This window comes from Clostridioides sp. GD02377 (assembly GCF_045899875.1).
Lineage (GTDB): Bacteria > Bacillota > Clostridia > Peptostreptococcales > Peptostreptococcaceae > Clostridioides > Clostridioides difficile_A.
The window spans coordinates 115343-230685 of the sequence record NZ_JBJODA010000001.1; the positions used below are offsets into that span (position 1 = coordinate 115343).

The 115343-nt window shown below is 28.2% G+C and carries 114 protein-coding genes and 1 other annotated feature (2 of these 115 running past the window's edge); of the genes, 21 read left to right on the forward strand and 93 right to left on the reverse strand.

Features of this window, described 5'->3' with window-relative positions:
• The 18 genes from dapG to acd all read right to left on the reverse strand — a co-directional run.
• Nucleotides 1-749, reverse strand: partial view of an aspartate kinase gene (gene dapG / locus Q3304_RS00520; RefSeq protein WP_054269806.1) — the 5' portion only. 475 nt of this gene lie to the left of the window's left edge; 749 of the gene's 1224 nt are visible here — the first part of the coding sequence; its start codon is at nt 747-749; the stop codon falls past the left edge of the window.
• Nucleotides 750-758: 9 nt separating this feature from the next.
• Nucleotides 759-1004 (reverse strand): YlmC/YmxH family sporulation protein, encoded by a 246-nt coding sequence (locus Q3304_RS00525; protein WP_003419503.1) that lies wholly within the window; start codon nt 1002-1004, stop codon nt 759-761.
• A 35-nt stretch (nt 1005-1039) separates the two neighbouring features.
• The gene (locus tag Q3304_RS00530; RefSeq protein WP_054269805.1) at nt 1040-2287 is read right to left on the reverse strand and encodes a pitrilysin family protein; all 1248 of its coding nucleotides are present in this window, start codon (nt 2285-2287) and stop codon (nt 1040-1042) included.
• A gap of 156 nt (nt 2288-2443) precedes the next feature.
• Entirely contained in the window at nt 2444-3187 is a 744-nt protein-coding gene (locus Q3304_RS00535; RefSeq protein ID WP_054269804.1) for a polysaccharide deacetylase family protein, read from the reverse strand.
• A gap of 187 nt (nt 3188-3374) precedes the next feature.
• Nucleotides 3375-5498, reverse strand: coding sequence for a polyribonucleotide nucleotidyltransferase (pnp, locus tag Q3304_RS00540; protein ID WP_407814605.1), 2124 nt, complete (start codon nt 5496-5498; stop codon nt 3375-3377).
• 123 nt (nt 5499-5621) lie between these two features.
• The gene (locus tag Q3304_RS00545; RefSeq protein ID WP_407814606.1) at nt 5622-6467 is read right to left on the reverse strand and encodes a DegV family protein; all 846 of its coding nucleotides are present in this window, start codon (nt 6465-6467) and stop codon (nt 5622-5624) included.
• A gap of 239 nt (nt 6468-6706) precedes the next feature.
• Complete coding sequence (rpsO, locus tag Q3304_RS00550) at nt 6707-6964, reverse strand: 30S ribosomal protein S15 (RefSeq protein WP_021384061.1); 258 nt, start codon at nt 6962-6964, stop codon at nt 6707-6709.
• Nucleotides 6965-7067: 103 nt separating this feature from the next.
• Nucleotides 7068-7997, reverse strand: coding sequence for a bifunctional riboflavin kinase/FAD synthetase (locus tag Q3304_RS00555; RefSeq protein ID WP_054269801.1), 930 nt, complete (start codon nt 7995-7997; stop codon nt 7068-7070).
• Nucleotides 7998-8128: 131 nt separating this feature from the next.
• Nucleotides 8129-9034 carry a tRNA pseudouridine(55) synthase TruB gene (gene truB / locus Q3304_RS00560; RefSeq protein ID WP_054269800.1) on the reverse strand — a complete coding sequence of 302 codons (906 nt, stop codon included), beginning with the start codon at nt 9032-9034 and terminating at the stop codon, nt 8129-8131.
• Between the two features lie 12 nt (nt 9035-9046).
• Entirely contained in the window at nt 9047-10030 is a 984-nt protein-coding gene (locus Q3304_RS00565) for a bifunctional oligoribonuclease/PAP phosphatase NrnA (protein ID WP_147628925.1), read from the reverse strand.
• Nucleotides 10011-10391 (reverse strand): 30S ribosome-binding factor RbfA, encoded by a 381-nt coding sequence (gene rbfA, locus Q3304_RS00570; RefSeq protein WP_054269799.1) that lies wholly within the window; start codon nt 10389-10391, stop codon nt 10011-10013. The genes Q3304_RS00565 and rbfA overlap by 20 nt, the downstream gene beginning before the upstream one ends.
• Nucleotides 10392-10433: 42 nt before the next feature.
• Entirely contained in the window at nt 10434-12374 is a 1941-nt protein-coding gene (gene infB / locus Q3304_RS00575) for a translation initiation factor IF-2 (protein WP_407814607.1), read from the reverse strand.
• Nucleotides 12375-12395: 21 nt separating this feature from the next.
• On the reverse strand, nt 12396-12707 hold the full coding sequence (locus Q3304_RS00580) for a ribosomal L7Ae/L30e/S12e/Gadd45 family protein (protein WP_054269797.1): 312 nt from the start codon (nt 12705-12707) through the stop codon (nt 12396-12398).
• A complete protein-coding gene (gene rnpM / locus Q3304_RS00585) occupies nt 12697-12978 on the reverse strand; it encodes an RNase P modulator RnpM (RefSeq protein WP_169465630.1) in 282 nt (93 codons plus the stop codon). The genes Q3304_RS00580 and rnpM overlap by 11 nt, the downstream gene beginning before the upstream one ends.
• A 6-nt stretch (nt 12979-12984) precedes the next feature.
• Nucleotides 12985-14139 carry a transcription termination factor NusA gene (gene nusA, locus Q3304_RS00590; protein ID WP_169465632.1) on the reverse strand — a complete coding sequence of 385 codons (1155 nt, stop codon included), beginning with the start codon at nt 14137-14139 and terminating at the stop codon, nt 12985-12987.
• A gap of 29 nt (nt 14140-14168) precedes the next feature.
• A complete protein-coding gene (gene rimP, locus Q3304_RS00595; protein ID WP_169465634.1) occupies nt 14169-14630 on the reverse strand; it encodes a ribosome maturation factor RimP in 462 nt (153 codons plus the stop codon).
• 201 nt (nt 14631-14831) lie between these two features.
• A complete protein-coding gene (locus tag Q3304_RS00600; protein ID WP_407814608.1) occupies nt 14832-19130 on the reverse strand; it encodes a PolC-type DNA polymerase III in 4299 nt (1432 codons plus the stop codon).
• Between the two features lie 211 nt (nt 19131-19341).
• Nucleotides 19342-21165, reverse strand: a complete 1824-nt coding sequence (acd, locus tag Q3304_RS00605; protein WP_407814609.1) for an N-acetylglucosaminidase — start codon at nt 21163-21165, stop codon at nt 19342-19344.
• Between the two features lie 295 nt (nt 21166-21460).
• Between acd and Q3304_RS00610 the strand changes: the two genes are divergently transcribed.
• Together Q3304_RS00610 and Q3304_RS00615 are read left to right on the forward strand one after the other, a co-directional pair.
• Entirely contained in the window at nt 21461-22198 is a 738-nt protein-coding gene (locus Q3304_RS00610) for an NAD-dependent protein deacylase (RefSeq protein ID WP_054269792.1), read from the forward strand.
• 120 nt (nt 22199-22318) lie between these two features.
• Entirely contained in the window at nt 22319-22639 is a 321-nt protein-coding gene (locus Q3304_RS00615; protein WP_009905401.1) for a MazG-like family protein, read from the forward strand.
• A gap of 167 nt (nt 22640-22806) precedes the next feature.
• Here the strand turns inward: Q3304_RS00615 and Q3304_RS00620 are convergent, their stop codons facing one another.
• The 8 genes from Q3304_RS00620 to Q3304_RS00655 form a co-directional block, all read right to left on the reverse strand.
• Entirely contained in the window at nt 22807-22947 is a 141-nt protein-coding gene (locus Q3304_RS00620; RefSeq protein ID WP_407814610.1) for a hypothetical protein, read from the reverse strand.
• A gap of 1033 nt (nt 22948-23980) precedes the next feature.
• The gene (locus Q3304_RS00625; RefSeq protein WP_407814611.1) at nt 23981-25432 is read right to left on the reverse strand and encodes a leucyl aminopeptidase; all 1452 of its coding nucleotides are present in this window, start codon (nt 25430-25432) and stop codon (nt 23981-23983) included.
• Nucleotides 25433-25447: 15 nt separating this feature from the next.
• On the reverse strand, nt 25448-25888 hold the full coding sequence (locus Q3304_RS00630) for a MarR family winged helix-turn-helix transcriptional regulator (protein ID WP_054269788.1): 441 nt from the start codon (nt 25886-25888) through the stop codon (nt 25448-25450).
• 244 nt (nt 25889-26132) lie between these two features.
• A complete protein-coding gene (locus Q3304_RS00635; protein WP_074179047.1) occupies nt 26133-26537 on the reverse strand; it encodes a spore germination protein GerW family protein in 405 nt (134 codons plus the stop codon).
• Nucleotides 26521-27153, reverse strand: coding sequence for a DUF2953 domain-containing protein (locus Q3304_RS00640; RefSeq protein WP_407815406.1), 633 nt, complete (start codon nt 27151-27153; stop codon nt 26521-26523). Before Q3304_RS00640 ends, Q3304_RS00635 begins: the two co-directional genes overlap by 17 nt.
• Before the next feature lie 189 nt (nt 27154-27342).
• Nucleotides 27343-27882, reverse strand: a complete 540-nt coding sequence (gene scpB, locus Q3304_RS00645) for an SMC-Scp complex subunit ScpB (protein ID WP_054269785.1) — start codon at nt 27880-27882, stop codon at nt 27343-27345.
• Between the two features lies 1 nt (nt 27883).
• Nucleotides 27884-28603 carry a ScpA family protein gene (locus Q3304_RS00650; RefSeq protein ID WP_021384043.1) on the reverse strand — a complete coding sequence of 240 codons (720 nt, stop codon included), beginning with the start codon at nt 28601-28603 and terminating at the stop codon, nt 27884-27886.
• A gap of 29 nt (nt 28604-28632) precedes the next feature.
• On the reverse strand, nt 28633-29229 hold the full coding sequence (locus Q3304_RS00655) for a site-2 protease family protein (RefSeq protein WP_021384047.1): 597 nt from the start codon (nt 29227-29229) through the stop codon (nt 28633-28635).
• Between the two features lie 259 nt (nt 29230-29488).
• On the opposite strand from Q3304_RS00655, the gene Q3304_RS00660 reads away from it, so the two are divergent.
• The 3 genes from Q3304_RS00660 (at nt 29489) to Q3304_RS00670 (ending at nt 31398) form a co-directional block, all read left to right on the forward strand.
• Nucleotides 29489-29983: a GNAT family N-acetyltransferase gene (locus tag Q3304_RS00660; protein ID WP_054269784.1), complete on the forward strand. Its 495-nt coding sequence runs from the start codon at nt 29489-29491 to the stop codon at nt 29981-29983.
• A gap of 140 nt (nt 29984-30123) precedes the next feature.
• Nucleotides 30124-30960: an AraC family transcriptional regulator gene (locus Q3304_RS00665; protein ID WP_054269783.1), complete on the forward strand. Its 837-nt coding sequence runs from the start codon at nt 30124-30126 to the stop codon at nt 30958-30960.
• A 15-nt stretch (nt 30961-30975) separates the two neighbouring features.
• The gene (locus Q3304_RS00670) at nt 30976-31398 is read left to right on the forward strand and encodes a DUF2000 domain-containing protein (protein WP_054269782.1); all 423 of its coding nucleotides are present in this window, start codon (nt 30976-30978) and stop codon (nt 31396-31398) included.
• Between the two features lie 180 nt (nt 31399-31578).
• Here the strand turns inward: Q3304_RS00670 and Q3304_RS00675 are convergent, their stop codons facing one another.
• The 3 genes from Q3304_RS00675 to Q3304_RS00685 all read right to left on the reverse strand — a co-directional run bounded on the left by Q3304_RS00675 (nt 31579) and on the right by Q3304_RS00685 (nt 34879).
• Complete coding sequence (locus Q3304_RS00675; RefSeq protein ID WP_054269781.1) at nt 31579-32742, reverse strand: D-alanyl-D-alanine carboxypeptidase family protein; 1164 nt, start codon at nt 32740-32742, stop codon at nt 31579-31581.
• A gap of 53 nt (nt 32743-32795) precedes the next feature.
• Nucleotides 32796-32996 carry a CD1290 family small acid-soluble spore protein gene (locus Q3304_RS00680; RefSeq protein ID WP_021384062.1) on the reverse strand — a complete coding sequence of 67 codons (201 nt, stop codon included), beginning with the start codon at nt 32994-32996 and terminating at the stop codon, nt 32796-32798.
• A 206-nt stretch (nt 32997-33202) separates the two neighbouring features.
• Nucleotides 33203-34879, reverse strand: a complete 1677-nt coding sequence (locus Q3304_RS00685; RefSeq protein WP_074178894.1) for a ribonuclease J — start codon at nt 34877-34879, stop codon at nt 33203-33205.
• Nucleotides 34880-35095: 216 nt separating this feature from the next.
• Between Q3304_RS00685 and Q3304_RS00690 the strand changes: the two genes are divergently transcribed.
• A complete protein-coding gene (locus tag Q3304_RS00690) occupies nt 35096-35833 on the forward strand; it encodes a metal-dependent hydrolase (protein WP_054269779.1) in 738 nt (245 codons plus the stop codon).
• A 116-nt stretch (nt 35834-35949) separates the two neighbouring features.
• On the opposite strand, the gene Q3304_RS00695 is transcribed toward Q3304_RS00690, so the two are convergent.
• From Q3304_RS00695 to Q3304_RS00775, 17 genes are all read right to left on the reverse strand, one after another.
• The gene (locus tag Q3304_RS00695; RefSeq protein WP_021384065.1) at nt 35950-36408 is read right to left on the reverse strand and encodes a Fur family transcriptional regulator; all 459 of its coding nucleotides are present in this window, start codon (nt 36406-36408) and stop codon (nt 35950-35952) included.
• A 281-nt stretch (nt 36409-36689) separates the two neighbouring features.
• Entirely contained in the window at nt 36690-36977 is a 288-nt protein-coding gene (locus tag Q3304_RS00700) for a DUF1292 domain-containing protein (RefSeq protein WP_021384007.1), read from the reverse strand.
• 77 nt (nt 36978-37054) lie between these two features.
• Nucleotides 37055-37480, reverse strand: coding sequence for a Holliday junction resolvase RuvX (gene ruvX, locus Q3304_RS00705; RefSeq protein ID WP_054269778.1), 426 nt, complete (start codon nt 37478-37480; stop codon nt 37055-37057).
• 153 nt (nt 37481-37633) lie between these two features.
• The gene (locus Q3304_RS00710; RefSeq protein ID WP_407814613.1) at nt 37634-39805 is read right to left on the reverse strand and encodes a hypothetical protein; all 2172 of its coding nucleotides are present in this window, start codon (nt 39803-39805) and stop codon (nt 37634-37636) included.
• A gap of 9 nt (nt 39806-39814) precedes the next feature.
• Nucleotides 39815-40072 carry an IreB family regulatory phosphoprotein gene (locus Q3304_RS00715; protein WP_003419418.1) on the reverse strand — a complete coding sequence of 86 codons (258 nt, stop codon included), beginning with the start codon at nt 40070-40072 and terminating at the stop codon, nt 39815-39817.
• A 24-nt stretch (nt 40073-40096) separates the two neighbouring features.
• On the reverse strand, nt 40097-42736 hold the full coding sequence (gene alaS, locus Q3304_RS00720) for an alanine--tRNA ligase (protein ID WP_407814614.1): 2640 nt from the start codon (nt 42734-42736) through the stop codon (nt 40097-40099).
• A gap of 67 nt (nt 42737-42803) precedes the next feature.
• Nucleotides 42804-43043, reverse strand: a binding site (T-box leader).
• A gap of 142 nt (nt 43044-43185) precedes the next feature.
• The gene (gene mnmA, locus Q3304_RS00725) at nt 43186-44265 is read right to left on the reverse strand and encodes a tRNA 2-thiouridine(34) synthase MnmA (protein ID WP_176702473.1); all 1080 of its coding nucleotides are present in this window, start codon (nt 44263-44265) and stop codon (nt 43186-43188) included.
• A gap of 290 nt (nt 44266-44555) precedes the next feature.
• Nucleotides 44556-44996: a Fe-S cluster assembly scaffold protein NifU gene (gene nifU, locus Q3304_RS00730; protein WP_054269774.1), complete on the reverse strand. Its 441-nt coding sequence runs from the start codon at nt 44994-44996 to the stop codon at nt 44556-44558.
• A gap of 53 nt (nt 44997-45049) precedes the next feature.
• The gene (gene nifS / locus Q3304_RS00735) at nt 45050-46243 is read right to left on the reverse strand and encodes a cysteine desulfurase NifS (RefSeq protein ID WP_054269773.1); all 1194 of its coding nucleotides are present in this window, start codon (nt 46241-46243) and stop codon (nt 45050-45052) included.
• 17 nt (nt 46244-46260) lie between these two features.
• Nucleotides 46261-46707: an Rrf2 family transcriptional regulator gene (locus Q3304_RS00740; RefSeq protein ID WP_003419409.1), complete on the reverse strand. Its 447-nt coding sequence runs from the start codon at nt 46705-46707 to the stop codon at nt 46261-46263.
• 109 nt (nt 46708-46816) lie between these two features.
• Nucleotides 46817-47587 (reverse strand): GNAT family N-acetyltransferase, encoded by a 771-nt coding sequence (locus Q3304_RS00745; RefSeq protein ID WP_054269772.1) that lies wholly within the window; start codon nt 47585-47587, stop codon nt 46817-46819.
• A gap of 30 nt (nt 47588-47617) precedes the next feature.
• Complete coding sequence (locus Q3304_RS00750; protein WP_407813356.1) at nt 47618-48883, reverse strand: replication-associated recombination protein A; 1266 nt, start codon at nt 48881-48883, stop codon at nt 47618-47620.
• A 116-nt stretch (nt 48884-48999) separates the two neighbouring features.
• The gene (gene codY, locus Q3304_RS00755) at nt 49000-49785 is read right to left on the reverse strand and encodes a GTP-sensing pleiotropic transcriptional regulator CodY (RefSeq protein WP_021384027.1); all 786 of its coding nucleotides are present in this window, start codon (nt 49783-49785) and stop codon (nt 49000-49002) included.
• A gap of 165 nt (nt 49786-49950) precedes the next feature.
• Nucleotides 49951-52038 carry a type I DNA topoisomerase gene (gene topA / locus Q3304_RS00760; RefSeq protein ID WP_054269770.1) on the reverse strand — a complete coding sequence of 696 codons (2088 nt, stop codon included), beginning with the start codon at nt 52036-52038 and terminating at the stop codon, nt 49951-49953.
• A gap of 32 nt (nt 52039-52070) precedes the next feature.
• Nucleotides 52071-53171: a DNA-processing protein DprA gene (dprA, locus tag Q3304_RS00765; RefSeq protein WP_167640540.1), complete on the reverse strand. Its 1101-nt coding sequence runs from the start codon at nt 53169-53171 to the stop codon at nt 52071-52073.
• An 18-nt stretch (nt 53172-53189) separates the two neighbouring features.
• On the reverse strand, nt 53190-54773 hold the full coding sequence (locus Q3304_RS00770) for a YifB family Mg chelatase-like AAA ATPase (RefSeq protein WP_407813355.1): 1584 nt from the start codon (nt 54771-54773) through the stop codon (nt 53190-53192).
• Nucleotides 54774-54803: 30 nt separating this feature from the next.
• Complete coding sequence (locus Q3304_RS00775) at nt 54804-55148, reverse strand: YraN family protein (RefSeq protein WP_407813354.1); 345 nt, start codon at nt 55146-55148, stop codon at nt 54804-54806.
• Nucleotides 55149-55332: 184 nt separating this feature from the next.
• On the opposite strand from Q3304_RS00775, the gene Q3304_RS00780 reads away from it, so the two are divergent.
• From Q3304_RS00780 to Q3304_RS00805, 6 genes are all read left to right on the forward strand, one after another.
• A complete protein-coding gene (locus Q3304_RS00780) occupies nt 55333-56493 on the forward strand; it encodes a sensor histidine kinase (RefSeq protein WP_407813353.1) in 1161 nt (386 codons plus the stop codon).
• Nucleotides 56486-57130 carry a response regulator transcription factor gene (locus Q3304_RS00785; protein ID WP_223152560.1) on the forward strand — a complete coding sequence of 215 codons (645 nt, stop codon included), beginning with the start codon at nt 56486-56488 and terminating at the stop codon, nt 57128-57130. The genes Q3304_RS00780 and Q3304_RS00785 overlap by 8 nt, the downstream gene beginning before the upstream one ends.
• A 188-nt stretch (nt 57131-57318) precedes the next feature.
• Nucleotides 57319-58254 carry an ABC transporter ATP-binding protein gene (locus Q3304_RS00790; protein ID WP_054269764.1) on the forward strand — a complete coding sequence of 312 codons (936 nt, stop codon included), beginning with the start codon at nt 57319-57321 and terminating at the stop codon, nt 58252-58254.
• Between the two features lie 13 nt (nt 58255-58267).
• Entirely contained in the window at nt 58268-59365 is a 1098-nt protein-coding gene (locus Q3304_RS00795; protein ID WP_407813352.1) for an ABC transporter permease, read from the forward strand.
• 2 nt (nt 59366-59367) lie between these two features.
• Nucleotides 59368-60432 carry an ABC transporter permease gene (locus Q3304_RS00800; protein WP_219673599.1) on the forward strand — a complete coding sequence of 355 codons (1065 nt, stop codon included), beginning with the start codon at nt 59368-59370 and terminating at the stop codon, nt 60430-60432.
• Nucleotides 60433-60672: 240 nt separating this feature from the next.
• Nucleotides 60673-61170, forward strand: coding sequence for a CarD family transcriptional regulator (locus Q3304_RS00805; RefSeq protein ID WP_054269761.1), 498 nt, complete (start codon nt 60673-60675; stop codon nt 61168-61170).
• 174 nt (nt 61171-61344) lie between these two features.
• Here Q3304_RS00805 and Q3304_RS00810 read toward each other — a convergent pair whose 3' ends face one another.
• From Q3304_RS00810 to Q3304_RS00925, 24 genes are all read right to left on the reverse strand, one after another.
• Nucleotides 61345-61593, reverse strand: a complete 249-nt coding sequence (locus Q3304_RS00810; protein WP_054269760.1) for a hypothetical protein — start codon at nt 61591-61593, stop codon at nt 61345-61347.
• 65 nt (nt 61594-61658) lie between these two features.
• On the reverse strand, nt 61659-62675 hold the full coding sequence (locus Q3304_RS00815) for an alpha-hydroxy-acid oxidizing protein (RefSeq protein WP_054269759.1): 1017 nt from the start codon (nt 62673-62675) through the stop codon (nt 61659-61661).
• A gap of 57 nt (nt 62676-62732) precedes the next feature.
• Nucleotides 62733-63500, reverse strand: a complete 768-nt coding sequence (locus Q3304_RS00820; RefSeq protein WP_407813351.1) for a ribonuclease HII — start codon at nt 63498-63500, stop codon at nt 62733-62735.
• Nucleotides 63501-63568: 68 nt separating this feature from the next.
• Nucleotides 63569-65761: an adenosylcobalamin-dependent ribonucleoside-diphosphate reductase gene (locus Q3304_RS00825; RefSeq protein ID WP_407813350.1), complete on the reverse strand. Its 2193-nt coding sequence runs from the start codon at nt 65759-65761 to the stop codon at nt 63569-63571.
• A 428-nt stretch (nt 65762-66189) separates the two neighbouring features.
• Complete coding sequence (gene brnQ / locus Q3304_RS00830; RefSeq protein ID WP_054269756.1) at nt 66190-67482, reverse strand: branched-chain amino acid transport system II carrier protein; 1293 nt, start codon at nt 67480-67482, stop codon at nt 66190-66192.
• A 1150-nt stretch (nt 67483-68632) separates the two neighbouring features.
• Nucleotides 68633-69925: a branched-chain amino acid transport system II carrier protein gene (brnQ, locus tag Q3304_RS00835; RefSeq protein WP_054269755.1), complete on the reverse strand. Its 1293-nt coding sequence runs from the start codon at nt 69923-69925 to the stop codon at nt 68633-68635.
• A gap of 390 nt (nt 69926-70315) precedes the next feature.
• A complete protein-coding gene (gene ylqF, locus Q3304_RS00840; protein ID WP_054269754.1) occupies nt 70316-71212 on the reverse strand; it encodes a ribosome biogenesis GTPase YlqF in 897 nt (298 codons plus the stop codon).
• Between the two features lie 318 nt (nt 71213-71530).
• Nucleotides 71531-71881, reverse strand: coding sequence for a 50S ribosomal protein L19 (gene rplS / locus Q3304_RS00845; protein WP_021383988.1), 351 nt, complete (start codon nt 71879-71881; stop codon nt 71531-71533).
• A gap of 184 nt (nt 71882-72065) precedes the next feature.
• The gene (gene trmD / locus Q3304_RS00850) at nt 72066-72761 is read right to left on the reverse strand and encodes a tRNA (guanosine(37)-N1)-methyltransferase TrmD (RefSeq protein ID WP_054269753.1); all 696 of its coding nucleotides are present in this window, start codon (nt 72759-72761) and stop codon (nt 72066-72068) included.
• 8 nt (nt 72762-72769) lie between these two features.
• Nucleotides 72770-73285: a ribosome maturation factor RimM gene (rimM, locus tag Q3304_RS00855; protein ID WP_054276281.1), complete on the reverse strand. Its 516-nt coding sequence runs from the start codon at nt 73283-73285 to the stop codon at nt 72770-72772.
• Between the two features lie 109 nt (nt 73286-73394).
• Nucleotides 73395-73622 (reverse strand): KH domain-containing protein, encoded by a 228-nt coding sequence (locus tag Q3304_RS00860; RefSeq protein WP_054269751.1) that lies wholly within the window; start codon nt 73620-73622, stop codon nt 73395-73397.
• 63 nt (nt 73623-73685) lie between these two features.
• Nucleotides 73686-73958: a 30S ribosomal protein S16 gene (rpsP, locus tag Q3304_RS00865; RefSeq protein WP_054269750.1), complete on the reverse strand. Its 273-nt coding sequence runs from the start codon at nt 73956-73958 to the stop codon at nt 73686-73688.
• Nucleotides 73959-73996: 38 nt separating this feature from the next.
• Complete coding sequence (gene ffh / locus Q3304_RS00870) at nt 73997-75349, reverse strand: signal recognition particle protein (RefSeq protein WP_021383940.1); 1353 nt, start codon at nt 75347-75349, stop codon at nt 73997-73999.
• On the reverse strand, nt 75346-75714 hold the full coding sequence (ylxM, locus tag Q3304_RS00875; RefSeq protein ID WP_003419333.1) for a YlxM family DNA-binding protein: 369 nt from the start codon (nt 75712-75714) through the stop codon (nt 75346-75348). The genes ffh and ylxM overlap by 4 nt, the downstream gene beginning before the upstream one ends.
• Before the next feature lie 102 nt (nt 75715-75816).
• On the reverse strand, nt 75817-77091 hold the full coding sequence (gene ftsY / locus Q3304_RS00880) for a signal recognition particle-docking protein FtsY (RefSeq protein WP_054276280.1): 1275 nt from the start codon (nt 77089-77091) through the stop codon (nt 75817-75819).
• A 26-nt stretch (nt 77092-77117) separates the two neighbouring features.
• On the reverse strand, nt 77118-80672 hold the full coding sequence (gene smc, locus Q3304_RS00885; protein WP_407813349.1) for a chromosome segregation protein SMC: 3555 nt from the start codon (nt 80670-80672) through the stop codon (nt 77118-77120).
• A 27-nt stretch (nt 80673-80699) separates the two neighbouring features.
• The gene (locus Q3304_RS00890) at nt 80700-81770 is read right to left on the reverse strand and encodes an elongator complex protein 3 (RefSeq protein ID WP_407813348.1); all 1071 of its coding nucleotides are present in this window, start codon (nt 81768-81770) and stop codon (nt 80700-80702) included.
• A 53-nt stretch (nt 81771-81823) separates the two neighbouring features.
• The gene (gene rnc / locus Q3304_RS00895) at nt 81824-82534 is read right to left on the reverse strand and encodes a ribonuclease III (protein ID WP_021383953.1); all 711 of its coding nucleotides are present in this window, start codon (nt 82532-82534) and stop codon (nt 81824-81826) included.
• A 163-nt stretch (nt 82535-82697) separates the two neighbouring features.
• Nucleotides 82698-83153, reverse strand: a complete 456-nt coding sequence (locus Q3304_RS00900; RefSeq protein WP_054276277.1) for a CD1247 N-terminal domain-containing protein — start codon at nt 83151-83153, stop codon at nt 82698-82700.
• A 91-nt stretch (nt 83154-83244) separates the two neighbouring features.
• Nucleotides 83245-83802: an elongation factor P gene (gene efp / locus Q3304_RS00905; RefSeq protein ID WP_054269745.1), complete on the reverse strand. Its 558-nt coding sequence runs from the start codon at nt 83800-83802 to the stop codon at nt 83245-83247.
• Between the two features lie 311 nt (nt 83803-84113).
• Nucleotides 84114-84644: a hypothetical protein gene (locus Q3304_RS00910; protein ID WP_054269744.1), complete on the reverse strand. Its 531-nt coding sequence runs from the start codon at nt 84642-84644 to the stop codon at nt 84114-84116.
• Nucleotides 84634-85053 carry a hypothetical protein gene (locus Q3304_RS00915; RefSeq protein WP_407813347.1) on the reverse strand — a complete coding sequence of 140 codons (420 nt, stop codon included), beginning with the start codon at nt 85051-85053 and terminating at the stop codon, nt 84634-84636. The genes Q3304_RS00910 and Q3304_RS00915 overlap by 11 nt, the downstream gene beginning before the upstream one ends.
• A gap of 19 nt (nt 85054-85072) precedes the next feature.
• Nucleotides 85073-85756 (reverse strand): hypothetical protein, encoded by a 684-nt coding sequence (locus tag Q3304_RS00920; RefSeq protein WP_407813346.1) that lies wholly within the window; start codon nt 85754-85756, stop codon nt 85073-85075.
• Nucleotides 85740-86102 (reverse strand): hypothetical protein, encoded by a 363-nt coding sequence (locus tag Q3304_RS00925; RefSeq protein ID WP_407813345.1) that lies wholly within the window; start codon nt 86100-86102, stop codon nt 85740-85742. The genes Q3304_RS00920 and Q3304_RS00925 overlap by 17 nt, the downstream gene beginning before the upstream one ends.
• A 475-nt stretch (nt 86103-86577) precedes the next feature.
• On the opposite strand from Q3304_RS00925, the gene Q3304_RS00930 reads away from it, so the two are divergent.
• A complete protein-coding gene (locus Q3304_RS00930) occupies nt 86578-86985 on the forward strand; it encodes a sigma-70 family RNA polymerase sigma factor (protein WP_167649795.1) in 408 nt (135 codons plus the stop codon).
• 484 nt (nt 86986-87469) lie between these two features.
• On the forward strand, nt 87470-87646 hold the full coding sequence (locus tag Q3304_RS00935) for a DNA-directed RNA polymerase (RefSeq protein ID WP_167641073.1): 177 nt from the start codon (nt 87470-87472) through the stop codon (nt 87644-87646).
• Between the two features lie 239 nt (nt 87647-87885).
• Here Q3304_RS00935 and Q3304_RS00940 read toward each other — a convergent pair whose 3' ends face one another.
• Nucleotides 87886-88395 carry a VanZ family protein gene (locus tag Q3304_RS00940; protein WP_407813344.1) on the reverse strand — a complete coding sequence of 170 codons (510 nt, stop codon included), beginning with the start codon at nt 88393-88395 and terminating at the stop codon, nt 87886-87888.
• Between the two features lie 245 nt (nt 88396-88640).
• Here Q3304_RS00940 and Q3304_RS00945 point away from each other — a divergent pair, with 245 nt between their 5' ends.
• Nucleotides 88641-89282, forward strand: coding sequence for a TetR/AcrR family transcriptional regulator (locus tag Q3304_RS00945; RefSeq protein WP_407813343.1), 642 nt, complete (start codon nt 88641-88643; stop codon nt 89280-89282).
• Nucleotides 89283-89285: 3 nt separating this feature from the next.
• Nucleotides 89286-90098: an alpha/beta fold hydrolase gene (locus tag Q3304_RS00950; RefSeq protein ID WP_407813342.1), complete on the forward strand. Its 813-nt coding sequence runs from the start codon at nt 89286-89288 to the stop codon at nt 90096-90098.
• Between the two features lie 134 nt (nt 90099-90232).
• On the opposite strand, the gene Q3304_RS00955 is transcribed toward Q3304_RS00950, so the two are convergent.
• Nucleotides 90233-90847, reverse strand: coding sequence for a DUF1653 domain-containing protein (locus Q3304_RS00955; RefSeq protein ID WP_407813341.1), 615 nt, complete (start codon nt 90845-90847; stop codon nt 90233-90235).
• A gap of 550 nt (nt 90848-91397) precedes the next feature.
• Nucleotides 91398-91616 carry a hypothetical protein gene (locus Q3304_RS00960; RefSeq protein WP_054276266.1) on the reverse strand — a complete coding sequence of 73 codons (219 nt, stop codon included), beginning with the start codon at nt 91614-91616 and terminating at the stop codon, nt 91398-91400.
• A 296-nt stretch (nt 91617-91912) separates the two neighbouring features.
• Here Q3304_RS00960 and Q3304_RS00965 point away from each other — a divergent pair, with 296 nt between their 5' ends.
• On the forward strand, nt 91913-92038 hold the full coding sequence (locus Q3304_RS00965; protein WP_407813340.1) for a hypothetical protein: 126 nt from the start codon (nt 91913-91915) through the stop codon (nt 92036-92038).
• 104 nt (nt 92039-92142) lie between these two features.
• On the opposite strand, the gene Q3304_RS00970 is transcribed toward Q3304_RS00965, so the two are convergent.
• A complete protein-coding gene (locus tag Q3304_RS00970) occupies nt 92143-92301 on the reverse strand; it encodes a type I toxin-antitoxin system toxin (RefSeq protein ID WP_054269735.1) in 159 nt (52 codons plus the stop codon).
• Between the two features lie 331 nt (nt 92302-92632).
• On the opposite strand from Q3304_RS00970, the gene Q3304_RS00975 reads away from it, so the two are divergent.
• On the forward strand, nt 92633-94150 hold the full coding sequence (locus Q3304_RS00975) for a recombinase family protein (RefSeq protein WP_407813339.1): 1518 nt from the start codon (nt 92633-92635) through the stop codon (nt 94148-94150).
• Between the two features lie 22 nt (nt 94151-94172).
• The gene (locus Q3304_RS00980; RefSeq protein WP_021383999.1) at nt 94173-94457 is read left to right on the forward strand and encodes a sigma-70 family RNA polymerase sigma factor; all 285 of its coding nucleotides are present in this window, start codon (nt 94173-94175) and stop codon (nt 94455-94457) included.
• A 95-nt stretch (nt 94458-94552) separates the two neighbouring features.
• On the opposite strand, the gene Q3304_RS00985 is transcribed toward Q3304_RS00980, so the two are convergent.
• The 17 genes from Q3304_RS00985 to Q3304_RS01065 form a co-directional block, all read right to left on the reverse strand.
• Nucleotides 94553-96217: a penicillin-binding protein 2 gene (locus Q3304_RS00985; protein ID WP_074178874.1), complete on the reverse strand. Its 1665-nt coding sequence runs from the start codon at nt 96215-96217 to the stop codon at nt 94553-94555.
• A gap of 71 nt (nt 96218-96288) precedes the next feature.
• A complete protein-coding gene (locus Q3304_RS00990; RefSeq protein WP_054276262.1) occupies nt 96289-97536 on the reverse strand; it encodes a U32 family peptidase in 1248 nt (415 codons plus the stop codon).
• On the reverse strand, nt 97523-98197 hold the full coding sequence (locus Q3304_RS00995; RefSeq protein WP_054269730.1) for an O-methyltransferase: 675 nt from the start codon (nt 98195-98197) through the stop codon (nt 97523-97525). Before Q3304_RS00995 ends, Q3304_RS00990 begins: the two co-directional genes overlap by 14 nt.
• A 171-nt stretch (nt 98198-98368) precedes the next feature.
• Nucleotides 98369-99448: an endolytic transglycosylase MltG gene (gene mltG, locus Q3304_RS01000; RefSeq protein ID WP_407813338.1), complete on the reverse strand. Its 1080-nt coding sequence runs from the start codon at nt 99446-99448 to the stop codon at nt 98369-98371.
• A 166-nt stretch (nt 99449-99614) separates the two neighbouring features.
• Entirely contained in the window at nt 99615-100940 is a 1326-nt protein-coding gene (locus Q3304_RS01005) for a pyrimidine-nucleoside phosphorylase (RefSeq protein ID WP_176702470.1), read from the reverse strand.
• Between the two features lie 186 nt (nt 100941-101126).
• A complete protein-coding gene (locus Q3304_RS01010) occupies nt 101127-101939 on the reverse strand; it encodes a purine-nucleoside phosphorylase (RefSeq protein ID WP_054276259.1) in 813 nt (270 codons plus the stop codon).
• A gap of 55 nt (nt 101940-101994) precedes the next feature.
• A complete protein-coding gene (locus Q3304_RS01015; protein ID WP_407813337.1) occupies nt 101995-103167 on the reverse strand; it encodes a phosphopentomutase in 1173 nt (390 codons plus the stop codon).
• 41 nt (nt 103168-103208) lie between these two features.
• Nucleotides 103209-104123, reverse strand: coding sequence for a tyrosine-type recombinase/integrase (locus Q3304_RS01020; protein ID WP_054269725.1), 915 nt, complete (start codon nt 104121-104123; stop codon nt 103209-103211).
• Nucleotides 104124-104134: 11 nt separating this feature from the next.
• Nucleotides 104135-104740, reverse strand: coding sequence for a stage II sporulation protein M (locus Q3304_RS01025; protein ID WP_074178869.1), 606 nt, complete (start codon nt 104738-104740; stop codon nt 104135-104137).
• A 68-nt stretch (nt 104741-104808) separates the two neighbouring features.
• Entirely contained in the window at nt 104809-105345 is a 537-nt protein-coding gene (locus Q3304_RS01030; RefSeq protein ID WP_054269723.1) for an NUDIX hydrolase, read from the reverse strand.
• A 1-nt stretch (nt 105346) separates the two neighbouring features.
• Complete coding sequence (locus Q3304_RS01035; protein ID WP_054269722.1) at nt 105347-106414, reverse strand: DUF3866 family protein; 1068 nt, start codon at nt 106412-106414, stop codon at nt 105347-105349.
• 4 nt (nt 106415-106418) lie between these two features.
• Nucleotides 106419-107243 carry a hypothetical protein gene (locus tag Q3304_RS01040; protein ID WP_054269721.1) on the reverse strand — a complete coding sequence of 275 codons (825 nt, stop codon included), beginning with the start codon at nt 107241-107243 and terminating at the stop codon, nt 106419-106421.
• A gap of 7 nt (nt 107244-107250) precedes the next feature.
• Nucleotides 107251-107943, reverse strand: coding sequence for a glycosyltransferase family 2 protein (locus tag Q3304_RS01045; protein ID WP_054269720.1), 693 nt, complete (start codon nt 107941-107943; stop codon nt 107251-107253).
• Nucleotides 107944-107966: 23 nt separating this feature from the next.
• On the reverse strand, nt 107967-108842 hold the full coding sequence (locus Q3304_RS01050; RefSeq protein ID WP_407813336.1) for a copper transporter: 876 nt from the start codon (nt 108840-108842) through the stop codon (nt 107967-107969).
• Between the two features lie 17 nt (nt 108843-108859).
• A complete protein-coding gene (gene steA, locus Q3304_RS01055) occupies nt 108860-109981 on the reverse strand; it encodes a putative cytokinetic ring protein SteA (RefSeq protein WP_407813335.1) in 1122 nt (373 codons plus the stop codon).
• A 424-nt stretch (nt 109982-110405) separates the two neighbouring features.
• Nucleotides 110406-111230, reverse strand: coding sequence for a sporulation transcription factor Spo0A (gene spo0A / locus Q3304_RS01060; protein ID WP_021383996.1), 825 nt, complete (start codon nt 111228-111230; stop codon nt 110406-110408).
• Nucleotides 111231-111370: 140 nt separating this feature from the next.
• Nucleotides 111371-112432 carry a SpoIVB peptidase S55 domain-containing protein gene (locus Q3304_RS01065; RefSeq protein ID WP_054269717.1) on the reverse strand — a complete coding sequence of 354 codons (1062 nt, stop codon included), beginning with the start codon at nt 112430-112432 and terminating at the stop codon, nt 111371-111373.
• A gap of 160 nt (nt 112433-112592) precedes the next feature.
• Between Q3304_RS01065 and Q3304_RS01070 the strand changes: the two genes are divergently transcribed.
• Both Q3304_RS01070 and Q3304_RS01075 read left to right on the forward strand, forming a co-directional pair.
• Nucleotides 112593-113033 (forward strand): N-acetyltransferase, encoded by a 441-nt coding sequence (locus Q3304_RS01070; RefSeq protein ID WP_054269716.1) that lies wholly within the window; start codon nt 112593-112595, stop codon nt 113031-113033.
• Nucleotides 113034-113092: 59 nt separating this feature from the next.
• A complete protein-coding gene (locus Q3304_RS01075; RefSeq protein WP_407813334.1) occupies nt 113093-113584 on the forward strand; it encodes a GNAT family N-acetyltransferase in 492 nt (163 codons plus the stop codon).
• An 82-nt stretch (nt 113585-113666) separates the two neighbouring features.
• On the opposite strand, the gene Q3304_RS01080 is transcribed toward Q3304_RS01075, so the two are convergent.
• Nucleotides 113667-114533 (reverse strand): hypothetical protein, encoded by an 867-nt coding sequence (locus tag Q3304_RS01080; RefSeq protein WP_407813333.1) that lies wholly within the window; start codon nt 114531-114533, stop codon nt 113667-113669.
• Between the two features lie 192 nt (nt 114534-114725).
• On the reverse strand, nt 114726-115343 hold the 3' end of the coding sequence (recN, locus tag Q3304_RS01085; protein WP_054276254.1) for a DNA repair protein RecN. It continues 1062 nt past the right edge of the window; 618 of the gene's 1680 nt are visible here — the last part of the coding sequence; the start codon falls outside the window, past its right edge; it ends in the stop codon at nt 114726-114728.

Consider the following 115343-nt stretch of genomic DNA (forward strand, 5'->3'; position numbering starts at 1 on the left):
GAACCTATTTTTGTACCTTCAAAAGTTGGGTTCATTGTATTTTTTATAGCTAAAGTTATATTGCCACTTTTAGCTAATTGTACTGCTCTTGGGTGTATTACCTTTGCACCTTTATCAGCCATTTGGAATACTTCTTCATAATCTATAAAACTTAATACTTTAGCATTTGGTTCTACTCTAGGGTCTGCTGTCATTATACCATCTACATCAGTGTAAATTTCAACTGTTTCACATTCTAAAGCTTTCCCAATAGCAACTGCTGATGTATCACTTCCTCCTCTTCCAAGGGTAGTTATTTCTCCATCATCTGTTACACCTTGGAATCCAGCTATAACTACAACTTTGCCATTGTCTAAAGCTCTTTTTACCTTTTTAGGATTTATATACTTTATTTTTGCATTAGAATATTCATCACTTGTAATTATACCTGCTTGTTGACCAGTAAAGAAAACAGATTCTATACCTTGTGCATTCAATAAGTTAGCAAGAATTGTTCCTGATATTATTTCACCACAAGACATTATTAAATCAAGTTCTCTCTTATTTGGTTCGTCATTTACTGCACTACACAAATTTATAAGTGTATCTGTTGCATATGGAGCTCCTTTTCTACCCATTGCTGAAACTACTAATACTAATTGTAATTCTTCATCATTCTCTTTGTATGCTTTTACTATCTTACATACTTCATTCATTTTTTCATATGATTCTACTGATGTCCCACCAAACTTTTGCACTAAAATACTCATTTTTTCCTCCTAAATATATCCCTCATATTCTATAATTATCATGTCATTACCTATTTTTTTCACATTTCTCCATGGTACTTCTAAAAATGACTTATCTTTTCTTCTGGCAAAAAAACCTTTTTCTTTTGGAATTAAAAGCGCTAATATACCGCCTGTAGTTTCATCTAATATAAGGTCACATTCTCCAATGACCCCCAATCTTTCTCCTGTGACCAAGTTAACTATTTCCTTACCTGCTATTTCAGATAAATTCATATTTTTATACCTCCAGAGATTTACTTTTTAAGATATTAATCCAGATGTAGAATCTTTTCTACATCTCTTCCAACTATACATGTACCAATATTTTCGATATTGAATACCTTATCAACAACTTTTTTTACTGAATTAATATCAACATTATTTATACATTCAAGTATTTCATCTGTAGTTTTTACTTTTTTGCTAAGTAACATAGATTTACCAGTAGACATCATTCTACTGCTAGTACTTTCTAAATCCAATATATAATTGCCTTTTAATTGCTCCTTACTTTCAAATATTTCTTTTTCTGTAAGATAGTTTTTCCTTATATTTTCAATTTCTTTCTTTATTAAATTATAAACATCTGGCAAGTTTTCTGTACTCATACTTGCAAATATGCCTAATTCACCACACTTTCTGTACAATGTCTGTGATGAGTATATAGAATATACTAAACCTTTTTCCTCCCTTATTTTCTGAAAAAGTCTTGAGCTTATACTTCCACCAAAAATATTATTCACTACTGCCATTGAATACACTTCATCATCATTTTCAAATGGAATACCTTTTAGGCACATAGCTAAGTTTACCTGCTCAGTATCTTTGTTTTTTGATATAAAGCAAGGATTAAATTTAGCCTCACTTATTTCTATATTCAACCTTTTCTTTTCCCAGTGTCCAAATTTCGATTTGATTTTTTCTACCATATCATCAAAATTAAAGTTTCCAGCTATAGAAATAACAGCATTATTTGGAATATAATACTTGTTTAGGTATTCTAACATAGACTCCCTAGTTATATTATATAGAGAATCTTTTGTACCAATTATATTCATCCCTAAACCATCATTAGCATATATATTTTCTACTAACAAATCATAAGATAAGTCATCTGGAGAATCTTCATACATCTTAAGTTCCTCCAATATTATAAGTCTTTCCTTATCTATATCATTTTTATCAAATCTAGAGTTTAGTATCATATCACTTAATACATCGATTCCTGTATCTATATGCTCATCTATTAATTTTACATAATAACATGTACATTCTTTACTTGTAAATGCATTTATTTGCCCACCTAAATTGTCTATTGAGCTAGCAATCTCTTTTGATGTTCTATTTTTGGTTCCTTTAAACATCATATGCTCTATAAAATGAGAAGTTCCACTCACCTGTTCTTCCTCTATTCTAGAACCTGCATTTATCCAAATACCTAATGTTATTGACTTTAGATATGGTATCTCTTCACCAATTATTGTAAGCCCATTTTCCAGTATTTTTGTCTTATACATTACATTCTCCTAAAAATTTATTCTTTGTTTTATATTGGATTATTGAAAACACTATGTTTTAATTATATTTATTTTTATATGTATTACATTATAAGTCAGTCTTTTAATTAATTCAACTACAACTTATACAATCTTAATCAAATATTTATACTTTGTCTACTTAAACACATCACTGAGTTTACCTGGTTTTAGTCCTTTTTCCCTTACAATTGCTATAATATCATCTATACATTTTGTGGTTGCATCTGTTGGGTGCATTAATATTATACTATTATCTTTAATATCTTTTTTCTTCATTCTATCAATTATTACTTCTGGCTGGTCTTTATATTTCCAGTCTATAGTGTCAGCATCCCATTTTATTGATGTATATCCTAATGCTTTAGCTGCTTTTACTGTCTCTGGACCGAAAGAACCTGCTGGTGCTTGAAAAAATTTAGTTTTTTCATTTATTATTTCTTCAATTATTTTTTTAGATGTCTCTATTTGTTCATAATTGTCTTCGTATGATAGTGTCGAATAGTCTAAATGTTTGTATCCATGATTGCCTATTTCATGTCCCTGTTTTTTTATCTTCAATAATTCATCCTTATTCTTTTCTGCCCACTTACCAGTCACATTAAAAGTAATTTTTACATTTTCCTTTTTAAGTGTCTCTAAAATGGATTCTACATACTCTGTTTCCCATCCAAGGTCTATGTTACAAGTTAATGCAACATATCCACTTTTATCTTTTGTACCTCTTTCATATGGTAAGTCTACCCCATTAAAGAAGTTGAATACTGGTTTATTATTGAACATTTTTAATACCATTACTCCTCCTGATAACCCCAATAATAAAACTAAAATTAGTATTATTATTTTCTTGAGTTTACTCTTGTTAAGTACCATCATTATCATTAAAACTCCCCCTAATTATGTACAAATTGTTTCTTATTTAATACTATTAAAAGAAAGCTTTATTTATGCACTAAATATAATGTAAATACTTTTTTACATGTCAATATAATTTGTATCATTTAAGAAGATATATATTTACAATAAAAAAAGCAAAATCATAAGATTTTGCCTTTAATTATTTATTATATTATTTATTTTTATGTTCTGGTTTATGTTCTGGTTTTGGTAAAAGAACTTTTCTTGATAAATTAACTCTTCCTTTTTCATCTATTTCTGTAACTTTAACTTCAACTTCATCTCCTATATTTAATACATCTTCAACTTTAGCAACTCTTTCATGAGCTATATGAGATATATGAAGTAATCCTTCTTTTCCTGGAAGTATTTCAATAAATGCACCAAAGTTCATTATTCTACTTACTTTACCTTTATAAGTCTTTCCTACTTCTGGCTCGATTACTATGTTATTTATAAGCTCTTGAGCTTTCTTAATCATATCAATCTCAATACCTGATATAAATACTTCTCCAGTTTGTTCGATATCTATTTTAACTCCAGTTTCATCTATTATCTTAGTTATAATCTTTCCACCAGGTCCTATTACATCCTTTATTTTATCAGGATTTATTTGCATCTTAACAATCTTAGGTGCATATGGTGAAAGTTCTGGTTTTGGCTGAGATATAGTTTTTCTCATTTCTCCTAATATATGGATTCTACCTTCTTTAGCTTGTTTTAAAGCTCTTTGTAGAATTTCCTTATCTATACCATCTATTTTTATGTCCATTTGTATTGCTGTTATACCATATTCTGTACCAGCCACTTTAAAGTCCATATCTCCTAAATGGTCTTCCATACCTTGTATATCTGAAAGTACTGCAACTTTACCATCATGTTTTATAAGTCCCATAGCTATACCTGCAACCATATCTTTTATAGGTACACCTGCATCAAGTAAAGATAATGTTGAACCACATACACTTGCTTGAGATGTAGAACCATTTGAACTTAATACCTCAGAAACTAATCTAATAGCATAAGGGAAGTCTTCTTGAGATGGTATAACTGGTAATAAAGCTCTTTCTGCTAAAGCACCATGTCCTATTTCTCTTCTTCCTGGTCCTCTTGATGGTCTAGCTTCCCCAACACTATATGCAGGGAAATTATAATGATGCATATATCTCTTATTTTCTTCTTCATCTAATCCATCTAGCTTTTGAACATCTCCTAAAGCACCTAAAGTAGCCACATTAAGTACTTGAGTTTGCCCTCTAGTAAATATAGCTGAACCATGAGCTCTAGGTATCATACCAGTTTCACACCATATAGGTCTTATTTCCTCTAGTTTTCTATTATCTGGTCTTACATTTTCATGTACTATAAGTTTTCTTACTTCTTCTTTTATTATATCTTGTAATACTTCTTCTATATCTCCAATGTAATCTTCAAAATCTTCAAGAGTTTCTTCAAAATGAGCTAAAGTTTCTCCCTTAACTCTATCCATATTTTCCATTCTCTCTAATTTTTCAAAAGTTTGAACTGCTTCTTTCATCTTATCAGTTGCAAATTCACGAACCAATTGAGTTATTTCTTCCCCTGCATGGTACAATTCCACTTCTAATTTTTCTTTCCCAACTTCTGCAACTATACCTTCTATAAACTCAACCACTTTTTTTATTTCTTGATGAGCAAATAAGATAGCTTCTAGCATCACATCATCAGGAACTTCATCTGCTCCAGCTTCAACCATCATTATAGCTTCTTTTGTACCTGAAACAACTAAGTGCATTGAACTTTTTTCTCTTTGTTCTGCATTTGGATTTACAACAAAGGCACCATCTACAAGACCAATACATACTGAACCAGTTGGTCCATTAAATGGTATGTCTGATATAGAAAGGGCTATAGAAGAACCTATCATTGCTACTATGTCTGGTGTGCAATCTTGGTCCACTGATAAAACAGTTGCAACTACCTGAACGTCATTTCTAAATCCTTTTGGGAATAATGGTCTTATTGGTCTGTCTATCAATCTTGATGTAAGTATCGCTTTTTCTGAAGGCTTACCTTCTCTTTTTAAAAATCCTCCTGGTATCTTACCTACAGAGTATAATTTTTCTTCATAATCTACACTTAAAGGAAAAAAGTCTATTCCGTCTCTAGGTTTAGCCGATTTAGTTGTATTTACCATTACCATACTATCACTGTATCTAACTATGCAACTACCACTAGTCATTTCACAAATTTTTCCTATTTCTACAGAAAGTTCTCTTCCTGCAAAATCCATTTTAAATATTTTATGTTCAAACATTAATGCTTGTCCTCCTCTTATTAAAAACACGTATATCACTCTATTTACTATATTATCAAAAATACTATAAATTAACAATATAAAATTATCTTTGCACATATATGCAAAAAGCTTATATTACTGCTAATTAGAACAACTTATAGCTAATATATCTGGTCCTGTATGAGAGCAAATAGAAACTCCTCCTCGAGTAAATAATACTCTTCTTGCTTTTATTCTTTTGTTTACTTCTTCTTTTAATATTTCACAATCATGTAGATTGTCTCCACAACCGATTGTAACAATTTTTCCTTCTAAAGAACCTTCATTCATTTCTAAAATTATATCAACCAATTTGCTTGCTATATTCTTTACTCCTCTAACCTTATTTACCAACTTAGCTTCCCCATTATCAAAGAAAAATATAGGCTTTATATTTAACATATTTCCTATCAAAGCAGTTGCAACTGGAACTCTTCCACTCTGTTTTAAAAAATCAAGTGTATATGGTGCAAAAAGTAATCTCACACTACTACGAGTATTTTCTAACTCATCTATGATTTCCTCAAATGCTAATCCTTCTTCAAGAAGTTCACATGCTTTTATAATATATTGCCCACTACCAAGAGATAAGTTTCGAGTATCAAATATATGTATTTTTTCATTTCCAGCTACATCATTTTTAGCTATCATAGCACTTTGAAAAGTTCCTGAGGCATTTGATGCTCCTGTCATGCAGATTATGTGATAACCCTCTTCTATAAACTTATCAAACACTTCTTTAAACTCCATATATGTAGCTTGCGATGTTTTAGGTATTTGTTTGATTTCTTTTACCTTTTTATAAAACTCTTCTTTATTTATATCTACTCCTTCTATATATTCTCTATCATTAAAAATAACTGTAAGTGGAACTATTTCTATATAATCTTTTTCTGATATTTCATCTGGAATATCACATAAACTATCACATACTAACTTCATTTTCAAAATAATATCCTCCTTATTCCAACTAATTATACTGTTATAAAGTTTCTATATTAATCTTGTCTTTCCTCTTAAATTGATTATGTATTTATATACTTCTCTAATATTCTTACCCAATATTATTCATTTTATAATTTTTTATAATATATAAACTACTTTTATTATTAACTATTTTACTTTATAATGAATTAACTATAAAAAAGCAGGTATACACTATACCTGCTTTTTTATAAAGAATGAAATTACTTTCTTAATCCTAACTTAGCTATTAATGCTCTATATCCTTCAAGATCTTTTTCTTTTAAGTAAGCTAATAAGTTTCTTCTTCTACCAACCATTTTTAATAGTCCTCTTCTTGAATGGTGGTCTTTTTTATGAGTTTTTAAATGTCCATTTAACTCGTTTATTCTAGCTGTTAATAAAGCTATTTGTACTTCTGGAGAACCAGTATCTCCTTCAACTCTTCCAAATTCTTTGATTATTTCTGATTTGTTTATCATTTAGATTACCTCCGTATTTTTTTAGAAACGCCTATTACTAAGCATTGATTGGAGTATTCAAATGCCGAGTAACGGTTATTTTCCTTAATCATTTTATCATACATTACTTGTTTTTGCAAACATAGTTTTCGTATACGTAATTTGTGTCATTAAACAATTGATTTTTTAAGTCATCTATTGAATTAAACTTTCTTTCATCCCTTATTCTTTCCAAAAATTCAACAATTATATTTTTACCATAAATATCTCTGTCAAACTCTAAAATATTGGTTTCAATAGATAAAGATTTTCCATTGACTGTTGGATTATAACCTACATTTGTAGCGCCAAAATAAGTCTCATCTCCAATATGTACAATAGAAGCATAAATACCTCTTTTAGGAACGAGCATGTTATTCTTAAGGTCAATATTTGCTGTTGGGAATCCCATAGTTCTTCCAAGGTGTTTAGAATGTATAACACAACCTTCTAACTCGTAATTACGACCTAAATACTCTTTGACATTAGTCATATCACCTTGGGATACTAAACTTCTAATATAAGTACTACTCACTCTTACATCATTTATTTTGATTGGCTTTATTACTTCCACCTCAAAACCATATTCATCTTCTAAGCTTTTTAATAGATTCACATTGCCTTCTTTTGCTCTTGCAAACGTAAAGTCATGTCCAATTACTATTTTTTTGGCTTTTAATTTTTTTACTAGTATCTCATCTACGAAATCCTTTGCAGGTATTTTAGTCATATACTCATCAAATGGTATGATTACAACTATATCTATTCCCAAGTCTTCTAATAATTTTATCTTATCATTGTTACTTATGATATTTTTTGTTGAGTTTGGTCTAAAGTAATTTACAGGATGATTTGCAAATGTAAATACAATACTCTGTATATTTTCTTTTTTTGCATATTCAACTGTTTTTTTTATAAGAACTTGATGTCCTTTGTGCACACCATCAAAGTTTCCTATGGTAATGACACTTTCTTTTATGTTTGCTATTTCTGCTATAGATTTTATAATCACCATAATAAATGTTCCCCGCTAAAATTATAATTTACTCTTAACTTATTCACAAACTATTATAGCATAAGTAAAAGAGATAGACTATAGAAGTTATTATAGTACTATCTCTTTTGGCATTCTTTTAAATACATTAATTATATAAACATCTTATCACTTTTAACACTTATCGTATTATTGTGTTTTGATAATTTTCCTAATCCTAAGAAGTTATCTGTACTATATACTCTTACAAATTCATCATTCTTATTGAGATTATTTTTCAAAAATCTTTTATCATCTATTGAACCACCATTGCTATAATATTTTATGGCATTAGGATTTAGTACAATATAATTAAACGAATCTAGTACGTAGTCTATATCGTATAAGTATTTATCTAAAGTTTTATTTTCATAAAATAATTCTAGTTCTTCTAGTGTTATCGAGTTATCTAAATCAAATTTACCAGAAGATGTCCTATTCAAAAATGACATATGTGCTCCACAACCTAGGTATTCTCCTATATCATGACAAATACTTCTTACATAAGTCCCTTTAGAACATTCAACATAAAACATTACCTTGTTACCTTTTATACTGAGTATTTTTATGTCTTTTATATTCACCCTTCTAGTTTTTAAAGTAATTTCAGATTGTCTACCACTTCTTACTAAATCACACATTCTCTTTCCATTTACTTTTAAAGCTGAGTAGATTGGAGGAAGTTGACTTATTTCTCCTCTTTGTGTATCAAAAGCTTTTTCTATATCTTCATTACTCAATTTGAAATTATCAACTTTTTTTAAAATTTCACCTGAGGCATCATAAGTATCTGTACTAATACCTAAAGTAAGCTCACATATATATGATTTATCCTTATTTAAAATAACTTCACATACTTTTGTAGCTTTTCCTATACAGATTGGTAAAACACCTGAAGCATCTGGGTCAAGAGTACCTGTATGACCTACTTTTTTTATATTTAAAATTTTTCTCACTCTACTTACAACATCATGAGATGTCATGCCTGTAGGTTTCAATATACTTATAATCTTATTCATTTTTCTGTCACCTTAAATTGATTTTAACACTGCCTCTAATACCATTTTTTTTGCATTATCAATACTATCTTTAATAGTACATCCAGCAGCTCTTACATGACCACCACCACCAAATAACTTGGCTATTTCACTTACATCAACATAATTTTTTGACCTAAAACTTACTTTAATTTCATTTTGTTTTTTCTCTTTAAATAAAATTCCAACCTCAACATCTTTTATGTCTCTTGTATATGTTGTTATTCCATCAACATCGTTGAAACTTGTATTATTTCTATTCATCATATCCTGAGTCAAAACTATACTAGATACTTTTGATTCAAATATTTCCAAAGATTTTAAGGCTTCTCCTAATAATTTATAATAATCAGAAGAATTACTTTGATATATATTTTGTATTATAGTATTTTTTTGTGCACCTAAAACAAGTAAATTCTTTGCCATTTCAAAGCTACTTGCATGGACATTTGAATATGAGAAGTTTCCAGTATCAGTTACAAGACCTGTATATAAACATGTCGCTATATCTTTATTTATAATCTTAATATCTTTTATTTGCTGGAATCTAATCAATAAATTATAAACTAGTTCACATGTAGAAGATGCATCCTTATCTACATAATTTAAATCTCCATATGAATCATTACTTGCATGATGGTCTATACAGATTAATTTTGATGCATTATTTTTGATTTCATCACTTACACATATTCTTGGTTCATCTCCACAATCAAGTGCTATTAGGGAATACTGATTCATATCAAGTTCATTAGACTTATAAATTTTTACATCTTCAACCAAAAACTTTAAATTTAATGGAGCTTCATCATCAAGTACATAATATACTTTTTTTCCTAAGTTTTTTAGTGTATAATACATCGAAAGTGTAGAACCAATATTATCTCCATCTGGGCTAATATGAGAGGTAACTATAAAATAGTCACCCTCATAAATATAGTTTATAATACTATCAATATTATTCATCATAATTTTCATCCTCATTTTTTTGAGTATTTTTTTCATTAACTCTTTTTATAAGGCTATCCATATACATTCCTTTTTCTATTGAATCATCAATTTTAAACATTATTTCAGGAATATATCTAAGTTTTATATTTTTTCCTACTTCTCTTCTTATATACCCTCCAGCACTTTTAAGTCCTGTTAGTGTAGATTCTTCATCTCCACCTAAAATACTTACATATACATAAGCATATCTTAGGTCATTTGTAACTTCTACATCAGTTACACTCACCATAGATGTTATTCTAGGGTCTTTTACTCCATTTATAAGCATAGTACTTACTACTTTTCTTATTTCTTCTGCTATTCTTCTTGTTCTATTATATGATGCCATACCATCGACCTTCTTTACTAACTGATTTTCTTTGATACGAATTTATAATTTTCTTTCTACTTCTTTAGTTATATAAGCTTCTACTACATCGCCTTCTTTTATATCGTTGTAATTTACAAAACTCATACCACATTCGTATCCAGAATTAACTTCTTTTACATCATCTTTAAATCTCTTAAGTGCTGCAAGCTCACCTTCATGTATTATTATACTATCTCTAACTAATCTTACTTTACAATTTCTAAATATCTTACCATTAGTTACATAACATCCAGCTACTGTTCCAACACCAGATATTTTATATATTTCTCTTATTTCAGCTTTTCCTGTTTCTTCATCAACATATTCAGGGTCTAACATACCAGTCATAGCAGCTTGTATATCTTCTATAGCCTTGTATATTATAGTATATGTTCTTATATCAACATTTTCTTTTTCGCCTAGAGATTCTGCACCTGGAACTGGTCTTACATTGAATCCTATTATTATTGCGTTAGAAGCTGCTGCAAGTAATATATCTGATTCTGTTACAGCTCCAACACCTCCATGTATTACTTTAACTTGAACTTCTTCATTTGATAATTTTTCTAAAGATTGTTTAACTGCCTGTACTGAACCTTGTACATCTGCTTTTATAACTATATTAAGGTCTTTTATAGAACCTTCACTCATTTGACTAAATAAAACATCTAGTGATAATCTTTGAGTTGATTTTAACATTTCATCTCTAACTATTTGTTGTCTTCTTGCTGCTACACTTCTAGCAATCTTGTCAGTTGGAACCTCAACAAATTGGTCTCCACCTTGTGGAACTTCTGATAAACCTAATATCTCAACTGCTGTAGATGGTCCTGCTGTTTTTACTCTTTTACCTTTTGCATTTATCATTGCTCTAACTTTACCACATGCAGCACCTGCAACGATTGGGTCACCTACTGTTAAAGTACCACCTTGAACAAGTACTGTTGCAACTGGACCTCTTCCTTTGTCAAGCTCAGCTTCTATAACAGTTCCTACTGCTCTTTTATTTGGATTTGCTCTTAATTCTTCCATTTCAGCAACCAATAATACCATTTCTAAAAGTGTATCTATTCCTTCTTTTTTCTTAGCTGATACTGGAACTGCTATTACTTCTCCTCCCCAGTCTTCAACTAATAGACCTTGGTCTGCTAATTCTTGTTTTACTTTATCTGGATTTGCACCTGGTTTATCTATTTTATTTATAGCAACTATTAAAGGTACTTCTGCTGCTTTAGCATGGTTTATAGCTTCTACTGTTTGAGGCATTATACCATCATCTGCTGCAACTACTAATATTGCTATATCTGTAACTTGTGCTCCTCTTGCTCTCATTGATGTGAAAGCCTCATGTCCTGGAGTATCTAAAAATACTATTTTGTGTCCATTAATTTTAACTTCTGAAGCACCTATATGTTGAGTTATTCCTCCTGCTTCACCTGAAATTACATCAGTTTTTCTTATTGCATCTAGTAGAGATGTTTTACCATGGTCAACATGTCCCATAACTGTAACAACTGGTGGTCTAGGTTCTAAATCTTCTTCTTTATCTTCTTCAATTTCCATCAAAGCTTCTATTTCTAAAGCTTCTGTATCATCACCTTCAGCTACTGTTAGTTCAAATCCATAGTCTTTTGCAGCTAAAGCAGCAATTTCAAAACTTATCTCTTGATTTATTGTTGCCATAGTTCCCATTTTCATAAGCTTCATGATTACTTCTGACGGAGATTTATCTAACTCTGTTGCTAATGCTTGCACTGTAATCTTTCCATCTATCTCTATCACATTTTCATTTTCTTTAGATGAAGCTTCATTTAATAATTCTAATACTAAATCTAATTCTTCACCTTCTAATACTGAATCTTTATCAGCTACATTTATATCTAATTCAGTTAACTTATTCATAAGCTCTTCATTTGATATATTTAATTCTTCTGCTATTTGGTATACTCTTGTTTTTGACACAAGATCACCCCCTATTTTATTTTAAATTTCTATTAGTTCAATTATCTTTTTAGAAAAGTTTTCATCTTTTATTCCTATAACTGCTCTTGGAGATTTTCCTATTGCAAATCCTATTTCCTCTTTTGTTGAAAAAAATAGATATGGAATATTTCTAAAAGTTGATTTATCCTTAAAAAGTTTTTTAGTATTATTTGATGCATCTTCTGCTATTAAAACCAATTTTACTTTTCCTTTTTTTAAGTCAAGCAAAGTTGAGTCATCACCAGACACTATTTTCCCTGCACGAGTTGCGAGCCCTAAGAACGAAAGTATTTTTTCTTTATTATTTTTCATATTCTTCTAACTCCATAAGTAGATTATCATAGACTTCATCAGGAACATCTATCTTAAAAGCTTTATTTAATGCTTTACTTTTGATGGCTTTTTTAAGACATTCAGAGCTTTTACATACATATGCTCCTCTACCATTAGCTCTTCCTGTTGGGTCTAAAAATATTTTTCCTTCTTTATCTTTAACTATTCTTATAAGCTCTTTTTTAGAGTCTCTATCTTGACATGCTATGCATTTTCTTTGAGGCACTTTTTTTACTTTTTTCAAAATCATCCCTCCTTACTCTTCTTCACTAAAATTATCATCTGAAGTATCTAACTCTTCTTGGTTGATAAATTCAGCTTTAACATCCTCATTTTCTATTTCTTTGGAATTTTCAAGATTTAACATTTCTTGTTCTGCTTGAGATTCGCTCTTAATATCTATCTTCCAGTTAGTCAATTTTGCTGCAAGTCTTGCATTTTGACCTTCTTTACCTATAGCAAGCGATAATTGATAATCTGGAACAATTACTAAGGCAGATTTTTCTTCTTCATTTATATCTACTCTAACAACTTTTGATGGGCTAAGTGCAGCCGATATAAACTCTGCTGGGTCTTCACTATATTTTATTATATCTATTTTTTCATCACCAAGTTCATCCACTATATTTTTTACTCTAAGTCCTTTTGGTCCAACACAAGCTCCAATTGGGTCTATTTTTTCATCTATAGATCTTACTGCCATTTTAGTTCTTGACCCTGCTTCTCTTGCTACAGATTTTATTTGAACTATTCCTTCATATATTTCAGGAACTTCTTCTTCAAACAATCTTTTTACTAGACCTGGATGACTTCTTGATACAACTATTTGAGGTCCTTTATTAGTCTTTTTAACTTCAAGTATATAGAATTTTATTTTTTGACCTGCTTTATAATTCTCAAATGGTATTTGCTCACTTTGAGTCATTATACCTTCTATTCTTCCTAGGTTTACATAAACAATGTTTTTATTTGCTCTAGCAACCTCTCCTGTAACTATTTCATTTTCTTTTTCTATAAATTCATTATACACTATTTCTCTCTCAGCTTCTCTTATTCTTTGAACAACTACCTGTTTTGCTGTCTGAGCTGCAATTCTTCCAAAGTTTTTAGGAGTAACTTCATGTTCTATAATATCACCTAATTCATAATTAGGATTTATCTCTCTAGCATCTGCTAACTCTATTTCTAAGAAAGTATCATATAAATCTGATTCATCAACAACGACTCTTTGAGAAAATACTTTTATATCTCCTTTATCTCTATCAAATTCAACTCTAACATTTTGTGCTGAACCAAAGTTTTTCTTGTATGCAGTTAAAAGAGCTTGTTCTATAGTATCTATAAGTATCTCTTTATCTATACCTCTATCAACTACTAATTCATTTAGTGCTTCCATAAATTCATGATTCATTTTTTATTTCCTCCCTATTTAATATACCACTAAAACTTTATTGCTAATCTAACAATAGCAACATCTTTTCTATTAAATTCCATTTCTTCACTATTTACAATGATTTTTATATTATTATCTTCTGTTAATCCTATAAGTTCACCTTCAAATTGTTTACATCCATTTAATGCTTTATATAATTTTAAATCTACATCTCTACCTTGGTATCTTACAAAATCTCTATCTTTTTTTAATGCTCTATCAAGTCCTGGAGAAGATACTTCTAAAAAATAATTCTCCTTTATAGGGTCTTTTTCATCTAATATTGGGCTTAATTCTCTACTAACTAATTCACATTCATTTAAAGATATTCCTTCTTCTTTATCTATGTATACTCTTAAGTAGTATTCTCCTGCTTCTTTTACATATTCAACATCAATCATTTCAAATCCATGTTCATCCGTTATTTTAGTTACAATCTCTTCAATTGTAGCTTCCAAATTTTTTTTCATTAAATTTCCTCCTATTCAATTGTAAATGACCAGCTCCTATAATTTTAAATAAAATATATTTAAAAAACTAAACTGGTTTGTAATAATATATTTAAAATAAAAGAGTGAGAACAGCTGTCTCACTCTTAGTTTCTGCAAAGTATACTATTTTCTATACTATGATATCATAAAATTCTTTTATTTGCAACTTTTTGAACTAACTTAAAACAGTGACAATTGATTTCTCTCGCTCATATTCTCAAGTGAACCATGATTGGTAAGAGTTTCTATTACTGTTTTTGATATTTTCGTTCTCTTTCTCAAATCTTCTTTTGATATAAATTCACCATTTTTTCTTTCATTTTGAATATTTATGGCAGCATTTCCTCCAAGACCTTGTATTGCTGCCATTGGTGGAAGTAATGTCTTTTCTCCCACAACTATAAAATCAGTTGCATCTGATTTATATATATCGACTGGCAATAATTTTATTCCTCTAGCATACATTTCAAGAGCAACTTCTAACACTGTTAACATACCTTTTTCTTTTGTAGTTGCATCGTTTCCTAATGCTTCAATTTCATTTATTTTTGATTTTATAGAATCTAAACCTTTAACAATTAAATCTGCATCAAAATCTTCAACTTTTGTAGTAAAGTAAGTTGCATAAAATGCTTCTGGATAGTGTACTTTACAATATGCAATTCTGAATGATGTCATAACATAAGCAACTGCATGTGCTTTTGGGAACATGTATTTAATCTTTTTACATGAACCTATATACCATTCTGGGACATTATTTTTCTTCATTTCTTCAATATGTTCTGGTTTTAGACCTTTACCTTTTCTTACACTCTCCATTATTGTAAAACTCATTTTTGGAGGTAATCCTTTAAATATTAAATAGTTCATTATGTCATCTCGTGTTGATATAACGTCTTTTAACCCAACTATATCTTCTCTAACTAAATCTTGTGCATTGTTTACCCAAACATCTGTACCATGTGAAAGACCAGATATACGTACAAGCTCTGCAAATGTAGTAGGTTTTGTATCAAGTAACATCTGGCGTACAAACTTAGTCCCAAACTCAGGCACAGCAAGACAACCTATTGGACAATTTATCTCTTCTGGAGTAACTCCTAATGCTTCTGTAGATGTAAATAAAGACATAGTTTCTTCATCATCTAATGGTATTTCTGTTATATTTATTCCAGTAATATCTTCAAGCATTCTTATTATAGTAGGACCGTCGTGTCCAAGTATATCTAATTTAAGTATTCTACCACTTATTGAATGATAATCAAAATGAGTGGTTATTACACCACAGGAAGTATCATTTGCTGGATATTGAATAGGCGTAAAATCATAGACATCTTTATAATCAGGTATAACCATAACTCCTCCTGGATGCTGTCCTGATGTTCTTTTTACTCCAGTACAACCATTTGAAAGTCTCAGTACTTCTGCATTTGGGACACTTATATTATTTTCCTCTACATATTTTCTTGCATATCCAAACGCTGTTTTTTCTGCTACAGTACCTATAGTTCCTGCTCTATATACATATCCCTCCCCAAATAATTCTTCTGTGTACTTATGAATTATTGGCTGATAATTTCCTGAGAAATTTAGATCTATATCTGGCTCTTTATCACCTTCAAAACCTAAAAATACTTCAAATGGGATATCATGGCCATTCTTAGCAAGCTTTCTTCCACACTTTGGGCAGTCCTTATCTGGTAAATCAACCCCTGAACCCCACTCACCTATTTCATAAAAAAATGAGTATTTACAGTCTTCATTTTCACAAATATAGTGTGCTGGGAGAGGATTAACTTCTGTTATATCACTCATTGTAGCCGCAAAAGATGACCCAACTGAGCCTCTTGAACCAACTAGATAACCATCTGAAAGCGATTTTGCAACTAGTTTCTGAGCTATAATATACATAACCGCATACCCATTGCTTATTATCGAATTTAACTCCCTATCTAGCCTTTTTTGAACTATTTCTGGTATTGGATCTCCATAGATTCGCCTAGCTTTTTCATAACACATCTCTCTTAATTCCACGTCTGAACCTTCTATAATCGGTGGATAAGTATCATCTGGTATAGGTTTTATATCTTCAACCATATCAGCAATTAAATTGCTATTTTCCACTACAACTTCATATGCCAATTCTTCACCAAGATAACTAAACTCTTCCAACATTTCATCTGTTGTTCTAAAATGTAAATAAGTTTCTTCTTCATCTACTTTAAAACCTTGAGAATATTTAAGAACTTTTCTTAAAACACCTTCATGTTTATCTAAAAAATGAACATCTCCAGTAGCTACTGGAATTTTATTAAATTTTTTAGCTGTATCAATTAGCTTTCTATTAAGTTCTCTTAACTCTTCTTCATCCTTAACTTCTCCTTTGTCAATCATAAATCTATTATTATCTATAGGCATTACCTCAATATAATCATATAAATCTATTATTTTTTTCATTTCATCATCAGAAACATTCTTCTTTACAGCTTGAAAGACCACTCCTGCTTCACATGCCGAACCAATTATCAGACCTTCCTTATATTCATTTAATACACTTCTAAGTATTCTTGGAGCTCTAAAAAAATGATTTACATGTGCATCTGAAATTATTTTATATAAGTTTTTTATGCCTACAGAATTTTTTGCTATTAAGGTTATATGATTTGTGCTAAGTTTTGTATAATCAATTTTTCCAAGCACATTATTTACATCACTTAAAGTCTTTGCTCCTTTTTCTGTAAGTATTTGTAAGAATTTATTAAATATGAGTGCTGTAGCCTCAGCATCATCTACTGCTCTATGGTGATTTAAAAGAGGTATACCAAGTTCTTTAGCAACAAGATTCAATCTATGTCTTTTTAATTTTGGCAACATTACTCTTGCCAGCATAAGTGTATCTACTTTTTTGTTATTATATAATAAACCTTGTTCTCTGCACTTTTGTGATATAAATCCCGTATCAAACTCTGCATTATGTGCTACTAATACACTATCTCCAACAAATTCCATAAACCTAGGAAGAACCTCTTCAATGGTTGGCTTGTCTTTGATTAGCTCATTAGTTATTCCTGTTAATTCCTGTATCTTATAAGAAATATCTTTTTCTGGATTTATTAATTCGCTAAATCTGTCCACAATTTTAAAATTTTCTATCTTTACAGCACCAATTTCAGTTATTTTATCATTCGTGTTAGAAAATCCTGTTGTCTCTATATCAAATACAACAAATGTCTGTGAAAGTTCTTTGTCATTTGCATCTTCTATAATGAGAGAATCATCTTCAACCAAGTATCCCTCTACTCCATAAAGTACTTTAATATTATTTGCCTTACCTGCATTCATAGCATCAGGAAATCCTTGTACAACACCATGGTCTGTTATAGCAATAGCAGGATGCCCCCATTTAGCTGCACGTTCTACAAGCTTTTTAACAGAACAGATTGCATCCATAGAAGACATTTGTGTATGTGCATGTAGTTCTACCCTTTTTTCTTCTGATTTGTCTTCCCTCTCTGGTCTAACCTCTTTTCTTATTCCACTAATCATCATACTAATTTCTCTTTGATATGTATCATAAACTATGTCACCTTTGATTTTTAAATATGCACCTTTTTTAACATTTTCAAGTACTCCATCCTTATTTGTATCTGTTAAAAATAATTTACAGCTTATCGAACTAGTATAGTCTGTAATTGATGCTATCATAAGTATTTTTCCATTTTTAAGTTCTTTAGTTTCAACATCAAATATATCTCCAACAATTGCAACTGTTCCAGAAGATGCATTTAATTCAGCTATATTTTCAATCATAGCATTTGCATTATCTCCATAGACTAAATTTTCATCTACTTCAGACTTGATTACATAACTTTCTTCTTCACGCTCTTCACAATTATTAATTTTTCCAATTTCCAAAGCTCTAATTTTTTCTTCCATTTCTCTATCATTAATTCTTATAAGTCTTTCTTTATTCACTTTTTCATCAACAGCTTTTTCAATCGTTATATTTAAATCCAATCCTAATTCTTCACTAAGCACAGTTCTAAGCACATAAATTACATTTTTTTTCATTAATCGCTCATAAAATATACCTTTTGGAAGTTTTATTTTTAATTCTTCATCTAAACAAAGAAATTCTACTTGTTTATACCAACCTGCTATAGATGGACAAAGATACTTTAATATATACAATATATTATTCCAATATTTTTTTATAACATCTTTATTAGATTTTCTTTCAAATCCAGTGAATCTTATCTTCATTCTCATATCTTTAAAATAATCGAGTTTATACATCAATTCTTCTTTAAATTTATCTAAGAGCTCATGAGAAACAATCTCCTTAGAAGTTAGATAAAAATAAACTATCTTGTCTTCTTTAAAATAAACTACTCTATTTATGTAAACTTCTTTAAGTTGCTTTCCAAGGCCACTATTATTAATTTCCAATTTATCTAAATATTCCTTAACACTTTCCATCTATATCCTCCTTTCTCAAAATTATCTTTATATATTATTACCACTTTTTATCTATTTCTATCTGTTATTCACTTATATTTACTTAGAATTAATATTATAACATAAAAATTTTGTTAATATTAATTTTAGACCTTGTAAATTATATACAAAAAGACTATAGATAATTTAAATAAATGAAAACTACCCATAGTCTGTATTTTTTATTTATGTATTACTTGTACTGAGGAACCTCAAAAACTAAACTACTTCCTCCTCCATAAAGACCAATTAGATTTTCCATAATTCCAGAAATTCCATTAGCCCAATTAACATCAGTTGCATATTGATGCCATGTATAATCATAATTCCACTTCATCTTGTAGATAGTGTTTTGATTATATTTAGAACTGTTTATATAATTTTGAGATATCCACTTTGCAGAACCATCTATAGTAGCTTCTACACTCGTCCATCCATTAGAATATGCTGCTTCTGCCCCTGAAACATTAGCGCTTTTATCTATTGCTCCTATTCCAAAAAAATTGTATACTTTAACTGGTTTACTAAGGGGTTGACCCTTATAAGATGTTATTGTCTGACCTTGAGCAAGCGTAGATTTACCATATGCAGTTTCCCACATAGCATGTGATACCAAATATACAACGTCTATATTGTACTTCTTAGCGGCATTTATAAATGCTGCTCCTTGATTTTTAAAGATACTAGAAGATAAACCATTAAGATATGAATTTAAACTCGATTCTGAAATACCTCCCTTATAGCTATTAATCTTCAAAAACTGCATCATACCTTTAGTTGTACTTGTAAAGTTTTTAGGATTTAAATAATATTCTATATCACTTGAACTTGCATTTACAAATGAACTTGTTCTTTGAGCTGAAAAAGTGCTAAATTCAGGACTTGGAGTACTTTTTCTATTCCCTGGTGCTATTACATTTCCCCCTGCTGCCGCTTTCTCAACTTGTTTACTTATGTGAGATTCCAAAGTATAACTCAAAGATTTGTAATCAATTTTAGCTCCACTTATACCAGACATACCATTTACTTGACCTGATGATGAAGAATTATTTCCATTACTATTTGAATTATTATTAGAATTACTATTTGAGTTATTATTGGATGCATCTGTTGAAGTAGATAAATAATTACCTACTACAAAAGCTTCTTTATTATTAAAGCTAATTTTAGCCCATCCACTACTCTCTGACAATACAGTTACTTTACTCCCTTTATATACCTTCCCTAACTTACTATATGTAGAACCTGGCCCACTTCTTACATTTAATGAAGCTGTATTTACAACCTTATCAGTATTTTTTTTGTCATTACTTTGACTAGAGTCATCTGAGCTACTTTGATCTACCTCTGATAAATACATACTTGATACATACGCATCTTTTCCATTATACTTTATTTTAGACCATCCATTACTTTCTGATATTACTTCCACTTTGCTTCCTTTTGGCAACTTACCTAATAAACCATAACTTGTATTTGGTCCACTTCTTACATTTAATGAAGTTGTATTTACTTGTTTAGTTTTTGAGCTATTGGTTGAGTTTGAGATATCTCCTAAGTAAGAACTAGATACATATCCTAATCTTCCATCATATTTTATTTTAGACCATCCATTACTCTCTGATACTACCTCTACTTTTTGTCCTTTTTTTAGTACAGTTATGATTCTATAACTTGTGCCTGCTCCATTTCTCATATTTAAACTATTTGAAGTAACTTGTTTTTCTTTATTTGTAGATGTTCTTAAAGAATCACCATTTGATTTTGCTATATATTTTGACGAAGCCCAACCTTCTTGTCCAGATTCAGCTTTTATTTTATACCATCCATCAGAAGAGTCTTTAATCAAAACCTTGTCATCTTTCTTGGCAACAAAGGCTATACTACTTTCGGCAGTTGGCTCATTTCTTACATTTAAATAATTTATAGTCACTATACCTACATCCCCATCAGCATGTGCATTTATCATACTTAAGGGTAATACAGCTAATGTTGCTAACGCTGCTTTTTTCTTCATGTACTTCCCCCGCCCTTCTTATACACTAAAACAATTTTAATATAATTATACGACAACTTGTGATTTTAGTAAATATTGTCTATTTACATTTTGTATACATTCTATTTATAAATTCTTTATTCGTCTTATTAAGCTATAGGTTTTTTTAATATGAAAATAGATTTTTTTTATAATACTTATAATGTCACATGTGATTACCACATAAATTTATTTTAAAAACACAGGGTTCTAATAAAGTAACATAAATATCCTAATATGTAGTACAATTTATATATAATAATTTGGAGGTGTAACTATGGATGCAAATAACTTAAAAGAATTGATAGCTAATCATAACAATATAGTATTTTTTGGTGGAGCAGGTGTGTCAACTGAATCTAATATACCAGACTTTAGAAGTTCTACTGGACTGTTTAGCCAGAAACTCAATAAACAATTTACTGCTGAACAATTAGTTTCACATACTTTTTTTGTTAGATACCCAGAAGATTTTTTTGAATTTTATAAAGATAAATTAATATATCCTAATGCAAAGCCAAACAATGCTCATATAGCCTTGGCAAAACTTGAAGAGATGGGCAAACTTAAAGCTATTATAACTCAAAATATTGATGGGCTTCACCAAATGGCTGGAAGCAAAAATGTCTTAGAACTACATGGTTCTGTGCACAGAAATTATTGTACTAAGTGTGGTAAGTTTTTTGATTTAGAAGCTATGTTAAACCTAGGTGGTAATATTCCTTATTGTGACAAGTGTGGTTCTATAGTAAAACCTGATGTAGTACTTTATGAAGAAGCTCTTGACAATGATGTTATTACTAAAACAATTTCTGCTATAAGTAATGCTGATTTATTAATTATAGGAGGTACATCACTAGCTGTATATCCTGCTGCAAGTTTTATAGATTATTATAAAGGTAAATACATTGCTCTCATTAATAAAGCAAACACAGTTTATGATAAATCAGCTTCTCTTGTAATAAATAAACCTATTGGAGAAGTCTTATATGATGCTGTATTAAGACAAATGTAGATTTATTTCACTATTTTTATTCTATATATGAGTTTTTATGTTGAATTTAAAGTTTATTTTTAGTATTATCTTTGTTATGATGTTTTAGTATAAATATGAATAACTTGAAAGGAGCTTTTTATGAAACTAAAAACTATATCTTTACCAGAACTTAATAATTTAGACCCAACACTAGAATCTACATTTATCAAAATGGGAGAAGAACAAGGTGAATTGGCTGAATGTATAGGTAAATTCAGAAATCTGAGTGGAGAAAATAATGACTTGGATGAAGTTGATATTATAAAGAAAACTGCTAAGGAGCTAATGGATGTAGCTCAGACATGTGTTACTATGATGTTTAAACTAGAAGAACAATATGGTATTAATCTTGATGAAATACGCAAAGAACATATAAAAAAATTAGAAAAAAGAGGCTACATAAAAAATATAGATAAGTAAGATTTATTACTCATACATTATTAAAATAAATATTAAAGATGGTATCACAAAATGATTTTTAATTACATTTGAAGTACCATCTTTTTTATTTATTTTGTTTTTAATAGTTTATAAAAAATCTAAATTCTTTAAGTAAAGCTACTTTTTTATAATAAAGTTTTATTAATCTATTCATTTCTTCTTTCTTCATAAAATTTACTGTATTCTTCTACAGCTTCATCCCATGCTTCTATATCAGTTATCCCCTTTTCAACAGCTAATAAATGAACCATTTCAGCTAATTTTGATGCTGACTCTATTATTCCCATTTGTTACACCCTCTCTATTGTCAAATACTTACAAAAAATGTTAATTAATTCTAATATCTGTTATTATTATTTCCAAAAACTCTAGTAAATAAAGATTTTTTTATTTTTTGACATAATTAGAATATATACACAAAACAATAGGATATTTTTAGTTGCAAAAATTCCTATATAAAATCTAACTATTATTAAATTTTTTATATATTAAATTGAGAGATAATGAATATATTTATATAGATACATATTAAATTTATTATAGGAGAGAATATTATATGTTTAAAATTTTCCTTTTTTCTAGTGAACAATTTGTAAGCCTCTTTATATTTGGATTATTTCTATACTATTGTCCAAAACTAACAAAAAATATTTTGCCTTATAGTTACACAGTCGAGAAGATAATTTGTACATTAATGGTAATAGTTATGGCTTTAGAGCAATTCTTAATTATTTCTTCTGGTAATTATAGTACTCTAAATTCTTTGCCAATTGGAATTAATTATATCTGTATATACCTGTGTATAGCCATACTTATTTTTAAACAGTATCATCTTTTTAATATCTTTTTTTCATGGAGTTTGGTTTGTTCAGTTGGAGAACTCATTTTTTCTAAAAACTTGGGTTATGAATTTCCTAGCTTTATATATTTTATATTTGTCTTCTCTAAATGTCTTATAATTTATGCAAATATCTATATGGTCGATGTTAGAAAATTTAAAGTTAACAGATATGCGCTTAGAGATAATCTAGCTATTTGCTTTATTTATTTTTCATTCATATTTTTACTAAACACATTTACCAATTCTCAATACTATTATGGTTTTTTAAGCCATAGCACAACTGCTATTTTTACATTTATTTTTGTTACTAGTATTATGTACATACCTGCTCTTTTGTCTAATAGAGATACTTTTATACTTGAAAAAAAGAAAAAGAGTAAATAATTTATTTAAATTTAAAAATAAAGCCACATGGATAATCTTAAATCTAAGTAATTATCCATGTGGCTTTATAGGTTATATATTTTATGATTGTTATTTTATATCTCTGCTAAATAGTACAATGTTCTAACAGGTTCTCCTGTTGCACCCTTTGCTTTGTATCCAATTGATTTTGATGATGTACTTGTGCCAGCTATATCCATATGTATCCATGGAGTATCACCAACAAATTCACCAATAAAAGCTCCTGCTGTTATACATCCAGCATTTTTACCTCCTGTATTTTTAAGGTCTGCTTCTTCACCTTTTATCATATCTCTAAATTCATCATAAATTGGCATCTTCCATACCCTTTCACCTGATAAAGCAGATGCTTTTTCTAGTTCATAATAAAATTCATCATTATTTGTCACTACAGGAGTTGCGACGTTACCCAATAATGTTAAAGCAGCACCAGTTAATGTAGCTACATCAACCACCTTTGTTACCTTTTCATTATTTATGATGTAATATATTGCATCAGCTAATGTAAGTCTACCTTCTGCATCTGTATTTAAAACTTCAATAGTTTTCTTTGCCATAGAATTAATTATATCTCCAGGTTTATATGAGCCTCCTGATAAAGCATTTTCACATGCAGCTACTACTGCTATAACATTTCTCTTTAATTTATTTTGAGATATAGCACACATAGCGCCTATGACACTTGCAGCACCAGCCATATCTGTTTTCATATCTAACATAGAAGCATTTGATTTTAAAGAATATCCACCTGTATCATAAGTCAATCCTTTACCTACTAGACCAAGTATATCTTTACTTTCTTTGTCTCCAAAATATCGCATAACTATGAATCTTGGTTTATTAATAGAACCTCTTGAAACAGCAAAAAAAGCTTCCATTCCTAATGCTCTTATTTTTTCTTCTTCATATACTTCAACATTAAACCCAAACTCTGCTCCAAGTCTAACTGTTTCTATTGCTAACGTCTCTGGATAGATTATATTTGATGGTTCATTTACTAGATTTCTAGCTATTATATTTGAATTAGCTAATATCTTAGCTTTTTCAATTTGGCACTCTGCTTCCTTTTCAGTAAATATAATTATATTATCTATTTCCTTTTTTTCAAAATCATTGTTTTTTGACTTATACTTATTAAATTTATAATCTCCAAGTAATATCCCTTCTGTAAAAGCGCCTATTTCATGACTACTTAAGTCGAGATTCAGTATATTAATGTCATTACTCTTATATTCTTTATTTTTCAATATATTTTTTAACTTCTTACATAAGTTTCCACCTATGATTCTAATCTTTTCTGTATTTAATAACTCTCTCTTACCAAAACCAACAAAACAAATATTCACTAAACTATCATTTTTAAACAATGTTACAGTGTCTATATTATTTTCTTTAGCTTTAAAATCTCTGCTTACTAAATTTAATTCATCAAAAGGTGTAGAAACATCTTCACCATCAAACATAGCTATTACTGTTATAGTATTTTCCAAACTTTTTAATATTTCTTTAGAACATTTTATCTTCATAATAAAGCCTCCTTTTTAAAACAACTGTTCTATTATAGTTTTAGTTTCTTCTAAAGAAGCAAATAATTTATCTTTATTATCTATATCTAAGCAATCCATTTTATCACTTATTATAGATACAAATTTTAATATTTCATCATCTAGTATCTTTTCTCCATTTTTAGTTATTCCATAAAATGTATTTCGTCTATCTCTACTATCTTCTTCCCTATACACATACTCTTGCTCAACTAATTTATTAAGTAATATACACAAACTAGAAGTAGATACATGTAAATCCCTACTTAAATTTTTAAGCTCTATTTTATCATGTTTCCTTATCTTTACTAAAGCAAAAAATTGTCTTTCTGTAAGAATCTTACTTTTTTTATATCTTTCATTATTAATAATTTTTATTAAATTATGAAAGTTATTCATACTTTCTAACAACAAAATAGATAACTCTTTATCGCTCATAACACTCACCTCAAAACTAATGATTTATAACTCCCTCTTATATCTCAAATACGTTTATATATCTATAACATAATACTACTTTTCTTTTTATAATTATACTATATATCAACTTTATTATCTATTTAAATTGTTTTAAGCTAAAATCTTACTATATAAACATTTAAACCACATAACAAAATAGTGGGATTTAAACTAATCCCACTACCTTATTTAAAACTACAACCATATTTGTAAATATTTTATCTTATTCTTGCATATTATTTTTGTCTTGATTTTTATTACTTTGAGATATGTTTTGAATTTTCTCCAATACTCTAGGAGTTATAGATAATATATTATCTACAAGATTAATATTGCTATCTAAACTCATTATTCTAGTCTCTCCACTTTCAACAACTACAAATGCTACTGGTTGCACAGATATAGCACCTGCGCTACCTCCAGCAAAGTTCGTATCTGCTTTTTCATTTTTTGATTCAATTTCTTTATCTTTCTCATCATATCCTTTTGAGTATTCTCCTCCTCCTATACCAAATCCAATCGTAACTTTTGATATAGGTACAACTACTGTAGTATCTGTTTTTATAGGGTCTCCTATAATAGTATTTGCATCTATAGAACCTTTAATTGTTTCAAGAGTTGTTTCCATAAGACTTTGTATCGAACCTGTTGCTCTCATTACTATCACCTTCCTTATAATTTCCTTTATTCTTATTCATAATCTTATTAATCATTATTATAGTACGAAATAAATCTTTTATTCTTGACCTTATATGTATCCTTATATTTCCCAAAACATAATTTTTTGTAAAATCCGGATTTACATTTAAATACATTTTTTCTGCATCAATTATATTAAATAAATTTCCATATAGAGTATTTATTAATACATACACAGAAGATGTTAAGCCGATATTTTCAGTTCCAAAATTAATATTTGAATAAAGTTCATGTATTTTTATTTTTTTTAATAGTCTATAAACGCTTAAAAGGTCATCAGCTAATAATATACTTGAATCTATATTATTCTTCATCCCTTCTTTTTTATCATTATTTTTACTATTTTCAGCTGGATAAAGTTGTCTATTTATATTTATTAAATTAAACATGTATTTTATATTAATTGTTAGAATAATATCGTTGTTATTTATATCAGCTACTAATAAGATGTTTATATGAGATATTAAAATCAATATAAATATACTTATTATAAAAATTATAGCTATTATTAAATACTTAAAATTAAATAATTCATTAAACTCCATGTTTATATTATCATCAAAAAATTACTATTTATACTTAATTATCCATATTTATTTCGATATAATTTTAATTTTATATTTACACAAAAAAACACAATAACTTAGAGCATTTTAAATCCTTAAAAATTTAAAATCGCAAACTAAATTATTGTGTTTTTAATTTTAATGCTATCACTATACATGTACAACATTTTATTCATTTGTAGCTACTTCTTGATAATTTTCTATAGGAGGCAACTCTTCAAGGGTTTCTATATTTAACAATTTTAAAAATTCATCCGTTGTTCTATAAATTATAGGTTTACCTATCTTGTTAAGTCTACCAGCCTCTTTTATAAGTTCATTTTCAAATAAGGTCTGTAGTACCTTATCGCACTTTACTCCTCTTATATCTTCTATCTCAACTTTTGTTATTGGTTGCTTATAAGCAATGATAGTAAGAGTTTCTAATGTGGCTTGACTCAGACTTTTCTTTTTCTTTGGTTCAATAATCTTCTTTATATATTCCGCATAATCTTTATTTGTGCACATTTGATACTTATTTTCTAATTTAATTATCTGGATACCTCTATTTTTTTCTCTATATTCCTCAATAAGTGAATTTAACATAATCTCTATCTCTTTTGATGAAAGTTCTTTATTTATTATATAGTTTAATTCTTTTATACTTATTGGTTCTCCATATGCAAACATAACAGACTCTATAATATACTTTATATCTTCTCTTTTCATTTTAACACTCCGAACTTTTTCTTATTAGAATATCATCAAAAAATATATCTTGTACTACTACTATTTCTTTTTCTTTTATAAGTTCTAATATAGATAAAAAAGTAGCAATTATTTCATCATTTTCATATGATTTTATGATATTTGTGAAAGTAACTTCAAGCTTCTCTTTTATAATATCTCTTATATATAAGATTTTTTCTTCTACAGATATTATCTTCTTCCTTACTATTTTATCTAGTTTCTCATCATTAGAATTTTCAATTTGTGATGTTTTAACTTTAAATATGTATGGAAGTATATTTTTTATTGCTTCTATTGATATATCTTCTAAATCTACATTATCATCAATAATTATTTCTTCTTTATTTCTATAAAATCTCTCATTGATATAAGTTATATTTTCTTTTATATCTTGTGATGCCATCTTGAACTTTCTATATTCTTCTAACTTTTCCATAAGTTCTATTCTTGGGTCTTCCTCTTCATCCTTTTGCTTATAAAGCAGATATTTGGATTTTATCTCTAGGAGTTTTGATGCCATAGTTATAAATTCGCTAGTTATTTCTAAATCCATTTTATCTAACACTTTCAGATAATTTAGATACTGCTTGGTTATATCTATTATAGATATATCCTTTATGTCTATTTTATGTTTTGTTATTAAATCATACAGTAAATCTAATGGCCCCTCATAGACTTGCAATTGTATATTATACTTCATACCAATCCCTCTTTAATCTATTTATTGTATTAAACGAATAAATATACTATTTTTAGTAGTACAGCATATATTGGAGTTAATATTATTCTATATATACCAGTAAATAAAGCAATTAATAAAATTATATAACTCATACTTTCAAATTTGTACACATATTCATTCCATTTATATGGTACAAATGTAGATATAACTCCCCATCCATCAAGTGGTGGTATTGGAAGCAAATTAAACGCTGCAAATCCAATACTATATAAAAACACATATTCAGCTATTGTGTTTATCGCATACATATGCACATACTTATTTATAATTACACAAAGTATGGCAGTCAAAAGATTACAAAAAACACCTGCAAGTGAAACTATCAGATTTCCTATTTTGTAGTTTTTAAAGTTGTTTGGATTTACTGGTACTGGCTTTGCCCATCCTATTCTAAGAATAAACATAGCCAAAAGACCAATTGGGTCAACATGTCTTACAGGATTTAATGTCATTCTACCATAAGATTTAGCTGTATCATCTCCCAATAAGTGAGCTGAATAAGCATGGCCAAACTCATGTATTGATATTGCCATAGCTATACCAACTAAACTTGCTACTATTTCTCCTATATTCATACTTAACATTAATGTACATCTCCTAAATTAAATTTTTAATACTATTATAACAATTAAATAACTTATAATCAAAATTATTTTATATTATAATAATTTTAACATATCAGCATAAAATTAAAATTCACTTTTTATTTTATAACTTTTATTATTATATCATATTCATTGTGAAAATATAATAATTACGCCTACTGTAAATATAATATTATGTTGACATGAATTGACATTATTGTTATTTTATTTGTGTATTACAAATGAAAGGAGTAATAAAATGAACAATTTTGCAGAAAAAAATGAGCTTAAATTTAGATATGCAGTTGAATCAGATACACCTCTTATATTAAACTTCATAAAAGAACTTGCTTCTTATGAGAATCTATTAGATGAAGTTATCGCTACAGAAGAGATACTCAATGAATGGATATTTGTAAAGAAAAAGGCTGAGGTTCTGATTGGTGAATATGATAATGAAGCTATAGGCTTTGCTTTATTTTTTCATAATTTTTCGACTTTTCTTGGTCGTGCAGGAATTTATCTGGAAGACTTATATATCAAACCAGAATTTCGTGGCAAAGGCTATGGCAAAACATTTCTAAAAAAACTAGCAAATATTGCTATAGAGCGTGGCTGTGGTCGTTTGGAATGGTGGTGTTTAGACTCAAATAAACCAAGTATAGATTTCTACCTATCAATGGGTGCAGAACCAATGGAGGATTGGACAGTATATCGAATTGCTGGAGATACACTTAATAATTTAGCAAAATAAATTACATATAAATAAAAATAGCAACTGAGATAGATAAAGTTGCTATTTTTTTATTCATATTTAGATTTTAGTCAATATCATACAAGAAGTACAAAAAAATATGTGTTACACTTTATATAATGTGAAGGGAGGTTACTTAAGTGAAGCAAGAAGAACGCACAGTATGTTTTGATAAGGAATTGAAAATCGAAGCATATAGATTTAAAGGTATAATGCAAAAGTTCCCAAACCATTTTCATGAACATTATGTAATTGGTTTTATAGAAAAAGGTCAAAGATATTTATCTTGTAAAAACAAAGAATATACCACAAGTACTGGGGATTTGTTACTTTTTAACCCTTTTGATAGCCATACTTGTGAACAGATAGATAATAAAGTACTTGATTACAGATGTATAAATATTAAACCAGAAATAATGAAAAAAACTGTATTTGAAATTACAGGAGAAAATTATTTACCTAAGTTTAATCAATCTGTGATATTTCGTAGTGAGCTAGTACCTCTACTACAAGAATTACATCATATAATCATGGAAGAAGAGTTAGATTTTAAAAAGGAAGAACTTTTTTTCTTTCTCATTGAACAATTAATTGAAGAATATACTGAACCAAATTTGCAATTTAACTTAGAAAAAACAAGTATAGAAATTCAAGCAGTATGTGATTATCTAGAAGACAATTATGCTGAACGTATATTGCTTGATGAATTAAGTGCTATAGCAGGAATGAACAAGTACTCATTACTTCGCAACTTTACAAAATTAAAAGGTATTACTCCATATAGGTACTTAGAAAATATACGAGTAAATAAGGCTAAGAGACTTTTAGAAAACGGTGTAGAACCTATAGATGCTGCCATACAGACAGGCTTTGTAGACCAAAGTCACTTTACAAATTTCTTTAAGAATTTTATTGGTCTTACTCCAAAGCAATATCAAAACATATTTACAAACAATGACAAAAACAACTTTAAATAAAAAGGAGAAATAAAAATGGAAACTAAAAATTCAAAATGTGTTATGGTAATAGATGAAACTTTACCAATGGGAATCATATCAAATACTGCTGCTATAATGGGAATTACACTAGGAAAATTTGCACCAGAGACTGTTGGTTCAGATGTGCTTGATAAAACAGGAAACATACACCTAGGAATAGTTGAGCTTCCTGTTCCTATTTTAAAAGGGAACAAAGAACTTATAAAAGATTTACGAAAAAAATTATATAGTACTGAATTTGAAGAATTAACTGTTGTAGATTTTTCAGATGTTGCACAAGGTTGTAATGTTTATGATGAATTTGTTCAAAGAATTGCTAATGTACCAGAAGATGATTTACAGTATTTTGGTATAGCAATCTATGGAAACAAAAAGAAAGTGAATAAACTTACTGGTAGTATGCCTTTGCTTAGATAAATATTAAATAGACCTAAATATAAAATAATATTCTAAGTTTTATATATTTATCAAGTTCTCTATAAAAAACATAAAATTAGACAATCCTTCTATAAAAACAAATAAAAATACCCCTATAGTAAATAATTCTATATGGGTATTTTTTATGTGGATTGTAATTATATATCATTTGGCAATTATTTATATCATATTATCAATTATTCTTTGAAGCATTTGTAGATAACTTGCTTTATTTATATCTTTAGTATTTATCAATTCTACTTCACCTATTACTTTTTTATCTTTACATATCTTTATCTTTCCTAAAACAGTTCCTTTTTTAATTGGCATTTTAGGATTTTTTACTATTTCAATTTTCTTATCAAACTCTTTAGAGCTTCCTTTTTTAATAAGTGCATTTAAATCTTCCTTAGCAACTAATTTAACTTTGTTTTCATCTGCCTTATCCAATGTAAGTGTTGCTACATTATCACCTTTACTACATAACTTAACACTTTCATAGTTAGCAAATCCATAGTTTAAAAGACTAGACGCATCGTTAAATCTTTCTGGAGAAGTCTCTGCTCCTAAAGTTGCTGCAACTAGATGAGTATTACCTCTCTTTGCTGCTGCTGATAAACAGTATTTTGCTTCTTGAGTAAATCCAGTTTTAACACCAGTTGCTCCTTGGTAATGCTTTATAAGTTTATTAGTATTTGCAAGACCTACTGTAACTTGTTTCTTACCTACCACAACTTTATCCATCCATGTAGTTAAGTATTTACTTATCATTTCGTGTTTTAACAGTTCTCTAGACATTAAAGCTATATCATGAGCAGATGTATAGTGGTTTGCAACTGGAAGTCCATTTGTATTTGCAAAATGAGTATCATTCATATTTAATTCTTTTGCTTTAGCATTCATTCTGTCAACAAATCCTTCAACACTTCCAGCTAAATGTTCAGCCATAGCGACACAAGCATCATTTGCAGAAGCAACAGCTATACCTTTTAATAATGTATCAACCTTTTGAGTTTCTCCTGGCTCTAGGAATATTTGACTACCACCCATACTAGATGCAGTTTCACTTACTTGAACTTCGTCATCAAGCTTAATCTTGCCTGAATCCAAAGCTTCTACTATAAGTAGCATTGTCATTACCTTCGTTACACTAGCAGGAGGAAGCTTTTTATGAGCATCCTTTTCGTATAAAATTTGTCCACTGCCAACATCCATCAAAATTGCTGATTTTGAAGATATATTTAGTTGGTTGGCATCAGCATTTTCCTTATTATTTGCAAAAGAAAAGCTTAAAGGAGTAAGCGCAAGTAATATAGCCAAAGCAGTACTAGCTAATTTTTTCATCGATGTCACCTCTTAAAGTTTATTTAAACTTATTTTCTCACATTTAACTTTTTTTATTCTAAATGCCTAGATATACCTTGACCTAAATTTTTTTTCTTCTCAAGCTTTTTAAAATAACCTTCTAAAACACCTTTATTAGATGCATTTTCTATTATTTCAAAAGCATCTTCATAATTCATGCCATATTCTCCTGCTATTTCCATCTTGGTTTGTTTTAAGGCTTTTATAGCATTTTGTCTTGAAATATTATCCATAAGAATCCTCCTCTTAGTAAAATTTATATATAATTAGTTTTTACTAATAAAAGATTGTTATAATTGGTATTTTATGTAATATATGTTTTTCAATATCACAAATTAAAAAGACCTCCTGCAATTCTTAAGATAATATCAACTAGATTTTTGATATTATCTTAAAAATTACAAGAGGTCTAATTTTCAATTTTATAGTTTTTTATATACTACACTTCCATTATTATAGGAAGTATCATTGGATTTCGTTTAGTTTTTTGATATAAATATTCTTTTAGGTTTTCTTTAATGTTATTCTTTAAATAAGCCCACTCTTTAATATTTTTCTCTTCACATTCATTTAGGACATTCTTAATTATATCTTTTGCCCCATCCATTAAATCTTCTGACTCTCTTACATATACAAATCCTCTAGAAATTATGTCTGGACCTGCTAAAACTTTACCTTCATCCTTAGAAATAGTTACTACAACTATCATAAGACCATCTTCTGATAAATGCTTTCTATCTCTTAAGACTATGTTACCTACATCGCCTACACCTAATCCATCGACTAATATGTTTCCTGTTTGTATACGATTTGCTACTTTAGCAGAATTCTTATCTAATTCCAAAACATCTCCTGTTTGCATGACAAAAATATTTTCTTTGTCCATACCAAGTTGTTCAGCTATCTCAGCATGTTTTTTTAACATTCTATATTCACCATGAGCTGGCATAAAAAACTTAGGTCTAACTAATGCATGTATAAGTTTTAATTCTTCTTGACAGGCATGTCCAGAAACGTGTATATCAGCTATGTCGCTATAAACTACTTCTGCTCCCTTTTCAAATAAGAAATTGATTACTCTTGATATTAATTTTTCATTTCCTGGTATTGGATGAGCAGATATTATAACTAAATCGCCACTCTTTATCTCTACTTTTTTGTGCTCTGAAAAAGCCATTCTAGCAAGAGCTGACATAGGTTCACCTTGTGAACCAGTTGTTATTATCACTAACTCACTATCTTCATATTTGCATATATCATTTAAATCTATAAGCATATCATCAGAAATATCTAGATATCCTAATTCTTTTGCAACTCCAACTACATTGACCATTGAGCGACCTGATATAGCAACTTTCCTATTGAACTTTTCAGCTGTGTTTATTATTTGTTGTAATCTGTGTATGTTGGATGCAAACGTAGCAACTATGATTCTTCTGCCATTTCCCTTTGCAAATAATTCATCAAGACCTACTCCAACAGTCTTTTCAGACATAGTAAATCCTGGTTTTTCTGCATTAGTACTATCAGCCAGCATTAAAAGTACTCCTTTTTTGCTTAACTCACAGAGTCTATGCATATCCATAACATCACCATCAATAGGAGTCAAATCAATCTTAAAGTCTCCTGTGTGGTATATTATACCTTGGTCTGTGTGTACTGCAATAGAGTAAGCATCTGGTATACTATGATTATTTTTCAAAAACTCTACTTCCATGTTATCAAGTTTTATAACTTGTCTTGGAGTTATGACATTTAACTTAACATTATTCATCTTATGCTCTTTAAGTTTCACTTGTATAAGACCTATACTAAGTCTTGCTCCATACACAGGTACATTTATCTTCTTTAATATATATGGAAGAGCCCCTATATGGTCTTCATGTCCATGTGTAATAAATATACCCTTTATTTTATCCCTATTTTTGACTAAATAAGTTATATCTGGTATAACTATATCTACCCCTAACATTTCATCTTCTGGAAAACTAAGTCCAGCATCTATAACAATTATTTCATCTTTATACTCAACAACAGTCATATTTTTTCCAACTTCGTTAAGTCCACCTAAGGCCATTACCTTTATCTTATTGGTGTTCTTTTTGAACAATTGCATCATCTCCTTCTGTCTATTTAATTTTTTAACACGTTCTACAATCCTAAATAATATCAAATCACGCACTCGCTACCAGTTATTCTTATTGTACCATAATTCGTATCATATTTTAAGCTATATTTAAAATACATTTAACGTATTATTTTGACAAACCTATTTTATTTTGATATCCTCTAAATATTATATGATTTAATATCGGATATTTTAGGAGGATTTATGCGTGGTAAAACTCATTGTGCAATAGGAATCTTAACAGCTATCCAAACGTCTTTAATATTTAAAATTCCTATATCTTTAGTTGACATTTTAGTTTCAGCTACTTTTGCCGTACTGCCCGATTTGGATAAATCTAATTCTATGGTCTCAAATTTCATTCTAAAAAACAATATATCCAAATACATATATAGAATTTTTATATATGCTGTTAATATTATTATTTTCTTTATTTCAATAAATATAAATGATAATTTTTATTTAAGTGCAATAATTACATTTATTGCAATTATAATTATTGAAGCAAAATTAACACATACGTTTCTTAGAAAAGTTTTTCTATCATTAATATTTATACTATTAGCTATATGCTTATACATCATAGAAGTTGAAATATATTTTATAATTTTTTGTCTAATGTTGTCAATTTTTCCCTGGCTGAAGCACAGAAGTTTTTCTCATAGCATATTTGCAACTATAATAATATATTTTTTACTAAAACAGATAGAATTAATCACTAGTATTAATAATTTATCTTTTTATGGGACTCTTGGTTATGCAAGCCATATGTTTTTAGGAGATTTATTTACAAAACAAGGAATACCAATTTTTTATCCATTAAGTGAGAAAAAAATTTCTTTAGGCTTTTTAACTGTTGGAGGTCCATTCAGTAATTTTATAGAAAAATCATTTATTTTCATCCTTATAGGATTAATTATATTTTCAGTATTAAAATTATAAATACTTTGAAAACTATATATTTGTATATCATAAGCAACTCATAATAAAAAATGGAAGAATAGCATAGAATATAAAAGTTCTATACTATTCTTCCATTGACATTAAGCAATAGAAGGTTATTCTTCTGAGTCGCTTATTCCATTACACTCATCACATAGTCCATAAAATTTAACATCATGATCAAGTATTTTAAATTTGTACAATGATTGTATCTCTTTTTCTATATTGTCTAAAAGGTCTTCTTTAGCTTCCATTATCTTTCCACAATTTTTACAAATAAGATGATGATGATTATGACAGTCTTCTTTATGTAGACTAATCTCATATCTTATACATCCATCGTCTAAGTTTAGTTTTGATATTAACCCTATTTCATCCAACAACTGCATTGTTCTATATACAGTAGCTAAACCTATTTCAGGACAGTCAACCCTAACCAAATCATAGATTTCTTCACTACTTAGATGTGAATGGTCATGTTTAAGCAATATTTCAACTATTGCTCTTCTTTGTGGCGTAATCTTAAAACCAGTTTCTTTTAACTTGTCTTTTAATAAATCCATTGTGTTTGCCATAACATCACCCTTACTATTTTCAATTGATAATCTTTATTAAATAATATTGTAATTGATAATTCATTTTTTGTCAAGACATTTGAAAAAATTTAATTTATTCTCACAATATAAATATATACCCATAAAAGATATATTATTCACCAAAATCCATAAATTTTTTAATATTTTTAATAAAAACAAAAAAACAGATATATACTATAAATGCTTTTACAATTAATAAATCTTAATTAAAGCAAAAATAATAAATACCTGAATTTTTGTATACAAACTTAACTTTCTATCTAGTTAAGTCCATTTGAATCATCTTCATCATAATTTAAACCTTCTTCTTCCATTATAGCTGTATATACAGCTACAACAGTTTCATACTCTTCATCACTTTCTAAAGGTATTAATATTTCACCTTCTTCGTCCTCATCGATTCTAAAGATTAAAGCTTCTTCAGCCTCTTCATCATCTAAAGGCATTAATATTGCATACTCTTTTCCTTCTGCTTCTAATGTTAATATTATTTCAAATTGGCTTTCAACGCCATTTTCGTCTATTAAATTTATTATATTTTCTTCCATAATGTCATTCACCTCAAATTTATTTTTATTTTTATTATTTATATTATATATCATAAGTATTCAATTTTATAGCTCTTTTATGAATTTATTTTAAAATCTAAATATCCTTGCAAAATTATTACTGCGGCTAACATATCTATAACCTTTTTTCTCTTTTGTCTACTTACATCTGCCTCTAATAGAGATCTCTCCGCTGCTACTGTAGAAAGTCTCTCATCCCAGAAATCTACATCAAGACCTGTTTCTTCTTTTATTAATTCACAAAACTTGATTACTTTTTCTCCTTGTGGACCCAAAGTTCCATTCATGTTTTTTGGCAATCCTGATACAATTTTATTTACTTGCTTTTCTTTTATTATTGCTTTTATTTCTTCAATATCTTTTTTCTTTCCAACTCTTCTTATCGTTTTTACACCTTGTGCTGTTAATCCCATTAAATCACTCACAGCAACTCCAATAGTTTTATCACCAACATCAAGCCCCATTATTCTTCCGTCTAACATAATTCCTCCTTTGTTTATTTATATTCTACAAGTTAAATACATATTATCAATCATAAAAATTGCAATATGATTTTTTGATGTAAGCTATTCAGTTTACATTAGTAATCATATTGCATTTTTTATTTAAATAATATATAAACAGTAAAAAATTCTTTAGTTATTTTTTTCAAATATTATCATATTTATACTTATTATTATAAGTGGTATAAGTATATATATAGATGCTGTAGATGCAGCAACTATACCAGAATCGTTAACTAAAAGAGTAATTATACAACCAACCATAGATGCAATAAAACCTTTAAATAATATTGGGAAGTTGTTCATTATCTTCCTAAAGTGTCTAGATGGTTTGAATATAAGTACTGCAATTACTCCAATTCCTACAAGTAAAATATTTACCCATACACTTGTCTGTGCTAATTGCATATTCATTTGAATTTTTCTTCCAAATGTCTGTAATATCTCTCCTGGCCCATTTAAGAAAATTCGTTGTACAAACATACCTAAGTGAGATTCACTACCTGAAACTATATCTAAAGCTGCAAATGCACAAACCACAACCACAGTTGAAATAACCAGTAATATAACTTTCTTAAAATCTATTTTAATATCATATATAAGCATTATAAACAATAAATATGCTACACATTCTGATATAGCTCCACCAACATTTGCACCCATTGAAGGATATGCACTAGTTATAAGTATTATTAATGAAAAAATTACAACAAGTAACTTAGATACCTTCTTGTAGTGTAATAATACTGCTAAACCAAATACTGCACTTGCAATAGTTACACCTTCATATTCATTCCCTACACCATAGTATCTAGCTCCAATAACAGCATCATAACTCATTATATTATTTTGCATTAAATATGTTCCAAATACGGAATCTATAACTATGACTAAAATAGTAAGGGCCGCAAAAAATCCCATGTGTTTTATATCATTGTCTTTAAATAATTTTATACCCAGTAAGTACAATATTAATGTAGTAGCAAATATCCCTAAAGATATTGAAAGTGGAGTTTTAAAATTCATCAAAGGAGCTAACATAAATGATAGTGGCATTATTATACCTAATTTTATAAACTCTTTAAGTACTTTGAATACACGCTCTTTATGTGGCATATAATTTCTAAAGAAAACTGCAAACATTGCAATTACCCAAGAAGCAGATATTACTCCTACAAATCCATTTATAATACTTGACCTTATTGAAGATATAGATACTATCCTTTCATAAAGTGATTTCAGATAACTAGCATTGTCTTCTTTGTTTACCAAAGAGTAACTTCTACCTACCATCTCTTTATTCTCAAGACCAAATTCATTTAATATATCTACTCCAACATCTAGATTCGCAACAATTCCAGCTTTTCTTGTTGTTGCAGATTCCAATAGACCTTTCCCTTCTCCACTAAATTTTATTATTGGAGAAAGTCTTCTTTTATTTTTATAATCTAAATCGCTTGGAAACGCACTTGATATATAAACAGTGTCATTTTCTCCAACCATAGAAAATACTTGTTCAAGATACTTATTTATATTTTTTACAATGTTTTTCTTCATTGTAGAATAAGTATTATCATTTAGATTCAATCTATACATATCTAATCTATATGTATCTCCAAGTTCCACAAATATAGCATCACTATTATTATAAGATTTTTTAGTCTCATCTAATAACTTATTGTAGTCTGTAGACATTCCAAATGGCATTTTAGAATCTTTTTTATTAATATCATCAATATTTCCTGAATCAATTCTTCCGTATTGGTCCATAGCAACTAAGCATAGATTTCTATTTTTAATTACTTGATTATTTTCAATGATATCAGAGTTTCCAATCACAGATGTCTTTAGGCCATTTTCTGACAAAGTTTTTCCTAATGACCCTAAGTTTGCTCCATATTCTCCAGACTCAAGATTTTCGTTTATTGATTTATTAATACTTAAATCATTTATTTCTTTAGCTTTTTGACCTGTTGCAACTTCAAAAACTTTAGCAGTATCTTGGTCTACTTTTTGAAAATTGATATAGTCTTCAGTAGTCACATTAGCTCTTGTTCCTGCACCCATACTTGCATAAGACCTTCTATCATCAGTACCTTGATCCCCTCTTATATTCATGAGAGCTATATAGCCTCTCTTTTCTAACTCGTTTTTTAAGATTGGAATATTCATCATACTTCCAAGATTAGTCCTATTCATATCAATAAATATAACCTTGCCTTTTTTTTCAGCAAAACTATAGCTGGCAGTCGATACAAAAATCATAATGACTACTGCAAACAATGACATAATCTTTTTTCTCATTTATTTGACCTACTTTCTATTCAGATAGTGCGTGATTACTTCTTCAAGTATCTCATCTCTTTCAAATTTTTTAATTATAGCTCTTGCATTTTTGTGACTAGTTATATAGCTAGAATCACCAGAAAGGAGATACCCTATAATTTGATTTATAGGGTTATATCCTTTTTCAACTAGTGCTTTATATACAAAATCAATAGTGTCTCCTACACTCATTCTATCCTCTGGTATCCCTTCAAATTTCATAGTGTAGTCTAAGTCTTTTTCCAAATTAAAAACCTCCTTAAGTGAATGTTATTTAACTTGTGTCTTAATAACCTCACTTGCATAGCTTAAAGCTTGGTCAACCTTAGATACATCACTAGCTCCTGCTTGTGCCATATTAGGTCTTCCACCACCTTTTCCTCCAGCTATTTTTGCAACTTCTCTGACAATATTACCTGAATGTATTCCCTTGTCTAATACATCTTTAGTGGCAGTAACTACAAAGTTAACTTTATCATCTACTACATTTGCTAGTACCACTACACCAGAACCAAGCTTATCTCTTAAATTATCTGCTGTTTCTCTTAGTGTATCCATGTCCATACCTTCAAATTTATTAGTTATTAAATTAACTCCATTTACTTCAACTTTAGAATCAAAAATAGAATCAGCTGATTGTAAACTCATCTTAGCTTTCATATCATGTAATTCTTTAGATAAATTTTTATTCTCTTCCAATAAAGAGCTTATTCTTTGAATTAAATTATCTTCCTTAGATTTTAAGTTTACACAAACTTCAGAGATAATTCCATCTCTTTCTTTTAGATATTCATAAACAGCTTTTCCTGTTATCGCTTCTATCCTTCTTACACCTGCTGCTACCCCACCTTCAGATAATATCTTGAACATTCCTACTTGAGAAGTATTTGTCAAGTGAGTTCCTCCACAAAGTTCTGTAGAATAATCTCCCATAGAAACTACTCTTACCTCATCACCATATTTTTCACCAAATAGTGCTGTAGCTCCTTTTTCTTTAGCTTCCTTTATATTCATAATATCACATTTTATGTCTAAAGATGATAAAATAACATTATTTACTTTTTCTTCTATTACTTTTAATTCTTCATTTGATATAGCTTCAAAGTGAGTAATATCAAATCTAAGTCTTTCTGGAGTAACTAAAGAACCAGCCTGATTAACATGGTCTCCTAATACTTCTTTTAATGCCTTATGAAGTAAATGTGTAGCACTGTGATTTCTTGCAGCTGACATTCTAATTTCTCTGTCTACTAGTGTCTTCACTTTATCTCCATTGCTTATTTTTCCTGATTTTATTATACCTATGTGTTTTATACTATTATTAGCTCCTTTTTTAGTATTTAGTACTTCTACAACTAAATTTTCATTAGTTATTAATCCACAATCTCCAACTTGTCCTCCACCTTCAGGATAGAAAGTAGTATTGTCTAGTACTATAGATACCTTATCGCCTTCTTTTGCACTTTGAACTAACTCATCATCTTTAACTATAGCTTCAATAGTTCCTTCGCCATATATTTCACTATATCCATTAAATATACTATCAACTGTAGTTTCTAATTTTGATAGAGGGTCTTCTTTCCAGCTTTCTCCATCCATATTTCCTCTAGCATTTCTAGCTCTTTCTTTTTGTTTTTCCATTTCTTCATTAAAAGCTTCTTCATCTACAGATAAATGTTCTTCTTCTAAGATTTCCTTAGTCAAGTCTATAGGGAAGCCATAAGTATCATATAATTTAAAAGCTTCTTGACCACTTAAAACAGTTTTTCCTTCACTTTTTAATACTTTTATATAAGAGTTTAATATTTCTGTTCCTTGGTCTATAGTTTCATTGAATTTTTCTTCTTCTATACCGACTACTTTTTTAATGTAGCTTTCTTTCTCAACTAAAACTGGATATGCTTTATCATTTACTTTTATAACTTCATCTATTAGCTTTTGTAAAAATAATTCTTTTACACCTAATAATTTACCATGACGAGCAGCACGTCTAAGAAGTCTTCTAAGGACATATCCTCTTCCTTCATTTGATGGAAGTACTCCATCACTAACTAAGAATGTTACAGCTCTTATATGGTCAGTTATTATTCTTAGTGAAATATCATTTTTTGGATTCTCTCCATACTTTACTCCAGTTAGTTTCTCAACAGCTTCTAATATAGACTTAATTGTATCTACTTCAAAGATAGTATCAACACCTTGCATGATACATCCCATTCTTTCAAGACCCATACCTGTATCTATATTTTTACTTTCTAATAAGCTATAGTTTCCTTCTTCATCTCTATCAAATTGAGTAAATACATGGTTCCAGAATTCCAAATAGCGGTCGCAATCACACCCTGGTTTACAATCTGGATTATCACATCCATACTCTTCTCCTCTATCAAAATAAATTTCTGAACAAGGACCACAAGGACCTGTACCTATTTCCCAGAAGTTATCATCCTTACCAAGTCTGACCATTCTTTCTTCTGGGAAATTCATTTCTTTTGCCCATATATCATAAGAATCATCATCTTCTTCATATACAGTCACCCATATCTTATCTTCTGGGATATTTAACCATTCTGTAACAAATTCCCAGCCCCATTTGATTGACTCTCTTTTAAAGTAATCTCCAAATGAGAAGTTACCCATCATTTCAAAGAATGTAGCATGTCTTGCAGTTATACCTACATTTTCTATATCTCCAGTTCTTATACATTTTTGAGATGTACACATTCTTACATTTGGAGGTACTTCTACACCTGAAAAATAGTTTTTCAAAGGTGCCATACCTGAATTTATAAGTAATAAACTCTTATCATTGTTTGGTACTAAAGAATAACTATTTGCCACATAATGACCTTTTGACTCAAAAAACTCTAAAAACTTACTTCTTATTTCATTTAATCCCATCTTTTCCATATTATGTTCCTCCTAATAAATTTTATTTTTTCGTTTAAATAAAAAACCTCGTCCCTATAAATAAATTTATAGGGGCGAGGACAATCGCGGTACCACCCTAATTATCATAAAAATTATGATATCTTCGGAAAACCTTAGCTATAACGTAACTACCGTCAATCTCTACTTATATCTTCTTTACATAAGATAAATTGTTCAAGATTGCTACTAAAAGGCTGCTTCAAATATTATATTCTAAGGGCTTCCAGCATTTTCCCTCTCTCTGTAAGACATCAAATATTTTACTATTCCTCATCACTGTATTTGCTTTTTAATTAATATACTAATTATATTACTAAATTTTACAAAATTAATCAATACTATATTTTCATATACAATAAATTTATTTTATAAACTTTATTCCACTTTAATATACTTTATTATTTATTTTTTAAATTTTTTAGATGTTTTTATAAACTTTTCTCGATTATTCCTCCACCTACTACAATATCTCCATCATACATTACCACAGATTGACCTTTAGTAATTGCTCTTTGAGCTTCATCAAAAACTATTTTAATAGTATCTTCTCCTATTTTATGAATAGTTGCTGGTGATGGTTTTGCTGAATATCTTATTTTTGCCTGAACTCTTAATGGTTCTTCTAATTTATCCATTGATATAAAGTTAACATCTTTTGCAATAAGTTCTTTTTTGAACAATTCTTCATTGTCTCCAAGAACTATAGTATTATTTATTGGATTTATATCTATTACAAACATTGGCTTTCCAAAAGTAATTCCAAGTCCTTTTCTTTGACCTATTGTATAATATAGTATACCTTTGTGTTTTCCAAGTATATTGCCTTTAGTATCTACAAAAAAACCTTCTTCAATACGTTTTTTAGAATGTTTTTTTACATAATTTGCATAGTCATTATCTTTTACAAAGCAAATTTCTTGACTGTCAGGCTTATTGTGAACTGCCATGCCCATTTCTTTAGCAATTTCTCTTACCCTATCTTTTTCATAATCACCTATTGGCAATAAAGTATGTTCTAGTTGTTCTTGTGTAAGATTATAAAGTGCATAAGTTTGGTCTTTTTTATCTGTAACAGATTTTTTTAGCAAATATCTTCCTGTACTTTCATCCTTTTCTATCTTTGCATAGTGACCTGTAGCTACATAATCACAACCTATTTGTCTGGCTTTTTTATAAAAATCATCAAATTTTATGTGCTTATTACAAGCTATACAAGGATTAGGAGTTTTTCCTTCTAAATATTCATCTATAAAATAATCTATTACTTTTTCTTTAAATACTTCTCTAAAATTTAGAACATAAAATGGTATACCTATTTTATTTGCTACTCTTCTAGCATCTTCAACTGCTGATAAAGAGCAACAACCACCTTCATTTTCAACATCGTCATCATCTTGCCACAATTTCATAGTAACACCAATGACATCATAACCTTGTTGTTTTAAAAGATATGCAGCTACAGAGCTATCCACTCCTCCACTCATACCTATCATTACTTTTTTATTCATAAACAAATTTCACCTCATCTTTTGCATTACTTATTATTATACCATATAGAGCAAGCATTGTACTTATTTAAAATATAGCTTGTTCTATTTTCCAAAAAAATAATCATCTTTATTATTTGAATCTTATGGATATATTTTGTTAACTAATTAACTTCTAAATCAATTTAAAACACTTAATTTAGGCAATAAAAAATAGCCATTTTACAAACAGCTATTTTTTATGTCCTAATTATATCATTAATACTTCTTTTAAATCATTTTAAACTTTCTCAAGATACAATCACTTATTTTTATTCTTCTTCCTCTACATCATGGTCATGAGCATCATCTATAACATATCCATCCAATTCTGGTATATGGATATTATTCTTTTGAGCATAATCTATAAGTGCTGCTTTTACAGCTTGTTCTGCTAGAACTGAACAGTGCATCTTTACTGGTGGTAAACCATCTAAAGCTTCAGCAACAGCCTTATTTGTAAGTTCTAATGCATCTTTTATAGTTCTACCTTTTATCATTTCAGTTGCCATAGAAGAACTTGCTATAGCTGAACCACAGCCGAATGTTTTAAACTTAACATCCTTTATTACATCTCCTTCTATGTCTAAAAATATCTTCATTATATCTCCACAAGTAGGGTTTCCAACTTCACCTACACCACTTGCATTATCAATTTCTCCCATATTTCTTGGGTTCATAAAATGTTCCATAACTTTATCACTATATTGCATTATTTTTTCCTCCTACTCAATTTATGTCTATTTTTTATGCTTTATCTCTCTGTCTATTTTACTAAGCCTTGTTTCTTTGCATCATCATAAAGTGGTGACATACTTCTAAGTCTCTCTATAACATTTGGTAAATTTTCTAATATATAATCTATATCATCATCTGTTGTAAAATCTCCAACTGTAAGTCTTAATGAACCATGTGCTATTTCATGTGGTAAACCTATTGCAAGAAGTACATGTGAAGGGTCTAATGAACCAGAAGTACAAGCAGAACCACTTGAACCAGCAATTCCTAGCATGTCTAATAATAAAAGTATTCCTTCACCTTCTATAAATTGGAACGCAAAGTTTGCATTTCCTGGAAGTCTATTTTCTAAACTACCATTTATTCTTGTATAAGGTATTCTTTCTAACACACCATCTATTAGCTTATTTCTAAGACGAGTTAAAGTCTCTACATGATTTTGCATATTTGCTTTAGCTAATTCTGCTGCTTTTCCATATCCAACTATTGCAGGTATGTTCTCTGTACCAGCTCTTTTACTTTTTTCTTGCGCTCCACCATGAACAAAGTTATGAAGTCTTACACCTTTTCTTATGTATAAAGCTCCTACTCCCTTTGGTCCATAGATTTTATGTGAAGACATGCTCATTAAATCGATTCCTAGTTCCTTAACATCTACTGGAATATTACCTGTAGCTTGTACTGCATCAGTGTGGAATAATATCTTATGTTTTTTAGCTATTTCAGATATTTCTTTAATAGGTTGTATAGTCCCTATTTCATTATTTGCAAACATTATACTTATAAGTATAGTAGTATCTTTTATTGAATCTTCTAATTGTTTTAAATCTACTTTTCCTTCGCTATCAACATCTAAATAAGTTATTTCAAATCCGTGATGTTTTGCTAAGTATTCACATGTATGAAGTATTGCATGGTGCTCTATTTTTGAAGTTATTATATGATTACCTTTATTTTTATTAGCATAAGCTACACCTTCTAATGTCCAGTTATCACTTTCTGAACCACCAGCTGTAAAATACACTTCACTAGGTTCAGCATTTATAAGGTCTGCTACTTGCTCTCTTGCTTTATCTAAAGCATCTTTTGCTTCTCTTCCGAATGTGTGAAAACTAGATGCATTCCCAAAATAGTCTGTTAGGTATGGCATCATTGCATCTAATACTTCTTTTTTAACAGGTGTTGTTGCAGAATAATCCATATACAATCTTCTTTTTTCCATTACATTCATCTCCAAATCTATTTTTTAATATTTGTTATATCATTTTCTAATTTATTTTTGTTATAGTCATTTATCATATCTTTTAGAGTAATTGAATCTATAACATCTTCTATACCCTTTTTCATCTTTTCCCAAACTATTTTTGTTACACACATGTTTGAGTTTTCACATACATCTTCATCTAGTACACAGTCAGATAATGCAACTGGTCCTTCTAATACTACAAGTATGTCACCTACTGTTATGTCTTCAGCATTCTTTGAAAGCAAATAACCTCCTTGAGCACCTCTTACACTTTTTACTAGACCTGATTTTTTTAAAGATGAAAATATTTGTTCTAAGTACTGATCTGATATTTTCTGTTTCTTAGCAATAAATTTTAACGACACTGGTCCATTATCTTGATTTAATGCTAATTCAAACATTGCTTTTAATCCATATCTACCTTTAGTAGACAACTTCATATATTATCACCTCTATATAGAAATCTAATTCATACTGATTTAGTAGGAATTACTTTCAACATCATTTTATTATACCCTACTAATTTTGTCAAGATTAATTTGAAATTTTTTATTTTGAATAAATCCCCCATTTTCCAATGTTCTCAAATCCTAGTTTTTTATATATCTTTCCAGCTTCTTCATTATCATAAAACAAACAAGGTATTTTATTTTCTCTTAGGAGTTCTGAACACAGTTTAATAAGGCACTTTGTAGCAAGTCCTTTGGCTCTATACTTTGGATGTGTCCCTACTCCAATTATCATTGCATGAGTCTTATTTTCTGAAGTACTCTTTGCCATGGATACTACTTGTTTGTTAATCTCTATACAATATCCTCTACCTGTCCTCAATCCATTTTTTAAATTATCTAAAGTAGTGCTGTGAAATTCATCTATCAAATCATAAAGCCTTACTGTCTTTTTAAGATTACCAAGCCTAATTTTTTTAATCTTTTCATTACAGTTATTATTTACCAAGAATTTTCTAGTTTGAAGTTTACAAAAATCAACTATCTTTAGATTATTAAGTCCTAATCTTTTTGCTAATGCATCCACAGCACATATTTTCCCAGAAATTTCTTCATAATTGGTATTACAAAGTAGATTATAAAAACCTTCAACATCATATTCTCCATCAGAATAAAACATCATAAACTCAAAATATTTAAGTAATACTGCCCTTATTTCACCCTTTTCATCTATGTCTGCCCATATATTTAAAAAATTATGTCCATATCCATATCTTTCAATGTCACCTATTATAAACAAATTGTACTCAGGTTCTCTTTTTAAGTATTTCATAACTCTACTATGATAAGTTGAATTAAGCTTTATAATCATAATATCTACCCCCGATACATAAAGTCCAGTTTAAAAATCACTGTCTAGATATTCTAAATATTTCTTTATATTTTTTTCAGTTTTATTTTCTTGTGGTATGTAATAGATACTATCTTTTATGCTATCTGGTAAATACTGTTGCTTTACATAATGATTTTTAAAGTTATGAGGATATTTGTATCCACAACCCCTACCTATATCTTTAGAACCAGAATAATGAGCATCTTTTATACTATTTGGTATGTCCTTAACAAACTCTTTATCTAAGTCCTCCATAGCTTTCATTATTGCCATACATGCAGAATTAGATTTTGGAGATGTAGCTAAAAGAATAGTAGCTTCTGCCAATGGTATTTTTGCTTCTGGAAATCCAAGTTGCATAGCCGAATCTACACATGCCTTTACAATCATAATAGCATTTGGATAAGCTAGACCTATATCTTCACTAGCTATTACTAAAAGTCTTCTACATATACTTATCAAATCTCCACCTTTTATAAGTCTTGCTAGATAATGTATAGACGCTTGTGGGTCACTTCCCCTTATAGATTTTTGGAATGCACTTAAAATGTCATAATGACTATCACCATTTTTATCATAATTTATAATCTTATTAAATGTAGATGACTTTATTACATCTGAATCTATGTGAGTTATATTATCTTTATTTGGTTTGGTTGAATAAACTACCATTTCCAAAATATTCAAAGCTCTTCTCATATCTCCATCAGAAAGAATAGCTATATCTTCAATCGCATCCTTATTACATTCAATATCCATATAACTATCTTCATTTAATACTTCAATAGCTCTTTCCAAACCTTTTTTTATATCAAACTTCTCTAAAGGTTTAAACTCAAACACAGTAGACCTGCTTAAAAGAGCTTTATACACATAATGGTATGGATTTTCTGTGGTACTAGCAATTAAGGTTATACTTCCATTTTCCATAAATTCTAATATTGATTGTTGTTGTTTTTTATTAAAACTTTGTATTTCATCTATATATAACAAAACTCCATTTATATTATTTATACTTCCAAGTTCTGATATCACCTTTTTTATATCTTCTAGAGATGAGTTTGTAGCATTTATTTTGTAGAAATTTTTATTGCTTTTTTCTGCTATTATTTCTGCCACTGTGGTTTTTCCAACACCTGGAGGACCAAAAAATATCATATTTGGCAAAAAATTAGATTGTAATATCTTAGACAATATTTTGCCATTACCTATTATATGACTTTGACCTATTACATCATTCATTGTTTTTGGTCTTATTCTATCTGCTAAAGGCATATCCTCACTCCTTTTTTGATTAAAATACTTACTCTATAATTATTTCAATAATTCGTCTAAAAAAGGTATCTATTTGAAATAGATACCTTTTCTAATCTCAACCTATAAAATATAGATTATTGATTGTTTTTTAATTTTTTCAATTCATCTGTAAGTTTATCATTAAGTATTCTTATATGAGTACCTTTCATACCTAATGATCTTGATTCTATCACACCTGCACTCTCAAATTTTCTAAGTGCATTTACTATTACTGATCTAGTTATACCAACTCTATCAGCTATCTTACTTGCAACAAGTAAACCTTCTTTACCATCTAACTCAGCAAAAATATGCTCAACTGCTTCAAGTTCGGAGTAGGACAGAGTACCTATTGCCATTTGAACTACAGCTTTCTTTCTCATTTCTTCTTCTAATTCTTCGCCTATCGCTCTTAATATTTCTAAACCAACAACAGTTGCACTATATTCAGCTATTACTAAATCATCATCATTAAATGAAGCTGAATATCTCGAAAGTACTAATGTTCCTAGTCTTTGACCACTACCTAAAATTGGTACTACTGTGGTATATTTTTGTAATCTTCCATGTTCTTCTGGGAAAATTTCTAATATCTTTTCACCATTTAAATTTTCTAATGTCTCATCAATCTTTAACACATTTTGAGTATATTCATCTGAAAATTTCTTTTGTTTAGTATACTCATCTTCTATAACTGAACTGTCTTGAGCATCATTTAAATGAAGACCTAGTACTTTACCTTTTGCACTTACTACATAAACATTAGAATTTAAAACATCTCCTAATGCTCCGGCCAGTAAATCAAAAGAGACACTACTTCCACCACTTGTTTGTAATGTTTTATTTATTTTCCTTGTTTTTTGTAACACTTCACTTGCCATTTAATCATCTCCTCATGAAATTTGGGCCTTTTAATAACCTTTTATATTTTCTAATATTATTTTCATTTATAACGAAAATTTATTTTTTATATTAGTTGTTTACACTTGAAAGATTATCATAGATTGGAACCTTTTTCAAGAGAATTATGTGATTTTTTTCAATTTTCACTCTTTTCCGTCATTATGCTCTTTTGACTCTTTGTTACATTCTTTATTAGAACATACTGTTTTTGTTTCAGATTTAGTCACTTTTTCAACCATATATGAACCACACTTCTCACAGAACTCTCCTGTTGGCTTATTCCAAGCTACAAAGTCACAGTTTGGATAATTAGAACATCCATAAAAAGCTTTACCTCTTTTGGATTTTCTAAGTATAATATCTCCTTCTTCACATTTTGGACATTTAACACCAATTTTATTCATAATTGGTCTAGTTGTTTTACAATCAGGATAGTTTTTACAAGCCATAAACTTTCCAAATCTACCATATTTTATAACCATATTAGAACCACAATTTTCACATATTTCATCAGTTTCTTCATCCATATTTATTTTTTCTATATTTTCAAGTGCTTCTTCTATAGCTTCTTTAAGTGGAGCATACGATTCAGATACAATCTCTTTCCAATCTGTATTCCCTTCTTCTATAACATCAAGTTTACTTTCCATATCAGCAGTAAAATCTACATCTATAAATTTATGAAAATTATTTTCTAAAATATCAGTAACTATTATTCCAAGTTCTGTTGGACATAGGCTTGTTCCTTGCTTTTCAACATATTCTCTATTTAATATAGTAGCTATTGTTGGAGCATACGTACTTGGTCTACCTATACCTAGTTCCTCTAGTGTTTTTACTAGACTAGCCTCTGTATATCTTGCTGGTGGTTGTGTAAAGTGTTGGTCTGGTAATATATTTTCTATATTTAATATATCTCCCTTGTCTATACTTGGTAAAATTTTATCTTCTCTTTCTGAAAAATTGTATACTTTAGTATAACCATCAAACTTCATTTTTGAACCAGTTGCTTTAAACACAAGGTCTCCTATTTTACATTCTACATTTAATATATCGAATACTGAATCCTCCATTTGACTAGCCACAAATCTTCTCCAAATTAAATTATATAACTTGTACTGGTCTTTGCTCAGTGAAGCTTTTATACTATCTGGTGTTCTGTCAACAGAAGTTGGTCTTATTGCCTCATGTGCATCTTGGACTTTTTTAGTATCTTTTTTTTCTTTTTTATCACTATTATTTTTATAGTAATTTTCTCCTAAATTACTTACTATATAACCTTCAGCCTTTTCTCTTGCCTCATCAGATATTCTCTTAGAGTCAGTTCTTATATAAGATATAAGACCGACAGTACCTTCACCTTCTATGTCTATACCTTCATATAATTCTTGTGCTATCATCATTGTCTTTTTAGTAGTGAAAAATAGCTTATTTGCCCCTTCTTGTTGAAGCATACTTGTTGTAAATGGTTTTGGAGCTGATTTACGTCTTGATTTAGATTCTATCTTCTCAACTTTTAAATCTTTTCCTTCCATTTCTTTTAATATTTCATTTACAGCTTCTTCATTTTCTAATTCAATTTTTTCATCATTCTTACCATAAAATTTTAAAGTTATATCTTTGTCTTTTGCTGTCTTTGCTTCAACATCTATTGTCCAATATTCTTTTGGAATAAATGCTTTTATTTCTTTTTCTCTATCACAAATTAATTTTGTTGTAACAGATTGCACTCTACCTGCACTAAGACCTTTTCTAACCTTTTGCCACAATATAGGGCTTATCTGATAACCTAGAAGTCTGTCTAATACTCTTCTTGCTTGTTGTGCATCAACTAAGTTTATATCAATATTTCTAGGATGCTTAATTGCTTTTTTAATTGCATCCTTAGTTATTTCATTAAACTCTATTCTACAATCTTCAGATTCATCTAAATTTAGTATATGAGCTAAATGCCATGATATAGCTTCACCCTCTCTATCAGGGTCAGTTGCTAGATAGACTTGTTTAGACTTCTTAGCTTCTTTTTTTAATTCTTTTATTACATCGCCTTTACCTCTTATGTTTATATATTGAGGTTCAAAATTATTTTCTATATCTACACCTAATTTACTTTTAGGCAAATCTCTGACATGACCAACTGATGCTTTCACTGTGTAATGACTTTTTCCTAAAAATTTTTCTATGGTCTTAGCTTTTGCAGGCGATTCTACGATGACTAATGTTTTGGCCATAAAACCACACACCCCCACTACCTAATCTTAATTTATACATTCAAACTGTACGTTTTATTATTCATTTCTACTACTAACTCATTTAGTACTAATTCATTGATTATTGAATTTACATACTTTATTTCTATACCAGTATAATCACAAATACTATCTATATGCAAGTTTCCTTCTCTTTTTATAGCCTCAATTATTTGCTTAGACTTGGCATTTAAACTTATATTATCATATTTTTGATTTATTTTTTTATCAATAATATTAAATATGTTATATTCATTCAAAATATCATCTATATTTTCAATTAATTTTGCACCTTCTTTTATAATTTTATGACAACCTCTACTCATTTGAGAATTTATATTACCAGGTATTGCGAAAACATTTTTTCCATGTTCAAGAGCAAAATCAACTGTGATTAATGCACCACTTCTCATTGCTGCTTCTACAACCACTACTCCATCACTTAATCCGCTAATAATTCTATTCCTATTAGAAAAATGATACGGTGCTACTGTTGAGTTAATATTATACTCTGATAATAATAATCCCCCATTTTCTAATATTTTATTTGATAAATATAAATTTTGTTTTGGAAGAGGATTGTCTACTCCTGAGCCAAGCACTGCTATAGTTTTAGATTTTCCATTCATACAACCTATATGTGAGTATGCATCTATTCCTATAGCTAATCCACTTACTATATTAACCCCATACTGGGATAGTTGACAACTAATTGTTTTTGCACAACTAATTCCATAAGCTGTAGGTTTTCTTGAACCTACCATAGCTATATTAAAATTATCATTAACTAGACCTATATCACCTTTATAAAATAATAATTTTGGAGCATTGTATATATTTTTTAATTTCTCAGGATATTCTTTATCATATTGACAAATATATTTAATTGTTTTTTTATAAAGAAGTTCTTTTATATTTTCTAAATAAGCGTGACCTCTATATTTTACTATATTTTTTCTAATATTCAAGCTTATATTTTTTAAATTATATATTTCTTTTTCAGAAAAATCAAATATATCTTCAATATTTACTACTTCATTTTCTATTATTTCAATTGTTTTTGTTGTTATTCCACTAATTGATTTTAACCATAAATAGATATCTCTTTTTTCCATAAAATCCACCTCAAAAACTTATTTAAAATAACTATAATAAGCCTTTCTAAATGAAAAAGCTTCTATAATACATTGCGAATTTATTGTTTCCATCTCTTCCAAATCCGCTATTGTTCTTGCCATTTTTAAAAGTTTTGTATAACTTCTACTACTGAGATTATATTTATTAAATATTGTCTCAGCTGTTTTTGAAGCTTCTTTTTCCAATTTACAATATTTTAATAAATTAGAAGCTTTAATTTCACTATTATTTTTTATATTATCTTTCTTAAATCTATTTATTTGTATTTTTCTAGCATTTTCTACTCTTCTCTTTATTTTTTGAGAACTTTCTTCTTGTTTTGAAGAATTAAAATCAACATATTTTATAGAGTTAACTTCTACGAAAATATCAAACCTATCTAATAATGGACCTGATATTTTATTTATGTATTTATCAATTTCATTGCTCCTACATCTACATTCTATGTCTGACATATAATAACCACAAGGACATGGATTCATAGCTGCAATTAATAATACCCTACAAGGATACTTTGTACTATATTTCACTCTAGATATATTTACATAGCCATCTTCTATGGGTTGCCTTAAAGTCTCAAGTATTTTTCTATCAAATTCAGCTATTTCGTCTAAAAATAATATCCCTCTATGTGCTAAAGCAACTTCTCCAGGCCTTGCATCTATTCCACCACCAATTAAGGATTGCTTTGTAGTTGTGTGATGAGGTGCCCTAAAAGGTCTATTATCAATTATTCCTTTAGTTTCATCTATCATTCCTAATATGCTATAGACTTTACTTACTTCTATCATTTCTTCTATACTTATATCTGGTAAGATTGTCCTTATCCTTTTTGCAATCATAGTTTTTCCTGAACCTGGAGGTCCAATCATAAATATATTATGATTACCAGCTGCTGCAATTTCTGCACTTCTCTTTACAAAGTAGTTTCCTCTTACATCTTTAAAATCTTCATCATATTTACTCTCTTTTATACTATGAACTTTTGTATGTTTATAATCTTTATAGGTGTCATATCTTTCTAATTCATCATTCAAAAAAGACATTATCCCTTCTTTATCGACTTTTATTTCTTCATTTAAAACTTCAATACATTCATTTAAACTTTTAACAGGTATTATATCAATTTCATCTATAAATAAACTTTCTCTTGTATTCTCAATTGGTATAAAGATACGTTTTATATTTTGATTTTTTGCCCCTATAATAATAGGCAATATACCTCTTACTTTTCTTATTTTTCCATCTAATGACAACTCTCCTATAAACATACTTTCTTCTATGTAATTTTCATCTTTTTTTATTAATCCTCTTAAAATACCTATACTTATAGATAAATCTAAAAAAGCTCCTTCTTTTTTTATATCTGCTGGGGATAAATTTACAACTATTCTTGTATTTGGAAATTTATATCCACTATTAAGAATTGCTGATTTTACTCTTTCTCTTGCCTCTTTAATTTCTTTACTTGGCAGACCAACAATATTAAAACTAGGTATACCATTACTTATATCAACTTCAACCTTTACCAAAAAACTATCTATTCCTACTAAATTACTTGAATTAATAATACTTAACATTTTTAATCCTTTCAAAAAACTTTATATTTTTTAAAAAGCATTCATTATATGATTTACTCTCTTTTCCAATAAATAAACCTCTATAACATCAAATCTTATTGGAGTATTATGTAAATTTTTTTTCATAATATAGTACTTTGCGACCTCAATTATCTTTTTTCTCTTTTTGAAACCTACAGATTCACAAGGATATCCATACTTTATATTGGACCTTGATTTCACCTCCACAAATACAATCTCATTACCTATATTTGCAATTATATCGACCTCTCCTATCTTCAATCTGTAGTTTTTTTCTAATATCTTTGCTCCTTTTGATAGCAAATAATTAACTGCTATTTCTTCTCCAAAATCACCTTTTTCTTTATTATTCATTATTCACTCCAATACATTAAATTTTTACTTTTAAATTATTGTCAGTATACAATTTAACTATTCAATTTTTCGAAATTGATTTTATTTCCATTAATATTAATAAATACTTCTATTGACTTTATTCTTTTATGATATTATGCTAGTTTTCATAAGGAAAGTTTATTTTTATGGAGGAATGTCTTTAATGAACAGAAAAAAATTATTTATTTTTGTACGATATTTATCTCTATCTATATTACTTGTAAGTTGTTTGAGTAATTCTGGAAATACATTGTATCCAGTTATAACAATGATTATATTGTTTCTAATAATAAATAATCAAGTTAGATTTTTTTCTTTATCAAATGAGAATAAATTTATACTTATTTCTTATTTTTTAGAACTTATTTTAATTTTTATATTATGTTCATATACAAATACTTTTAATTCACTTTACTTTGTTTCTTTAATTTTGGATGCCTCATTTTTAATAAAGAAAAAATATAAATACATATTATTCTCTTTAGTTATAATATCTTCTTTTATTATTGGTTTAGATAAAAATGTATATTTAGCACTAGAATCAAGTTCCATATTACTAATTATAACTCTCCTTTCTATGTATCTAGAAAACGAGAATTTATCTAAATTATACAATCAAACTCTTTATGATAAACTCAGAGTCTCTAAAGATGAACTAAAAAAAGCTAATGCTGATTTAGAGATTTATGCAAGTTCTATAGAGGAATTAGCAATTTTGAAAGAAAGAAATCGTATATCTAGAGAAATACATGATAGTGTTGGACATTCTCTTTCTACAACGATAATCCAATTAAATGCTATAGAAAAACTCTTAAAAGACAAACCTCTCATTTCTGATTTAGTACATGAACTTAGAGAATTTGTAACTGAAAGTTTTCAAGATGTAAGAAGAGCTATATCTGAACTAAAACCTGTTGAATATGAAAATTACCAAAATTTACTTAAAATCAAAGAGCTGGTTCAAAACTTTATTAAGCTTACAAATATCGCTGTTAGATTAACAATATCAAAAAATACTTGGAACTTATCTAGAAATCAATCTATCACTTTATATAGACTTGTTCAGGAATCGCTTTCCAACGCATCAAGACATGGAAAAGCAACTGAAATCAGAATTTTTATAACATTTAATCCTTCAAATCTTATAATTACTATAAGTGATAATGGTCTAGGGTGTAACAATATAAAAAAAGGAAATGGACTTAGCAGTATTAGTGAAAGAATATATGAATTAAATGGCAAAGTTGAATTTGATAATTCTAATACTGGATTCACAATTAGAGCGTCTTTTCCTAAATTTTCAGGGGGTGATTTTTTTGAATAAAATCAAAGTTCTTATAGTAGATGATGAAAAATTAATTAGAAAAGGTCTTAAGATTATTTTATCATCTTATGACGATTTAGAAATTGTAGGAGATGCTTCAAATGGATATGAAGCATTAGAGTTTTGTAAAACAAATGATGTAGATATGGTTCTTATGGATATTCGAATGAAGGTTTGTGATGGAGTTCTAGGCACAAGACTTATAAAAGAATATGATAGCTCTATAGCATTATTAATTTTGACAACCTTTAATGATGATGAGTACATAAAAGATGCTATGAAATTTGGAGCTTCAGGATATCTTTTAAAGGATAGCTCGGATGAAGTATTACATGAAGGGATTCGTTCCTCGTTTTTTGGCAATATTGTACTCGATAAAAGTGTAGCTGAAAAAATTATGTCACCTGAAAAAACTATAGAACAAGAACATATTTCTGATATGTATAATTTAACACAAAAAGAAATATCAATAATTAGATTAATCGCAAATGGACTTAACAACAAAGAAATCAGCCAAGAATTATTCTTATCTGAAGGTACAATAAAGAATAATATTACTAATATCTTAGGTAAATTAGAACTTCGTGATAGGACTCAACTAGTTATATTTGCCTTCAAAAATAAAATTGTAATATAAATATATAGGTAAGAAATCTATACCCTAAAAAATTTCTTACTCACAAACTCATTTATAATAAATAAAAATATAAAGTGACTTAAGTCACTTTTTTTAGTGACTTATAGTAATAGAATTATGATTCATAATTCTTTATTATAGTATTATAGATTTTTAACTTATACAAAATTATTTTGGGAGGGATTATTATGGATATAGTCAGAGTAAATAATATAACAAAAAGATTTAATGATAAATTAGCACTTGATAATATCAGCTTTTCTGTTAAAGAAGGAGAGATATTTGGACTTATTGGACCAAATGGGGCTGGTAAATCTACACTTATAAATATAATTACAAATCTTATGTTACCAAATAGTGGCAACATCCAAATCAATGGTTTAGATTTGTCAAAAGATTATATAAAAGCAAAGTCTATAATAGGATTAGTTCCACAAGAATTAGCACTTATAGAAACCCTTACTCCTTTTGATAACTTAGAGTACTTTGGAGCTTACTATGGATTAAAGGGAAAATTGCTTCAAGAGAGAATAACTGAAGCCTTAGAAGTCACAGGACTTACTGATGTTAAAAAGAAAAAAGTCAAAAAATTATCTGGTGGTATGCAAAGGAGATTAAACATTGGAATAGCACTTTTAAATCATCCTAAAATATTAATATTGGATGAACCAACTGTAGGTGTTGACCCTCAATCAAGAAATCATATTTTCAATTTTATAAAAAATATATCTGAAAAACAAAAAACTACAGTAATATATACTTCTCATTACATGGAAGAAGTTGAGCATCTTTGTTCTAAGATTTTTATTATGGATGAAGGTAAAGAGATTGCTTTTGGAGATAATGATTATTTAAAATCATTAGTATCTACAAATACAAAATTAATTATGGAAATAAAAAATATAAATGCTCAACTTATATTTGATTTAAAAAATACTAAAGGTGTTATATCTATCTTAGAAAATAATTCATTATTAGAATTAGATATAGACAAAAAATTACAGCTTACAGATGTGTTATCTGTTGTTGACAAAAACAACTCAAAAATAACAAGAATATCTTATGAAGAACCTAGTCTAGAAGACGTGTTTTTAAATCTAACAGGAAAAAATTTAAGGGATTAATGGAGGTGATTTTATGAAATTATACATTAGTGTAAAAACTATGCTAAAAGGTTTAAAAAGCTCCTTTATACTTAATTTAATATATTTCTTAGCATTACCTCTAGTTTTAGCTGGATTTCTTGGGATGGTGACAGAAAGTATGTTTCAAAATCCTATAAAAACAGATTTGACATCAATTGTTATATATGACAAAGATAATACAAAGCTATCAAGTAATTTGACAGGATATTTAAAAAATGATTTATCTTCTGTATTAACAGTTCAAAAAGATGATTCTAAGGCAGACTTAAAACTTACTATACCTAAAGGATATGAGAATAATTTATTAAATGAAAAATCAAATACTCTAAGTATAGAAAAACTTAAATCTAGTGATAATATTGCAATATTACTTCAAGATATTTTAGATACTTATCATGAAAAATTATATTTGAATAGTTCTCAAAAATTAAGTTCAGAAGATTTCTCAAAATTATTTAATAAGAATTCTATTGATGCTTCTATAATAAAAAATAATGTTAAACAAAATTCTTATGAGTACTTTGCTTTAGTTTCTCTTGGATTCCTTGTAATAATTTTTATAATGAATAATATTTTATCAAATTATATAAATGAGTCAAAAGGACTTTCAAAAAGACTCTACTCTATGCCTGTAACTAGAGTACAATTCTTAATTTATGATTTTGTAGGTTTATGGATTTACTCATTTATATTCTTATTATTATATGTTTTATTTTTTAGAATACTTGGTATAACATTCAAAGGTAACTTTGCTATATTAACTTTACTTTGTGCTTTATCTTCTTGTTTTATGACTTCAATATCTACTTTTGTAACTGCCTTTTTTAGCAAGAAATATGGTACAGTTATAGTTTATGCATTACTCTTCTTGCAAACAGTTTTTGGAGGTATCTTCAGCATGGTAAATGATGTGTTTACTAAGTTTACAAGTTTATCTCCTACTTATTTAATAGGAACATTGTTCAGTAATTATGAAACGTTTAAAACTATAGACTCAATAGGAAGTTTAATTTTCATATGCCTAATTTCATCTACAGTATTGATTGCACTTTCTATTATAAAAGAAAAATATAAGTGGAGGGAGGTTTAATAATGATTAGATTAATTATTGCAAACATAAAAAGATATATAAAAAATCATACTCTTTTAGTTAATATGGTCTTGTTTCCTGTTATATTAGTATTTTCTCTTAACTTTTTTACTGGCAGCTCAGAAAATCAATCAATGTACTTTTCTCCAGTAGCAATTGTATCTAATTCTTCTGGAAAATACGAACATAAGTTAATAGATAGTTCTAAATTAAAAGAAAACTCATTTGGACTTGACGAACAAGACAAAGCTATGAATCTATTAAAAAACAATAAAGTTTCTGCTGTCTTCATTTTAGATAAAAATTTTTCAAGCAATATAGATAACTTAAAACGACCTGTGGTTAAATGTTTTAAAACTGAAAATGGTGGAGGTAGTCTTTGGGCAGAATCACAAATAGAATCTTTTATTACTAATTCATTAAAATTAAAAATAGATGGAAATATAGATGATAAATTGACCAAGACAAATATAATTGATAACAGTCCAGATAAGAATAAAAATTCGTTTTTAATAGTTTTCTTAATATGTTATTTTATGTACATTAACGCAGCACATCTAGCTTCTGATTTATTTGCATTAAAAAAATCTAATACCTTAAAAAGACTTGTCTCTACAAAACATAATGATATAAAAATAATTTTCAGTATATTTTTAGGGTTATTTTTTACTCAAGCAATTGTATACACCTTAACTTTAGTATGTTTCACATTTACAAGAGATTTTAAGTTAACTCTAAATACATTGATGATTGTACTATCAAATAGTTTTGTTGCTACTGGATTCGTATTTTGGATAGCTAGAGTGTTTAAAAACGAAAGTTCTATAAGTCTTATATCTACATTTTATTCTTTAATAGGTTTAGCTATATCCATATCTAGCATGATACCATCACTTGATAAATTGTCCTTTATGGCTAATCTTTCAAAGCTTACACCATTTTATTGGACTATAGATGCTATTAATAATAATGGTAATATATTAATAAATATAATTGTTCTAATTCTTATTGGAATGGTATTTGTAACAGCTGGAAGTCTTAAATTAAGAGATTTTGCTAGAAATTAATAATTATTAAATCTAGTTAGTATGTTACTTTATACAATACTAACTAGATATTTTAATATATTAAATCATCTTATCTTATATTTTTATATCTAATTATATATATCTATTATTCTAAACTTTTTATTATATATCATTTAATTTGACCTGTCAAGTATTTTATGATATAATATTAATTATTAGATAATTAAAGCATTGTACCCAAATTGCAATATCTAAAATTCAGTTTGGAGGTATAACCATATGTATGAAATCGGTGAAAGTGTAATGTATCCAAAAGAAGGAGCCTGCTATATAAGTGGTCTTGTAACAAAGGATGTAAATCATCATATACAAAAATACTATGAATTGACTGTTATTTACAATAGTAATCTTAAAATTTTGATTCCTGTTTTAAATGCTGATAAGATTGGTATACGTCCAGTTATGGATGAAAATGAAGTTGATAACTTTATACAATCCCTTGATAAAGCAGATTGTTTATGGGTTCTTGATAGAAAAAAACGACTTAAACTATACCAGGATAAATTTCACTCAGGAGATGTTTTCGAGATTGTAAAATTAATTAAGATGCTTATGATACAAGATAATTCAAAGCAACTATGTAGCACAGATAAAGATTTTCTAAATAAGGCTCAAAGATTTGCTTTGTCAGAATTAGCTGCAGCACAATGCAAATCCTACACAATTGTATTAGAAGAAATGAAAAACCATATACTAAATTCAAAAAATAACAATTAAATTAGTTTTATATACTAGTTTAATTGTTTAGTTATTCATATGATTACTCTATTCTTCCAAATCTTTTAATCTAAAATTGATAAAGATAGATTAATTAGATAGACATCTTTATTTAAATAAAAAGTCTAGGGGTAAATCATATTCTTGATTTTCCTCTAGACTTAGTAGTAAAACTTACTCTTTCTCAAGTTCTTTTTTCTCTTCTAATAAAACACTTAACTCATTTGCTTCTAAAATTTGTGCCTCTGCAATATCAAGTAACTCTTGTTGCCATTCCACACATTTATCTTTGTAATCAAAAGGTAGCGTTCTGTCAACTATGTACTTATCAATACAGCTCTCCGCACTTTTAATTATTTCTTTTCTTTCATTAATAAATTTTTCTAATTCTACTAAGGCTTCTTCATAAGCTTTTTTACTCATATAAATTCCCCCTTTGTACAATTATTCTACATTAAAATGATTTTTCCTCTTTTTTGTATAAAATTTTATTTGTATATAACTTTTCCATCAATATCTTTTATAGTTTGACATCCAGTTAATATCATAGAGCTACTTAGTTCTGATTGAAGCTTATTTATGTAAGTTTCTACACCATCAGTTGCTCCACCAAATGAAGCTGTCACAAAAGGTCTTCCTATTAATACTGCATCTGCTCCTAGACCTATCATCTTTAATACATCTAATCCTGTTCTAACTCCACCATCTGCAAGTATTGTAACTTTACCTTTAACAGCATCAGCAATTCTTGGTAGAACTTCACATGCTCCTGGTGTACAATCTAGTACTCTTCCTCCATGATTTGATACAACTATAGCATCTACCCCTGCTTCAACTGCCATTAATGCATCTTCAACAGTCATTATTCCTTTCAATATAAATGGTAGCTTAGTAGCGTTTACCAATTCTTTTATTTGTTCAACATTTTTAGGAAGTACTGGTTTTCCATGTAGTGATAAAGTTACTAAACCACAAGCATCTATATCAACTCCAACTGCAAATGCACCAGCTTCTTCAGCTAATCTTATCTTTTTTATGATATTTTCATTATCCCAAGGCTTAATAAATACAATTCCAGCACCATTATACTTTTTAACTACATCCAAATTTTCCATTAAAAAAGCATCTACTGCTGTATCTCCAACCATTGCATAAATCCCACTATTAGCACATCCTGCAACTACTGGTTCTATGTAATCTCTTTCATTAATCTTTCCACCCATATTCAATGTAGTTCCTGTTACTGGAGCTGCAAATATAGGTGAACTCATTTTTTTTCCAAACATATCTATAGATGTATCAGGATTTGAGACATCATGTATTACTCTCATATTCACTTTTACTTTTTCTAAACTCTTACTATTTTCTATAAAAGAAGAACCACTTCCTTTACCTCCCATACCAGGAACTTCCCCTGCACAAACAACTCCATTACAAACTTTGCAAACTTTGCAACTTCCATTTAAATTTTCTCTAGCATTTTTTAATAGTTCATTATACTCCATCTTTAATCCCCCATTTATTATAGTAATTTATATCATATACATTATATCATATTGTATTTACAGTATATTTTTCAAAAAACTTTTCCTATGTATAGGAGTTATTCCATGTTTTTCAATAGCTTCATAGTGTTCTTTAGTCCCATACCCTTTATGAGATTTAAAACCATATTCTGGATATACTCTATCATATTGATACATTATACTATCTCTAGTAACCTTAGCTAATATACTTGCTGCTGCTATTGATATAGATTTTGAATCTCCTTTTACAATTGGATTTTGAGCTATATCAATTCCTGGTATTGTCGCTGCATCAACCAATAGATAATCAGGTGCTTGTTTTAAACAATTTATAGCTTTTTTCATTGCCATATATGTAGCATTCAATATGTTAAATTCGTCTATTTCTTCATTATTTACGATACCTATTCCATAGTCTAATGCTTCTTTTTTTATTACTTCAAAAAGTTCATCTCTTTTTGCTTCACTTAGTTTTTTAGAATCATTTACACCTTCTATTTTTGTGTCTTTTTTAAATACTACTACAGAGGCTACAACAGGTCCAGCAAGTGGCCCTCTTCCTGCTTCATCAATTCCTCCAATATATAAATAACCTTTATTATAACCTTCATTTTCAAATATATTTATGGTTTCTAATCTTTCTTCTTCTCTTCTAATATTATCTAATTTTTTAGCTAGTTTTATAGCTAGACTTTGAACAGATTTTCTGTCATCGACTCTCAGTAGTTCTATATATTGCATATATTTTTCTACTTCTAAAATCTCAATTATTTCTTTAATCTCCCTCACGCTTTTATTCTGCATACAATTCCCTCATCTTTCATTTGTAAAAATATAAGTTTTAATATATTAAATTTTTGCTAACACAAAGTTTAATTGCATCCACTATATCCACATTTTAAGCATATACTACAACCACCTGTGTGTGCAATTCCTTCACTTCCACACTCTGGACACACAAATTTCTCATCTTCTTCAAAATTTTTATTTACTATTTTTTTGGATTCTTCATCTTTATTATCTTTTTCTTTTTTATTATTTTTATAACATTCTTTTTTATTATCTTCTTTTTTATTATTTTCTTTATTGTTTTCTTCCTTTTTTTCATTTATTAAAATTCCACTCCTTTTGCATCCATCTCTAAATATTGTCACACCTTTAAGACCAGCCTCCCATGCCTTAATATATATATTGAAAACATCTTCAATTGTAGTTTCAAAAGGTATATTTATTGTAGATGATATAGAAGCATCAATATACTTTTGCCATACTTTTTGCATGTTTATCCTTTCTTCATATCCTATATTCATAGCAGTTACAAAAAAATCTGGTAAACACTCTTCATCTGTAATACCTTTTTTATCCATATACTCCTTAACAATTGGAGTATATACTTTATAATATACATCTTCATCATGCAAACTCTCAGTTTTTCTTATATATGAAAGATTAAATATTGGCTCTATTCCTCCACTAATTCCTATCATTGTAGATATAGAACCTGTAGGAGGTATAGTTAATAGTTGTGAGTTTCTAAGCCCATATTTTTTAACCATTTCCTTAGTATCGTCATTTAAATTTTCTATAAAAAACTCCGATTTAGAGATATTTTCATATTTATATTCACTAAAAGTTCCATATTCCTTAGCAATTAATGCTGATTGCTTTACAGCTTCATTCAGCATAGTCTTACCAATCAAATCACACAATTCTAAAGATTTATCAGAACCATATCTTATTCCCATTTTTATAAGCATGTCAGCTATACCCATTACACCTAGACCTATCTGTCTATATTTATGTACACTATCCCTTTGCTCTTGTAATGGATGTAAGTTTAATCCTTCATCTAACACATCATTTAAAGCTACTACAGCTTCTCTAACGCAAGATTTTAGTTTATTAATATCAAAGGTAGCATGTTCACCAAATGACTGTATTACAAACTCTGACAAGTTTATTGAACCAAGGAGACAACTTCCTCCACTTGGAAGTGGCTCTTCTGCACAAGGATTCACTCCTGAAAAACAAAAACTTTTATCTTCACTCATAAAATTATATGTTCTTATTTTGTCCCAAAATAAAATACCTGGTTCTGCATAATCCCAGTTATTTTTCACAAATTTAGTAAATAAATCATATGCATTTACTATCTTGACTATTTTTTCTCCAGTAGTTTCAACTTCAAAAGTACAGTTATAAAGTTTCTTTTCTTTTACAGCTTGCATAAATTCATCTGTTACTCTTACAGAAATATTTGCTTTAGTAACTTTCTCTAAGTCTGTTTTTATATCTATAAACTCTTCTATCTCTGGATGGTTTACATCCATAGAAATCATAAGAGCTCCTCTTCTTCCTCTTTGACCAATCAAACCAGTTGTCATGCTGTAAAGTTCCATAAATGAAACTGCTCCAGTTGTGTGTTTTGCAGCATTATTCACTTTTGCTCCTTTTGGTCTTAACTTTGAAATATCAATTCCAACTCCTCCACCATAGCTAAATGTTCTAGCAAGTTTTTTTGCAGTATCGAAAATGTCTTCTATACTATCTTTTGGTGGCTCTATTACATAGCAATTAGAATATGTTACTTTTTTACCTTCTTTCTGCAGACCTCTATTTGCTAAAATTCTTCCAGCAAATAGAAATTTTTTTTGTCTTATTAATTTTGAGATTCTTGGACTGTTATTTGAGATTCTCTTTATCCATTCATCAAAACTCTCACCATTATTTCTATACTTGTTTTTCCATATTGATTTTTGTAATTCATCAAACTCCCACGCTTTGGTTCTTATTTCAGAACGTCTTTCTCTATATAATATGTAGTGTTTTGCTATATCTTTCCTATTTGATTCCATAAGCAATACTTCAACTATATCTTGTATTTCCTCTACAGATAAACACTTTTCCATAGAGTTATAGTCTTTAGCTATTTTTCTTGATATATCATACGCTAAATCTCTATCCACTCCACCTTCACTATTTATACTAGCCTTATAGACAGCATCTTCAATTTTACTTTTACTAAAAAGTTCTTTTGTACCATCTCTCTTTATTATGTACTTCATCTTTAGACCTCCAATAAATTAGTATTAAATTAATACACCTATTAACTATAATTCTAAACAAACTTTTTTATATGTTTGTATTTTTTCAGATTAATTATCTAGCATAATATATATTATACTATTTTATATTCAATATAACACTCCTTATAGTTTTCTCAACTTGTAAAACATATTCTTGAAAAACTTTAAAATAATATAAAAAAGTATATAAAAGTCCAATTCTACTTTTATATACTTTATCTTTTTTATGTTTTTATCACTTTAACCTTCATTAATTAATAAATACTTAAATAGTAAATTCTTTATTTTTTCTTTACAAATATATGTGATGATATTTTACATTGACATTCCATATTTGTAGTAAATATAAAAAGGAATTGCCTATATAATTTAAAGGCAATTCCATAATTATCAATTATTATTTGTTACTATGCAGTTTTACTGCTTTTAGATGGAATAAAGTTTCCTATTATTCCTGCTATTACAACTGGAACTATCCAGTTAAATCCTAATGAAGCAAATGGTAAGCTATTAACTAGAGGAATGTTTACTCCAAAGCTTGTTGCAACTGTTAATACACTTACTAATAATGCCATATATGCAGCACATTTGAATACATTGTCATTTTTAATTTTGTTACTAAATAATGCTAATATAACTAGAGTTATAGTTGCTGGATATACCATACTTAATATAGGAGCAGAGAATTGTATTATTGTACTTACTCCAAAGTTTGATATGATTGCACTAAACACACAAACTACTATAACTATATGCTCATATTTTAATTTTCCATCTGTAAGTGTTGAGAAATATTGACCAGCTGCTGAAGAAAGTCCTATAGCTGTTGTTAAACATGCTAACGCAACTATAATAGCTAATAAAATTTTACCTGTAGTTCCAAGTAAAGATGCTGTTATTGCAACTATTAAAGCTGTTTGTTGAACATCTTGTCCATATGCTTGAGATACAGTTGCTCCAAGATAACATAAACCACCATAAACTAGTGCCATACCTATTACTGCAATAACACCTGCACTTACTGTAGCTTTCATCTTTTCTTTTTCACCTGTGTATCCTTTAGCTATTACTGACATGATTATGATTGATGCAAATACACTAGCTGCCAGTGCATCCATTGTTTGATAACCTTGAGTGATACCTTCTGCAAATACATTTTGTATTAGAGAACTATCTCTTATTTCTCCTAATGGAGATACGATACCTTTAACTATTAATACTGCTAAAGCTATAAGTAAAGCTGGAGTTAATATTGACCCAACTATATCTACAACTTTTGATGGTCTTATTGTTAGAAGTAATACTATAGCAAAGAATATTATAGAAAATATTACTGGGCTTATTCCTGAACCTATTGTAGGTAATATACCCATCTCATAAGTTGTTGCTGCTGTTCTAGGTATTGCCAAAAGTGGCCCTATACAGATTACCATTGCACATCCTAATGCAATACTTAATCCTTTACCTGCTCTTGAGAACATCTTTGATGTATCTCCATTAAACTTAGTTGCTGCTATAACTGCTAATAATGCCAAACCACCATCTGCGAAAAGGAATCCTATGAAAGCTACTAACCAGCTACTTCCGGATAAAACTCCTAGATATGGAGGGAATATTAAGTTCCCAGCACCAAAAAACATTGCAAATAGTGCAAATCCAATTACAATTACATCTTTAAACTTGATTTGTTTCTCACCCATTTAAAGCACCCCCATTTTGAATTTTACTACTTTACTGCTTTTTTACTACATTTTACTAAAAAATAAGTCCAATCTCTTCTTAAATGAAAACCTTTTGACGAGATTTTATTTAATTATACATTTTTGACTTAAACTTGTCAATTATGTTTCATAATTTATAAAATCTTCGCAATATTTAATACAACTTTCTTAATTAAATAAAATCAACCTGTATACTTTAAACATGATTGGTTTTTTATTTTTTCTCTAATTTTTCTTGACAAAATTAAAAATTCTAATTTTTTTGAATATTCTTAATTTTAACATCATTTGAACTATTCTTGATTTAACTTGTTTTATGTAATAGTGTATATCCCTCCTTACTATATTACATATAATTTTTTTAATTCAATTTAAAAAATTCAATTTAAATTTTAAATATTTTGTGTTTATTATATAATTCTAAAAAAAAGACGTCAATATGATTTTTAATTTTTTTAATTTTCAAAATTATGATATTTAGAAAATCGTTTTCCTTTTATCATAACTCTTATTTACGTTAATTCTTGTAGTATTTTGTATTTATTTTGCTAAATCAATTTCTAATTTTACTAAATTATTGTTCTACATTCATAGATTTTCCACTTATTTTCCATCTCTGAAATCGTTTTTTCTGAAAATTCCTTATTATGATTTGCAAGCTTACTTTTCTTCATTGTAATTATTTTCTAACGCCCAACTTACTTAAACTTTGCAGTTGCTTGTATCCACGTCGACACACTTATATTTCAAAATTAACTAAAAATTCTTAATATATACCTATATAAAAACAATTTAGTACTTTGATTAATTGATTTATATATGCAAACGCCTTAAATTTTATTTTATTATTTTATTATTGTCATAATTTTATTTATATAATATCTTTGTAAAAATCAGCTAATACTTATAACTAAACTTATAAAATTACTCCAAAGTCCTTTTTTTAACATCTAATATTGTTAAAAAATAAACTATATATTTTTTCCAATATTTTCTTATATTTGTTGTATAACAAAAGCAAACAATTAGTATAGAAAGAAAAAATAAAAGGAGTTATCTATATATAAATAATTTCATTTATTATAGATAACTCCTTTAGTTACAGGTTCATATTTTAATTGAATAAAGCTTAATTTGTTCCAAGTGTATTAGATTGACTCTTTGATGGTATAAAATTACCAATTATTCCAGCTATTATAACTGGAACCACCCAGTTAAATCCTAATGAAGCAAGTGGTAAAGAATTTACTATTGGAACATTTACTCCATAAGTAGATATAACTGTTAATATACTTATAAACAATGACATATATACTGCTCCCTTGTATAAATTGTCATTCTTGATTTTTTCATTGAAGAATGCTAGAACTATTAAAACAATTGATGGTGGATAAACTATACTTAATACAGGTGATGCTATCTTTATTATAGTTCCAACACCAAAAGATGCTACTACTGCACTGAATACAGATACAGCTAAAACTATTTTTTCATAACTCAATTTACCTTTTGTAAGTCTAGAGAAATATTGTCCTGTAGCAGATGTAAGGCCTATAGATGTAGTTAAACATGCTAATGATACTACTACTGCTAAAATCGCTTTCCCAATATTTCCAAGCAATCCTTGTGTTATATTTACTATTACTTGTGATTGTACTGCATCTGTTCCATACATTGTTGATACAGTTGCTCCAAGGAAACATAAACCTCCATAAACTAAAGCTAAGCCTCCACAAGCAAGCACACCTGCTTTACCAATCATCTTTAATTTTTCACTAATAGAAGTATACCCTTTTTCATTTAAAGATACTATCAACACTGATGCAAGTGCTATTGCTGCAAAGGCATCCATCGTCTGATATCCTTGGCCTATACCTTCTGCAAATACATTAGGTATCATAGGTTTATCTATTACCTCTCCAAGTGGAGATACAACACCTTTTATAATTATAAATGCTAAAGCTATTAGAAGAGCTGGAGTTAAAAATTGTCCAACTATATCTACGACCTTAGAAGGTCTTACTGTTAATACATATGATATCGCAAAATAAACTACACAGAATAATAACACTGGAATCGAAGTTCCAAATAGAGGCATCATACCCATTTCATAAGTTGTTGCACCTGTTCTTGGTATAGCTAGGAATGGTCCTATACATAAAATATCTGCACAACCTATAAGAATCCCTAATTTCATACCACATCTTTTAAACATCTCAATTACGTTTCCATCAAATTTAGCTGTAGCCATTACTGCTAGAAGTGCCAAACCAGCATCGGCAAATGTAAATCCTAAGAAGGCAATTAACCATTCTGGACCTGTAATTATTCCCAAATATGGTGGAAATATTAAGTTACCTGCTCCAAAGAACATTGCGAATAATGCAAATCCAAATACTATCATATCCTTGGTCTTACCCATTATAAAATCCCCCTTTTTAACCTTATTAAATTAATAAAATGCCTCAATTGTTTCCGCTTGCATAAATAAATTAATTAAAACAATAAGAACTTATTATTAAATTAATAAAATTAAATAAATTAAATTTTTAATATATTGTATTGATTTGTGCTTATTATATATTATACGAAACAAGCAAGTCAATATACCAAAATTTGAAATAATCACACTCATTTTAATTTTCAAAAAATTAGGTATATTTGTCTTAAATTAATATTTTTAAAGGTTTTCTAATCTAATTTATACTTTCATATGACAATATTTGTCTATATTTAAAAAAAATAAAAAAAACCTTAAGGAAAAGGTTTTTTTTATTTTATAATGTTAAATTTTTTAACCTGGCTTTAAAATCTATCTTTTAACATTCTCTGGTATTTCTAATGTTATATTCCCTATTTTTCCATCTCTAAACTCATTTAAAACGGTTGTAGCTATACGTGCATAATCAAGCTCTTTTTTTCCTGTTATGAATCCTCTCTTATGACCAATCATATCCATAGTTTCAATTGGAGTTTCTCCTAGAGATTCCAATTTATATCTAGCTTTCAGATTCTCAGGTGCTATCTTCATAAGTTTCTCTATAAGTCTTAAAGCTAAAGTCTCAGTATCCAAAATTTCATCCTTTATAGCTCTACTAAAGGCTAAGTTTAGAGCGACTTCTTGGTCTTCAAACTTAGGCCAAAGTATTCCAGGTGTATCCAAAAGTTCAAGATTCCCTTTTAACCTAACCCATTGCTTCCCTTTAGTTACTCCTGGCTTGTCTCCTGTTTGAGTACTTTTTCTACCTGTTAATTTATTTATAAGAGATGATTTACCAACATTTGGGACCCCAACTATCATTATTCGTATAGCTCTTTCTTTTCTCCCTTTATCTTTTAAATTGTCCATTTTTTCTCTAGTTACATTCTTACATTCTTCTATTATCTTATTTATACCAATGCCTTTTATTGTATCAACTGGTATAGCTTTTATGTTAATTTTTTTATAATACTCTACCCATTGATTTAATTTATCTCTATCAGCCATGTCACTTTTATTAAGTACAACTACCCTTGGTTTATCTCCTACAAGCTTATCTATATCTGGATTTTTACTACTAAATGGTATTCTGGCATCTAACAGTTCAATAACTACATCAATCAATTTTAAATTGTTTTTTACTAACTCCTTAGTTTTTTTCATATGACCTGGATACCAGTTTATATGTAGATTGTCATCCATAAGATACTCTTCATATTCATTTGACATATATATCACTCCTTTAAAATATTATATTACTATTCCTTAATTATAATTAAAAAATAAATTTATTTAAATCACTGTATTGTCATGCTTTTAACATCATACTTTACATAATATTCTCTTCTTATTTTAATATTATTTCAAAATATAATTCAATATTTATCGATTTTATTTTTCATTTTAAAAGTTATAAATTCATAAATAAATAATGTATATTTCAACAAATAGTTCTATTTATTTCTGATATAATTATTTGCTATAATTTTCATTAAAATATAAAGAGGACTGATAAATCAGCCCCCCATTTATAAGTAAAGTTTTTAATTATCTATTTCTAGCTTCTTTTATCTTAGCAGCTTTACCTACTCTACCTCTTAAGTAGTTTAGTTTAGCTCTTCTTACTTTACCTTTTCTAGTAACTTCTATTTTTTCTATTTTTGGAGAGTGAACTGGGAAAGTTCTTTCTACACCAACATTGAAAGACATTTTTCTAACTGTGAAAGTTTCTCTTGCTCCTCCACCTTGTCTCTTTAATACTACACCTTCGAATACTTGTATTCTTTCTCTTTTTCCTTCTATAATTCTAACGTGTACTTTAACTGTGTCCCCAGGTCCAAAATTAGGAACTTCATTTTTTAATTGTTCTTGCTCAATTGCTCTTAGCATTTCATTCATCTTTCTTCCTCCTAAATATCATAGACGTTCTTAACTACCCGACCAGTGTAAACAGAGGAACGCCCGTATTTTCAACATTTTATATTATACTATACTTCAATAGTTATTACAAGCACTTTTACGTTTTTAATTCCATTTATAGGTACTTTATTGTATACATGTATATTGATTACTTCTTATACTTTTATTTTTCTTTAGATTTTCTATATAAGTCTAATCGTCTTTCTTTAGTTATTCTTATAGATTCTTCTTTTCTCCACTCATCTATCTTTTTATGATTACCTGATAAAAGCACTTCTGGTACTTTTAATCCTTCAAAATCTCTAGGTCTAGTGTAATGAGGATACTCTAACAAATTATCTTTAAATGATTCTTCTTCAAAAGATTCATCTTGATTTAATACACCTGGTATTAGTCTTGATATAGAATCTATCATTATAAGTGCTGGAAGTTCCCCTCCAGTTAGTACATAATCTCCAATTGAAATTTCATCAGTTACAATTAAATCGATTATTCTTTCATCTATACCTTCATAATGACCACATAGCAGTATTATATCCTCTTTGATAGACATTTGCTTCACTATAGATTGGTTGTATACCTTTCCTTTTGGAGTTAGATAAATTACTCTTGGATTATTTATATTATGAGTTGTTATTATATGCTTATACGTGTCATATATCGGTTGAGGAGTCATTACCATACCAGCTCCTCCTCCAAATGGATAATCGTCTACTTTTTTATGTTTATTATCAGAAAAATCTCTTATATTATATATATGAACTTCAATTACACCTTTTTCAACTGCTCTTTTCATTATACTCTCATTCATATATGAATTAAATATTTCTGGAAAAAGCGTCATTATATGAAATCTCATATTGCCACCTAATCTATCATTCCCTTAATAGGGTCTATAATCATTTTTCTGTCATCAATGTCTATTGTAGGTACAAATTTTTTTATAGCTGGTATCATGAATTCTTTATCCTCTTCACCTTTTATTACATAAACATCATTTGCAGAGTATTGAAGTACATCTTCTAACACTCCTACATATTTTCCGTCCACAGTTAAAACTTCCATACCAATCATATCTGCTATAAAAAATTCGCCTTCTTCAAGTTCTCTACTATCTTCCCTAGACACGTACATAAATTTATTTTTTAGTTTTTCTGCTTTTTCTATAGTATCTATATCCTTTATCTTCATTATAACCATAGAACCTTTGTATCTTACCTTTTCAACAATCCACTTATTATTTAAATCTTTTCCTAGATAAAAATCTTTCAATTCATCAAATCTATCTATATCATCAGTAAGTGGATAAACTCTTACCTCACCTTTTAGACCTTGTGTATTTACTATTTGACCTATCTTAAAATGAGTTACTTTTTCTTTCATGTTATCACCTTCTTAAAAAATTTAATCTTATATACTCATATCATCATAAATTCTTAAAACTACATATAATTATATAAAAAGGACTAGGTATTATACCTAATCCTCCTATTTACACTATCTCAAGAGAAACTTTTACATTTTCTCTATTTGCAACAGATCTTACGACAGTTCTTATAGCTTTAGCTATTCTTCCCTGCTTCCCAATAACCTTACCCATATCATCTTGAGCAACTGTAAGTTTTAAGACTATACCGCCATTATCTTCAAATTCCTCAACGACAACTGAATCAGGATTATCAACTAGAGCCTTAGCTATATCTACAACTAGCTCTTTCATATATTTCATCTCCTAAAGTAACCTCAGCAATGAGTATTTACTTAAACTAATTGCTAAGAAAAATTATTTTGCTTGTTTAGAAGCTTCGAATTTTTCTATTACTCCATTTTTCACAAGTAATTTTTTAACTACTTCTGTTGGTTGAGCACCAGTAGTTAACCATTTTATAGCTTTTTCATCATTTATTTTTACTTGTTTAGGTTCAGAAACTGGATTATAGTATCCTATTTCTTCTATAAATTTTCCATCTCTTGGAGCTCTTGAATCAGCTACTACTATTCTGTAGAAAGGTTTTTTATTAGCTCCCATTCTTTTTAATCTTATTTTAACTGCCATTACAGTCACCTCCGAATAATTTTTACTTTTTTTATATTTTATTTAAAAAAAGGTAAACCGCCTAAGCCGCCCCTTTTCTTCATACTTTTTTGCGAACCAGCAAACATCTTCATCATTTTTTTCATTTCATTAAGTTGTTTTATAAGTCTATTTACATCTTGTACACTAGTTCCACTACCTCTAGCTATTCTTTTCTTTCTAGAAGCGTTTAATACTCCTGGGTTTCTTCTCTCATATGTAGTCATTGATTGAATTATGGCTTTAGTTCTATTCATTTCCTTGCCATTCAAATCTACATCTCCAAGTTGGTCTTTTACATTTCCCATACCAGGTATCATACCAATTATCTTGTCAAGAGGTCCCATATTTTGTATTTGTTCCATTTGTTGTAAGAAATCCTCAAAATCAAGTTCTTGTTTTTTTATTTTTTGTTCTAATTCTTTGGCTTTCTCTAAATCTATATTTTCTTGTGCTTTTTCTATTAAACTTAAGACATCTCCCATACCTAGTATTCTTGATGCCATTCTATCTGGGTGGAAAGGCTCTATATCATCTAGTTTTTCCCCCATACCCATAAATTTTATAGGTTTTTGTGTAACTGCTCTTATTGAAAGTGCAGCACCACCTCTAGTATCTCCATCCAATTTAGTTAAGACTACTCCATCAACACCAAGAGCTTCATTGAAACTTTCTGCAACATTTACAGCATCTTGTCCTGTCATAGAATCTACAACCAAAAGTATTTCATGTGGTTTAACTTCTGACTTAATTGATTTTAATTCATCCATAAGCACTTCATCTATGTGAAGTCTACCAGCTGTATCTATAATAACTAAATCATTAGCATTTTTAATTGCATGGCTTAAACCTGCCTTTGCAATATTTACAGGATTTTCTTTATCTCCCATATTAAATACAGGTATATCCAATTTTTCCCCAACAACTTGAAGTTGCTTTATTGCTGCTGGTCTATAAATATCACAAGCTACTAATAAAGGTTTCTTGCCTTGCTTTTTAAAATATCCTCCAAGCTTTCCTGCTGTAGTAGTTTTACCTGCTCCTTGCAGTCCAACCATCATCAAAATTGTAGGAGGTTTTGAGGAAATCATTACTTTACTTTGTACATCTCCCATTAAACTTGTAAGTTCTTCATTTACAATTTTAATTACATGCTGAGCTGGAGTTAAGCTTTGCATAACTTCTTGTCCAACACATCTTTCTTGAACTTTTTTTATGAAATCTTTAACTACTTTAAAGTTAACATCTGCTTCAAGAAGAGCAAGTTTAACTTCTCTCATAGCATTTTTTACATCTACTTCTGTAAGTTTTCCTTTTGATTTTAACTTACTAAATGCCCCTTGTAGTTTATCAGACAATCCTTCAAATATCATTTTATCATCTCCCTACATACATCTTCTATATTTTCTAGCTTAGGGATTAAATTAGCACAATCTCTATTGTGCAATAAATCTTCTTTAATGTCAATAATTTTATCTTTTATAATTTTAATATTTTTTTCCTGCTCCTGAATCTTAGATACTAAGTGTAATTTTTCTTCATAATCTCTTAGTATTTTTTCTGAACGCTTCAAAGTATCATACACACCTTGTCTTGATACATTCAGATTTTCACTAATTTCACCTAAAGAATAATCTTCTTCATAGTATAGAGCTACTATTTCTTTCTGCTTGTCAGTTAATAATTCTTTATATTGTTCAAATAACAATCCAATTTCGACCATTTTTTCTATATTCATATCTTACACTTCCTAGCAGTATACTGTAAAGGTTATCTACTTTACACTATTGTATTTTATATCATATAAACACTCTTGTCAACCATTATTTTTAAAAGAATACTAGTTACCAAATAATGCATCTGAAAATGATTTTGCATCAAAATCTTGCAGGTCTTCTACTCTTTCTCCAACTCCAATAAGTTTTACAGGTACATCTACTTCTGATTTTACTGCAAGTACTACTCCACCTTTTGCAGTCCCATCAAGTTTTGTAAGCACTATACCTGTTATGTCTGCAACTTCTTTAAATGTCTTTGCTTGAACAACTGCATTTTGACCTGTTGTTGCATCTACTACAAGAAGTACTTCACGTTTTGCCTCTGGAAATTCTCTATCTACTATTTTAAATACTTTTCCAAGCTCATTCATAAGATTAGCTTTATTGTGTAATCTTCCCGCTGTATCACATATTAATACATCTGTTTTTCTAGCCTTGGCTGCCTTTATAGCATCAAACACTACTGCTCCAGGGTCTGCTCCTTCTTGATGCTTTATTATATCTACATTCGTTCTATTTGCCCAAATTTCCAATTGCTCTGTAGCTGCTGCTCTAAATGTATCTGCTGCTGCTAATAAAACCTTTTTACCATCTTTTTTGTATTTATTTGCTAGTTTACCTATTGTAGTAGTTTTGCCAACTCCATTTACACCAACCATTAGAATTATACATGGTGCTGGTTCTATATCTAATATAGAGTTTTCATTTGTAAGAATCTCTTCTACTATAGATTTAAGCTCTTCTCTTACTTTCATAGGCTCTGTAATACCTTTTTGCTTTATTTTATCTCTTAGTTTTTCAATTATATCCATAGTTGTATTTACACCAACATCTGCTGTTATTAAAATTTCCTCTAAATCCTCAAGTAAATCTTCATCTACTTTTGTATATGATTTTAAAACCTCATCTATTCTATCAGTTATTCCTTGCTTTGCTTTTGTTAATCCTTGTTTTAACCTTTCAAACAAGTTAACCTTTTTTTCTTCTTTATCTTCCATCTCTTCAGATTCAGTTTCATCATTATAGCTTTCTAATTCTTCTATTTTATCTTCTTTAGAATCATCACTTAAAATAGTTTCTACATCTTGTTCATCAATTTTTAACTGGCCTTCTACTTTTTCATCTTGTTCAGTACTTTCATTAGTAGCATCTTCTTCAGTTTTTTCTTCAATATCTTCTATTTTATCTATAACTTCTTCTTCAAGGCCTGAAAAAATAGTTTCTTCTACATTTTCTAGGTTATCAATACTACTTTCTATTTCTTCTTCTGGCTCAGCATCCTTTTTTTCCAGTTCCTTTTCTTTGTCTTTTCCAAAACCAAATAATTTTTTTAACACTGTTCTTCCTCCTATGTCAATCTAAGTTATATAATATCTGTTATTTCTTGAGCTTCTTTTAATTTTAAGCTAATAACTTTTGAAATGGCTTTTTCTTGCATAGTAACTCCATAAATATAATCAGCAGCTTCCATAGTCCCTCTTCTATGTGTTACCGATATAAATTGTGTTTCTTTAGATAAATCCTTCAAAAACTCTCCAAATCTAAATATGTTTGCATCATCAAGTGGTGCTTCAATCTCATCTAAGATACAAAAAGGTGTTGGTTTTGTAATTAATATAGCAAAGAGTATACTTATTGCTGTTAAAGCTTTTTCTCCACCAGACAATAGATTTAGATTTTTCATTTTTTTACCTGGTGGTTGGGCTGTTATTAGTATATCACTTTCTAATAAATTTTCTTTATCTAAAATAGTTAATTCTCCACAACCTCCACCAAATAATCTCTTATACACATACTTAAAGTTTTTACTTATTTCTTCAAATTTAATCTCAAATTCAGATTTCATATTTTCTTCTAATGTATGTATAAGTTTTTCTATCTCTTCCATAGATTCTTCTAAATCTTGTTTTTGTTCACTATAAAAATCGTATCTTTCTTTTATTTCTTCATATTCCTTTATAGAATCTATATTTATATTTCCAAGACTTCTTATTTCTCTCTTTAAATTTTCTAAGAATTTTCTATCTATATCTAAATTTTCATCTTTTATTTCTAATGCTTGTACTAAAGTCAGCTCATATTGCTCAAATAACTTATTTACATATGTGTCTTGACTAGTCTTTAATCTTTCTAATCTTCCACCAACCTTAAATAAACTTTCTTTAAGTTCTATATGTTGTCTATCTATAGCTTTTAATTCTTTATTGATTTCATCAAAACTATTTTTCAAATCATCTTTAGCTATTTTTCTAGTTTCAAGATTTCTGTTACTATCTCCTAATTGTTTTGTTAGGTTTTCTTTTTCTTTTTCTTCAATAGATATAGAATCTTGCAATTTAATTATTTCTTGTTCTTCATAGTTCAATGATTTTTCTAATTGTTTATTTTTTTCTTCTAGCTCAGAATTTTCTCCAATTATTCTTTCTATATCTCTGACTATACTATTATAAACTTCTCTTTTCTTTACTAAGGTTAAGTTTAATTCATCAAATTGGGACTTTTCCTTATCATATAAATCATTATATTTTTTTATTTCATCATTTAAACTATCAATTTTTTCTTTATTTTGATTGTATATATTATCTAATTCTTCCATATCTTTTTCAACAATATCACTTTTTTCAAGTGTGTAATTTAAATTAGAGTTCAAATCATTCTTTTCATTATCTAACTTAGTAATACTACCTTTTAAAGATTCAATTTCAGATTCAATGTTCTTTATACTTGTACTTTTTATTATTATACTTTTTTCTAAATCTTTTATTTTATTCTCATACGAATTAATTTCATTTTTTATATCTTTTATATCTTTGTCTAGAGACTCTCTTTTTGATTCTAAGTCTGAAATCTCAATTTTAATGTTATTTATCTTTTCTGTATATTCATTGATGTATCTTTTTCTAGATAGTATATTACCATTAGTTTTTAAACTTCCTCCAGTCAAAGAACCTCCTGGATTTAATATTTCACCATCTAAAGTCACTATTTTAAATCTATGACCAGTTTCTTTTGCAAATTTTATACCTTCATCTATATTATTTATAAGTATAGTTCTTCCAAGTATATTCTCAATTATATTTCTATACTTTTCATTAAATGTAATTAAATCACTTGCTATTCCTATAAATTTAGTATTTGCTTTTAAATTTCCTAAACTTATTTTGTTTGATTTAATTATATTTAATGGAAGAAAGGTTACTCTACCTAAATTATTCTGCTTTAAATAATTTATTGCAGATTTAGCACTAAATTCATCATCAGTTATTATATTCTGCATATATGCACCCAAAGCTGCTTCTATAGATTTCTCATATTGTTCAGGTACATTTATAATTTGACCTAGTGCTCCATGAATGCCTTTTAAACTTTTATTTTTTAGGACTTCTTTTACACCTCTATTAAATCCCTCATAATGATTTTCCATATCTACATAGACATTTAATTTTGAATTATATCCATTTAGATTATATTTACTTTTCTGTATTTCATCTTCTAGCTCGTTGTATTTACTAATTGTATCTTGTAAATTAGTTGCTAATTCCCTATTTCTATTATTTACATTCTTTAAATCATCATTTTGCATATTAAATTCTTCACTTATGTTGTCTAATTCAAGAGACTTTATTTCAATACTCTTATTTAATTCTGCTATTTCTGAGCTTATATTTTCATCTCTTATATTCATATTTTCTTTATTTGCATTTAATGTAGACAACTTATTACTAAACTCTTGTTTCTTATTTAATATATCTATTATACTTTCTTTCAATAACTCTATATCGTTATTTAAAGATTCCAATTTCATTTTTTGTTTATCTTTACTAGACTCCAACACTTTTATATTTTCTTGTAAAATAGATAGTTCTTCATTTCCTGATGATTTATTACTTTCTAAGTCTTTTATGTATTGCTTATTTTCATTTAGCTTTTCTTTTATATCATTTATTTCTGAACTTTTTCTATGAATTTCATTCGTGAAATTTCTTATTCTTTCTTTAATTAAATTTATTTGAGATTCTTTTTTTGATATAACCCCTTTAATCGAGTTTATATAATCTACAGACTTTTCAATTACATCTTGTAATACATCTATCTCTTTATTGATGTCTTCTTGTTTTTTCTCTACAATGCTTTTTTGTTCTTCTTTTTCATTAAGTTCTTTTTCAATAACTTTTCTATGCTCATTAACCTCACTTAATTCTTTTTCTGTTCCTTCGATTTCTCTTATAAAGCTATTTACTTCTAATATCTTCAACTTCTCACTTATTTCCAAATACTTTTTTGCTTTTGTCTGTTGATTAAAAAGAGGTTTTAATTGATTTTCAATTTCTATATATACATCATCTATTCTTTCTAAATTCTCTTTTGTATTACTTAAATTTCTTTCTGCTTCCTGCTTTTTATATCTATACTTTGATATACCACATGCTTCATCAAAAACTTTCCTTCTACTTAAAGGATTATTACTTAATATTTCGTCTACTTTTCCTTGTTCTATGATTGAATAACCATCTTTTCCAATACCAGTATCTAAAAAGACTTCTTTTATATCTTTTAATCTACAGCTCTTATTGTTCAGAAAAAACTCACTTTCACCATTTCTATAAGCTCTTCTTCTTATAGTTACTTCTGTAAAATCTAATTCCAATTGATTCTCAGAATTATCAATGGTAAGAGCAACTTCACAGTAATTCATAGGTTTTTTTGTATCTGTACCTGCAAATATTACGTCTTCAAGTTTATCCCCTCTAAGACTCTTAATACTCTGTTCTCCTAATACCCATCTTACAGCATCAGATATATTACTTTTTCCACTTCCATTTGGCCCTACTATAGCTGTTATTCCTTCTTTAAAAATAATATCTGTTTTCACTGGAAAGGATTTAAATCCCTTTAACTCTAGTCTCTTTAAATACAAATCGTTTCTCTCCCTTCATCGTTAAAACTAAAGGTCATAAATGTCATACAATTTTCTATGAATGTCTATCATATTAGCAATAATTAAACTTTTTCCATCTAACACAATTTCTAATTGATTTATATCTAAATCTGATTCTTGTGTTTTTAAAATCACACCAAATTTTTCTTTCATATACTTCACATTTGTTTTTTTATTTCCTATTATCTTAGAAATATTCTTTTTATTTGATTTCACCAACATTTGTTTTACATCTTTATTTTGTAAAATAATAAATTCCAAATAATCTTTTATCATATCAGCTTCTACTAATTCTCTAAATGCAGGGTGATATGGTCCTGCTAAAACAGCTTTCCCAATTTGTATATCATCAGTAGCTTGAAGTCCAACTCTTATTACATTTATATTATTAACATAAAACAATACAAGAACTTTCTTTACTATACTTATACTCTCATCAAGAGTAAATGGACTATACTCATTTTTCTCCATCAATTTTTCAAGCCCTGTATCTTTTACTACTAAAGTTGGATACACTCTAACACAATCTGGTTTTAGCTCTACAAATTTCTTTGCTGTAAATATACATTTTTCTTCTGTATCAGCTGGAAGACCAATCATCATCTGCAAACCAAGTTTAATTCCACTATTTTTTATCATTTTTGAACTCTTATATACAATTTCTGCTTGATGACCTCTTATACTATCTAATAATACTTTTTCATCTAAAGATTGTACTCCTAGTTCAATTATGCTCGTCTTATAGTCTTTTAACATACTTAGTATCTCTTCGTTGATACAGTCTGGTCTTGTAGACATTCTAATATCTTTCACAATTCCTTTTTCTACATATTCTTTGGCAACTGATAACAGACTTTTTTGTATATCAATATCTATCGCAGTAAAGCTACCACCAAAAAATGCTATTTCTACATCAGCATCTTTATCTATAGTCTCTAAACATTCTTCAATTATCTTTCTTGCATCTTCACTTGTAACATCAGTACTCACACCTGTTATTTTTTTTTGATTACAAAATATACAATCATGAGGACACCCTTTGTGAGGAACAAATATAGGTATAATTCTCTTTTTCATCTACAACATCCTTCTAATATAAATATTTCTTTTTATATTTTTACATATTACATTTATTTTTCCCATAATTTTTTCTTTAAAGCTACTTTAGCAGCTAATTGTTCAGCTTCTTTTTTACTCTTACCTTCTCCTATACCCAGAACATCTTCATTGATTCCAACTTCCATTACAAATCTTTTATTATGGTCTGGCCCTTTTTCTTCTATAAGCCTGTACCAAATATTATTTTCGCCATTCCCTTGTAACACTTCTTGAAGATGTGTTTTATAGTCTCTGAATATATTTCCTTTTCTTGAATCATAAATTATATTTTCCATATAATTCAGTATAAACTGTCTTGCACTTTCAAAGCCTCCATCAAGATATATCGCAGCTATTACAGCTTCAAATGCATCTGCTAGTATTGAAGTTCTATGTCTTCCTCCAGTTGCCTCTTCTCCTCTGCCTAATAACATGTGAACACCTAAATTTATATCATTAGCTACTTCACTCAATGAATCTTCACAAACTATATTTGCTCTAAGTTTAGTTAGTTCCCCTTCGGGTAGATTAGTTTCTTCATTGAATAAATAATCACTTATCACTATACCTAAAACTGAATCCCCTAAAAACTCCAATCTTTCGTTAAAATTATATTTTTTATTTTCATTAGAATATGAACTATGAGTAAGAGCTTCTAGTATATATTCTTTATTTTTAAATTTATAATTTATAACATTTTCAAATCTTTGTATATTATCTAGTAATTTTTTACTTATTTTCATAACTACATCCCTCCAAAATCCTATTCTATAAATTCTAGTGTACTATTTTTGTCCAAGTATTGCAAAACCAAAATACACAATACCCTTCCTCATAAAAATAAAACTACCTATGAAACAAAATTATCTCATAGGCATCATAGGCAGTTTTATTTCTTATGAATTTTTACTCTCTATCATCACAACTTGAACAACCACCACATGCACAATCATCATCACAATCATCTTCTGATGATAATATTACAGCCTTACAATCAGGACAAACAACATCCACTTCATCATCATATAATAAATCTTCGTCTATTTCTACTAACTCTCCACAATTTGGGCATTCCATTTCTATATAGCTGAAGTCCTCATCGTCATCATCTTCATCGTCTTCATAAAGATCATCTTCCATGTCAGCGATTTCTTCTTCTAAATCTGCTAAATCTTCATCTATAGATTCAACAAAATCTTGAAGTTCTTCTTGCTCTTCATCCAATGTTACAATAGCATCTGCAAATACTTCTAATGCATCAACTATTTTATGTATCATTTTCCCTTCTTTGCTTTCAGCACTTATTTCTAGTCCTTCTGCTAGGCCTTTTAAGTATGCAACTTCTTCATATAAATGTTTCATGTAACACCCCTCGCTTTCTTTTTTATATATAAACTAAAAGCTCATATATCTTATATTATTAAGACATATAAGCTTTTATATACATAAAGTTTTATACTCTTGATAAATATTCACCTGTTCTAGTATCTATCTTTACTTTATCTCCAGTATTTATAAATAATGGAACTTGAACAACTGCTCCAGTTTCAACTGTAGCTGCTTTAGTTACATTACTTGCTGTATCACCTTTTATACCAGGCTCTGTATCTATAACTTCTAACTCTGCAAAGTTTGGAGCTTCCACTTGGAATGGTTGCCCTTGATAAAATCTTATTGTAGCAACTTCATTCTCTTTTAAGAACTTAATTGCATCTTCAACTTGCTCATAGTTTAATGGTATTTGTTCAAAATTTTCTTGGTCCATAAAATAATATAACTCACCATCATTGTATAGATATTGCATTTGTCTTGTATCTATAACAGCTTTAGGGAATTTTTCACTTGGATTGAAACTTTCTTCTCTTATAGCTCCTGTTTTTAAGTTTCTGTATTTAGTTCTAACGAAAGCAGCTCCTTTACCTGGCTTAACGTGTTGAAAATCAACTACTAAACATGGTTGTCCATCTTTTTCAAATGTAACACCTTTTCTAAAATCACCTGCTGATACCATTTCTTGTTCCTCCATATTAAAATAAATTTCTTATTTTTTAGTAAATTTTACATTACTATGCCTTTAAAATTATATCTCTTACTTGAATTCTGTCAAGTCAGGATTACAAATTTTTACTAATATCATAATATCATAAGTTATACAATATAAACAAGTATTTGGCAAATTACTTATTCTATATTTTTATTATTCTCCTCTACAATCTTAGTCTATACATTTTATATATTGATATTATTTAATTATATAGTTCTCAATAATTACGCTTTATATGATTTATTGATGTTATTTCTTTTTCTCAAACTTATGTGTTTTCATATGCTTTCACTAAAATTCCATATTTTTATTTTGAATTTAGTTTCATAGTTTTGACTACGTTTTGATAATTTCAATTTTATATTAACATATTGGCCATTATTGGACATCGACACATACATTTCATCTACATAATCTCCAATTTCATAACCACCTGCTTGACTACTTTCACCATTTAAAGAATTTACAAATAGCTTATTTCTTCTTTCATTTAATATAATTTCTTTGTTACTTATATATTCCTCATTATCAGTTAAACCTTCATCCACATATCTGCATTTTATAGATGTTGTTCTTTTAAAACTTTCTTCATTATTAGATAGATTTATTATTCCCATAGAATTACTAATAATTCCTTCCATAGATTTTACAATTTCAAGACTTTGTTGTTGTAATTCTATGTTATCTTCTATTTTAAGTTTTAAATTTATTGTAATCACAAATACAGAATATAAAACCATTATCAATATTACAATTGAAGCTAATGATACTATACTTTCTAAAAGTAAGTAACCATGTTTACGTTTCATATTTTCCCTCTTTCAGAAGTACTCTTCCACTTACGGGTGTTATTGTTATAGTTTTTCTTAGTCTATGATTATATATCTCTATTGTAGATGCTTTTTGAGGTGAGCCATCAGATTTAAATTTTATTATATCTATACTTCTTGCTATCTTTACATTTTTAGGTAGTACTATAGATTTAATATTTTTACCATCTTTTCTCAATACATATCCTTCTTGTTTATCTTGATTTATATAATATATATATGTATCATAATCACTAAACATATTAATTCTTCTAACATATCTTATATCTGAGCAGAGTTGATGTGCAAATAAATTTATCTTTTGATTTTCAAGATTATCTTTTGGAAACGATAATGTAGCTATCAATAATATTATACTAATAGATACCACTAATTCTACTACAGTCACATTCCTTCTTTTTTCAAAGTTATACACCTCTATACTTATACACATGTACTAAATTTTTTTCATCAAAATTCTTTTTTATATTTTCAATTATATCTTGTTTAATTTCTTCGTCTGTAGACTCTTCATGTTCTTGATTATTCATATTTTCACTCGCATCTTCAAATTCATTTAAGATTTCATTTTCTTCAAATAGCTTATATTCATTAAACACCTTACTATGAGACTCATCCATATAATCTTCAATATCAATCCCTACCCATGGATTTTTAATTTTCACCCTCACTTTTATGACTTTTAAAAAGTTTTTCTCTTTAACTGTACTTGTTATATCTAATTCAAAAAAATCTCCTCTATCATATATAGTATTATTCTCTACCTTTAAAGAAACTTTGTCTAAGTTGCTATAAGATGTATCTTTTATTTTTTTTATACAATTAATCATATTATTTCCTAAGAAATATGTTTTAAATTCGTCTTCATTATTTGATATATTAATAGCTTCCTTTACACAAGAATATACATTACTTATTGATAGTTCTATTCCACTCAAAGAAGTTTCTTTTAATTGAATGTCCTTACATTCTAACTCATATATATTATTATGTGTATAAATTAATCCTATAGACATAATGCACACAGTACTTATAATAGAAAATATTATCAATGTCATTATTAATATAGAACCTCTATTGTCTAGTAACATAACTAGTAAACCTCAATTTTTTAAAATTATTTTTTATTTCTATATTTATTTCATAACATTGATAATAATCTAAAATTTGTTTTACTGTACTGATAACTTCATATCCATTTATGTAATTTTTATTTGTTCCATTCTCAATCAACTCATATTTACTATTTTTTATTCTGTACTTTTCATCTTCCATATATTTTTTTACAGTGCTTAACATTTCTCTATCAGATTCATTTCTACATACAAAACTATAGCAACTATATAAAGATGTCGACACTAAATAAACAGTAACATATAATATAGCAATACTTATTATACATTCGATTGATATAAAACCATTCTTTTTTGTTTTCAATAATAAAAACCTCTCAATAATTTTTTGTATATAAAAAGTATATAAAAATTTAACTATAAATTTTCTTTATAAATATCTTATATAATTTTTTTCATTTTAGTACACCACCTTCATTTTTAATAATATTAACTACCCCTACTAATCTAGCTTTGTAATCAATATCATCCAAATAAACAATTATGCATGATTAGTGAAAAACTTTGTTTCACTGTTTATAATCCTTTCTCCTTTATATTTATTGACATTTAAATTTCAATTTATACTGAATAAGTTAATAATTCCTTCGTCTTGTTTCATATATATACAACAAAAATTTAAACTTAAGTTCTCATTTTTTATGTTATATAATGGTCAAAAGTTTGTAAATATATGTTTTAAATTCTAAAAGTATACATATTATTTTATTAGATAACAGTCAACTTGGATAAGTCTTCTTCATATAATTTAAAGTGACCGTTGAAAAGGGGGTGACCTATTGGCAGCTCTTAAATCTTTTGAAAAACCCTTAACCCCTGAAGAAGAGATTGAGTATTTAACTAAATTTAAAATAGAAAATGATAAAAGTGCAAAGGATACATTGATTGAAAGAAACATGAGATTAGTAGCTTATATAGCAAAAAAATATAATAATTCGACGGAAGACCAAGATGATTTAATATCCATAGGTACAATAGGATTAATAAAAGCTATAGAAACTTATAACATAGATAAAGGAACTCGATTAGCAACATATGCTTCTAGATGTATTGAAAATGAGATTTTAATGAATATTAGATCCAACAAAAAAAATAAAACTCAAGTATCTCTACAAGACCCTATCGGAACAGATAAAGAAGGTAATGAAATAAATACTACTATTTATATGTATTACTCTGTTGTGTAAAATAAGCTCATATCAAAATTTTTTCTTAATTATATCAAACAAAAATACATATCAATTATATTGTTAAGTATAAGCATATATTTTTTAATCTTTTAAAAATCTAACTAAATCAGCTAATTTTTTTAGGTATTACCTTACCACTATATAATACCCAAATCATACTCTTAAATAAATTGTTATACATATAGCAAACAAGTATTTTATATTAAAACTAGAAATATTCTATTTTAATAGTTTTTTCATCTTTGTCATTTTATGGATATTAATGTATATTTTATTATTATAAAAAATAATAAAATTTTATAAAATATTCCATATTATACTTTTTTCTATAAATATTTTATATATAGCCTTTATTTTTTTATTAAAATGCATTATAATAAGAAAATAAAGGTCAAGTTGATAGAGTTTTAACAATTATTATTTTCAGAAAAATTACACTATTGAATATATTAAGAATAATCAGAGACGGAGGAATTAAAATATGAGCGTAATCGTATTATGTAGTTGTTGTGGAAAAGAAATAGATGAATATAGAAATAAATATATAACTTATTATGATAAAAGTACCAATGCAGACATCAAGGTTTGTATTAATTGTGCTTTAGATTTATTAGAAAAGACAAAAGAAAATCAAGAATTAAATATTCAAAATTTTTAAGATATAATACTTCCATGATAATTTATGAAAACACCTATATATAGATATGACCCTATCAAGTAAATACTATAAAAAGCACATTAAATGGCATGAGTACGATATTCAACTGGACCCACGCCATTTAATGTGCTTTTATTTATAATTAAATTCTTATACAATTGTATTTTACTATTTATTATAAGTTTATTATTACTCCTGATTAATCACATCATCATTATTAATATACACTTTAATTGGCTTTATAAGTTTGTAATAATAAGCAATCCTAAAAATAATATCACAACAACTGTCACAATCAATGCTAGTATATTTATTATTTTTATTGCCTTGCCCTTAAATATTTTTGACAATAACACAAAAACTGCTATTCCTATTATTCCTCCTAATGTATTTCCTATCAAATCGGTTATATCACTTGCACCTATTGCAAATATATATTGAAGTGTTTCAAAAACTAAACTTGCTAAAAAAATAGGTACAACCTTTTTTATAAAACCCCACTCTCCTTTTAGCATACATAAATATATCCCAAATGGTGCAAATACAACTACATTTAATATAATCTCTGATATGTCTACTCTATTATTAACTATAAGTGAACCAGCAAAAGGCACTAAGTTTATACTTCTAAGATTCATTGCTTCAAGTGATGAAATATCAAATTGCATCTTAAATAATATTATCCATGTCAAAATGATTATATATACTATAAACAATCCTTTTGTAATATTATATTTTCTAGCTTTCATTCATTGCCTCCTTACTATATCATTGTATTAAGTTCTTAATACAATGATATAGTAATACAATTTGTATGTCAACTATTTCTTTAGTCCTTATAAAATTACATGAATCATACTATTTACACATTGATAGATTTTCTTTAAAGTATGTTGACAGAAAAATAGATACAGGATATACTCATTTAGTGACCACATGGTCACCATTTAAAACTAATCAGTGACCACATGGTCATTTGAAAAGGAGAGTTCTTATGCCTACTAATATATTTCTTGAACTAGATGAAGAAAAACGTAACAAGATTACTAGGGTTAGTATTGATGAATTTGCTAAATATGGATATGAAAATAGTTCAACAAATAGAATTGTCCAAAATGCAGGTATTAGCAAGGGAAGTCTTTTCAAATACTTTAAAAATAAGGATGAATTGTACTTCTATATACTCGATTCTGTTACACAAGAGCTTATTGTGAGTTTAGCAAAGGAAATAGATTTTCTTCCAAAAGAGTTGTTCGAAAGAATCATTAAATATTCAGAATTGGAATTTGATTGGTATATTAAGCACCCTAATGAATATAAATTGATTGCTACTGCATTTACCAAAAGTAATACTGAAATCTATCAAAAAGTTGAAGCACAGTATGACCTGGAAGGCCAAAGCATTTATTATAAGCTATTGTATGATGTAGACACATCAATACTTAGATTTGATAAGAAAAAGAGTATTGATATTTTAAAATGGTTTTTAACTGGGTTTAATGAAGATTTTTTGTCTCATATTCAGATACAAGAAAATACAAATATTGATAACATACGACAGAAATATGTTAATAGCCTTACAGACCACATAACAATCTTAAAATGTGGACTTATTAGTGAAAAGAAAGAGGTGTAAAATATGTTTTATGGTTCTCGATTCCATCAAGTAGTAGTAGACAAGGAAACAGTGAATTATATTGAGTTTGGAAAAGGCCAAAAACCACTGATTATCTTGCCAGGTTTGGGGGATGGACTTTCCCCAATTCATGGGCAGATACAGGCAATCGCTTTTGCATTGAGTTATAAGCAATTTGCTCAAAAGTTTAAGGTGTATATGTTCAGCAGAAAAAACTGTTTGAAAGAAGGTTATTCTACAAGAGATATGGCTAGAGACCAAGCAAAAGTCATGAAAACTCTTGGGATTTTAAAGGCAGATATTATGGGAGTATCTCAAGGTGGAATGATAGCACAATATCTTGCTGCCGATTATCCAGATTTAGTTAATAAACTTATGCTGGTGGTTACCTCATCAAAACAAAATGAAACCATACAAGAAGTCGTTGGTAGTTGGATGAAGATGGCAGAGCAAAGTGATTATAAGAGTCTAATGATTGACATAGCAGAAAAATCATACTCAGAAAAATATTTAAAAAAATATCGTTTTTTCTATCCGCTTCTTGTAAATATTGGCAAACCAAAAGATTTTAGAAGATTTCTTATACAAGCCACTTCATGTATTGAGCATAATTCCTATTCTAAATTGGATAAAATATCATCTCCAACCTTAATTATTGGAGGCGACAATGATAGTATTGTAGGGACAAAGTCATCTTTAGAATTAGCAGAAGGAATCAAGAATAGTGAATTATTTATATACAAAGGTCTTGGCCACGCTACCTATGAAGAGGCAAAAGACTTTAATAATCGAGTTTTAAACTTTCTAATGAAGTAAGACAAAGCCACATAGACCTAGTATTTATGTGGCTTTACGGCATTTTGTAAAACATACTTTATTGTTGAAGTTGATAGTATATTCTACAATTTTTTATAGTATCAATATGACCTTAGTAGAAACATCATAGTTAACTACTCAAACTCCTCAAATCTATACTCTTGTGCTGTATTAAGATACTTTTCTTTATCTACTTTAGACAGAAAAATATCTATTGGCCTTGCAAATGCTCCAGTTCCACTATATAAAGACTTATAAATCACTAGTTCTTCACAATCTATTTCTTTTTGATGATAGAAATTGCCATCTGAGTCTTTATATATAATCACAATATCATTAGTTTCAGTATGTACTGCATTAAATCCATTTTCTGCTACCAAATAATAACTATCAACTTCAAACAATGATTTATTAAGTTCAAAATAAGCAACAGGCTTACTAATTCCTATAGTTACATAAAAGCCACCTTTAAAATGCTTATATATATATGGATATTTCACTTTTCTTTCCTTAGATATTTTCATGTCTAAAGCTTTAACCATTATATCTACAGTATCAGATACCCTAAAATTTTTAATATCTTTATATAAACAACTATTATTATTTAAATCATAGTTATTTATATAAAATTCACAATCACTACAGTTTAGATTATCTCCTTTTCTTGATTTTTTCATAAAATCATTGCAGTGTTTCTCCATTTTATATAAAACTTTATGTAACTCTAATAATAACTCATTTTTAGCCACTACTTAAATCCTCCTAATTCACCCATTTCATATTCATATTATTTTTTTAACTAGTATCTTTATAATTTCAATTATTTAATATATCTTATATAAAACTCCTTTAATATTTAAATAACACATTAACCTATTGATTATAATTTTATTTGTTACTACAAATAAGATATATGTTTTCAGTAAAATTCTTCTCACAGTTAGAATGTATATCCAATATTTATGGCAAATAATATACAAGCTCAATTTTTTTGCATATTACAATTGTCATGATTCAACTTCTATAATACATCTTACATAAGCTTTTTACACTTCAAGTTTTCTTCAAGTTTTATTGCTATTATTAAATCTTCTACATATTTCATAACCTAACATTAACTATGAATCATAAATTCTTTTATAATTATAGATTCAATTATTTTTATAAAATAAAAATTCCTTTTAAATTTCTTCGCTTTTATCTTATATCAACTAAGTAAATTAATATCCTAGTTGTTTAAAAATACTTGTCCAACTTTATACCAAAGAAGCGCTAAATAGTAGCAACTTCTATACTTTATTAACATTCTACTGTATCAGCTTTTTTCATTGATATATTAATGGCTACTTCTTTAGCTACAGCATCAAATTCTTCCCATCTTCTTTTATTCTCTTCATTAGAAATACGCGGATATATTATATAGACTTCTGTACTTTGATTAGCTATAATCTTTTCATCATACTCTATATCTTTTTCTGTATCATATTTAAATGGTTTAAATTGTTGTAGTATTTTCACAATATCACCCCTTGTTATAAAATATGAGTCCATATACTTGTCTTATACTCAATATATATCTTGTTTTTAGAATTTTAATTTGACATGTATTTATTATCTTAATTTAGATTTTAAAATTAGAAATATAGTACTATGAACAATCACTACAATCATAGATACATTGTATTCAATTTATGTTGTAACCTTATTTTGCAGGAGTTGGTGGGTATTGAGAAAGAAATGTTGTTAAATTAAAACAGATAAATGTATTAAACAGAGCTTAATAATAACAAAACAATACATGAGTGAGAAATATTATGGAAAAAATGAAAGGATGCTTAATATTTATAGATATAGTCACTTTAATAGGTGAAGGAAAAGAACAAATTTCTAGGAAAACTAATGGTATAAAAACTACATTATATACTTTTACTATGGAGTAAAATTATTATTTTTGAATATTTATACCAATTTGTGATATAATAAAAGCAAGAAGAACTGCAATCTATGTGGTGTAGAGTGAAGTTCGTGATTAAAAAACTAGAAATTATTTAAACTTATGGAATTTGATTTTAAAGTCAAATTCCCAACCACTCTTAGTGCCAGCTTTGAGTGGTTTTTTACGTTTTCTAAATAACTTACTTATCAAGTAAACTATATAGCTAGCCATAATACTGGCTAATATACTTAGTAAAAAATTATCCATACATAATCACCTCCCTTCTTAAAATGGGGAGGATAATCCTTTGTTTGTATGAACTCCACTCTTAGATTGTAGGTTACAACTTCTTGCTAGAATTATTATAACATATTCTGGTAACTTATATAATTAAAAACACCTGTTTAAGGTAATAAATGACTAGATCAGATAATGGCTTTACAGCAAATATTATAAGTAAACTTTAGACTATACCAACATATGCTATCAATTCATGCGATATTTTAATACTATTTTTACAATCTTAACTAATTTTGCTTAACATGAAATATCTCCTTATATAACTAATATACTATATTTAAGGAGTGTGATTACTTATATGAGTGTTGCTATATACTTAAGAAAATCCCGTGCTGATGAAGAGGCAGAAAAGCAAGGAGAATTTGAAACTCTAAGCAGACATAAATCAACTCTATTAAAACTAGCAAAAGACCAAAATCTAAATGTACTCGAAATAAAAGAAGAACTGGTATCTGGAGAAAGTATAATACATAGACCAAAAATGATTGAACTTCTAAAAGAAGTTGAAGAAAATAAATATGATTCAGTATTAGTAATGGATTTAGACAGACTTGGTCGTGGAGATATGAAAGACCAAGGTATAATCTTAGAAACTTTTAAAGAAAGTAAAACTAAAATTATAACACCTAGAAAAACGTATGACTTAACAGATGAATTTGATGAAGAATACTCAGAATTTGAAGCATTTATGGCAAGAAAAGAACTAAAACTTATATCAAGAAGAATGCAAAGAGGAAGAATAAAATCAGTTGAGGAAGGAAATTTTATAGGTACTTCTGCCCCATTTGGATATGACGCTGTAACTACAGGCAGAAAAGAAAGAATTCTTGTACCAAATAAAGATGCTGATGTAGTTAGAACTATCTTTGACCTATATATTAATGAAGATATGGGTTGTAGTAAAATATCTAAATATCTAAACAATCTAGGAATTAAAACTGCTACAGGTGCTAGTTGGTATAACTCCGCAATAACAAATATAATAAAAAACAAAGTTTATTGTGGTTATATACAATGGCGAAAGAAAGATTATAAAAAATCCAAAAATCCAAATAAAATAAAAACAGTTAAATTAAGACCTAAAGACGAATGGATTGAAGCGAAAGGTAAACATGAACCTCTAATAAGTGAATTGGTTTGGAAAAAAGCTCAGAATATACTTAATAAAAATGGTCATGTTAGTTATGGTAATCAAATAAAGAATCCACTTGCAGGCATAGTAATCTGTAAAAACTGTGGTAGACCTCTAGTATATAGACCATATACAGACCATGACTATATAATTTGTTATCATCCTGGTTGTAATAAGAGTTCTCGCTTTGAATTTGTTGAATCTGCTATTTTGAAGTCATTAGAAGATGCAGTAAAAAAATACCAGTTAAGAATATCTGATATAGATTTAAAGAAAAGTAATACTGATAATAATATAGAATTTCAAAAACGAGTATTGAAAGGCTTAGAAACTGAATTAAAAGAATTAGGAAAACAAAAAAATAAGTTGTATGATTTATTAGAACGTGGCATATATGATGAAGATACATTTATTGATAGGTCTAATAATATAGATTCAAGAACTGAAGAAATTAAATTTTCAATAGAAACACTAAAAAATAAATTAGATATAGTTAAAAAAGATACTTCAAAAATGATAGAAGATATTAAAACAGTTCTATCTCTTTATCATGATTCAGATTCTCTTGGAAAAAATAAACTTTTGAAATCTGTCATTGATAAAGCTGTTTATTACAAATCTAAAGAACAAAAACTAGATTCCTTTGAGTTAACAGTCCATCTGAAATTATATGAAAAGCAGTGATATCAATAACATATAAAGCGTAGTGTGTAATGAAATAAGTCTTTTAGATATACTTGGTACAGAAGCTAACCATGTTCTTGATGAGGTTGAGCTAAAAGTTCAAGTCGGAAAACTTTATGAGCAACTAAACAAAATTCTTACTCCTAGAGAAAGAGAAATTGTACAGTTAAGATATGGGTTAACTCCTTATGGGTATAAAACGCAAAGAGAAATTGCACAAAAACTCGATATATCGAGGTCATATGTATCTAGAATCGAAAAAAAAGCTCTTAAAAAACTAGAAAAAGAGCTTGTTCAAGAAAGTTAATATTATAATTTTTAAAAGGATATATCGTAATAGTATTAGACATAGTCTTTAATCTAAAAATTACGATATATCCTTAAATTTTATAATATATAATTTTATTGTATGCTTTCACATATTTCTTTAAATATAGGTATTGCAGATTTACTTCCTTTTTGAGTTCCTTCTACTAACACAGTTATTACATACTTAGGTCTTTCTTCAGGATAAAATCCAGTTATCCATCCATGGTCTATTGCTTTTTTATTTAAACTACTTTGAGCTGTACCAGTTTTAACTCCACATCCACCTTCTAAATCCTTTAAGTCTTTAGCTGTACCATCCTTAGACACAGACTTCATAATCTCTTTAACTTGTGTACACACATAAGGAGAAATCAGTTCTTCCTTTTTTGAAGACTTATAAGTTTTTATTGTATTCATATTATTATCCACAAGACTTTTATATAAATATAATGGTTTGAATGTTCCATTATTAGCCATTATTTGAGTCATTTGATTTATTTGAAGTGGTGTAAATTCTATATTTTCTTGTCCTATAGCTAAATTTCGTATTGATATGTTTTTGGGAGCTTCTCTAACTTTTTCTTCATCAAGACCAATATCAACCTTTTCAAATAAATGCAGTCTTTCAGCAGATTTAAGTATCTTTTCTTTGCCAAGTTTCATAGCTATATCTAAAAATGCAGGATTACATGAATTAGAAAAAGTTTGTCTTAAATTTTGGAAACCATGACCATTTATTTTATTACATCGTAATATTTCATTAGTATTTCCAACTTTAGTCTTTCCTGTACAGTTATAAGTATAATTCTCATCTACAACACCATTTTCAAGTGCAGAAAATAAAACTACCATCTTAAATACAGACCCTGGTGGATATGTAGCCTTTATAACTCTATTTTCAAATTCTCCATTTTTTCCTTTCAAACTTTTTGATATATCATTCTGGTCAAAATTAGGTCTAGAACACATTGCAAGAATTTCACCTGTAGAAGCTTCTGAAATTACCACTGCTGTAGGGTTTTCTTCTTTATCTAGTATCTGTTCTAATTTTTTCTGAATATCATAATCAATTGTAGTTTTTAGATGTCTATCTTTAGCCTTATCATCAATAGTTTTTACACTTCCCTTTAGTATGTTTAGAGATTTTTCATTTCCTGCATCTCCAGCTTTAAAAGCACTTATATACTTTTCATTTGAATTTCTAAGCACACTGTCCATACTTTTCTCGATTCCTGCTTGTCCTGACTTATCATCCTCTTTTATATATCCTATTGTATGTGACAATAAACCATCTTTTGAATATCGCATAGTTTTTTCTTCTATCATTATTCCATTTTTCTCAAGCTCTTTTTTCATTCTATTATCGATATCTTTAGCCTGAATTTGTATTATAGGATGTGTTAATTGTTCTTGTATAGCCTTATATATATCCAAATCTTTCATCTTAGTAGCTTTCTTAACCAGCTCTAAAATCTTATAGTTATTATTTAATTTTTCTTTTTCAACTACCAATACCTGAGTTTTACTTGTATCTGTAAGTTTTTTGTTATTTCTATCATAAATTATTCCTCTTCCACTATTTAACTCTACTTTCTCAACACTTTGCGATTCTACACTCTGTTTGTATTTATCACCTTTTAATACTTGTATATCAACTAGTCTATAAATTAAAGCACTATAAATTATCAAAATTATAGTAAATATATACCAGCTTCTCTTTCCCACTTTTTTCAAAAATGGAGTCTTCTTTTTTGACATGAAATCACCCCTTAGATAATTTCATTATTGACAATTTCTAAGGGGCTAATACTATCTTTATCAAATTTTTATTATTCTTCAACCTTCTCTTCTATAACTTTTCTAAGCATATAATCCTTACCAACTTTTACTGATAACTTTAATTTAACTATTTGTCTAGGATGAGGAGCTGACTCTATAGCTTCTCCTTCTTCATTATACATTTCTTCAATTTTAGTGAACATAGTTTCTTTATATGGTCCCATGACCTCTATTTCATCACCAACACACATTTTATTTCTTTGCTCAACTACAATAAGACCGTCTTCATCTTCTGTTTCTCTAACTATACCTATAAAATCATAGTTTCTAACATATGATGCTGACTGATAATTTTGGTCTTCTGTTGTTGGTTTATTCAAGTAAAAACCTGATGTAAAATGTCTATGGCTACCTTTTTTTAATTCTTCCATCCACATTGGATTGAATTTCCAGTTTTCTGGGTCTTTATAAAATTCATCTATTGCCATTCTGTATGCTCTTACAACAGTAGCTACATAGTATGAAGTCTTCATTCTACCTTCTATCTTTAAACTTGTTATACCAGATTTGATTAATTCTGGTATATACTCTATCATACATAAATCTTTTGAATTAAAGAAGAACGTTCCTCTTTCATCTTCATATATTGGGAAATACTCACCAGGTCTTTTTTCTTCTACTAAATGATATTGCCATCTACAAGACTGAGCACAAGAACCTTTATTTGCATCTCTTCCAGTCATATAATTACTTATTAGGCATCTTCCAGAATAAGAGATACACATAGCTCCATGCATAAATGCTTCTATATCCATGTCTAAAGGTGTCTTTGCTCTTATCTCAGATATTTCATCAAAAGATAATTCTCTTGCCACTACAACTCTTTTTATTCCATGCTCATACCAAAATTTTGCACTTAAATAGTTAGTTGTATTTGCTTGTGTACTTAAATGTATTTCCATATTTGGAATTACTTTTTTGATAACACTAAGAACTCCTGGGTCAGCTATTATGACTGCATCTATTCCTATCTCTTCTAATTCCAATAAATAATCTTCTAATTGTAGAAAATCTTCATTATGAGGTATTATATTTACTGTTACAAATACTTTTTTTCCTCTTTCATGTGCAAAAGCTACTCCTTCTGCCATATCTTCCTTACTAAAATTCTTTGCAGCAGACCTCATTCCAAAAATTTCTCCACCTATATAAACAGCATCTGCTCCATATGTTATAGCTATTTTTAATCTCTCCAAATCACCTGCTGGAGCTAAAAGTTCAACTTTATTTAATTCCATCTACGTCACCTCTTTTACTTTCTTTATAACTTAGTGCTACACCATCACCTATTGGTATTAATGATGTACTTAAATAGTCACAATTACATATATAATCTAAATAATTTCTCATTCTTTTTACTATGGTTTTCTTTCTTCTTATAACGAAATCATCATGTGCAACCATACCTTTATATAAAATATTATCAGATACTAAAAGTCCACCATCTTTTAATTTATCTATAACTAAATCAAAGAACAACTTATATTGACCTTTAGCTGCATCTATAAATATAAGGTCAAATTCACCTTGGACTTGACTAAGTTTTTCTTCTGCATCTCCTTCTAGTATAGTTATGTTATCGTCAAATCCAGCTAATTTTATATTTACTTTTGCTTTTTCTATCATTTTTTCATTTCTTTCAACAGTTATTATATCTGCATCTTTTCCTATAATAGTTGCAAAAAAAATAGAAGAATAACCAATTGCACATCCTACTTCTAAAACTCTCTTTGGCTTTTGAATCTTTAATAAGACTTTTAATAAATCTGAGACTTCTTTATGTATTATAGGAACGCTATTTTCCTCTGCATAAATTTCTAAGTCTTTTAAAAGTCCTTCTTTTTCTTTTAATGTCACTCTTATATAATCTTCAACTAAGTCATTAACTATATTACTCATAAAAACACTCCCTAAAATAATAAATATTAAAAAATTGTCTTAATTTATTATTTTTTAAATTCATATTGTTATATATGTTTACACTTTCTTTATTATAAATCTAAGAATAACAATTTTCAATAAAAAAGCCCAACATTATTCTTACCCTGTTAGACTTTTTATAATCATTGTTTATTTTTTTGTATTTTCTTTATTTGTTGTTTTTGTATCTTTGTCCTGTTTATCTCTCGCTTCTTTATATTCTTTGACATATTTTAAATGGTCTTGGTAGTTTGTACTATAGTTATTCCCACCATCAATCTTAGCTACAAAATACAGATAATCAGTTTTCTCTGGATATAGTGCAGCTTCAATAGATTTTATACCAGGATTTGATATTGGTGTAGGAGGTAAACCTTTATTTTTATAACTATTATATGGTGAATCAATTTTTAAATCATCATATGTTACAATTTTCTTTCTCTCTTCAAATATATATTGTATTGTCGCATCTGATTGAAGAGGCATACCTACTTTAAGTCTATTATAAAATACACTTGCTATTATTGGTCTATCTTTATCAAGTACTGCTTCTTTCTCGATTATTGAAGCCATTTCCATTACTTCTTGAAGAGTCATCTTTGATTCTTTTTGCTTATTTTTAAGCTTGTCCGTATATTTACTATCAAATACCTTTAACATTTCACTTAAAATGTCTTTTTCTGATTGTTTTTTCGAATTAAAATAATAAGTTTCTGGATATAAGAATCCTTCTAAAGAAGTTATTCCATCCTCCTTCAAGTACACAAATTTATCATAAAATTCTTGAGGTTTTTTTATTAAATTTTCAAAAGTAGCTTTATCTCCTAAATTTTTATTCACTAACATAGCTATAACTTCTTTGGATGTAGCACCCTCTGGAACAGTAATTTTTACACCATCCTGATATATTTTACCTGAAACCAAAAGAGTTATTATATCATTATTTGAATACGATTGGTTAAGTAAATATGTTCCTGATTTTATGGATGGAGCTTTATTACTAATCTTTACCAGGAGTTTAAATAATAGTTCATTTTTTATTAATTTATTTTCATATAATATGTCAGATATTTTTCCGACAGATGCTCCACTTGGAATATCAATAATTACATCATTCTTGTTATTTTTATTATAAGGACCTATTTGCATGGATATAAACACCCCTGCTAAGATAATTAAAATAACAATTATTAATGCTGCTATTTTTAATCTATTTTCTTTAAAATTCATAATATAATCTACTCCTTATGTATATTTATCCATTTTCTATTATAAATCTAGATACTGTAATTTTCAATCATCTTGTAGAATAAACTTATTTATATATCAAAAAAATAAAAAACCTAACACTATTTTTGACATGTTAGGTCTTTTATAATCACTTTTCTAAAATTTTCTAAAACTTTTTAATTCCACACTGTGTTACGATACCATATATTAATTTATTTTTTTCTATTTTTTCATCTACAATCGAATATGAATTAACAAATCTGTCTTTTGCTAATAAAAACTTTTGTTCATCATCATAATACAAATATGCTAAAACTTCACCTTCATTTACATAATCTCCAACTTTCTTTTCTAAGACTATCCCTGCTGATAAATCCAAAATATCCGCCTTAGTCTCTCTACCTGCTCCAAGAATCATCGCTGATAAACCAACTTCTTCAGCCTTAATTTTACTTATATAACCTGATTTGTTTGATTTAACTGGATGTTTATACTTTGGTTTTTTGAATAAAGAATAATCATCTACTACATTTTTATTTCCGCCTTGATTTTCTATAAATTCTTTAAGTTTCTGTATAGCACTTCCAGATTTTATAGATTCTCTTATCTTTTCAATACCATCATCAAAATCATGTGCAACCTTTGATAAAACTAACATATATGCTCCTAATACTTCACATAGTTCAACAAGGTCTTTAGGGCCATTTCCTTTTAAAGTTTCAATTGCTTCTATAACTTCTAAAGAATTTCCTATTGCAAAACCTAAAGGTTCATCCATATCTGTTACAATCCCTATTGTATCTTTGTTCATACCAGTACCTATATCAACCATAGATTTTGCTAATTCAAAAGACTCTTCTAAAGTCTTCATAAATGCTCCATCTCCAGTTTTTACATCTAGCACAATTGCATCCGCTCCTGAGGACAATTTTTTGGACATCACACTAGATGCTATTAATGATATATTATCAACAGTTGCTGTAACATCTCTAAGTGCATATATTTTCTTATCTGCAATTGCTACCTTTGCACTTTGGCCACATACTGCTATTTTAGAGTTATTTACAGAATCAATAAACTTATTTATATCCATTTCTGTTGAAAAACCTGGTATAGACTCCAATTTATCAATAGTGCCACCAGTATGACCAAGACCTCTACCAGACATTTTTGCAACTGGTGCTCCACATGAAGCAACTAAAGGTATAAGAGCTATGGTAGTCTTATCTCCAACACCACCAGTACTATGCTTATCTACCTTTATACCCTCTATACCTGATAGATTTATAATATCACCAGAGTGCATCATTGCTTCTGTAAGATACACGGTTTCTTGTTTATTCATCTTATTTAGATAAATAGACATTAATAGTGCAGAAGCCTGATAATCGGGTATATTCCCTTTTGAATAGTTTTCTATAAAATAATGTATTTCTTCTTTACTAAGTTCTAGTTTATCTCTCTTCTTTTTTATAATATCATACATTCTCATACTTGAAATCTCCATTCTAATCTGTAATAATTTGAATAAATATTAAACTTCAAAACACTTTCAAATATTATAGTATTATAAAAAAACTGTCTTTTATTAGAAATAACTTTCTATATCAAGACAGCTTCTTATTAATTCTTTTCAAATAATACATTAACTATTTCACCATAAATCCACTCAAAATACTTATAATTTTTTTACTGTACTCTTAACTAAATTCATAAATTCTGATTTAACTTTTTGAGTAGTTTGTATTACTTCCTCATGACTTAATGGCTGATTTAAGATACCAGCAGCCATATTAGTTATACAAGATATACCAATAACACTAATATTAGAATGTGCTGCTACTATTACTTCTGGAACAGTAGACATTCCTACAGCATCAGCGCCTAATATTTGAGCCATTCTTACTTCTGCTGGTGTTTCATAGTTTGGCCCACTAAAAAACATATAAACACCTTCTTTTACATCTATATTGTATTTCTTTGCACAATCTTTAACTATATCTATATATTTAGAAGAATATGCATCTGACATATCTGGAAATCTAGCTCCAAGTCTATCATCATTTTTACCTACTAATGGATTACTTCCACTAAAGTTTATATGGTCTCTTATAATCATCAAGTCTCCTGCTTTAAACTTTTTATTTACGCCTCCAGCAGCATTAGTTACTATAAGAGTTTCGACACCTAAAGCTTTCATAACTCTTACTGGAAAAGTAGCTTCTTTTTGAGAATATCCTTCATAGTAATGAAATCTCCCCTGCATAGCAACTACTTCTTTCCCTTCAAGCTTTCCAATAACAAGTTGTCCAGCATGTCCTTCTACTGTTGACACAGGGAAATTTGGAATTTCACTATATTTAATTGTAACAGAATCTTCTATATCATTTGCCAAATCTCCAAGTCCAGAACCTAATATCAGACCAATTTTAGGTTTTATACTAATTTTGGAATTTATAAATTTGCTACTTTGCTCTATATTTTCAAACATCCAATCCCTCCATTCTATTAAGCTAAATTTTTTAATTTTTTATTTATCTCTTAATTTAGAATAATTCTTTTTTAAAACTTGAGCCATGTTTAGGTAATTTTACATCTAGTATATCTGCAACAGTTGCTCCAATATCAGCAAAAGTATCTCTTATTCCTAAATTAAATCCTTTTTTAACCTTATTCCCATAAATCATAACTGGTATATATTCTCTTGTATGGTCTGTACCTTTATATGTTGGGTCATTTCCATGGTCTGCATTGATTATAAGAACGTCGTCTTCTCTCATATTATCCATTATTTCTGGAAGTCTACTGTCAAACTCTTCAAGGGCCTTCTTATATCCTTCTGGGTCTCTTCTATGACCATATTTAGAATCAAAATCGACAAGATTTGAATATATCAGACCTTTATTTTCTTGCTTCATATAATTTAAAGTTTCATCTACTCCATCCATATTACTCTTAGTATGGATAGAATCTGTAATCCCTTTTCCATTAAAAATATCTTCTATTTTTCCAACTGCCAAAACGTCAAGCCCTAACTCTTTTATATTATCAAGAACTGTTGGTTCAAATGGGTCTAATGAATAGTCTCTTCTGTTTGAAGTTCTAACAAATTCACCTGTTTTCTTCCCTATAAATGGTCTAGCAATTACTCTAGCAACTGCATTATCTCCCATCATTATCTCCCTAGCTATTTTACACATATTGTAAAGTTCTTCTAGTGGGATTATCTCTTCATTAGCAGCTATTTGAAATACACTATCAGCTGAAGTGTATACTATTACATCTCCAGTTTTTATTTGGTGTTCTCCATATTCATCAATTATTACAGTTCCTGAAGCTGGTTTATTTCCTATTACTTTTCTTCCAGTTTTTTGCTCAAATTCTTCTATTATTTCTTTTGAAAATCCATGTTCAAATGTTTTAAAAGGTTTGTCAACTATTATACCAGTCATTTCCCAATGACCAGTGGTAGTATCTTTTCCTTGAGACATTTCCTTGCATTTTCCAAAACAACCTATTGGCTCTTTTATACTTTCAAAAAAATCTACACCATCTATATTTCCTATGCCTAATTTTCTCATATTAGGAATTTGTATATCTGGATATTCTTTAAATATATTTCCAAGAGTACTTACATCCTTACTGTCACCAAATTTTTCGGCATCAGGCAACGCTCCTATCCCAACACTGTCAATTACAATCCAAATCACTCTGCTCATATAAATACGCTCCTTTTAAATTATAAAATTTGCTATACAGTCTATTTAGCCTCTGCTTTTTGTAATTCTATATCAATATCATTTCTAGGATGTTTTTCCTTTATTTCTCTTCTCACGTTTTTATCTATATGATTTAAATATACTTGAAGGCTAGATAGATTAACGTTTCCTAAAATTTTACTTACAACAGCAATGTTAGCCCCTTCATTTAACAAATGAATTGCAAATGAATGTCTAAGCATTGTAGGATTTATATTTTTATCTATATTAGCTAAATTAGAATATTTTTTTATGACTTTCCAAAGACCTTGTCGTGTAAACCTTTGACCTAATGAACTTACAAATAATGAATTTTCACCTTCTACAGCCATTTTAGGTCTTGCTTCTTTTAAATACTTCTCCAAATAAAGTTTTGTGATATCACAAAGTGGTATCACCCTTTGACTTTTACAACATGAATTACAATATATATAGTCAATATCCAAATCAACATCTTCTATGTTCATATCTACTAATTCAGACACCTTTATACCAGTCCCATATAACACTTCAAAAATAGCCTTGTCCCTAACCAACTTAGGTGTTGTTAACTTTGGAAACTTCAATAATCTTTCAATTTCTTCTTCTGTAAGTATATTTATATTTTCTTTTTTTATTTTAGGTTTTTTTATGTCCTTTGCAGGATTATTTGTGCATACATGATTTAAAAATAAGTAATCGTGAAAAGATTTTATAGAGGATATCATCCTCGCTATTGTAGCTATTGACACATTATCTTTTTCCAACTTTATTAAATAACTTATAATATCATTTTCAACTATATCTACTAGTTTAATACTTTTTTGATTTATATATTCCATATATTTTTTTATATCCATAAAGTATGATGCCACTGTATTCTCTGATAATCTTTTTTTATCTTTTATGTAATCTATATATCCCTCTATAATATCCATTATAAACTCCTTTATTTAACTAGGAACTTAATAATACCAATACTTGCAGTATTTAATATTAATTGCAACCCCAATGATAGTGCTATTATAATTATAATATTTAGTATATACCTCTTAATTAAAAATTGCATATTTTTTCTGTTGTTCTTTTTAAATTCATAAACCATCTCTTTGAAATAGCTTATACTAATTAATGTTAATATGATTGCACATGGAATAATAATCAAATTTTTAAATAATATTATTAAAATCATTTTTACGCTTTTAAACTTTAATGCTAATATAAAACTATTTATTGTATATCCTATGGACATACCTTTTAATACAAAAACTACTATTACAGCTGGAATCGTTACTACAAATAGACTTAACAGAGCTATTGAGCCCATAAAAATTCCATCTGACTTCAAATTTTGTATAACTGTCTCTTTTATGTTTAGATTTAAATTATAATACTCTACAGCAGGATTTATATTGTTTAATATATTGTCACTAGAACCTGGCAAGATTTTATTTATGTAAGACCCAATAACAATAGACATCATAAACAATAATCCTATAATAATTATTTGTCTATTCAATTCTCTAAAATCATTTCTTCTATATGTTCTTCTCAATTTTATTCCCCCTTGTCCTTTATAAAATAATATGCTTTAGGACAAAGGGTTATTCATTTTTATAAATATTAATTTTTAAACATATCTTTTACTAATAATAATCCAATAGAAGTCTTTGCATCTTCAATCTCATTTTTTAATACCATATTATATGCCTCTTCAAGCTCAACTTCATATACATCTAAAAACTCATCTGCATCTAAATTATTCTCTCCTGGAGTAAGCCCTGTTGCTAAATATACAAACATTATCTCATTGGAAAAACCTGCTGAAGTGAAAAATTTATGTATTAATTTAATATTTTTTGCACTATACCCAGTTTCTTCTTTTAGTTCTCTCTCAGCACATTCTTTTGGACTTTCATTTTTTTCTAACTTACCAGCTGGAATTTCGAAAATTGGCTTTTCTATAGGCTTTCTAAATTGTTTAACTAGTACAATCTTGTTATCATCTGTAACTGCAACTATTCCTACTGCTCCACCAACTTCTACTAACTCCCTTTTTTGATATCCTTGCCCTGGAATTTCAACAGTATCGACCTTTAAAGTAATTACTTTACCTGTATAAACCCTATCACTACTAATAGTTTTTTCTTCTAATACCATCTTAAACCTCCATTAAGTAATATGCTGCTGTGCTTGCAGCTTTAAAAAATGCCTCATCTTGTTCGTAATTTCTTCCCATACTTTTTACTTTTAGATTAAAATATTCTAAGTCCTCTTTTGTTTTATTATTATCTATATAAATTATATTATGCTTTTTATCTAAACCATTTGAGCTTACCTGTTCTTTTATAAACTTTAATTTTTCATCATCATATATAGTTATTGGTATATCTATATTTACATTTACAATCTCTTTAAATACGGTCATACTATGATGTGAAATACCTTGATGTCTTTCTCTTTTATCCGCAAAACTAATTCTTGGAATTGCTATTGCTCTTCCACCAAGTTTTTTTACAGCATCGAGAATTGGACCTTGTTCAATTCCTGTAAATCCATATTTTGTTCCTGTTCCAGCAATTCCTGGTCCCATACTTACAAATACTGCATCTGCCTTTAATATTTCTTTAGCTGTAATTAGTGCAGTATATATATTTATACATTCATAATCTCCACCAAATGCATTACCTATCGTTATAGTATTGTCTATTAATTTTTTTTCTTTTAAAGTGTCCACGTTTTTACTTAAATATATTGGAAGAGATGCCCCATCAGTCATTATATATACTAATTTTTTATTGGGATTACTTCTTTTAAATGAAGCTGCAAATGGAGTCAACATACTGTGAAGAGTTCCTACTACAACAGAAAGACCTTCTAATCCTTTAAACTTTCCAAATTCATCATGATAAATACTTTCTTGTTCTTCAATAGAATCAACTTTTATTTGGAGAGGTGTATATCTAAGTTTCATTATATGACCACCTTCAGTTAAAGTAGATTCTAAATTATTTAAATTAGTTATTACAAAATGATATCCACCTGTACCTAAGCTCAGTTCTACTGCTGTTGTATTTAAAACTACTTCATCTCCTACATTTATAGTTCCAGATAGCTTTGGATAATTGTATGCCCTTTGCACTTCCCCATTTATATTCACTCTTATATCATCAAGCGTTTCAGTTTGGCTTACTATTGATTCAACAATCCCCACTCTTTTACTTATCATAATGTTACCTTCCTAATTTATCTATAAAATTTAATAATTTATTTTTTTCTATTATCTTAGTTAATGAGTATTTCTCAGTGAATATATGCATAATAACTACAAATATTAACCATCCCAATCTAACATTAAATGAATATCCAAAAGCAATCATAATTCCAATAGATATTCCAAGAACATTTGAACCAGTATCTCCCATCATTGCTCTTGCTTTTAAATCATAATTAAAATACGCAAGCACATTTGGCACTATAAGTAATGGAAGCACTTGAACAAAACCTGTTAATGTCAAAAATATAATCACCATTATAAATAAATATACTTTTATTGCTCTTCCTGGTCTTAAATCCAAGAGATTCATTAAGTTGGTTGATAAAGCTATTATCAGTGTGTTTATTATTATGTCAATTATATCTTTTGATATAGCAACAGAAACTATAAGTCCTACAAATCCGCCAAATAATGCTTTAAAACCTCCTGTTGTAAGACTTCCTTTAAATAAACTTTTAAAATGTCCTTTTAATCCACTTACATCTCTATTTCCAATAATATCATCTAATATCCCTGCAAAGAACATCGATATCATACCAAACATAAACATAAATATATATGTTAAATCCCTATATTCTGTAGTAAAGAAAGTAAGTATTATCCCATTAATTACAACCATAGGCAAAAAAACAATTCCCATACTTACTGGTATCATATCTTTTTTATAGTTTGGTCTAAGTATATTTCCATTTATTAATAGATTTTTAAATAGTGGTATTACAGCATAGGTTCCAAATAATCCTGTTAATAATAAAATGGTATAAAGTATATAATCTTCCACTAAGATATTACCTCCATTCTTTCTTTTTTTGTCCTAAAACCTTTTTTATATGATAATACTGTTTTCCTCTATGAATAAACCCTTTTAAATTTCTTCCTGTTTCATTATGAGTCATATTTACTAATACTTCTTTAATTTTAAATCCATACTTTAAGATATCAATAGTCATACCAACTTCTACTCCATATCCAAAAGGTATTTCATCAAACTTTTCTAAAACTTCTCTTTTAAATATTCTTTGACCTGATAAAGTCGCATCTAACTCAACACCTGTCATCTCAAACACAGAATTTTTAGCTAAACCTTTTACAAATCCCAGACCGCCTTTTTTCTTTGCAGGAGGAAACTTAGCTATAGTAACATCAGCATCACCATTTAATATAGGTACTATTAATTTTTCAACTTCTTTAGCAGAACTTCCTAAATCTCCATCTAGAAATCCTATAATATCTGCATTTTTCATTGCTAACTTAATGCCATAATTTAAAGCATATCCTTTGCCTCTATTTTTATCTAACTTAAAAAATTTAATCTTTTCATTCTCTAATTCAGATACAACTTTAGCAGTATTATCAATTGAACCATCATCAACAACTATTATCTCATTTATTTGTTTAATATCCACTATACTATCTAATGTATATTTTATTCTACTTTCTTCGTTATAAGCTGGTATTATTATACTTATATAAGAATCCATTTTTTCTCTCCTTAAAATTATTTCTATTTAATAGATGGCAACAATGAAGTTGCAGTATCTAATCTACCAAAGTTACCAACTATGTTTCCTTGTTGTAAAAGAATAGCTAGAGATATACTTCCTATTCCTTCATCAATATTATCTACAGTTGCAACCTTGTTTTTAGAATATAGTTCTACATAAGAAGTTTTAACTCCTGTATTTTGAACTTCTACTAAATATTTATTTTCTGATTTAAGTTTTGAAACTACAAATTTTTCTATTTTTTCAAACTGTTTTGCACTATCTTTTGCATCATTTCCACCAGCTATTACAACAGAATCATATTTTAGATATGTATTACCAAGAGAGTTAAACTTTATTACATCTAGTTCTTGAAGATATGTCAGAATATCACTTGCATCTTCTTTTTTAAGGGTATCCATTATATAATTGACAGCATCACTTGCATTTTTTATATCTGTACCTAATTTAGTTGAGATTTCTTTTAACTTTTCTGGATTTGTTATATTTTCTTTTAATACTATATTGAAGGCAATATTTCCATTAGATTTATTTATTATGTCTTCTATATTTTTTGTATAATCGTCATTTTCATTAGCTGATATTATTCCTATGCTTTTACCATTTAATGAACCAGCTAAAATCTTATCTACATTTTTATTTATAAAATTAACTGCTTCTTCATAATCCTTATTTACATTTGCTAAGTCACCATCAAGTTTATCATTTTTCTCTTTTAAAATATTAAACTTGTCATCTAAATCATTTATTATATTTGCTTGTTGTTCACTTAATTGTTGATTATTATTTAAATTAAATCCTACTAACATGCCTATACCCAAAGCTATAAATATAGCACCTATAGTGACTATATAATATTTCATATTAATATGCATATTTATCCTCCTAAAATTTACATCTGTAATAATACTCTAAACTTTAATTGCATTAGTTGTATAAATTGTTGAACGCCTGGTGATAGTGATGCGACTACCAATACAGGGAACAAAGCTGTTGCTATTAATGCCCATATGTACTTTATTTTTAATTTACTTCTGTATAACAGATTGACACCTTTAGCGTCTATAAGTCTTGAACCTATTTTAAGCCTAACTAGAAAAGTACTTGCCATACCTTTTCTACCTTTTTCTAGGAAATCAATCATATTTGAATGTGTTCCAACTGCTACTATTAACTCTGCCTTATACTCATAAGCAATAAGCATAGCTATATCTTCACTAGTTCCTGGTGCAGGAAATACAATTGCATCTAGGCCTAATTCCTGAACCCTCTTAAGACCTGGAGCCCTTCCATCTGTATAAGCATGTACTACTATTTCGCTAGCCTTTTTTAAAGCTTCATCACTTACACTATCCATATCTCCTACGATTACATCTGGAGTATATCCAAACTCAATTAAAGCATCTGCTCCACCATCAACACCAACCAAGACTGGCTTTACCTCTTCTATATAAGAAAGCATTGTACTCAAATCTTCTTTATAGTCCTGACCTCTTACAACTATCAATACATGTTTATTAGCGTAATTAGTTTTCACTTTTGGAATTTCTACTTCTCCAAGTATAAATCCTTTTTCTTTTTTAGCATAATCTATAGTATTATCTATAAATCTATCCAATTCTACAGCTAAATTCTCATAAGCAGCCTTTATTTGGTGTGAAACTTCATACTTGTCTAAAACTTCGCCTGCACCTAAAAATTTTCCTTTTCTATATATCTTTCCATCTACAACTTCTATAGTTTCTCCTTCTTTTAATTCTTCAAATAATTCTTCTCCAATATTATCAATTATTAGTATATTATTTTCAGTTAATATCCCTGGACCTTTATTGGGATACCTACCACTTATAGAAGGAGACGCATTTATGACAAGTTTTATTTTAGCTTCTACTAAAGAGTTTGCAGCAACTTCATCTATATCGATATGATTTATAACTGCTATTTCCCCACTTTCAACTCTTTTAGCAAGTTTTTTGGTTTTTCGATCTACTTTTATAGGGGCCTCGACTCTCATTTTTAAACCTCCACTATCATTATTAAAATCACATTATATTATAGCATTACTTAACAATAAAATAAATGTTTTAAGTTTGTTTTGCATCTTTGGCATTTATAATACTATATTCTATTATTTTTTTATTTAACACATTCAACAATATTCTTTAAAATATAAAGTTTATTATATTTTATTCAACATTCATTCTTAAAAAATAAACTCCTTCCATTTTGTAACTTATAAAGACATATACTATAAGCATAGTATAAATAAATTTATTATATTAATATATTGAACGAATAGTAAAGAAAAAATAAAGAAAAAATTTTATACTTATTAAAATAGCGAAACAGTATAACCCTACTGGTTATACCATTTCGCTACTTGTAATACATATTTATCGCCAATGCCTTAATTAAAAAGCCCTACTTTTTGTGTCTATTTATTTAACCATACTATGCTCTAGTCTTAATTTATCAGCAATCATTGCTATAAATTCCGAGTTAGTTGGTTTTCCTTTAGTATTGTGTACTGTATATCCAAATAGTTGATTTATTGTGTCAACTTTTCCTCTACTCCACGCAACCTCTATCGCATGTCTTATCGCTCTCTCAACTCTACTTGGTGTTGTATTGAATTTTTTAGCTATACTTGGATATAACTCTTTTGTTACTGCACCTAAAAGCTCAACATTATCAATAACCATTTTTATTGCTTCTCTTAAATATAAATATCCTTTTATATGAGCTGGTACTCCTATTTCATGTATTATATTTGTGATTTCTGTTTCTATATTCCCTACATTCTTAACGAAATCACTTCTAGTCATTTGAGTTTCTTGAACTGGTCTAGGCTTTGGCTCAACTTGAGCAACTCTATTAGAAACCAATTCTCTAATTCTGTTTATAAACACAACAAAATCAAACGGCTTTACTATGTAGTAATCTGCTCCTAGATTTATTGCGCTTTGAGTTATCTTATCTTGACCTACTGCTGATAGTACTATTATTTTTGGCATTTTAGGTATATCCATTGTATTCAATTTTTCAATTACACCTAATCCATCTAGATGTGGCATTATTACGTCTAATATTAATAAGTCCGGTTGTGTCTTTTTTACTAAGTCTAATGCTTCAATTCCATCCTTAGCTATGCCTAATATATCGATATCATCCTCATTAGACAAATACTCTTTTAATACCTGACAAAAATCCTTATTGTCATCTGCTAAAACTATTTTGATTTTTTCCACTAAAAATCCCCCCATTAAAAAACATCTTCTTATTACAGAAAACTAAACTTTTTACACAATTGCTCTTAATTATCTACTCTAATGCATATTCGACACTTCAAAATTATATTCCTTCTAGATAATTGATAAAATAATAAAATTTTTTAATGCCTCACCTACAATTTTATCATTTCATCTATAAAAATACCATATCCTTTTTTCGGATTATCTCTAAAAACATGAGTTATTGCACCAATAATTTTATTATTTTGTATTATTGGAGCTCCACTCATCCCCTGCACAATACCTCCTGTGTATTCCAATAACTTATCATCTACTACTTTTATTACCATATCTCTATAATTTCCTTTATCATATACTATACTTTCTATTTTTATATCATAGCTTGTTATATTTTTATTTTTATCTTCAAAAAGAATGACTGCATCTCCTATTTTTACATCTTGTGGGCGGCCAACTTCTATCAATTGCATTTCTTTATTCGCTAAATTAAATTCTTTATTCTGTTTCTCTGTGATATTACCACTTATACCTAACTCTGAGTTATTCGAGAAATTACCCATTAAATTGCTATCATTAAAGTCGCCTTTTATTTTACCTATTTTTTCATTACTAGCCTTTACTATTTTTAGCTTTTCTGGCTTATATATATATCCTTGTTTTATTTTTAATAGTTCATTAGTATCCGAATCTTTTATGGCATGACCAATTGCTTTGAACTTTTCCATGCTAGGGTCATAAAAAGTCATAGTTCCAATTCCAGATATCTTATCTCTTACCCAAAGACCAAGCTTATATTTACCATTCTCTTTTTTAGTTTCTATTACTTCTGTCTTGTATTTATTTTTTCTCTCAAAAGTAACTTCAACTTTACTTTTCTTAGCTTTATTTAGAATTTCTGATACATCTTGACCATTTTTTATCCTTTTATTATCTATTTTTACTATATTGTCACCAATTTGTATGCCTCCAATATAATCTACATCTTCTTCCTCATATCCTAAGACCAATACACCATCTGTATTGGCTTTTACTCCAACTATGTTGCCAAGTGGATATACAAATTTTTTATCATGATTCTTAATTGTAAAAGCTTCTATTGGAGTCTCTTTATTTATATTACAATTCTTATTTTGAAAGATTATAACCATCATAAAAATCGATACAGCTCCTAATATTATCCAAATATTTTTTAAATTTTTATTTGATTTGTTCATATGTTCATCTACTCCTATGCTGTATTATTATGTATTTATAATTCCTTTTTCCAGAAAATTTATTCATTTAAAAACCTTATTAAACATCTTACTAAGTGATTTTTAATATATAATATGATAGTATTATATTGTAAGAAAAAGTTTGAAGGGCGGTAATATCTTGAAATTAAATGTAAGAATTGCAGACGTAAATAATTGGCGTGATTTAGTTGATTTGTCTGTAGATAAAAGTCAATTAGATTATATAGAAAGTAATGCACTTTCTATTGCTGAATCTAAATTTATAACAGCTTGGATACCTGTAGGAATATATGATGAAAATTCATTAATAGGATTCGCTATGTATGGTCGCTTAGAAGATGATAGAGTTTGGCTTGATAGATTTATGATTGATTCAAAATATCAAGGCAAAGGATATGGAAAAGCATCCTTAGATTTTCTTATAAACCTTCTTAAAAAAGAATATAATTGTGACGAATTGTATCTTAGTATATTTGATAACAACAAAACAGCTATCAAGCTTTATAAAGATTTTGGATTTGAGTTTAATGGAGAGCTTGACTATGGCGGTGAAAAAGTAATGGTATTAAAATCTAATTGATATTAACAAAATATACATCTATCAAGGAGGTGAAATCATTATATAAACATATTTATATAATGATGGATAAAATGGCTCAAAATATAAGTTTAAAATTTGTTGAAGAAGAAGACTTGGAAAATCTTGAAAATGTAAAAATTTTATTTACTGAATATTCAAATTCTCTAGATATAGACTTATGTTTTCAAGACTTTAATAACGAATTAAAAACACTTCCAGGAAAATATATAAAACCTTCAGGTTCATTGATATTAGTATTTGTCGATGAAAATTTAGCAGGTTGTGTTGCTTTAAAAAAGCTTGAAGACAAAGTATGTGAATTAAAAAGATTATTTGTAAGAAATCAATTTAGAGGACTAAAGATAGGAAAAATACTATTAGAAGAAATTGTTAAAGAAGCTAAAAAAATTGGATATGCCTATATGAGATTAGACACTCTTCCAAGCATGAAAAGTGCTCAAAGACTATACGAAAAGCTTGGTTTCTATGATATAGAACCGTATACTTATAATCCAATTGAAGGCGCTAGATATATGGAATTAAAATTATAATTTTATTTAATAGAGTATAAATAAAACTACTGCAATTTTATTTATACTCTATTTTATTGACCAAATTTATTTGTATATGTATTTATTTTTCCAAATCTTGTAAACTCATAGTTATATCTTCAGTTATATCCTTTATGTACTCTACTCCATTATTGTATGTAAGTTTGGCTTTAATATAGACTATACTACCAATATCCCTTTTAGGGAAAGTTGCTTCATAATTTACTTGACTTTCATTTGGACTATTATCTTTATCAGCATCTAATACTTTAACAGATTTTGCTTTATACACAGTATCTTTTTTCCCTTCATTTACAATAATATCTACTTTCTTCAATTTGATACTATTATAGGCTTTATTTTTTGACTTTTCACTTTCATGATTTAAGAGATTACTATTTTCTATTATTTCAATAAAATATTCTTTATTATCCCTTATTCCAGAATTAAATACAGGTTGTTCAGGCATATAATCAGATGTGGTTAGCTTTTGTACATCTGAGCTTTCAGATATGGTCCCACTTGTAACTACTTTATAGTCATATTCATTACCTGTCTTTATTTTCATCTCACAAGTATACGATAATTCTCCGTGTTTTGTCATTTCAATTTCATTCCATTTATCATTATCTTCTTTATACATAAAAAATACCTTGCCATCTTTACCCAACTTACTCAATTGAATATCTACCTCAATAGTACATTCTTCTTTTTCAAGCTTTTTAACTTTTAAATCAATACTTTTAGTTATATAGCTTTTTGACATTTCTTCATTTATCGTATTACTAATATCTGACTTGGTATTCATAATTTCTTGTGACAAATACTCTAATTTATTATTATAGTTTTCTATGTTTTTGTTAATTTCATTCATTGTCAATATCATATACCATAATAAAATAAAAATTACAATTGTAAAAATTAAGTGCATAGTATTTTTTTTATTCAATTTATGCCCCCCTCACTAATACCTTATACATAATATTATACTTAAGCATCTAAAAATTTCAAAGTTACAAATTGATATAACTTTTAAATTTTATATTTTTAATATACTCACTAAATAATTTAATCATAAAAAATAGATGTAAAGTATTCAGATAGAAAATTCTTTACACCTATTTAGAACAACCTTTCTTCACTAGCATTTTTTAGCCATTTCAATGATTTCACTTGCATGTTCGATAGTTTTCTCTGTTATATTATTACCTGCTATAAGCCTAGCAATTTCATTTTTTCTTTGAGATTGATTTAATTTACTAACATTAGTAAATGTCCTATTATTTGAAGTATCTTTCTCTATACAATAATGAGTGTCAGCATTTGCCGCAATTTGAGGTAAGTGTGTTATACATATTATTTGCTTTTTCTTTGCTATATCACTCAATTTCTCACCAACAATTTGTGCTGCTATACCACTTATACCTGTATCTATTTCATCAAACACTAATGTATCAATATCATCTATATCAGCCAAGATTGTCTTAAATGCCAACATAAACCTAGACATCTCACCACCTGATGCAACTTTATATATAGGTTTAATATCTTCCCCTAAGTTAAAAGATATCATAAATTCAATATCATCTATTCCATTTAAAGTAAATGGGCCTTCTTCAAAATTAACTTTGAACATTACATTTTTCATGTTTAAGCTTTTTAATTCATCAAGAAGTATTTTCTCTAAAGTAGTTGCTACTTCTGTTCTTGCTTTAGTCAATTTATTAGCTTTTATTTTTAAATCTTCTTCTATATTCAT

What these genes read in the sequence shown, in the direction of transcription:
- Q3304_RS00525 (WP_003419503.1), bottom strand. Translation starts at nt 1,004, where the DNA reads ATGAATTTATCTGAAATAGCAGGTAAGGAAATAGTTAACTTGGTCACA.
- Q3304_RS00530 (WP_054269805.1), bottom strand. Translation starts at nt 2,287, where the DNA reads ATGTATAAGACAAAAATACTGGAAAATGGGCTTACAATAATTGGTGAA.
- Q3304_RS00535 (WP_054269804.1), bottom strand. Translation starts at nt 3,187, where the DNA reads ATGATAATGATGGTACTTAACAAGAGTAAACTCAAGAAAATAATAATA.
- pnp (WP_407814605.1), bottom strand. Translation starts at nt 5,498, where the DNA reads ATGTTTGAACATAAAATATTTAAAATGGATTTTGCAGGAAGAGAACTT.
- rpsO (WP_021384061.1), bottom strand. Translation starts at nt 6,964, where the DNA reads ATGATAAACAAATCAGAAATAATCAAAGAATTTGGAAGAGTTGAAGGA.
- Q3304_RS00555 (WP_054269801.1), bottom strand. Translation starts at nt 7,997, where the DNA reads ATGGTGATTATAAAATCTATAGCAGAAATAGCAAACATAAAAGAAAGT.
- truB (WP_054269800.1), bottom strand. Translation starts at nt 9,034, where the DNA reads ATGAATAAGATTATAAGTATATTGAAACCTACAGGCATGACATCTCAT.
- Q3304_RS00565 (WP_147628925.1), bottom strand. Translation starts at nt 10,030, where the DNA reads ATGAAAATTATGATGAATAATATTGATAGTATTATAAACTATATTTAT.
- rbfA (WP_054269799.1), bottom strand. Translation starts at nt 10,391, where the DNA reads ATGGCATCATATAATAGAACAAGAAGAATAGCAGAAGAAATAAGAAAA.
- Q3304_RS00580 (WP_054269797.1), bottom strand. Translation starts at nt 12,707, where the DNA reads ATGAAAAATAATAAAGAAAAAATACTTTCGTTCTTAGGGCTCGCAACT.
- rnpM (WP_169465630.1), bottom strand. Translation starts at nt 12,978, where the DNA reads ATGATTTTGAAAAAAGTAAAAAAAGTGCCTCAAAGAAAATGCATAGCA.
- nusA (WP_169465632.1), bottom strand. Translation starts at nt 14,139, where the DNA reads ATGAATCATGAATTTATGGAAGCACTAAATGAATTAGTAGTTGATAGA.
- rimP (WP_169465634.1), bottom strand. Translation starts at nt 14,630, where the DNA reads ATGAAAAAAAATTTGGAAGCTACAATTGAAGAGATTGTAACTAAAATA.
- Q3304_RS00600 (WP_407814608.1), bottom strand. Translation starts at nt 19,130, where the DNA reads ATGGAAAGTGTTAAGGAATATTTAGATAAATTGGAAATTAATAATAGT.
- acd (WP_407814609.1), bottom strand. Translation starts at nt 21,165, where the DNA reads ATGAAGAAAAAAGCAGCGTTAGCAACATTAGCTGTATTACCCTTAAGT.
- Q3304_RS00610 (WP_054269792.1), top strand. Translation starts at nt 21,461, where the DNA reads ATGGATGCAAATAACTTAAAAGAATTGATAGCTAATCATAACAATATA.
- Q3304_RS00615 (WP_009905401.1), top strand. Translation starts at nt 22,319, where the DNA reads ATGAAACTAAAAACTATATCTTTACCAGAACTTAATAATTTAGACCCA.
- Q3304_RS00620 (WP_407814610.1), bottom strand. Translation starts at nt 22,947, where the DNA reads ATGGGAATAATAGAGTCAGCATCAAAATTAGCTGAAATGGTTCATTTA.
- Q3304_RS00625 (WP_407814611.1), bottom strand. Translation starts at nt 25,432, where the DNA reads ATGAAGATAAAATGTTCTAAAGAAATATTAAAAAGTTTGGAAAATACT.
- Q3304_RS00630 (WP_054269788.1), bottom strand. Translation starts at nt 25,888, where the DNA reads ATGAGCGATAAAGAGTTATCTATTTTGTTGTTAGAAAGTATGAATAAC.
- Q3304_RS00635 (WP_074179047.1), bottom strand. Translation starts at nt 26,537, where the DNA reads ATGGAAACAACTCTTGAAACAATTAAAGGTTCTATAGATGCAAATACT.
- Q3304_RS00640 (WP_407815406.1), bottom strand. Translation starts at nt 27,153, where the DNA reads ATGGAGTTTAATGAATTATTTAATTTTAAGTATTTAATAATAGCTATA.
- scpB (WP_054269785.1), bottom strand. Translation starts at nt 27,882, where the DNA reads ATGAAAAGAGAAGATATAAAGTATATTATAGAGTCTGTTATGTTTGCA.
- Q3304_RS00650 (WP_021384043.1), bottom strand. Translation starts at nt 28,603, where the DNA reads ATGAAGTATAATATACAATTGCAAGTCTATGAGGGGCCATTAGATTTA.
- Q3304_RS00655 (WP_021384047.1), bottom strand. Translation starts at nt 29,229, where the DNA reads ATGTTAAGTATGAATATAGGAGAAATAGTAGCAAGTTTAGTTGGTATA.
- Q3304_RS00660 (WP_054269784.1), top strand. Translation starts at nt 29,489, where the DNA reads ATGAACAATTTTGCAGAAAAAAATGAGCTTAAATTTAGATATGCAGTT.
- Q3304_RS00670 (WP_054269782.1), top strand. Translation starts at nt 30,976, where the DNA reads ATGGAAACTAAAAATTCAAAATGTGTTATGGTAATAGATGAAACTTTA.
- Q3304_RS00675 (WP_054269781.1), bottom strand. Translation starts at nt 32,742, where the DNA reads ATGAAAAAATTAGCTAGTACTGCTTTGGCTATATTACTTGCGCTTACT.
- Q3304_RS00680 (WP_021384062.1), bottom strand. Translation starts at nt 32,996, where the DNA reads ATGGATAATATTTCAAGACAAAATGCTATAAAAGCCTTAAAACAAACC.
- Q3304_RS00685 (WP_074178894.1), bottom strand. Translation starts at nt 34,879, where the DNA reads ATGCAATTGTTCAAAAAGAACACCAATAAGATAAAGGTAATGGCCTTA.
- Q3304_RS00690 (WP_054269779.1), top strand. Translation starts at nt 35,096, where the DNA reads ATGCGTGGTAAAACTCATTGTGCAATAGGAATCTTAACAGCTATCCAA.
- Q3304_RS00695 (WP_021384065.1), bottom strand. Translation starts at nt 36,408, where the DNA reads ATGGCAAACACAATGGATTTATTAAAAGACAAGTTAAAAGAAACTGGT.
- Q3304_RS00700 (WP_021384007.1), bottom strand. Translation starts at nt 36,977, where the DNA reads ATGGAAGAAAATATAATAAATTTAATAGACGAAAATGGCGTTGAAAGC.
- ruvX (WP_054269778.1), bottom strand. Translation starts at nt 37,480, where the DNA reads ATGTTAGACGGAAGAATAATGGGGCTTGATGTTGGTGATAAAACTATT.
- Q3304_RS00710 (WP_407814613.1), bottom strand. Translation starts at nt 39,805, where the DNA reads ATGAGAAAAAAGATTATGTCATTGTTTGCAGTAGTCATTATGATTTTT.
- alaS (WP_407814614.1), bottom strand. Translation starts at nt 42,736, where the DNA reads ATGGAAAAGATGGGATTAAATGAAATAAGAAGTAAGTTTTTAGAGTTT.
- mnmA (WP_176702473.1), bottom strand. Translation starts at nt 44,265, where the DNA reads ATGAATAAAAAAGTAATGATAGGTATGAGTGGAGGAGTGGATAGCTCT.
- nifU (WP_054269774.1), bottom strand. Translation starts at nt 44,996, where the DNA reads ATGCAATATAGTGATAAAGTTATGGAACATTTTATGAACCCAAGAAAT.
- nifS (WP_054269773.1), bottom strand. Translation starts at nt 46,243, where the DNA reads ATGGAAAAAAGAAGATTGTATATGGATTATTCTGCAACAACACCTGTT.
- Q3304_RS00740 (WP_003419409.1), bottom strand. Translation starts at nt 46,707, where the DNA reads ATGAAGTTGTCTACTAAAGGTAGATATGGATTAAAAGCAATGTTTGAA.
- Q3304_RS00745 (WP_054269772.1), bottom strand. Translation starts at nt 47,587, where the DNA reads ATGATTATAAAGCTTAATTCAACTTATCATAGTAGAGTTATGAAATAC.
- Q3304_RS00750 (WP_407813356.1), bottom strand. Translation starts at nt 48,883, where the DNA reads ATGCCTTTAGCAGATAGAATAAGACCAAAAACAATGAATGATGTAATA.
- codY (WP_021384027.1), bottom strand. Translation starts at nt 49,785, where the DNA reads ATGGCAAGTGAAGTGTTACAAAAAACAAGGAAAATAAATAAAACATTA.
- topA (WP_054269770.1), bottom strand. Translation starts at nt 52,038, where the DNA reads ATGGCCAAAACATTAGTCATCGTAGAATCGCCTGCAAAAGCTAAGACC.
- dprA (WP_167640540.1), bottom strand. Translation starts at nt 53,171, where the DNA reads ATGGAAAAAAGAGATATCTATTTATGGTTAAAATCAATTAGTGGAATA.
- Q3304_RS00770 (WP_407813355.1), bottom strand. Translation starts at nt 54,773, where the DNA reads ATGTTAAGTATTATTAATTCAAGTAATTTAGTAGGAATAGATAGTTTT.
- Q3304_RS00775 (WP_407813354.1), bottom strand. Translation starts at nt 55,148, where the DNA reads ATGAATAATAAAGAAAAAGGTGATTTTGGAGAAGAAATAGCAGTTAAT.
- Q3304_RS00780 (WP_407813353.1), top strand. Translation starts at nt 55,333, where the DNA reads ATGAACAGAAAAAAATTATTTATTTTTGTACGATATTTATCTCTATCT.
- Q3304_RS00790 (WP_054269764.1), top strand. Translation starts at nt 57,319, where the DNA reads ATGGATATAGTCAGAGTAAATAATATAACAAAAAGATTTAATGATAAA.
- Q3304_RS00795 (WP_407813352.1), top strand. Translation starts at nt 58,268, where the DNA reads ATGAAATTATACATTAGTGTAAAAACTATGCTAAAAGGTTTAAAAAGC.
- Q3304_RS00800 (WP_219673599.1), top strand. Translation starts at nt 59,368, where the DNA reads ATGATTAGATTAATTATTGCAAACATAAAAAGATATATAAAAAATCAT.
- Q3304_RS00805 (WP_054269761.1), top strand. Translation starts at nt 60,673, where the DNA reads ATGTATGAAATCGGTGAAAGTGTAATGTATCCAAAAGAAGGAGCCTGC.
- Q3304_RS00810 (WP_054269760.1), bottom strand. Translation starts at nt 61,593, where the DNA reads ATGAGTAAAAAAGCTTATGAAGAAGCCTTAGTAGAATTAGAAAAATTT.
- Q3304_RS00815 (WP_054269759.1), bottom strand. Translation starts at nt 62,675, where the DNA reads ATGGAGTATAATGAACTATTAAAAAATGCTAGAGAAAATTTAAATGGA.
- Q3304_RS00820 (WP_407813351.1), bottom strand. Translation starts at nt 63,500, where the DNA reads ATGCAGAATAAAAGCGTGAGGGAGATTAAAGAAATAATTGAGATTTTA.
- Q3304_RS00825 (WP_407813350.1), bottom strand. Translation starts at nt 65,761, where the DNA reads ATGAAGTACATAATAAAGAGAGATGGTACAAAAGAACTTTTTAGTAAA.
- brnQ (WP_054269756.1), bottom strand. Translation starts at nt 67,482, where the DNA reads ATGGGTGAGAAACAAATCAAGTTTAAAGATGTAATTGTAATTGGATTT.
- brnQ (WP_054269755.1), bottom strand. Translation starts at nt 69,925, where the DNA reads ATGGGTAAGACCAAGGATATGATAGTATTTGGATTTGCATTATTCGCA.
- ylqF (WP_054269754.1), bottom strand. Translation starts at nt 71,212, where the DNA reads ATGTCAAATGAATATGAAGAGTATCTTATGGATGACAATCTACATATA.
- rplS (WP_021383988.1), bottom strand. Translation starts at nt 71,881, where the DNA reads ATGAATGAAATGCTAAGAGCAATTGAGCAAGAACAATTAAAAAATGAA.
- trmD (WP_054269753.1), bottom strand. Translation starts at nt 72,761, where the DNA reads ATGAGATTTCATATAATGACGCTTTTTCCAGAAATATTTAATTCATAT.
- rimM (WP_054276281.1), bottom strand. Translation starts at nt 73,285, where the DNA reads ATGAAAGAAAAAGTAACTCATTTTAAGATAGGTCAAATAGTAAATACA.
- Q3304_RS00860 (WP_054269751.1), bottom strand. Translation starts at nt 73,622, where the DNA reads ATGAAAGAGCTAGTTGTAGATATAGCTAAGGCTCTAGTTGATAATCCT.
- rpsP (WP_054269750.1), bottom strand. Translation starts at nt 73,958, where the DNA reads ATGGCAGTTAAAATAAGATTAAAAAGAATGGGAGCTAATAAAAAACCT.
- ffh (WP_021383940.1), bottom strand. Translation starts at nt 75,349, where the DNA reads ATGATATTTGAAGGATTGTCTGATAAACTACAAGGGGCATTTAGTAAG.
- ylxM (WP_003419333.1), bottom strand. Translation starts at nt 75,714, where the DNA reads ATGAATATAGAAAAAATGGTCGAAATTGGATTGTTATTTGAACAATAT.
- Q3304_RS00890 (WP_407813348.1), bottom strand. Translation starts at nt 81,770, where the DNA reads ATGAAAAAGAGAATTATACCTATATTTGTTCCTCACAAAGGGTGTCCT.
- rnc (WP_021383953.1), bottom strand. Translation starts at nt 82,534, where the DNA reads ATGAAAATAAGTAAAAAATTACTAGATAATATACAAAGATTTGAAAAT.
- Q3304_RS00900 (WP_054276277.1), bottom strand. Translation starts at nt 83,153, where the DNA reads ATGAAACATTTATATGAAGAAGTTGCATACTTAAAAGGCCTAGCAGAA.
- efp (WP_054269745.1), bottom strand. Translation starts at nt 83,802, where the DNA reads ATGGTATCAGCAGGTGATTTTAGAAAAGGTGTTACATTTGAAAAAGAT.
- Q3304_RS00910 (WP_054269744.1), bottom strand. Translation starts at nt 84,644, where the DNA reads ATGAAACGTAAACATGGTTACTTACTTTTAGAAAGTATAGTATCATTA.
- Q3304_RS00920 (WP_407813346.1), bottom strand. Translation starts at nt 85,756, where the DNA reads ATGTTACTAGACAATAGAGGTTCTATATTAATAATGACATTGATAATA.
- Q3304_RS00935 (WP_167641073.1), top strand. Translation starts at nt 87,470, where the DNA reads ATGAGCGTAATCGTATTATGTAGTTGTTGTGGAAAAGAAATAGATGAA.
- Q3304_RS00940 (WP_407813344.1), bottom strand. Translation starts at nt 88,395, where the DNA reads ATGAAAGCTAGAAAATATAATATTACAAAAGGATTGTTTATAGTATAT.
- Q3304_RS00945 (WP_407813343.1), top strand. Translation starts at nt 88,641, where the DNA reads ATGCCTACTAATATATTTCTTGAACTAGATGAAGAAAAACGTAACAAG.
- Q3304_RS00950 (WP_407813342.1), top strand. Translation starts at nt 89,286, where the DNA reads ATGTTTTATGGTTCTCGATTCCATCAAGTAGTAGTAGACAAGGAAACA.
- Q3304_RS00965 (WP_407813340.1), top strand. Translation starts at nt 91,913, where the DNA reads ATGGAAAAAATGAAAGGATGCTTAATATTTATAGATATAGTCACTTTA.
- Q3304_RS00970 (WP_054269735.1), bottom strand. Translation starts at nt 92,301, where the DNA reads ATGGATAATTTTTTACTAAGTATATTAGCCAGTATTATGGCTAGCTAT.
- Q3304_RS00975 (WP_407813339.1), top strand. Translation starts at nt 92,633, where the DNA reads ATGAGTGTTGCTATATACTTAAGAAAATCCCGTGCTGATGAAGAGGCA.
- Q3304_RS00985 (WP_074178874.1), bottom strand. Translation starts at nt 96,217, where the DNA reads ATGTCAAAAAAGAAGACTCCATTTTTGAAAAAAGTGGGAAAGAGAAGC.
- Q3304_RS00990 (WP_054276262.1), bottom strand. Translation starts at nt 97,536, where the DNA reads ATGGAATTAAATAAAGTTGAACTTTTAGCTCCAGCAGGTGATTTGGAG.
- Q3304_RS00995 (WP_054269730.1), bottom strand. Translation starts at nt 98,197, where the DNA reads ATGAGTAATATAGTTAATGACTTAGTTGAAGATTATATAAGAGTGACA.
- mltG (WP_407813338.1), bottom strand. Translation starts at nt 99,448, where the DNA reads ATGAATTTTAAAGAAAATAGATTAAAAATAGCAGCATTAATAATTGTT.
- Q3304_RS01005 (WP_176702470.1), bottom strand. Translation starts at nt 100,940, where the DNA reads ATGAGAATGTATGATATTATAAAAAAGAAGAGAGATAAACTAGAACTT.
- Q3304_RS01010 (WP_054276259.1), bottom strand. Translation starts at nt 101,939, where the DNA reads ATGTTTGAAAATATAGAGCAAAGTAGCAAATTTATAAATTCCAAAATT.
- Q3304_RS01015 (WP_407813337.1), bottom strand. Translation starts at nt 103,167, where the DNA reads ATGAGCAGAGTGATTTGGATTGTAATTGACAGTGTTGGGATAGGAGCG.
- Q3304_RS01020 (WP_054269725.1), bottom strand. Translation starts at nt 104,123, where the DNA reads ATGGATATTATAGAGGGATATATAGATTACATAAAAGATAAAAAAAGA.
- Q3304_RS01030 (WP_054269723.1), bottom strand. Translation starts at nt 105,345, where the DNA reads ATGGTATTAGAAGAAAAAACTATTAGTAGTGATAGGGTTTATACAGGT.
- Q3304_RS01035 (WP_054269722.1), bottom strand. Translation starts at nt 106,414, where the DNA reads ATGATAAGTAAAAGAGTGGGGATTGTTGAATCAATAGTAAGCCAAACT.
- Q3304_RS01045 (WP_054269720.1), bottom strand. Translation starts at nt 107,943, where the DNA reads ATGGATTCTTATATAAGTATAATAATACCAGCTTATAACGAAGAAAGT.
- Q3304_RS01050 (WP_407813336.1), bottom strand. Translation starts at nt 108,842, where the DNA reads ATGCATATTAATATGAAATATTATATAGTCACTATAGGTGCTATATTT.
- steA (WP_407813335.1), bottom strand. Translation starts at nt 109,981, where the DNA reads ATGAGAGTCGAGGCCCCTATAAAAGTAGATCGAAAAACCAAAAAACTT.
- spo0A (WP_021383996.1), bottom strand. Translation starts at nt 111,230, where the DNA reads ATGGGGGGATTTTTAGTGGAAAAAATCAAAATAGTTTTAGCAGATGAC.
- Q3304_RS01065 (WP_054269717.1), bottom strand. Translation starts at nt 112,432, where the DNA reads ATGAACAAATCAAATAAAAATTTAAAAAATATTTGGATAATATTAGGA.
- Q3304_RS01075 (WP_407813334.1), top strand. Translation starts at nt 113,093, where the DNA reads ATGATGGATAAAATGGCTCAAAATATAAGTTTAAAATTTGTTGAAGAA.